Here is a 112,714-nt window from a genome sequence, read left to right on the forward strand (position 1 = left end):
TCGGCAACTACCTGTGTCAGCAGATCGGGCTGCTGCTGGCGAACCATGACGTGCCGGTCACGGTGGGGCCGTCGATGACGCCGATCCCGGTGCATTTTGCGGTGGCGGGCGATGCGTCGATCACCGTGCCACAGGATGGGGTTCTGTCCTTTCCGCTGCGCGATGCGTTCGACGTGCCGGACCTGTCGACGATGAACGACGACATCGTCAACGGCTACGGGTTCAAATACGAGGACGGCGCCGGGCCGTTGGCGCCGTTCACCGCGCAGCGGGTCGATTATTCGCTGGCGCGGCTGTCGCATTACACCGCAACCGGGGCCGAGCATTTCCAGAACCACGTTCTGTTCACCAACTACCAGTTCTATGTCGAAGAGTTCGAGCTGTTCGCCCGCAACGCGCTGGCCGATCCCGACAGCGGGTATGACAGCCTTGTCGGCCCCGGCAATATCGAGATCACCGAACCCGACGCGCCGCTGCCGGTTCCGGCGAAACTGCCGCAGATGCCCAGCTATCACCTGAAGCGGCGCGGCGGCGGCGGGATCACGCTGGTCAATATCGGCGTCGGTCCCTCGAACGCGAAGACGGCGACCGACCATATCGCGGTGCTGCGTCCCCATGCCTGGATGATGGTCGGCCATTGCGCGGGGCTGCGCAATTCGCAGTCGCTGGGCGATTTCGTGCTGGCCCATGCCTATCTGCGCGAAGATCATGTGCTGGATGACGATCTGCCGGTCTGGGTGCCGATCCCCGCGCTGGCCGAGATCCAGATCGCGCTGGAAGACGCGGTCGAGGAAGTGACCCAGCTGGAAGGTTATGAACTGAAGCGGATCATGCGCACCGGCACCGTGGCGACCATCGACAACCGCAACTGGGAGTTGCGCGACCAAAGCGGCCCGGTTCAGCGCCTGTCGCAGTCCCGCGCCATCGCGCTGGATATGGAAAGCGCGACAATCGCCGCCAACGGTTATCGGTTTCGGGTACCGTACGGCACGCTTCTGTGCGTGTCCGACAAGCCGCTGCATGGCGAGCTGAAGCTGCCCGGCATGGCGTCGGATTTCTATAAGACCCAGGTGTCGCGGCATTTGCTGATCGGGATCCGGGCGATGGAACGGCTGCGCGAGATGCCGTTGGAACGCATCCATTCGCGGAAATTGCGCAGTTTCGAGGAGACGGCCTTCCTTTGACGCTGCGAAAACCGCCCAAAATGCGGGAAATTCCGCCGGTTTCATCCACTAATCGTTGTGCCGCCCCCCCATATGCCGTTAAATTGCCCGGATCAGCCCCCAAAGAAAGGGGGTAGGAACGAGGAGACCATACATGGCAAAACCGATGACGAAGACGCAGTTGGTTGCCGCTCTGGCAGAGGAAATGGGCGCGGACAAGAAAACCGCCTCGACCGCGCTGGACGCAGTGATCGGCGTGATCACCAAAGAAGTGTCCGGCGGCGGTGCCGTGACCCTGCCCGGCGTGGGCAAGATCTATTGCCGCGAGCGCCCCGAGCGCATGGTGCGCAACCCTGCCACCGGCGAGCAGATCAAGAAAGAGGCCGACAAGGTGGTGAAGATGACCATCGCCAAGGCGCTGAAGGACAGCGTGAACGGCTGAACAGCCGGGCTTGTCCCGCTGATCGAATGCTTTAGGGTCGCCTTTCGGCGGCCCTAATCGTTTTTGCGAGGTGTGATGGATTTTCGTGCGCTTGGCATGGGGCTGGCCTTTGCCTTCATGTGGTCCTCGGCCTTTACGTCGGCGCGGATGATCGTGGCCGATGCGCCGCCGCTGACCGCGCTGGCGCTGCGGTTTCTGATCTCTGGTTTGCTGGGCGTGGCGATCGCCCGCGCCATGGGGCAAAGCTGGCGGCTGACCCGACCGCAGATCCGGGCGACGGTGATTTTCGGGGTGTGCCAGAACGCGCTGTATCTGGGGCTGAACTTCGTTGCCATGCAGACGGTCGAGGCGTCATTGGCGGCGGTCATCGCCTCGATCATGCCGCTGCTGGTGGCCGCGCTGGGCTGGATCATCTTCGGCGACAGGATGCGCCCGCTGGGTGTGGCGGGGCTGGTCACCGGGTTCGTGGGCGTGGCGATCATCATGGCCAGCCGGATCGGTGGCGGGGTCGATATGTACGGCCTGACGCTATGCCTGTTGGGGATGCTGGCGCTGACGCTGGCGACGTTGTCGGTGCGCGGCGCGTCCTCGGGCGGGAATGTTCTGATGATCGTCGGCTTGCAGATGCTGGTGGGCAGCGCCGTGCTGGCCGCGCCGGCGGTCGTGCTGGAAAGCTGGCAGGTGAGTTGGAGCTGGCGGCTGATCGGCGCCTTTGCCTATACCACGCTGGTGCCGGGGCTGGCCGCGACCTTTACCTGGTTCCTGCTGGTGCGGCGGATCGGCGCGGCGCGCGCGGCGACTTTTCATTTCCTCAACCCGTTTCTGGGCGTGGCGACCGCCGCCGTGCTGTTGGGCGAACGCATGGGCCCGATGGATATCGTCGGGGTGGTCGTCATCATGACCGGTATCCTGGCGGTGCAGCTGTCGAAACAGGCGCGCTAGGTTTTCGCGCGGCCAGCCTTGCCCGACCGCCCGCCGCGCGCTACGCCAAGGGCAGCAACACGAAAGGGGCTGACCATGGAACCACTTTCCGAGAATCGCTGTTTTGGCGGGGTGCAGGGGGTCTATCGCCACGGCTCTGACGCCTGTGGCTGCGACATGACCTTCGGCCTGTTCCTGCCCGAAGAGGCCGAACAGGGCGCGGTGCCGGTGCTGTGGTATCTGTCGGGCCTGACCTGTACCCACGAAAATGCGATGGCCAAGGCCGGGGCGCAGGGCTGGGCGGCGGAACACGGCATCGCGCTGGTGTTTCCCGACACTTCGCCGCGCGGCGTCGGTGTGGCCGATGACGACGCTTATGATCTGGGGCAGGGCGCGGGGTTCTATGTGAACGCGACTGAAACGCCCTGGGCGCCGCATTTCCGGATGTGGGATTACATCGCCGAAGAGCTGCCGCGCGTCTTGTTCAACACTTTCGCGCTGGATGAAGAGCGTCAGGCGATCACCGGCCATTCCATGGGCGGGCACGGCGCGCTGACCCTGGCGATGACCTATCCGGGGCGGTTCGCCAGCGTGTCGGCCTTTGCGCCCATCGCCAACCCCACCCAATCGGACTGGGGCCGCAAACAGTTTTCGGCCTATCTGGGCGCGGATCAGGCTGTCTGGGCCCGCCATGACGCCACGCTGCTGATGCGCGCGGACGGGTTCGGCGGGCCGATGCTGATCGACCAGGGCGGCAGCGACCAGTTTCTGGATCTGCTGAAGCCCGAAGCGCTGGCCGCCGCCATCGCCGAGACACGTCAGCCGGCCACGTTCCGGATGCACAAAGGCTATGACCACAGCTATTTCTTCGTGTCTTCGTTCATGGAGGATCACGTGGCCTTCCACGCCGAGGCGCTGTACGCGTGACCCGGGTGTTCGTGGATGCCGATGCCTGCCCCGTCAAGGCCGAGGTCGAGCGCGTCGCCGACCGCCACAAGGTGCCGGTGTTCATGGTCGCCAACGGGGGGCTGCGCCCGTCGGCCCATCCGCTGGTTGAAATGGTCTATGTCCCCGAAGGCCCCGATGTGGCCGATATGTGGATCGCCGACCGGGCCGGGCCGGGCGATGTGGTCATCACCGGCGACATCCCGCTGGCCGCCAAATGCGTCGCGGCCGGCGCGCAGGTGCTGCGCCACAACGGCGAGGGTTTCACCCCCGCCAATATCGGCAATCTGCTGGCCACCCGCGATCTGATGGCCGATCTGCGCGCCGCCGATCCGTTTCGCCAAGGCAGCGGGCGGGCCTTTTCCAGGGCCGACCGCTCTCGTTTTCTGGACGCGCTGGAACGCGCGCTGGCCGCCGCCCGAAAGGAAAGCCGCACATGACCCCAGAGGCCGTGATCTTCGACATCGGCAACGTGCTGATCGAATGGCAGCCGGAACGCTATTACGACCGCGTCGTGGGCGAAGTCCGCCGCCGCGCCATGTTCGCCGCCGTCGATCTGCACGGCATGAACGACCGGGTCGACCGGGGCGAGGATTTCACCGATGTGATCTATGAAACCGCCGAGGCATACCCCGAATTCCGCACCGAGATTCGCATGTGGCGCGACGACTGGATTGAACTGGCGCAGCCGGTGATCCCGCATTCGGTGCATCTGATGCGGACGCTTCAGGCCAAGGGCGTGCCGGTGTTCGCGCTGACCAATTTCGGGATCGCCAGTTTCGAATATGCGGTACCGTTCTATCCGTTCCTGCGCGATTTCGATCGGCACTACATCTCGGGCCACATGGGCGTGATCAAGCCCGACCCGGTGATTTATGAAATGGTCGAGGCCGATTGCGGCGTCGCGCCTGACCGGCTGATCTTTACCGATGATCGGGCCGATAATATCGCCGCCGCCGACGCGCGCGGCTGGCGGACGCATCTGTTCACCGGGCCGCAAGGCTGGGCCGACCGTCTGGTGGCCGAAGGATTGCTGAGCACCGAAGAGGCCGCCCATGGGGTTTGAAATCATCCCCTTCGCGGCGTGCGAGCCACTGCTGGACTGGGCCGCGCTGACCGATGCGCTGGCGGCGGGTCATTCCCTGCCCCAGGCGAAGGTCGATGATACCTTTCTTTACCGCGGCCCAGATACGCTGCTGTCGCGGTCGGCCTGGATCGACGGGATGGGGCTGGCGGTCAAAAGCGCCACGGTGTTTCCCGGCAATCCCACCCATGACAAGCCGATGGTCAATGGCGCGGTCAGCCTGTTTTCCGACACGGACGGGATGCTGGAGGCGATCGTCGATTTCCATCTGGTGACCAAGTGGAAAACTGCGGGCGACAGCCTGCTGGCGGCGAAACGGCTGGCCCGGCCCGACAGTGGCGTGATCCTGATCGTCGGCGCGGGCACGGTGGGTCATTCGCTGTATCAGGCCTATTCCAGCGCCTTTCCGGACGCGCGGTTCCTGATCTGGAACCGCAGCGCGGCGGGGGCCGCACGGATGGCGGCGGCCTTTCCGAATGTCACTGTGGCCCCCGATCTGGAAGCTGCCGTGCGGCAGGCCGATATCGTGACCTCGGCCACCATGTCGTCGGCGCCGCTGATCAGGGGCGACTGGCTGCGCCCCGGTCAGCATATCGACCTGATCGGCGCCTATCGCCCCGACATGCGCGAGGCCGACGATACCGCCCTGACCCGTGCGCGGATATTCGTCGACAGCCGCGCCACCACCCTGGACCATATCGGCGAGCTGAAGATCCCGCTGGCCGACGGGGTGATCGGGCGCGAGGCCATCGTGGCCGATTACTATGATCTGCCCTCGGGGACCTTTGCCCGCCAAAGCGAGGACGAGATCACGCTGTTCAAGAACGGCGGCGGGGCGCATCTGGATTTGATGACCAGCCGGTATATTCTGGCGGCATGGCAGGCGCGATGATCTGGCTGGCGGCGCTTCTTTTGCTGTTCGCGCTGGGCTGGGTTCTGCCCGAGCGCTGGCGCTGGCCGATGAATCGCGCCGCGCGGGCGGACGCGCCGGGCCGCTTTGCCGATCTGACCGACGGGCAGACCCATTACCGCTGGGACGGGCCGGTGAACGGGCGGGTCGCGGTTTGCGTGCACGGGCTGACCTCTGGGTCTTATGTCTGGGACGGCGTCGTGAAGATTCTGACGCTGATGGGGTTCCGGGTGCTGCGCTATGATCTTTATGGCCGGGGCTATTCCGACCGGCCCGGCGGTGCGCAGAACCGGGCGTTCTTTTTGCGTCAACTGGATGATCTGCTGGCGCATCAGAACCTGGCGGGGGTCGAGATGATGCTGGGCTATTCCATGGGCGCCAGTATCGCCGTGGCCTGGGCCGCCGCCGCGCCAGAGCGGGTGCAGCGGCTGGTGCTGCTGGCCCCGGCCGGGCTGGGCCAGATGCAGGGCCGCTTGATGCGGTTCATGACGCGGGTGCCGGTATTGGGCGACTGGGTGATGCGCGTGTTCGGCGGTGTGATCCTGCGGCGCGGGATCCGCCGGGCGCAGGCCCCGTCGGCGGTGGAAGGGATCGCGCAGATGCAGGCGGAGGAAACATATCACCGAGGCTATCTTGCGGCCGTTCTGTCCAGCCAGCGCCATATGCTGGCCGAGGATCTGGAACCCGAGCATCGCCGGATCGCCCGGTCAGGCCAGCCGCTGCTGGCGATCTGGGGCGATGCCGATGCGGTTATCCCGCTGTCGGCGCTGGGCCGGCTGTCACAGATCAACCGGCAGGCGCGGCAGGTGACGGTTGCCGGCGCGGGCCATGGGCTGCCCTATACCCACGTCAGGGAAATTCATGCTGCGCTGCAGGGCTTTTTGCGCGAGATGTGAGTGTCAGGCCGGTGCGACCGCCAGCCGCCGTTCCTTTACCGGCAGATGCACGATGGCCGAAAACGCCCCCACGCCGACGCCGATCCACCACACCAGCGTGTAATTGCCGTAAAGGTCATACAGCCGCCCGCCCAGCCACACGCCCATGAAGCTGCCGATCTGATGGCTCAGGAACACGATGCCGTACAGCGTGCCCATATAGCGCAGCCCATAGATATGCGCGACCAGCCCCGAGGTCAGCGGCACCGTGGCCAGCCACAAGGACCCCATCGCGGCGGAAAAGATCAGCACCGACGCGGGCGTGATCGGCAACAGAATGAAGGCGCCCGCCACCACCGTCCGGGCCAGATAGATTCCCGCCAGCAGGTATTTCTTGGAATGCCGCTTGCCCAGCCAGCCTGCGGTGACCGTGCCGACGATATTGGCCAGCCCGATCAGCGAGATCGAGACCGCCCCCAGCGCCGAGGTGGAGGAGACCCCGATCGCGGCCAGCGTGCCCGACGGATCGATCGCGCCGCACATTTCGGTGACAAAAGCGGGGAAATGCGCGGTGATGAAGCCAAGCTGATAGCCGCACGAAAAGAACCCCAGAAAGATCAGGGTAAAGGACGGGTCGCGAAACGCGCGCATCAGGATGTCACCCATGCTTTCTTGCAGCTCGACCCGGCTGACGGGCTGGGGCGAACGCATCATCGGCAGCACCAGCAGCACCGACAGGATTGCGGCGGCGAAAATCCCGAACACCTGCTGCCAGCCCATCATGCCCAGCAACCATTCGGCCGTGGGCGCGCCGAACACCTGGCCCGCCGATCCGGCGGCAGTGGCGATGCCCAGCGAGAGGGAGCGGTTCTCGTCGCTCGACGCGCGCCCGACCACCGCCAGAATTACGCCAAATCCGGTGCCCGCGATGCCGAACCCCACCAGAATTTCCAGTAGCTGATGCTGGCCCGGCGTGATCGCATAGGACGACAGGACCAGCCCGGCGGCATAGGTCAGCGCGCCCAGTATGATCGCCCTGCGGTCGCCGAACTTTTCGGCCAGCGCGCCGAAGATCGGCTGGCCGATGCCCCAGGCCAGGTTCTGGATGGCGATGGCAAAGGAAAACTCGGCCCGCAGCCAGCCGAATTCCTGTGCGATCGGGATCTGGAACACGCCAAAGCTGGCCCGGATCGCGAAGCTGACCATGATGACAAGGCAGCCGGCGATCAGAACGGGGGTGAAAAGCGGTGCGCGCGTCGTTTCCATTGGGGCCTCCCTGAGCTGCGCCAGCCTGTGTCAGCGTGCCGCACCCGTCAATCGAAATTCCGGCATGGCATGCATCATCTTTTCTTATGCGTCGCGGCGCTTTATGGGGGACGCCATGTACGAGACGCTGCGCGAAAAATACGACCGGCTGGTAAGCGCGGGAACGCTGCATGGCGATCCCGGCCAGATTGCGGTGCTGGACCCGCTGGAACAGATCCGCCGCGCGCTGGAAGCGGCCGCGCCGGAAAAGCGCGGCTTCCTGCTGCGCCGCAAAAAGCCCGTGCCGGTGCGCGGCCTCTATGTCTGGGGCGGGGTCGGGCGCGGCAAGTCGATGCTGATGGATCTGTTCTATGCCAGTGTGGCCATCCCCGAAAAACGCCGGGTGCATTTCCACGCCTTCCTGCAGGAGGTGCACGCCGATCTGTACAAGGTGCGTCAGACCGGGGCGCAGGACCCGTTGAAACATGTGGCCGAGGAGATCGCGACCGATCTGAAGCTGCTGTGTTTTGATGAGATGCAGATCAACGACATCACCGATGCGATGATCGTGGGGCGGCTGTTCGATCTGCTGTTCGCGCAGGGGGTGACGGTTGTGACCACCTCGAACCGGGTGCCGGATGATCTGTACAAGGACGGGTTGCAGCGCGAGTTGTTCGTGCCCTTCATTGTACTGATCAAGGAACGGCTGGGGGTGCATCATCTGGCGTCGCCCAACGATTATCGGCAGAATCGGCTGTCGGGGGCCGAGGTCTATTTCACCCCCGCCGATGCCGCCGCGCGCGAAGCGATGGAAGAGATCTGGCGCGATTTCACCGGCGGACCGGGGGCGGCGCTGGTGCTGACGGTGCAGGGCCGCCCGGTCGATCTGCCCCGGTTTCACAACGGGGTCGGTCGGGCCACGTTCTGGGATTTGTGCGCCAAGCCGCTGGGCCCCGCCGATTATCTGGCGATCGCGGATGCGGTGCGGGTACTGATCCTGGAGGATATCCCCTGCCTGGGTCGGTCGAATTTCAATGAGGCCAAGCGCTTCGTGACGCTGATCGACGCGCTGTACGAGGCGAAGGTGCGGCTGATCTGTTCGGCCGCGGCAGAGCCCGAATACCTGTATGTCGAAGGCAGCGGCGCGTTCGAGTTCGAGCGCACCGCCAGCCGGTTGCGCGAAATGCAGGATGTGGACTGGGGACAGGAGTAGGAAGAATTTTCACGAAAATTCTTCGGTCTGAAAAATCTTCGTGAAGATTTTTCTTATTCCTCAGCCGTTTTCGCGCAGCACGTCACCGGCCAGATACAGCGACCCGCAGATCAGGATCCGCACGGTCGGGTCTTGCGCGGTGATGTCCGCAACCGCATCGTGAACGGTGTTCGCCACCTGCGCTGGCAGGTTCACCGACAGCGCCGCGCGCATCGTGTCTTCGGCGGGCAGGGTTGCCTGTGCACCGGGAATCGACACCGCATGCAGGCTTTGGGCAACATCCGCCAGCGGGCGCAGATAGCCGGTCACATCCTTGGTGTTCAGCATTCCACAGATCAGATGCAGGGGGCGCACGGGCAGGCGCGACAGCGCCTCGACCAGTGCTTCGCCCGCCGCCGGGTTATGGCCACCGTCCAGCCACAGTTCGGCCCCGCCCGCGGCCTGCGCCAGCGGACCCTTGCGCAGCCGTTGCAGGCGGGCGGGCCAGTTGGCCTGGGTGACGGCCGCCTCGCAGGCCGGTTCGCCATATCCCAGCGCGCGCAGGGCGGTCAGCGCGGCGCCGGCATTTGTCACCTGATGCGCGCCGATCAGCCGGGGCAGGGGCAAATCCAGAAGCCCGGATTCGTCTTGATAGACCAGCCGGCCATGCTCTTCCCACACATGCCAGTGCTGACCATGCGCCAGAAGCGGCGCACCGATGCGGGCGGCGCGATCTTCGATCACCTCCATCGCGGCGTCCTGTTGCGGGCCGATGATGCAGGGCACGCCGCGTTTCAGGATCCCGGCCTTTTCGCCGGCGATCTCTTTCAGCGTTTCGCCCAGATATTGCTGATGGTCGATCGACACCGGCGTGATGATCGTCAGCGCCGGTTTGTCGACCACATTGGTGGCGTCCAGCCGCCCGCCAAGGCCGACCTCAAGCAGGGTGTAATCTGCGGGGGTGCGGGCGAAGGCCAACAGGGCGGCGACGGTGGTGATCTCGAAATAGGTGATACCCGCGCCGCCATTGGCGCGTTCGCAGTCGTCCAGATACGCGGCCAGTGCGTCCTCGGAAATCAGATCGCCGGCCAGGCGGATGCGTTCGTGAAACCGCACCAGATGCGGCGAGGTATAGGCATGCACGCGCTTGCCTGCGGCCTCTAGCCCGGCGCGGATCATCGCCTGGGTCGAGCCCTTGCCATTGGTCCCGGCGATATGGATCACCGGCGGCAGGGCGCGTTCGGGCTGGTCCAGCGCGGCCAGAAGCCGCCAGACCCGATCCAGCGTCAGGTCGATGATTTTCGGGTGAAGGGACATCATCCGTTCAAGGATGACATCGCTGGCAGGCTGACTCACGCCTTGGTCTCTCCCTCGGGCGTGGCGGGTTCTGCGGCGGGGGCCGTCAGCGCCGGGGCGGACGCGGGCGGGGGCAGGGTGCCGCGCACGGCGGGCGGCTGGCGCAGCAACATCCGCAGCAGAGTGATCAGCTCTTCGCGCAGCTCGGTGCGTTTGGTCACCCGGTCCAGCATCCCGTGATCCAGCAGATATTCGGCACGCTGAAACCCTTCGGGCAGCTTTTCGCGGATCGTCTGTTCGATCACGCGGGGGCCTGCAAAACAGATCAGGGCGGCCGGTTCGGCGATCTGCACATCGCCCAGCATCGCATAAGAGGCCGTGACCCCGCCGGTGGTCGGGTGGGTCAGCACGACGATATAGGGCAGGCCCGCCTCTTTCAGCATCTCGACCGCGACGGTGGTGCGCGGCATCTGCATCAGCGACAGGATTCCTTCCTGCATCCGGGCGCCCCCGGCGGCGGAAAACAGCACCAGCGGCCGACCCAGCGCCACGGCGCGTTCGGCGGCGGCGATGATGGCGTTCCCAACATACATGCCCATCGACCCGCCCATGAAGCGAAAATCCTGCGCGGCGGCCACGATCGGGGTCAGGCCGATCTCGCCCTCGGCAACCAGCATCGCCTCGGCCTCGCCGGTGCCTTTCTGGGCCGCCTTCATGCGGTCGGGGTATTTCTTCTGATCGCGGAAATGCAGCGGATCGGTGATCGGCGCCGGCACCTCGACCTCGGTATAGATACCGCCGTCGAACAGCGCGTCGAACCGCGCGCGGGGTGCGATCGGCATGTGATGGCCGCAATTGGTACAGACGTTCTGATTATCGCTCAGTTCGCGGTGGAACAGCATGGTTCCGCACTCGTCGCATTTCGTCCACAGATTTTCCGGCACTTCGCGACGCGAGAAGAGCGAGTTGATCTTGGGGCGGACGTAGTTCGAAATCCAGTTCATATGGCCGGGCCTATCGCTGCGATGTTGTGCCCGAAATAAGCCGGGGCGCTTTGAATTGCAATCTGACTATCGGCAAATGACGACGCGCAGAAGGCGCCAGACAACAAAAAGAAGGATCATGTCCAGCCCCAGCCCAAGCGGCACCGAGGTGGCATCCGCCACGCCGTAGGGGGTGATGAACAGCGACAGGCCGGTGATCGTGCCCTTGACCGAGACCACCAGCATCGCAAAGACGTTGTTCATGAAATGCAGCCCGATGGCCGCGCCCAGGCTGCCGGTCTGTTCGGTCAGATCGGCGGCGATCAGCGCGAAACCCAGCGTGACGGACAGAATCAGCCAGATATTGGCCCCGGCCTCGGGGTTCCAGTGCAGCGCGGTGAAGATCAGGGCGGGCAGCCCCATCCAGATCCAGCGGGCGGCGAACCGCGCGGCAAGCTGCTGTTGCAGATAGCCGCGAAACAGCAGTTCCTCGGCGCTGGTCTGCAGCAGGATCAGTGGCAGCGCCAGCGGCAGAAACCGCAGCCAGCGATCCAGTGCCAGATTGGGCAGGTTCGGGGACAACCACCAGCCAAGGGCCAGCGACAGCGCATAGATCGGCACCAGAACCGCCACGGTCAGGCCAAAACCGCGCAGGGTTTCGCCCGCCGGGCCGAACAGGCTGCCCGGTCCGCGCCCGTGGCAGGCGGCCGCGGCGACGACCGGGCCCAGAAACATCCCGGCAAAGCTGAACAGCACGAACAGCACCGGCCACGGCTCGGCCGGTTGGCGCAGTTTCGTCAGGAAACCGAAATACTCCAGCGGCCCGGTGATCGGATACAGCGCCACCAGCATGATGGCGAAGAACCCGGTATAGCAAAACACGATCAGCAACAGGCCCAGCCCCAGCCGCCACAGGTCGGGATACAGGCGGGCGGGGTGGATATAGGCCGCGAATTCAGGCGCGCGCATGGGGGATCCTTCTGCCGGTCGGCGGGGTTGCGGGCAGGCTAGCGCGGTGCGACACCGCCTGCAATCTCAGACCCGAAGGGCCACCCGCGCGGTCAGCCAACTGACGAAAAGCATCGCCAGATCGATTGCGAAATAGGGCTGAATCTGCGGCGAATCCATCCCGAACGGATAGGTGTAAAGCGACAGGCCCGACACCGGCCCCGGCAGGGAAACGAACAGAATCGCCCCGACATTGTTGATGAAGTGCAGCGCGACAGCCGCGCCCAGCGTGCCGGTGCGTGCGGTCAGATCGGACGCGGCCAGCGCGAACAGCCCGGCCCAGATCGCGGTATAGGCGGCATTCTGTCCGGCCTGATCGATGCTGTAATGACCCCAGGCAAAGATCAGCGCTGGCACCCCCATCCAGATCACGGGCGAGGCAAAGCGCGCGGCGAACTGTTGTTGCAGATAGCCGCGAAACAGCACTTCTTCGGCCCCGGTCTGGACCAGCAGCACGCTCAGCGACAGCGGCAAAACCAGCAGCCACTGGTTGAAGGCCAGGTTGCGGTGCAAATCGGCGTTGCCGCCGGGCAGCAACAGCCACATCGCGACATAAAGCACCGCCAGCGCCCGCGCGCAGCGCAGAAAATGGTGCAGCGCCAGGTGCGGCGGGCCGATCAGGGTCACCACGGGCCGCTTGTGAAGCTGGGTTACGACCAGAACCACCCCCACCAGAAGAAACCCGTAAGACCCCAGCATCAGCAGCGTGTCGGTGGTGGTCAGGGTGCTGAAAAAGATGCCGGTATAGGCGGATTCGGCCCGATCCTCGCCCACCAGAAGCACCGCCAGCGCGTATAGCGCGAAGATCAGACCGGTCTGTGCGGAACTGGCCAGCAGATATCCTGCGACGGTGCGCCAAATCTCGCACCGGGCGCGGGCGGGGGCGACAAGACGTTCGTAAGGGGCATAGCGCATCGGGGTCCGTCCTTCGGCCCGGAGCCTAGACCGGCCCAGGCGCGGCATCAATGAAGCTTGTGAAAGCCGGGCGTGGGGGATATTCCCCTTGGCCAAGCCAGACCCGAGGAGGACCTCATGCGCAATAGCCGTTTCGACAAATCCACCCTGCCCAGCCGCCATGTGACCGAAGGCCCGGAGCGCGCGCCGCACCGATCGTACCTTTATGCGATGGGGATCAGTGAACAGGAAATTCACCAGCCACTGGTCGGCGTCGCCACCTGCTGGAACGAGGCGGCCCCCTGCAATATTGCACTGAACCGACAGGCCCAGTCCGTGAAACAGGGCGTCAAGGTTGGCGGCGGCACCCCGCGCGAATTTACCACCATCACCGTGACCGACGGCATCGCGATGGGGCACGAAGGCATGCGCAGTTCGCTTGCGTCGCGCGAAGCCATTGCCGACACGGTCGAACTGACCATGCGCGGCCATTGCTATGACGCGATCGTGGGCCTTGCCGGCTGCGACAAGTCGCTGCCGGGGATGATGATGGCGATGATCCGCCTGAATGTGCCGTCGGTGTTCATCTATGGCGGGTCGATCCTGCCGGGCCGTCTGAATGGCCGCGATCTGACCGTGCAGGACGTGTTCGAGGCCGTGGGCCAGCATCAGGCCGGCAACATGTCCGACGCCGAGCTGGAAATCCTCGAACGTGCCGCCTGCCCTAGCGCGGGCGCCTGCGGCGGTCAGTTCACCGCCAACACCATGGCCTGCGTGTCCGAGGCCGTGGGCCTTGCGCTTATGAACTCCTCTGGCGCGCCCGCCCCTTATGAGAGCCGCGACCAGTATGGCGAGGCTTCCGGCCAGGCGGTGATGAATCTGGTGGAAAAGAACATCCGCGCCCGCGACATCGTCACCCGAAAATCGCTGGAAAACGCCGCGCGCGTGGTGGCCTGTACCGGCGGGTCGACAAATGCCGGGCTGCACCTGCCCGCGATGGCGCATGAGGCCGGGATCGATTTCGACCTGTTCGACGTGACCGACATCTTCCGCGACACGCCCTATTTCGTCGATCTGAAACCGGGCGGTCAGTATGTGGCCAAGGATCTCTACGAGGCCGGGGGCGTGCCGGTGGTGATGAAAGAACTGCGCAAGGCCGGGCTGATGCACGAGGATTGCATGACGGCCAGCGGCCGGACCATGGGCGAAGAGCTGGACCTGATCACGCATGAGGCCGATGGCCGCGTGATCTATCCGGTCGAAACCCCGATCAGCGCCACCGGCGGCGTTGTCGGCCTGAAGGGCAACCTTGCCCCCGAAGGCGCGATCGTGAAGGTCGCGGGCATGAGCGAGGAGCAGCAGGTGTTCACCGGCCCGGCCCGCGTGTTCGAATGTGAGGAAGAAGCCTTCGCCGCCGTGCAGGCGCGCAGCTACAAGGAAGGCGAGGTTATGGTGATCCGCAACGAAGGCCCCGCAGGCGGGCCGGGAATGCGCGAGATGCTGGCGACCACCGCCGCCCTTTCGGGCCAGGGCATGGGCAAGAAGGTGGCGCTGATCACCGATGGCCGGTTTTCGGGTGCGACGCGCGGCTTTTGCGTGGGCCATGTCGGCCCCGAGGCCGCGCATGGCGGCCCCATTGCGCTGCTCAAGGATGGCGACATGATTACCATCGACGCAATCCGCGGCGAGATTTCGGTCGCGGTCAGCGATGCGGATCTGGCCGCGCGCAAGGCCGATTGGAAAGGCCCGCGCAAGACCAACTATGCCTCGGGTGCGCTGTGGAAATATGCACAGCTTGTGGGTGATACCCGCCGTGGGGCGGTGACCCATCCGGGCGCGATTGCAGAGACGCATGTCTATATGGATCTCTAGGGCTTGTCCCGCACCGGCGGCGTTGCTGTCGCTGGTGCTGATCCTGTCGGGCTGCATGCAGGTGCCGGGCGGTACCGCACCGGAAAAGATTGCCGTGGCCCAAGGGGACGTGGTGGTGGCGGGCCCGCGCGGCTATTGTGTGGATACGCGCGCCACCGGCGGCGATTTCGTTCTGCTGGCAAGCTGTGCCTCGGTCACGGGCGATGCCGATGCGCCGCGCCCGCGGGTCCCGGCGCTGCTGACCGCGACCGTGACGCAGCAAACCACCGGCGAGGCCCCGATCAGCGCGCAGACCGGGCAGTTGAAGGCGTTCTTCGCCTCGCCCGCGGGGCGCGCGGCGCTGGCGCGGGATGGCCGGGCCGAAAGTGTCCGGGTGATCCGGACCTCGACCCGCGACGGTGTGTTCATCATCCACGCCCGCGACAGCAGCCCCGACAGCACGCCGGGCCTGAGCGAGGACGTGTGGCGCGCCATCTTCGACGTCAACGGCCAGATCGTGTCGGCCTCGGTTTCCGCGCTGGAGGGACACCCGATTTCGGACGACGCGGGGCTGGCCACGCTGTCCGGGTTCGCCGCGCGGATCCTGAGCGAAAGCCGGGGCCCGACACCGGAGAGTTGACCCGGATTGCGATATTTTGCATCAGGCAGCAACAATCCTTTTTCTACGGATGAAACGTTCACGACCTTCGCCTAGTATCGCCGGCGATGGTTCGAAGATATGGAAGTGAGGCACAATGGCGAAGCGGCTTGAGGCGCTGATGGATCGGGTGGTGCAGGCGCGGGCGCTGCGGCGCTGGTCGCGTGCGGCCGACCGCGCCGGTGCCCAGGATTTGCCGGGGCTCAAGTTGCAGCGCAGCCGTGCCCGGCTGCTGCGCCGCCAGATCGACCGGCTGATCCATGTGGCCGACAGCCGGCTCAGCCTGCCGCTGATCGGCTCCAACGCGATCCGCAAGCCGATGGGATCGGATTGGGCCTATCGCCCGCAGTTGTGGCGCGGGCCGCTGGACCGGCCGGGCGCCGCGGCGGTCGAGTCGAAGGCCGCGATCGGCGACGAGGTGACGGTGTTTCACGATTGCCGCGTCAGCGAACTGACGGTGCGCCAGGTGCGCAACACACGGGAAACCGATCTGGCGCCGTTCGGGCTGCGGATGGATGTGTTCCGGTTCGACGGCTCTTTTCTGTCGCTGGTGGTCGAGCTTCCGAGCGAGGCGGTGCAGGGGCTGACACGTCGCCATCTGGTGCGGCTGGATGTCATCGTCGAGGCTGAAAAACCGTTAGAGATTTTCGCGCGTCTGAACATCCGCCACGGGCCCAACACCGAACAGATCGTGCGCGAACTGCCGCTGAGCGAAGAGGATGTGTTCGTCGAATTCGATCTGGCCTACACCAAGCTCAATGAAAAGCGGATCGAACGGATGTGGCTGGATCTGATCTTCGAAGGCCCGGAAATGAACGAGATCATCCTGCGCGACGTCACGCTGAGCCGCCGCGCGCGGGCAGAGCTGTAACGGAGGATCCGATGACGCAAATGGTGCTGACAAAGACGCGCATCCGGGCAGGGGTCTGGGAGGGTGTGCTGGAACTGCAGCCGGCAGACATGCCCGCGCCCCGGCTGGAGGTGCGGCATCTGGAGCAACCGGTCGAGGGCATCGCGGTGGCCGCTGACGCGGCGGTGCCGGGGCGGTATCTGGTCACGGTCCCGATTCCGGCGCAGATGCTGGGCGACGGGGTTCAGACCTTTCTGATCCGCGATGCGGACAGCGGTATCACGCTGGACAGTTTCACCATCGTCACCGGCGAGCCGCTGGAGGACGACATTCGTGCCGAGGTGGATTTGCTGCGCGCCGAGTTGGACATGCTGAAAAAGGCGTTCCGCCGCCATTGTCTGGAAACGATGTAGCCCGCCCAGCACCCGCGCGCGGGTGGCGGCGGCGGAGTTCGAGTATTTTTGCCGAGAAGAAGCGCACATGGCAGGGGCGATGACGCCGCGTTGCGCGTGACAAGCGGCGCGGCAGTTTCCATCCTTTGGTGTCAAGGGAGGACGACATGACCGAATATCCGCATTTTCTGGCCCCGCTCGATCTGGGTTTCACCACGCTGAAGAACCGCGTTCTGATGGGGTCCATGCATACCGGGCTGGAAGAGCGCGGCGACTGGAACCGGGTCGCCGAATTTTATGCCACACGGGCGCGGGGCGGTGTCGGGCTGATGGTGACCGGCGGCATGGCGCCCAATCCCGAGGGTGGCGTTTTTCCCGGCGCGGCCGGGCTTTATACGGCGCAGGACATCGCCAACCACCGGATCGTGACCGACCGGGTACATGCGGCGGGCGGCAAGATCGCGATGCAGATCCTGCATGCGGGCCGGTATGCGTATGGGCCCGATTGCGTGGCGCCCAGCCCGGTGAAATCGCCGATCTCGCCATTCCCGCCCAGGGAACTGGATGAGGAGGGGATCGAAAAGCAGATCGCGGATATGGTCACCGCCGCCGCCCGCGCCCGCGAGGCAGGCTATGACGGGGTCGAGGTGATGGGATCCGAGGGCTATTTCCTGAACCAGTTTCTGGTGGCCCATACCAACAAGCGCACGGATCGCTGGGGCGGATCCTATGAAAACCGGATGCGTCTGCCGTTGACGGTGCTGCGCCGGGTGCGCGCCGCCGTGGGGGATGATTTCATTGTGATCTACCGGCTGTCGATGATCGATCTGGTGCCCGAGGGGTCGACGTTTGACGAGGTGGTGCAACTGGCGCAGGCGGTCGAGGCGGCGGGCGCCACGATCATCAACACCGGCATCGGCTGGCACGAGGCCCGGGTGCCCACCATCGCCACATCGGTGCCGCGCCGGGCCTTTGCCTGGGTGACGAAAAAGCTGATGGGGCAGGTGGGGATCCCGGTGATCGCCTCGAACCGGATCAACACGCCGGGCGTGGCGGAAAGCGTGCTGGCCGAGGGGTGCGCCGATATGGTGTCGATGGCGCGGCCGTTTCTGGCGGATCCGGATTTCGTGGCCAAGGCGGCAACCGGCCGCACGGCACAGATCGCGCCCTGCATCGCCTGCAATCAGGCCTGTCTGGATCACACCTTCGGCGGCAAGATCAGCACCTGTCTGGTCAATCCACGTGCCTGCTACGAGACAGAGTTGACGCTGGATCCGGTCGTGGCATCCAAGCGGATCGCGGTGGTGGGCGCGGGGCCTGCGGGCCTGTCGGCGGCGCTGACGGCGGCGGGGCGGGGCCACCGCGTGACGCTGTTCGATAAGGCCGGTACGCTGGGCGGGCAGTTGAACATGGCCAAGCAGGTGCCGGGCAAGGAGGAATTCCACGGCTTGGTGGATTGGTTCACGACGATGGTGGCGCAAAGCGGGATCGAGACGCGGCTGGGCCACGAGGCCGGCGTTGAAGACCTGAAAGGGTTTGACGAGGTGGTCATTGCCACCGGGGTGGCGCCGCGCGATCCGGGGATCGAGGGGCAGGATCTGCCGCATGTGCTGAGCTATATCGACGTGCTGCGCGACAAGGCGGCGGTCGGTGTGCGCGTGGCGGTTGTCGGGGCCGGCGGAATCGGGTTCGACGTGGCCGAATATCTGGTCGAGGACGGCACCAGCCCGACCGCCGATTTGCCACAGTGGATGGCGGAGTGGGGCGTGGCCGATCCGGCGGCGCATCGCGGCGGGCTGGCGCCACAGGGGCCGCAACCCGAGGTATCCGCGCGGCAGGTCACGCTGTTGCAGCGCAAGCCGGAAAAGCCCGGCAAGCGGCTGGGCAAGACCACCGGCTGGATTCACCGCGCCACATTGCACGCCAAGGGTGTGAAGATGTTGTCGGGGGTGAATTATGAGCGGATCACGCCCGAGGGGTTGCATGTCTCTTTTGGCGCGGCGCGCGAGAATCCGACCCTGATCGGGGCCGATACGATCGTGCTGTGCGCGGGGCAATTGCCCGAGCGCGGGCTGGCCGACGCGCTGGCCGCCGAAGGGATTGCCGCGCATGTGATCGGCGGTGCCGATGTGGCGGCCGAACTGGACGCCAAACGCGCGATCGATCAGGGCACACGGCTGGCCGCGGTGCTGTGACGGCGTGGAAACGGGCCGGCGGCCCGTTTCCCATTGCTCTACGATCCAAGGGAATACCGCAGTATTGTCGGCCCGTTTCCCCATTCTTGCCTGAATTCGCCCCGATAAGGGGGAAGCAAATTGAATGCTTGAAGGGTTCGAGATGGATCGATTGACCGAGATGGAAGCATTTGCCACGGTTGTGGACCAGGGCGGCTTTACCGATGCCGCCAAGAAGATGGGGATTTCCAAATCCGCCGTGTCCAAGCATGTGTCATCGCTTGAGGCCCGTCTTGGCGCGCGGCTTCTGAACCGGACCACCCGCCGGGTCAGCCCCACCGAAATCGGTCTGGCCTATTACGATCGGGCCCGCCGGGTGCTGAATGACGCGGGCGAGGCGGATGCGCTGGTTACCTCGATGCAATCGGCGCCCTCGGGGTTGCTGCGCATTTCGGTCGCCACGGATTTCGGCGTCAATCACCTGTCGCCGGTGCTGGGAACCTTCTTGCAGGAATATCCCGACATCACCGTGAACATGGTTCTGAATAACCGTTATGTGGAGCTGATCTCGGAAGGGTTCGACATGGCGATCCGGGTGGGCGAGTTGGAGGACAGCACCCTGCGCGCGCGCAAGCTGACCGATACCACCAAGCGGATGATCGGATCGCCGGACTATTTCCGAAAATACGGCCGCCCGCAAAAGATCGACGATCTGAACGAGCACAAGCTGCTGCATTATTCCAATCAGGCCAGCGGCAATGTCTGGAAGATCACCGCGCCGTCGGGCGAAAAGCGGCAGGTGCGCACGGCGGGCTGGCTGACGGTGAACGATGGTCAGTCGCTGTTGAACGCGGCGATTTCGGGGCTTGGCATTGCCTATCTGCCCAGCTTTCTGTTCCGCGACGCAATGAAGGCCGGGCTGGTCGAAGAGGCGATTCCCGATCTGCCCGCGGAAACCCTGGGCATCTACGCGGTCTATCCGCCGGGCCGGTTCACCCAGCCCAAAGTGCGCGCTTTCATCGATTTTCTGGTGGACAGCTTTGCGAACAAGAACCCCGACACCTGGTAGCGCCGATGGGCAAGGTTACAAGGCGATGCTAGCGGGTCGAGGTGAGGATCACCTCGACCCGTCTGTTTTGGATGCGGCCGTCATCGGTCAGGTTGCTGGCCATTGGCGACAGATAGCCGACGCCTTGGGCGTTGATCTGGCGCGCGGGCACATTCAGCGCCTTGATCAGATAGGTCATGACCGACTGTGCCCGCTGGCGTGACAGGGCGATATTGCCGTCCAGCCCGCCTTCGGCATCGGTATGGCCGACCAGAACGACCGAGCGGTCAGGATGGGCCAGCAAATAATCGGCCAGCGCGGTCAGCGAGGCGAAGCTGCCCGCGCCCAGACGCGCGGACCCGGTTTCAAATGTCAGATCGGCCAGCACCGCGTGGCCCGCATGTTCCAGCGTATCGCCCAGCGGTGTGGCCAGCGCCGCAGGCACGCCCATTTCAGGTTCGGGGGTCTTGGTCGAGGCCGAAAACAGCGCGGTATCCAGCCCCAGCGACGGGCCCACGCGGATCACCTGCACGAAACCGCGCAGCGACGAGCGGCTGACCATCAGGCTGATATATTCGGGCTGCTCGGGGCCCATCCGCTGGGCTGCGATAAAGCGGTAATCGCCCAGATCCACATGCATTTCGGGTTCGGGCAGAATGTCGATCGCATAGCGGAAATCGAATCCGCCGCAGGTTTGGGCTTCGCATTCATACAGGATGTCAAAGTCTTCGGCGTCCAGTTGCTGACGCAACGGGGCAAGCAATTGTAACGTGGTCAGGCCCTCGGCCGGAAGCTGCCAGGCCTGGCGTGTGATCTCTCCCTCGGCCCAGATGGTCTGAACCCGGTCGCCGTCCCACGGACCGATGGGCAGGCGATAGCTGGCCAGGGTTTCGACCTGCTCGGCGGTGCGATTGGCCTGGGCGGGAAATTCAAGCACCTGGGCGCCCGCACCCATCGAGGCGAGCGTGATACAGGCAACACCTATGATCCCACGCATTTTCATCTGCACACGCAACTATACGGCATCTGCCGGGTCCTGCTTCCCATCATAGCACCGGAGTTCGTTAATATTGCGGCAATTTTCACCGCGGTGTCTTGGGCTGTTCCAGGGGGGATGGGGCGCAGCCCGAAAAACCGGGTGCCGGTCGGTACCCGATTGGCAAGGCGGCGCGGCTGACCCAAGACCGGGTTCAGCGCACGGAGTGCGAGTCTGGCGTTGTTCACCTGCTCAGGCCTCTTTGGGCGCTTTTATTCTGTAATGATAGTATCCCACATCCTGCATCCCCAAGGAAGCATAGAGAGCACGGGCCGGGGCGTTGGCCTTGGTAACCAGCACGGCAAGCGTTTCAGCCCCATGGGATTGTGCCCAAAAGGCGGCCTCACGCATCATGTTGACGGCGGTTCCTTGCCGACGCTGGGTCTGTGTCACCTCCAGTGCGTGCAGCATGGCGGTTTTTTCGTGAATCGCCAGAAACGCCGTGCCGGCCACGCGGTCGTTGACGCGGCCCAGAACGGCGGTTTTCGGTCCTTGCACCCGGCCCATCACAGCCAGCCGGGCGGGGCCGATGCCGCCTTCGGCCCACAGCTCCTCCATGATCCGCAGGGGTTTCCAGATGGTGAAGGCGGTTACCGGCGGCGGGCGCGGGGTGGCAAGATCGGCCACCGGCGCGGCATAAATCACGACCGGATCCACGATGACGTACCCGGCGGCGTCCAGCAGGGCGTCCAGCGCCGCGTCGCCCGCGCGGATCATGAACAGCGGCACCTGACCCAGCGCGTCCATCGCGGCCTCGGCCTGGGGCAGATCGGCGGCGGTAACCGGGGCCTCGGCGGTGGCGGCAGAGACACGCTTGCCGCCGCCCTGGCCGTCGCGGATCATCCACGGGCCGGTGCGGGTGGCGCTTGCGGCGGGCCAGGTGGCCTCGGCCACGTCGTAAAGGGTTGCGCTCACGCCGAAACCTCGGGGAACAGCGATGCCAGCCGGGTCATGGCGGCGTCGACCCGGGCCGCGTCGGTGCCGCGGATCACGATGTTGGCGCCATAGCTGCCATTGCGCACGAACGGGTAGGAGCCGACCGAAAGATCGGGAAAATCCCCGGCGAGCGCGGCCAGCGGTCCGGCGATTTCGCCCTCGCCGCGATTGATACGCAAAGTCTGACTGAGCAGCGGATCGCCGCCGGTCAGCGTCGGCAGCACAGAGGCCACCATCGCCTGAAAGATATTCGGCACGCCCGCCATCACATGCACATTGTCCAGGGTAAAGCCCGGCGCGATGGAAATCGGGTTGTCGATCAGCGTGGCCCCGTCGGGGATGCGGGCCATGCGCAGGCGCGCGTCGTTGAATTCGGCCCCGGTGCGCGCGTAATGGGCCTCCAGCAGGGCGCGCGCGTCGTCGCGCACTGAAATGCCCACGCCGAAGGCGGCGGCGATGTTGTCGGCGGTGATGTCGTCATGGGTGGGGCCGATCCCGCCCGAGGTGAACACCGTGTCATAGGCCGCGCGCAGATCATTGACCGCATCCCTGATCGCCTGCGGTTCGTCCGAAACGATACGGACCTCTTTCAGCGCGATGCCGTGTTTGGTCAGCTCGCCCGCCAGGTAGTGCATGTTCGCATCGCGTGTGCGTCCGGTCAGGATCTCGTCGCCGATCACGAGCATGGCTGCGGTTGGGTTGGTCATGGTCCCCTCCTTGTCGTGGCTTATCTGCCGGTATAGGTCCGCCACATGCGCTTTCAAACCCCTCTTGTACCCGGTCGGCTGATCCGCCGCTATAAACGCTTTCTGGCCGATGTGACCCTGGCCGACGGGGCCGAGGTGACGGCCCATTGCGCCAATCCCGGTTCGATGCTGGGGCTGGCCGAGCCGGGGATGCGGGTGTGGCTGGAACCCAACGACGATCCGAAGAAAAAGCTGAAATACGGCTGGCGGCTGGTGGATCATGAAAACGGCCATTTCACGGGGGTCGATACATCGGTGCCCAACCGCGCGTTGCGTGCGGCGCTGACGGCGGGCGGCGTGGCCGAACTGGCCGCGTACGGCACGGTGCGGGCCGAGGTGAAATACGGGAAAAACAGCCGGATCGACTTTTTGCTACAGGGGGCGGACCTGCCCGATACCTATGTCGAGGTCAAAAGCGTGACCTTGCGGCGCGATGGCGACTGGGCCGAGTTTCCCGACAGCGTCACGGCGCGCGGGGCCAAGCATCTGGCCGAGTTGACATCGATGCGGGCGGCGGGGCACCGGGCGGTGATGCTGTATCTGGTGCAGCGCACCGATTGCGCGCGATTCCGTCTGGCGGGGGATATCGACCCGGCCTATGCGCGTGCCTTCGATACGGCCCGCGCCGCCGGGGTCGAGATGCTGTGCTATGGCACGGCGATCAGCCCCGAGGGCGTGGAAATCGGCCTGCCCCTGCCGGTCGATCCCGGTCGGCAGGGCTAGATTTCCCCGCTGCTCTGGCGTTTCGCGCCATTGGGCACTATCTAACAATCAAACAAGATGGAGAGCGCATTGGACGATGGCACGCGCGGCCGCCTGACCAAGGACGGCATCAGAATTTACGAAGCTTCGGATTTTGCCGGGATGCGTAAAGCCGGCGAAGTGGCCGCACGCATTCTGGACGAGATCGCCGAGCATATCGCCCCCGGCCAGACCACGGGCGCGTTGGACCGGATCATCACCGAACGGGTCGATGCGGCGGGGGCCACCTCGGCCACGATCGGCTACAAGGGCTATCAGCATGCATCGTGCATTTCGGTCAATCATGTCGTGTGCCACGGCATCCCCGGCGATAAAAAACTGAATGATGGCGATATCCTGAATATCGACGTCACCGTGATCGTCGATGGCTGGTACGGCGACACGTCGCGGATGTATGTGGCGGGGAAACTCAGCCGCAAGGCCGAGCGGCTGATTCAGGTGACCCACGACTCGCTGTTCAAGGGCATCGAGATGGTGAAGCCCGGCAACACCTTCGGCGATATCGGCCACGCAATTCAGGCCTATGTCGAAGCGCAGCGCATGAGCGTTGTGCGCGATTTCTGTGGCCACGGGCTGGGCCGGGTGTTTCATGCACCGCCCAACGTGCTGCATTACGGTCGCCCCGGCACCGGCGCGGTGTTGGAGGAAGGGATGTTCTTTACCATCGAACCGATGGTGAACCTGGGCCGGCCGGAAACCAAGGTTCTGGCCGATGACTGGACCGCCGTGACCCGCGACAAATCGCTGTCGGCACAGTTCGAGCATTCGGTCGGCGTGACCGCGGACGGGTGCGAGATTTTTACCCTATCGCCCGCCGACAGGTTCCACCCGACCTGGGCTTAAATCCCGGTCAGCTTTGCCGGGCCAGATCCAGCGCCGCGCTCAGCACCGCGCGATCGCCGATATGATTGGCCAAAATCAGGATCAGCCGGGCGTTCAACGCCTGGCTTTCGGCCTCGGTCAAACCGCGATGATTGGCCAGCAGCTCGGCATAGAATCCGTCGTGATCCGCCAGATGCGGCGTGTCGATCAGGTTCATTCCTGTCCCTCCCACAGCGCATCAAGCGCTGTTTTCACAGCTACCCCGTCCGGTTTGACCCAACGCGCGGCGATGACCTGATCGGGGCGGATCAGGTACAGCGCCTGTGCGGCGTCCCCCAGGTAGCGCGCGCTGAGGATCGGGTTTGCCTCGCCCGTGATCACGGGCAGGCCCAGATCGGGGGCGGCGCAATTGATCGCCAGCAGTTTTGCCGCGCCCCCCAGCGTATCCAACAGCCAGTCGTCGCCCTGCGGCGCGTCCTGCGCCACGGCGCCGGGGCGGGTTGCGGCAGGCAGCGTTGGGTCGTCCGGTGCAGTGCTGGGATAGGCGCCGGCACCTGCGATCCGGCCGGAATTCACCCACGAATGGGCAAAGTCGGTCTTGTGGGCCAGCGCCAAGACCTGATCGCGAAACAGCCGCTCGGCCCCGTCCGCCGGGGTCATGAAGCGTGTGGTGCGGGTGGAATCAAGGATGTTTGCGTCGGCGGCAAAGATCCGTTCGCGATTGTAGCTGTCCAGCAGGCTGACAGGGGCGTGCCGGTTCAGCACCCCCGCCAGTTTCCAGGCCAGATTGTCGGCATCCTGAACCCCGGAATTGCCACCCAGCGCGCCGAACGGGGAAAAGACATGCGCGCTGTCACCGGCAAAGATCACCCGCCCATGCACGAAGCTGCGCAGCCGGCGGCACTGGAAACTGTAAATGCTGACCCATTCCAGCCGGAAATCGGAATGGCCCAGCATGGCCTCGATCCGGGGGATGACGTTTTCCGGCTTTTTCTCTTCCACCGGGTCGGCATCCCAGCCCAGTTGCAGGTCGATGCGGTACATGTTGTCGGGCTGTTTGTGCAGCAACGCCGACTGACCGGGATGGAAGGGGGGCTCGAACCAGAACCGGCGCTCGGCGGGCAGGTCGGCCTCCATCTCGATATCGGCGATCAGGAAGTTTTCCTCGAACAGCTCGCCCTCGAAATCCAGGCGCATCATCGCGCGTACCGGTGATTTCGCCCCGTCGCAGGCGATGATGTAATCGGCGCTCAGGCCATATTCACCGTCCGGGGTTTCGACGGTGACGAAGCCGGCCTCGGCGGATTGCTCCAGTGCGGTGACGGTGTTGAGAAAACGCAGGTCGATCAGTTCGCTCTCCAGCGCGCGCTGGGCCAGGTATTGCTCGATGTAATATTGCTGCAGGTTCACGAAAGCGGGCCGTTTATGCCCGGCTTCGGGCAACAGATCGGTGCTGAATACCTCTGCATCGTGGTGATAGGTGCGCGCGATCTTCCACGCCACGCCCTTGTCCACGACCGTGTCGCCGATGCAAAGCCGGTCGAAAACCTCCAGGCTGCGCTTGGACCAGCTGATCGCGCGTGAGCCAACGGCCGCGACATTGTTGTTGTCCAGCACCACGCAGGGCACGCCCTGTTCGGCCAGCCCGATCGCCAGGGCCAGGCCGGTCGGTCCGGCACCGACGATGATCACCTTGTGCGGGGGTTCCTTCGCCGTCAGCCCCGGCGGGGGGGCATAGGGGAATGGTCTGTATTCGAATGGCATTGCGCCTCCTCCCCCCGGTCGTGATTCAGCATGGGCTTACCGTTCCAGATCGGGCGCCACAGGGCAAGCGCGATCAGCGCAGCCGCACCTGTGCCCGCACCGCCCGGCCGCGTGCGTCGATCACCGACAGGGTCACGAAACCGGGGCCGGGCGCGGGCAGCACCGCCTCGCGCGTGCGCAGGCCGGTGATCAGCGGCGCGCCATCGGCCAGCACGGTAAAGGGCGGGGTGCCGTCGCGCAGTTTGACGATCAGGCCCAGCCCGCCCAGCTCCAGCTCTGCCCCGTCGGGCGGGAAGGCCAGGTGCGGGCCGTCATCCGTGGCCCTGAACACCGCGCCACGCGGGCGGAACCGGCGTAAGGGCACAGGCAGTTCGGCGTTGGAGACGGTCAGCGTGGCGGGCGGGGCGGGGCGCAACGGCTCGGGCATGGGTTTAAGCCGGGCAAAGGCGGTGAACAGCACCGGCGCGGCCAGATCGCCGCCAAAGGCGCCGGGCACCGATGTGCCATCGGGCCGCCCCATCCACACCGCCACCACATGGCGCCCGTCGAACCCCACCGCCCAGGCATCCCGGTGCCCGTAAGAGGTGCCGGTCTTGAACGCGATCTTGTGTGCCGGCGCGGTGGCGGGGGGCGGCGTTCCCATCAGGATGTCGGCGACCTGCCACGCGGCCATGTCGGACAAAACGCGCGGCCCCGGCGCCGGCAGATCGGCGCCCGCGCGCCAGTGCAGCGGCACCGGACGGCCGCCATTGGCAATGGCGGCGTACAGGCGGGTCAGATCCTCCAATGTCACACCCAAGCCCCCCAGCGCGATCGCCAGCCCCGGCGCGCCTGTGGGCAGGGCGGGTTGCATCCCGGCGCGGCGCATATGTTCCATCAGCCGGGCAGGGCCAAGTGCCTGGGTCAGTGTGACGACCGGGATGTTCAGCGACAGGTGCAGCGCCGCGCGCACGGTGATCTCGCCCCGATACTGACCGTCGAAATTGCCGGGGGTATAGGTGCCAAAGGCGGTCGGGCGATCGTCGATCAGGGTTTCGGGATGGGCCAGCCCATCGTCGAAGGCCAGCCCGTAGACCAGCGGTTTCAGCGTCGATCCGGGCGAGCGCAGGGCGCGTGTCATATCGACATAGCCCTGCCGCGCCGCATCGGTGAAATCGGGCGAGCCGACCGAGGCCAGGATTTCGCCGCTTTGATGATCCGCGACCAGGATCGCGACGGACAGGGCATCGCCCTGACCTTGCACGGCCTCGGCGGCAAGGTTTTCCAGCCGGGCCTGAAGGGCCGCATCCAGCGTCAGGCGGTGGGTTGCGGCAAACGGTGCCTCGGCCAATGCCCGGTCGGCCATATGCGGGGCCAGCGCGGGAAAGGGGCGGCGCGCGGTCGGTACGGGTTCGCGCCGCGCGGCGGCGGCGCGGTCGGCATCAAGCGTGCCATTTTCGGCCAGCCGGGTCAGGACGCGGGCGCGCGCCTGTTGTGCCGCATCGGGAAACCGGTCCGGGCGGCGCGATTCCGGGGATTGCGGCAGCGCCACCAGCAGTGCCGCCTGCGCCGGGGTCAGGCGGCGCGGCGGTTTGCCGAACCAGGCCAGCGACGCCGCGCGCAGCCCCTCGATATTGCCGCCGAACGGCGCCCGGTTCAGATAGAGCGTCAGGATCTGAACCTTGTTCATGCTGCGCTCCAGCGCCAGTGCCACCCGCGCCTGCCGCAGCTTTCCGGTCCAGCGCCCGGTGCTGCCATCCTCCAGCAGCCGGGCAACCTGCATCGTCAGGGTGGACCCGCCCGAGATGATCCTGCCATGGCGCAGGGCCTGGCCTGCGGCGCGCAGCAGCGCCAGCGGGTCGATCCCGGCATGGCGGTAAAAGCGCTTGTCCTCGTAGGCGATCAGCATCGTCAGGTAATCGGGGTCGACGGCGTCGATGCTGGTGCCCAACCGCCAGCGCCCGTCGGCGACGGTATAGGCGCGCAGCAATGTGCCGTCGCGGGCCAACACCTCGGTCGAGGTGCTGGCCACCAGCGGCGGCAGCGCGGTTGCGTCTATCCAGCGGTCGAACGCATCGCGCGCCGCCCCCCCGGCCAGCAGAAGGGCCACCAGCGCGAAAAGCGCATAGCGCCTCATTCGGTGACCGTCACGCGGCCCGCATCCGTCCAGGCGCGGTAATCGGGGCGGTACATATCCTCGACGCTGGCGGCGGGATGGCGATAGGCGCCGGGCGCGGTGGCCCGCACGATATAGGCCAGTCGGAAGGGCTGATCCGAGCGCCAGTCGACCGCCGCCAGAAAGCGGTCCTGCCGGAACTCGGTGCTGCGCGTGTCGGTCGTCACCTTCAGCCAGTCCAGCGCGCGAATGTCGCCGCCGCGCAGCAGGGCAGGATTGTCGATCTCGAACCCGGCGGGCAGGGGGTCGCTGATCATCAGCCGCGCTTCTGACCGTTCAAACGGTGTGACCTCGATCACCGTTACCAGGCGGCCACCCGACTGAACGGCGTTCACGTCAACTGCATCGCCCTCTAGCGTGAAATAGTCGCGCCGGATGGCATAGCCGTTACCGCCATGCGGCACGGGATCGGACGGGATGCCGAAGGTGGTCAGGGTCAGCGTGGTCTCGGCCCCCGATCCGTTGTGAATGTCCAGCGGCGCGGCATTGGCCTGATCTTCCAGCACCCGAACCAGCGGGCCGGTGGCGGGGGCGCCGTTGATGGTGAAACCGGCCTCGCCCGCGCGGTCGATCAGCGCATTGGCGGCCAGCAGGGTCCACACGGCCTCTTGCGTCGAGGGGGGCCGGTTGCCCTGCGCGACGAAGGACGAGAGCGTGGCGCGGTCGACCACATCGCTGCCCGCCTCGGCCGCCAGGGTCAGCACGGCGGCGGCATCGCGGCGGTGGGTGCCGTAATCGGTGCGCCAAAGGGGCTCTTCGGGCCGGGCCATGGCCGTGTCCATCAGGCGGCTGGCGCGCAGGAACATCGCATCCGCCCGCGCCTGATCGCCGTAGGACGCCAGCGCCGCGCCCAACTGTGCCGCAGCCAGCGGGGTGTCGAAGGCGTCACCCTTTACATCGGCATAATAGCGCAGATCGCCGATCGCCGCCCCCCCTTCGCGTGCCAGCACCATCAGGGCATAGGCGATCGCCCCGCCGCCCCGGTCGAAATCGGGGGCGTAGTTCACCTGATTGCGCAGATTGTCCATCGCCGCGCGGAACGCCGGTTGTGGTACGTCAAAGCCCTGTGTGCGGGCGCGCGACAGGAAATCGCTGACATAGGCGTCAAGCCACAGATCGCCGCTGTCGGCACGCCAAAGCCCGAACGCCCCGTTCGCGGACTGATTGGTCAGCACCGCGGCAATCGCCTGCTCAATACGCAGCGCGGTGGTTTCGCGGCTGCCCAACCCCATCGCCTGTGCCACCTGATCGAGATAGAGCAGCGGCAGCGCCTTCGACGTGATCTGTTCGGTGCAGCCATAGGGGTAGCGATCCAGCGCCTGCAACAGCCCGCCGGTATCGAAGCGGGCAATCGGGCCGATGGCCAGCGTTGCGGTTCCGGTGCCCGGCAGCAACCCGGCAAAGACATTGTCGTCCAGCGTGAAACTGTCGCCCGCCGCTAGGGTAAAGCGGCTGGTGCGGGTCGTTTCGGGGTCGTTCACCTGTACCGGCAGGCTCAGGTCCTTGATCAGTTGTTTGCCGTCGGGGGTAATGAGTGCCACGCGCAGGCCGTGGATACCGGGATCGCCCGCCGTGACCGGAATGGACAGGGTCGCTTTGCCCTTTTCGGTCAGGGTCACGCCGGGCGGAATGCTGGCCGCATCCAGTGACAGGCCATCCGCCGTCACGTCCAGCCCCATGCGGCCCGCGGGGCCGGTGGCGTGGACGATTTCCAGCAGCAGGCGGGCGCGGTCGCCCGGCGCCAGAAAGCGTGGCAGCGATGCGGTGACCACAACCGGATCGCGCACCAGCACCTCGGTTTCCGCCTGTCCGACGCCGGTATCGGACCACGCCACCGCCATCAGCCGCACGGTGCCGTTGAACGCGGGCAGGTCGACTGTGGTACGGGCATAGCCATCGGCGTCCACCGGGACCGGACCTGCGAAATAGGCCACCAGTTCCTCGGTCGGCGGCGGGGCCTGCATCCGCATTTGCGCAGCCGCGTCGCCGCCGGACCGCACCGCGCCCATCGCGCCGTCCATACCGTCGATCAGCCGGCCATAAAGGTCGCGCATCCCGACGCCCAGTTTGCGCTGGCCGAAATAATGGCCCGCCGGATCGGGGCTGTCGAACCCGGTCAGGTTCAGAATTCCCACATCCACGGCGGCGATCGTGGCATAGGCGGTTTCGCCGGGTTGAACGCCGTTCACTTTCAGCGCGACCTGCAGCGGCGCGCGCGGCGCGGCCTCGGGGGTCACTTCGAACGCGACGGTCAGGCGATGCGCGCCGGGATCGACCTGCGCATAGGACAGGCCCAGCGCGCGCGCCGGGTTGTGGCCGGCGGCCGGATCCATCGGCCGGATCAGCGTGGCGCTGACATAGGCGCCCGCGCCCCAGTCGTCGGTCACCGGCAGGGGGACGATGTTTTCGCCTTCGTGCAGATCGACGGCCTTCATGTCGATCAGCCGGTTGGACATTACCGTGATCAGCGCCTTGCCCGCCATGCGCGGCACGATTCGCAGGGTCGCGGTATCGCCCGGCGCATAGGCGGGCGCATCAAGCGACAGTTCCAGCGTATCGGGGGTCTGCGAGGCGTCGGCGGGCGCGTACCAGCCAGCATGGAATTCGGTCGATGCGGCGGCATGGCCACCGTCGAGTTGTTCCACGGTCAGCTCATACCGGCCCCAGCCGACCGGCGTGGCAAGCGACAGGCGCCCGCCCTGCATCAGGGTCTCGTCGCTGGCGATGCGAGTGCGGGTGGTTACGGGTTCCCAGTTCCAGTTGCCATAAAGCTGATACCACTGATAGCGGGTCTCGACCCGGTTCAGGGTCCAGCGCACGCGCATGTCGCGCGGGGTCTCGTCCGTGCCGATGGCGATCAGGTCAAAGGTGGCCTCGGCGCCTTCGGGCACGACGCCGTCGAACAGCGGGCGGATGCCGATCATCGGGGTGGCGGGGGCCAGACGGCGGGTCAGCCGCCGTTCCACCGGACGACCCGACCCTTCGGACAGGCGGATGGCGATATGCGCCTCCAGCGGTTTGGAGGGCGGGGCCACCTGGGGGAAGGTCAGGGCCAGTTCGGCGGTGCCTGCGTCATTGGTGCGGGTCCCGGCCGCCAAGTAGTTTACCCGCGCCGGAAAGCGTTCGTCGTGGCGGCCGAAGCGGTAGCCGGGAAAGGCGTCCAGCGTGTCGGCGGCGCGCAGCAGTACCTCGCCCTCGGCCGGCAGATCCCCGGCAGGGGCGCCGAACAGATAGCGCGCGTCGATGCGCAGCGGCGGCGTGTCGGTCAGGCGGATCGGCCGGTCGGGCAGCGACAGGGCAAAGTCGATCCGTTCGGGCAGGAAATCCTCGACCAGAAAGGTTTGCGTGGCCAGCGGCGGCGCGCCGGGATCGGCATGAAGCGCCAGTTTCCAGGTGCCGCGCGGCACACCGCCGCCCAGCGGCAGGGTGAACACATGGCCGCCCGCCACCCCGCCGTCCGAGGTCAGGCGGATGTATTCCACCCCGTCCGGGCGGATCAGGATCGCGGTCAGGGGCAGGGCCGTCAGTGCCCCGGCCCGGCCGTCGCGGGTCAGGGCGGTGACATGCACGGTTTCCCCCGCGCGATAGGCGCCCCGGTCGGTGGTCGCGAACAGATCGATCGGGCCTGCGGGTTCGCGCCCTTCGACCCCGCGATCGGACAGATCAAAGGCGGGATCGGTCAGCGACAGGAAGGCGATATCCTGATCGCCATCCGCGACGGTCACCATCGCGGGGGCCGCGCCGCCCGCGCCACGGGTCAGGCCCGGCGCGAACCGGGCATAGCCGCGCGCATCGGTCACCGCCTGCCCCAGCACCCGGTTGGCGCGCGACAGCAGCGTGACCTGCATGCCGTCGCGCGGTTCGGCACTGGCCAGACTGCGGACAAAGACATGCAGCCCGTCGGTGCCGCTGATCGTGGCCAGACCCAGATCGCTGATGACGAACCACTGCGTGGCGGCAGGGGTGTCATAGGGGTCGGCGCCGGGAACGGCGGCCTGAAGCGCGTAGATCCCCGCAGGCAGCCCGGCGATCACATCGTCCAGCGGCAGGCGGGTGGTGACATCGCGGTTCAGCTCCATCTGCACGGCGCCGGTGCCGGTCCAGATCTGCTCGGCGATATCGTCTTGGAAACTGTCCTGCTCCCACGCTGACAGGGGGCGGCCGAAATAGCCATCCTGCATGGCGCGCAGCAGGTTTCGGTCGCTGACCCGGTGCAGGGTCAGATCGATCTGCGTCAGGTTGACGGTGACAATCGGCAGCGCCGCATCGCCGGTTTTCGGCAGCACATAGGCGCGGCCGGGAAAGCGCAGCGCCGGGGTGCGGTCGCGCACATATTGGGTCAGCGTCACGTCGCGGATCAGCGACTCGCCGCTTTGCGATGGCAACCCTTCGCGAAAGGTCACGCGGTAGCGCGCGCCGTGCTGCACGCCTTCGATGCAGATCTGGCGGGCGTCATGGCTGACGGTCAGGCCGGGTTCGGGCAGTTGCACATAAGGCGTGTAATCCACGCCCGTCGGTACCAGATCCTCGGAAAACACCGCACAAAGGCGCGGCGCGGCGGCGTCGCTTTCGACCGTATGTTCGGTGATGCGAAAGCCGTATTTGGCGATCGCCGCGTCCAGCGCGACCGCTGTATCGTCGCGCGGGGCCAGCGATTGGGCCAGCCGCAGTGCCGGGATCATGTCGCGCCCCCGGTTCGCGGCGTCCAGCGCGCGGGCCAGACCCAGCAGCGCATTGGCGCGGGCCTGCGGGGCATCGCCGCGCAGATAGGCGTTGATCGCGGCGGGCAGGGCGCGGTCGCGGTAATCGCGCCGCTCGCTGTTATTATCGGTGCGGATCGACAGGGCCAGATCGGCGTAATCCAGCCATTGGCCGGCGGCATCGGTCAGCGTCAGCGCCGCGCCGGTAAAGCGCAGCGCATTGACCATGTTGCCCTGCGCCCGCGCCGCGCGGGCCGCGGTCAGCAGCGCCTCGGCGGTCCAGTCGTTCACATAATGGCGCCGGCCCAGCCCTTCGGCGAAACTGCGGGCTTCGGCGATGTCGCGGTCGGGCAGAAAGGAGAGCTCCTGACGTCGCTGGCCGGACATGGCAAGGGCATCGGGGTCGGCGGGGACGACAACCGCCGACAGCGCCCCCGTGTAAGGCGCGCGCCCCTGCACGGCGGATTTCGGAAAGCAACTGTTGGACCGGGTGTTGAAGGTGAAGGCCACGCAGCGCGCGTCGCTCAGGCAGGCGCGCTCGCACGCCTCGAACGTGGTGTCGAACAGGGACCGGATATCGGCGCCGGGGAAATCCACATCGCGTGAAATGGCGATGTGGCGTGGTGGAACCGGGGGCTGGTCCTGGGCGGCGGCGGGGGTGGAACAGACGGCACAGGCCAACAGGGCCGCGATGACAAAGCGGAACATGAAATTTCCTCCCGGACACACTATGCCGGGATGCTGGCACAGGCCCGGCGGCATTGGCAACGATTCCCCGGGGGTCGTTAACCCTGTCTTCACCCCGTTTCGAAAGGATGCGCATCAGCACCCCAGTGGATAGAGGCGCGCATGACATTAGAGACGAAACTGGCCGAGGAACGCCGTGGCCGTCTGGCGGCCGAGCGTCTGCTGGAGCAGAAAAGCCGCGAGTTGTTCGATGCCAACCGACAGCTTTCCGCCCATGCGCGCAACCTGTCGGAAGAGATTGTCGAGACCAAGCAGCAGGCCGAACACCTGCGCGGCCAGAACAGCCTGATCGCCGAAGAGCTGGAGGTGGTCAGCCATGCGGTGGCGATTGCCGAGCGGCGGCTGTGGGATTCGCTTGAAACGATCCGCGACGGGTTTGCCGTCTATGATGCCGATGACCGGATGGTGGCCGCGAACAGGGCCTATCTGTCGATCTTCGACGGGTTGGAGGAAGTGTCGCTTGGCGTGCGCTACGGCGATGTGGCGCGGTTGCTGGCCGAGGAAGGGATCGTCGATACCGAAGGTGTGGCCCCGGCGGACTGGACCCGCGCGATCCTGAACCGCTGGCGGATGGACCCGATCCCGGACCGGGTGATCCGGCTGTGGAACGGCCAGTATGTCAAGCTGATCGAGCGGCGGACGCCGGATGGCGACATGGTGTGCCTGAACCTGAACATCACCGAAATGATGCGCATGTGGGCCGCGGTCGAGGCCGTGCCGGACGGCTTCGTTCTGTATGATCACGAGGACCGGCTGGTGATGTGCAACGACCGCTATCGCGAATTCTATACCGACAGCGCGCCGGCGATGCAGCCCGGCACCACGTTCGAGCAGATCCTGCGTTATGGGCTGGATCGCGGCCAATACAGGGACGCGCTGGGCCGTGAAGAGGATTGGCTGGCCGACCGGATGGTGCGCCACCAGCAGGCCGATGGCATTATCGAACAGCAATTGGCCGACGGGCGCTGGCTGCGGATTCTGGAAAAGCGCACGCCCGATGGCGGGCTGGTGGGGCTGCGGGTCGATATCACCGAGCAAAAGCGCCAGCAGCAGGCGCTGGAAGAGGCGCGCGTCGCCGCCGAGGCCGCGAACCGGGCGAAATCCGCCTTTCTGGCGAATATGAGCCACGAATTGCGCACGCCCATGAACGGTGTCGTCGGCATGGCCGATCTGCTGTGCGACACCGCGCTCAGCGAGGAGCAAAGGCTTTACGCCGAAACGATCCGCAATTCGGGCGAGGCGCTGCTGACGCTTCTGAACGATGTTCTGGATTATTCGAAGATCGAGGCCGAAAAGCTGAAGCTGCACCCCGAACCGTTCGATCTGGAACGGGCGATCCATGAGATCGTGATGCTGTTGCAGGCCACCGCGCAGGACAAGGCGCTGGATTTGCTGATCGACTATGACATGTTTCTGCCCACTAGGTTCGATGGCGACCGCGGCCGGATCCGCCAGATCCTGACCAACCTGATCAGCAACGCGGTGAAGTTCACCGAGCAGGGCCATGTGCTGGTCCGGGTCGTGGGAATGGCGGCCGACACGCCCCAGCAGCAGCAGATCCACATCACGGTCGAGGATACCGGAATCGGCATCGCGCCGGACATGCAGTCCCATATCTTCGGCGAGTTCAATCAGGTCGAGGATCAGCAGAACCGCAAGTTCGAAGGCACCGGCCTGGGGCTGGCGATCACCAAGCAACTGGTCGGGCTGATGGGCGGCGAGATGTGGCTGGAGTCGGAAAAGGGGCAGGGTGCCTGTTTCGGCATTCGCCTGACCCTGCCACTGGCCGAAGACAGCGCGGTGGCGCCGATCACCCTGGCAGACGGGTTGCGCCGAGTTTTGGTGGTGGACGATCAGGAAATCAACCGCACCATTCTGGAACGACAGCTCAGCCAGCTTGGGCTGGACGTGGTGCAGCACCGCACGGCCGAGGATGCGCTGGCCGCGCTCGACGGCGATGGGCCGGTCGATCTGATCGTCACCGATCACAAGATGCCGGGGATGGACGGGTTCACCTTTGCCCGGGCGCTGCGCGCGGCGGGGGTGGTGGTGCCAATCCTGTTGCTGACCTCGAACCCGACCGCGTTGCGCGAAGGGGCGGCACAGGATGCGGTCGATCTGGTGCTCAACAAGCCGATTCTGCGCCGCGCGCTTTATGAGGCGATCAACCGTCTGGCGCCTGTCGCCCCCGCCGCAGCGCCGCGCCCAATGCGGATTCTGGCGGCCGAGGACAACCGGACCAACCGGCTGGTCTTTTCGCGCATGGTCAAGGATCTGGCGATCGACCTGCGCTTTGCCGAAGACGGCGATCAGGCGCTGACGGCATTCCGGCATGAACGCCCCGATCTGATCTTCATGGATATTTCCATGCCCGGCAGGGACGGCAAGGAAGCCACCCGCGCGATCCGCGCGATCGAGGCGCAGACCGGCACCGCGCCGGTCCCGATTGTCGCGCTGACCGCCCATGCGCTGGATGGCGACGCCGAGGATATCCTGTCGGCCGGTCTGGATCACTATCTGACCAAGCCGTTGCGCAAGGATGCGATCCGGCAGATGATCCTGCGCTATCTGCCCCCCGCCTGCCTGCCGGTTGCGTCGCCCGATCCGATCCCGGCCGCGGCGCTTGCGATGGGCGGCGTCGCGCTGCAAACTGGGGGGCATGAGCATCGATAAAGGCTTCCGCCCGCGTGCCTTGGGCGAAATCGCGATCCGCTGCGCTGATATGGGCGCGATGGTGGCGTTTTATGAACAGGTGATCGGGCTGGAACGGTTGCGCGGCGGCCCGGATGATCCAATCGTGTTTTTTCGCATCGCCGAGGGGGTCGGCGGGCATACCTGTGTCCTGGCCCTGTTTCGCGCTGATCCCGATGCGCAGCGGCCCGAGGTCGGGGCGCGGTCGTCGCTGCATCATATCGCCCTGTCGCTGCCATATGCCGAACAGGCGGCGGTGATCGACTGGTATGAAAAGCTGGGTCAGCCTTATCGGATCGAACGATTCGGCTGGATCGGCTGGCGCGGCATTTTCACCCAGGACCCCGAGGGCAACACGGTGGAACTGGTCGCCTATGACGATAGCCTGCTGGATCAGCCTTCCGGATAGTCGCGCAGAAACACCCAGCGGTCGCCTTCCGACATATCGGCATTGAACCGATAGCCGCCAGTGTCGAAATCGCGGATCGCTTCGGCGCCGGTCAACCGGTGCTCGATGATGAAGCGGGCCATCGCGCCGCGCGCCTTCTTGGCGAAGAAGCTGACGATTTTGGCCTGCCCGTTGCGCTCTTCCATGAAGACCGGCGTGATCACCCGCAGCTTCAGCGCCTCGGGCGCCACCGCGCCAAAATATTCGACCGAGGCGCAGTTGATCAGCGTATCGGTGCCGGCGGATTTGGCCGCCGCGTTCAATGCCGCCGACAATCGGTCACCCCAGTAATCATACAGCGTCGCGCCCCGGTCTGTTTGCAGCCGGCTGCCCATTTCCAGACGGTAGGGTTGAATCGCATCCAGCGGCCGCAGCAGCCCGTAAAGCCCCGAGAGGATGCGCAAATGATCCTGGGCCCAGCGCAGATCGTCGGGGTCCAGCGTGCCGGCCTCAAGCCCCGCATAGGTATCGCCAGCAAAGATCAGCGCCGCCTGTTTGGCGTTTTCGGGGGTTGAGGTGGGGGCGAAATCGGAAAATCGAACGGTGTTCAGTTTGGCCAGCTTCTCGCTGATCCCCATCAACCTCTGCAAATCGGGAACGGTCAGGTCGCGGGCGAAGTGCACCAGGTGATTGGCGTCGTCCTGAAACGCGGGTTGGGTCATCGGCAGGCCCGCGACCGGGGCCATGTCCAGACGTTTCGCGGGCGAGACGACGATCAGCATATGCGACCCTTTCCTTGTTGCATCGGGCAGGTTAGCAGAGCGCGCGGCCGCGTCCACCGCTCATGCCTCATCAAGCACCTGCAAGAATGCCGCGCCAAAGCGTTCGGCACGACGTTCGCCCAGCAACCGGGCCATCGTGCCCATGTCGCGCGGACGGGTTTCGGCCACTTTGGCCAGCTGCGACGCCGAACAGCTAAGCGGTTTTTCGATGCCGGTATCGCCGCGCGCCAGTTCGGCCTGTACCTGCATCAGCAGATCATAAAGCCCGCCCGCATCGCGCCCGGCCAGCTTGCGTCGCGACGGGTGAACCTGCGCCGCACTTTCGCCGGTGATGACTGCCAGAAAGGCCGCGCCGTAGCGTTCCAGCTTTTTCGCGCCGACCCCGCCGATGCGGGCCATCTGATCCAGCGTCGCCGGACGGGTTTCAGCCATTTCGATCAAGGTGCGGTCGTTGAACACCATATAGGCGGGCAGGCTGGCCTCTTCGGCGAAGGCGCGGCGGCGGGCCTTGAGCGCCGACAAAAGCGGCGCGTCCTCGTCCGAGACAAGGGTTTTCGCGACGGGGCGGCTGTGACCCTTCTGGATCGTGTCACGGCGCAGGGTGATGCTGGCCTCGCCGCGCAGGATCGGGCGGGCGATATCGGTCATGCGCAGCGCGCCGTGGCGTTCGGGGTCGGGGCGGACAAGGTCGTGACCCATCATCTGCCGGAACACCGCCTGCCACTGACGCCGGTCGAATTCGCGCCCGACGCCGAAGGTGGGCAGCGCGTCGTGACTGCGGGCCTTTACCTTGTCGGTGCTGGTGCCGGTCAGGATGTCGATCAGATGCCCCGCGCCGAAATATTCACCGGTGCGCAGGATCGCCGACAGCGCCTTGCGCACTGCTTCGGTGCCGTCGAACAATTCGGGCGCGCTGTCGCACAGATCGCAATTGCCGCACGGATCGGTCTGTTCGCCGAAATAACCCAACAGGGACTGGCGGCGGCAGTGCAATGCCTCGGCCAGGCCCAGCAGGGCATTCAGGCGGGCGTGGTCGGCTGAACGGCGTTCAGGCGGTGCCGGGCTTTCGTCGATCTGACTGCGGCGCAGGCGAATATCGTCGGGGCCGAACAGGGTCAGGGTTTCGGCCGGCGCCCCGTCGCGGCCGGCGCGGCCGATTTCCTGGTAATAGCCTTCGATGGATTTCGGCAGATCCGCGTGGGCGACCCAGCGGATATCGGGCTTGTCGATACCCATCCCGAAGGCGACCGTGGCGACCACGATCAACCCGTCCTCCTGCTGAAAGCGGGTTTCGACCCCGCGCCGGTCGTCGGCATCCATCCCGCCGTGATAGTGACAGGCGGCGTGCCCCGCCTGGCGCAGGGCAGCGGCCAGGCTTTCGGTCTTGGCGCGCGTGCCGCAATAGACGATGCCAGATTGCCCTTTGCGGGCGGCGGCAAAGTCCAGAATCTGACGGCGCGGGGAATTCTTGACCTCGAAGGCCAGGTGGATATTGGGCCGGTCGAACCCGTGCAGAAAGGTTTCGGGCGGCTGCCCGTCGAACAGCCGGGTCACGATCTCGGCCCGGGTTTCGGCGTCGGCGGTGGCGGTAAAGGCGGCCAGCGGCACATCCAGGGTGCGGCGCAACTCGCCGATGCGCAGGTAATCGGGGCGGAAATCATGGCCCCACTGGCTGACGCAATGGGCTTCGTCCACCGCGATCAGGCTGACGCCGACCCGGCGCAGCATGTTCACCGCCCCGCCCGAGGCCAGCCGTTCGGGCGCCATGTACAAAAGCTTCAGCTCGCCCGCGTCGAGGGCGCGGAACACCGCGTCGGTTTCTTCATCCGTATTGCCCGAGGTCAGCGCGCCCGCGGCCACGCCTGCCTCGCGCAGCGCGCGGACCTGATCGCGCATCAGGGCGATCAGCGGCGAGATCACCACCGTCACCCCGTCTCGGCACAGGGCGGGCAGTTGAAAGCACAGCGATTTGCCACCGCCGGTAGGCATGATCGCCAGCGTGTTGCGGCCTGCGGTGACGGCCTGCACGATTTCGGCCTGACCGGGGCGGAAGTCTGAGAATCCGAAGACGGAGGCTAAAAGCTCATCGGCGCGGGGCATGGGACCTGTGGTTTTTGGCAAACTGCTCTGTTTTGCCAGACCATCCCATGTCGGGCCTGGGGCTACAAGACCTCAGGCGAAGGCGTAGATGTTGTTGCTGATGACGATACGCAGCGCGTAGATCGCAACCAGCACGATCAGCGGTGCCAGATCAAGACCGCCGGTATTGGGCAGGATGCGCCGGATCGGGCCATAAAGCGGTTCCAGCAGCCGGTTCAGCCCGTCCCAAAGCTGGGCCACCAGCGGCTGACGCAGGTTGAGCACCTGAAAGCTGATCAGCCAGCTCATGATAATCTGGACGATGATGACGAACCAGACGATGTCGAGGATCAAAAGCAGGATCTGAAGAAGCGAAAACATGATGCAGGTCTCTTTCGGCCGGATGTTGCCCATGTGAAGTAAGGGCAAGGGCCTGCGGTGACAACCATTTAACGCAGCGTTTGCGCTTGACCTGATCCGCGCCCGCGTCAGGGTGTGCGGTAAAGGAGCCGCGATGTACCCGTTTATACGCCTTGTCAAAGAGATGGTCGTTCATCGCAACGATCCCAGGCTGCCGCTGACCGGCACCCATGTGTCGCACCATATCTGCTGGCCGTGGGATCTGGATTTCTGGCTGGAGCTGAACAACGGCCGGACGCTGACGCTGTACGATCTGGGGCGGATACCGATGGCAAGCCGGATGGGCCTGATCGCCGTATTGCGCCAGAAGCGCTGGGCGCTGACCATCGCCGGCAGCTCGATCCGCTATCGCCGCCGGGTGCGGATGTTCGACCGGATCGAGATGCGCTCGCGCTGTGTGGGCTGGGATCACCGGTTCATCTATCTGGTGCAGTCGATGTGGAAGAACGGCGAATGCACCAGTCAGGCGCTGTACCGGTCCGCCGTGACCGACAAGAACGGTATCGTCACCCCCGACCGGGTGCTGGCGGCGATGGGGCTGACCGATCCGTCGCCCGAATTGCCGGGCTGGGCCGCGGCCTGGATCGCGGCCGAAGATACGCGCCCCTGGCCGCCCGAGCCCTGAAGCGCCGCGCGCCCCCTTGCGCGGCCCCGGTTTTGCCGGTCTTATTCCGGCAGGCGGGCAAGGGGAAAACGCAATGGGGCAGGTGTCTGCGAAACGGCGCATCTGGGGGTGGTATTTCTTCGACTGGGCCAGTCAGCCCTATGCCACGCTTCTGCTGACCTTCATCTTTGCGCCCTATGTGGCGGATCTGCTGAAAGATGGGGCGCAGGCGCAGGCGGCGTGGGGTTATGGCATCGCGGCGGCGGGTCTTTTGATTGCGGTCCTTGCGCCGGTATTGGGTGCGATTGCCGATCGCGCGGGCGGGCGAACGCGGTTCATCTGGTTCTTTTCGTTGTGCTATGTCTGTGGCGCCTGGGGGCTGTGGTATGCCGCACCCGGCAATTTCAACCTAACCCTGACGCTGTTGTCCTTCGGCGTCGGGTTGATCGGGATGGAATTCGCCACGATCTTTACAAATGCGATGCTGCCCGACCTCGGGACGCAAAAAGAGGTCGGCAAGATTTCGGGCGATGGCTGGGCGCTTGGCTATGTCGGCGGGGTGGTGTCGCTGATCGCGATGCTGGCGCTGTTCCAGGCCGATGCGCAAACCGGCAAGACGATGCTGGGCCTGCCGCCGGTTCTGGGGCTTGATCCGGCGCTGCGCGAGGATACGCGCGCGGTAGGGCCGTTTACCGCGATCTGGTATGTGGTCTTCATGATCCCGTTCTTCCTGTGGGTGCGCGATCCGAAACAGCCGGACGCCTTGACCATCCGGCAGGCGGTCGGCTCGGCCCTGCCCGAGCTGCGCCAGACCCTGCGCCACCTACCCGACAACCGCAGCCTGTTCGCCTATCTGGGCTCGTCCATGTTCTATCGCGACGCGCTGAGCGGCATCTATGCCTTCGGCGGCATCTATGCGTTCGGGGTTCTGGGCTGGACGCCGGTCGATATGGGCAAGTTCGGCATCCTTGCCGCCATCACCGGCGCGCTTTTCGCGTGGCTGGGCGGGTACGCGGATCGCAGGTTCGGCCCCAAGCCGGTGATCGTGGTCTGCGTGGTGGTGCTGACCCTTGTCGCGATCTGCGTCACGCTGGTTTCGCGTCAGGCGGTTCTTGGGGTGGCGGTCGCGCCGGGATCCAGCGCGCCCGATCTTGCCTTCTTCGGGCTGGGCGCAGTGATCGGGGCGGCCGGCGGCGCACTGGGGGCGTCCAGCCGGTCGATGATGGTGCGGCAGGCCAATCCGCGCCGGATGACCGAAGCCTTCGGCCTGTTCGCGCTGGCGGGAAAGGCGACATCGTTCCTGGCGCCGTTTTCGATCGCGGTGGTCACCGACCTGACCGGGTCACAGCAACTTGGCATTACTCCGCTCATCTTCCTTTTTCTTATGGGGCTTTTCCTGCTACTCTGGGTGAAACCCGACGGCGAACGAGCAGAAACATGGGCCGCATCTTCCTTTGCCTCCTCTTCCTGAGCCTTGCGATGCCCGCGCCCGGCGTGGCGCAGCAAAAGGCCAATCAGTTGTTCGGCGCCAAGAGAACCGGCTCGGCGCATGTTCCCGCCGCGATCGGCACCTATGCCAAGGGATGCGGTGCCGGGCTGGTGCAATTGCCCGAAACCGGCCCGACATGGCAGGCGATGCGGCTAAGCCGCAACCGCAACTGGGGCCATCCCGACATGATCGCGTTCATTCAACGGCTGAGCGCCGAGGCCACGCGCCAGGGTTGGGCCGGGCTGTATATCGGCGATATCAGCCAGCCGCGCGGCGGGCCGATGACCAGCGGCCATGCCTCGCATCAGATCGGGCTGGACGCGGATATCTGGATGCTGCCGCCCCGGCGGCTGAACCTTGGCCGGGCCGAGCGTGAAAAGATCAGCTCGCTGAATGTGCGCAGTGCCGATCAGCGCAGTGTGAATGGCAATTTCGCCCGCGCCCATTACAACATCCTGAAGGCCGCGGCGCTTGATCCGGCGGTGGACCGCGTCTTTGTCACCGCGCCGGTGAAGGTCGAGATGTGCAAGACCGCGCGGCGCAGCGACAAGGTCTGGCTGCAAAAAATCCGCCCGCTTTACGGCCATAACACGCATTTCCACGTGCGCCTGAAATGCCCCGCCGGATCGACCCTGTGCCAGACTCAGAAACCCACCGTGGCCGAGCTGTCAAAGGGTGGCGACGGCTGTGACGAAACGCTGGAATGGTGGGTTACCGATTACCTGAACCCGCCGAAGAAGACGGCGAAGAAACCGGCCGGGAAAACCCCGAAAAAGCGCGGCGCGCGCGACTATACGATGGAGGATCTGCCGGGCCAATGCGCACAAGTCTTGGCCTCTCGCTGATCGCGCTTCTGATCGTGCTGTCCGGTAACCTGCCCGCCACCACGGCCACCGGGCCGGCAGAGTTTGCAGGGCAGGTGGCGTGGTCGGTGGACAATCCCGGCTTCGGTGGGCTTTCGGGGCTGGAACTGGACGATGACGGTGGTGGCTTCGTCGCGGTTTCGGATCGCGGGACATTCGTGTCCGGGCGCATCGCGCGGCAGGCGGGGCGTATCAGCGGGGTCACGGATGTAACCCTGGCCCCGATCCGCGATACCGACGGCAACCCCGTGAAGCGGATCAATGTGGATGCCGAAGGGCTGGCCCGGCGCCCCGACGGGCGGCTTTATGTGTCGTTCGAAGGCTATCACCGGGTCTGGACCTATCGCGACACCGGATCCGAGGCCGCCTGGCTGCCGCGCCCGGTGGAATTCCGGGCAATGCAGAACAATTCGTCGCTGGAGGCATTGGCGATCGGCCCGGATGGCGCGCTTTATACGCTGCCTGAACGCTCTGGCAGCCTTGACCGGCCGTTTCCGGTCTATCGCTACCGCAATGGCCGCTGGACCCGGCCCTTTACCCTGCCCCGGCGCGGCGATTTTCTGCCGGTGGGTGCCGATTTCGGGCCGGGCGGCAAGTTTTATCTGCTGGAGCGGGATTTTCGCGGCATCTTCGGGTTTCGCAGCCGGGTGCGCCGGTTCACCCTGACCGGGGCCGGACCGCGCGAGGAAGAGGTGCTGCTGACCACCCCGGCCGGGCTGCACGACAATCTGGAAGGGCTCAGCGTGTGGCGCGACGGTGCGGGCGACATCCGGCTGACGATGATCTCTGACGATAATTTCAGGGTCTTCCAGCGCACCGAATTCGTGGAATACCGCCTGCGTCAGGGGCTTGCGTTCGGCAGCAAGGGGCGGTAGCAGGGCGCGTTCGCCCGAAAGGCGGGCCAAGTCTCCGCAACCTTGTAAAAACGGATCACACATATGACCCGCAAACTTCTTCCCGGCGTTCTCGCCATGGCCGCCATTGTCGTGGCCTCCAACATTCTGGTGCAATACCTGTTCGGCCAGTGGCTGACCTGGGGCGCCTTCACCTATCCTTTCGCCTTTCTGGTGACCGACGTGATGAACCGCGTCTACGGCGTGGGGCCGGCGCGTAAGGTCGTGCTGTCGGGTTTCGTGGTCGGCGTTGCCTGCTCATTCATCGGGACGCAGATCATGGGCGAGTTCGGCCCGCTGGTCACGCTGCGCATCGCGCTTGGCTCGGGTCTGGCCTTTCTGGTCGCGCAATTGCTGGATGTGGCGATCTTCAACCGCCTGCGCGACGGGGCATGGTGGCGCGCGCCGCTGGCGTCCACGCTGGTGGGGTCGTCCGTCGATACGGCGATCTTCTTCAGCGTCGCGTTTTCCGCCACGCTGGGCTTTCTGGAACCGGCCAATGACGTGTCCTGGGCGGGCGAGATGTTGCCGCTGCTTGGGGTCGGGCCGGTCGTGCCGCTGTGGGTTTCGCTGGCCACGGCGGACTGGTTTGTCAAACTTTCGCTCGCTTTGGTGGCACTCCTGCCGTTTCGCCTAATTGTTGGGCGCTTGATGGCACGGGTTGCGTGATTTGCTTTGACTTACACTAAATCTGTGGCACCCTACCTCTAACGGCAGCAGCAGAAAGGAGGTGGTCCAGTGTCTAGAGTGATATTGGAGAGAGGTGTCCGAACAGTTGGGGAGGCCGTGACCTGAAGGCAATCCAGAGGGTCGAACATCCCTGATTGGGCTTTGCTCTAACTGGCCCATCTCCCAAGATACTCGAAGGGCTGCCGTCTTCCGGCAGCCCTTTTGGTTTGGCGGCGACCCCTGTAGGTTTGCCGCGACCCCGCTCGCAACAAAGGCCCGCCCGATGATCCGCATCAGCGATCAGATCAGCATCGAAGACTGGGAACTGACCGAGACGTTCACCCGCGCCTCGGGCCCTGGCGGGCAGAATGTGAACAAGGTCTCAACGGCCGTCGAACTGCGGTTCGAGGCCGAGCGATCCCCCAACCTGCCCGGCCCGGTCAAGACGCGGCTGCGGCGGCTGGCCGGACGGCGCTGGACCAAAGAGGGCGCGCTGGTGATCTTCTGCGACGAGACCCGCCATCAGGCCAGAAACAGAGAGATCGCGCGGGAGAGGCTGGCGGACCTGATCTGCGCCGCCTTGGTCGCGCCGAAACGCCGGGTGGCCACAAAGCCGACGCTGGGCGCTAAGAAACGGCGACTGAAGGCGAAGAAGGTACGTGGCGAGGTGAAGGCAATGCGGGGGAAGGTGAGCGGGGAGGAGTGAGCGCAGATGCCGGAAACAAAGTGAGTTTTTCGGCAGATACCTCAGTCATCCATGAAATATGCGATATGTCCCTTCTTTCCGGTATGGAAAGGATTCAGGGCACCGCCCAAGGGCTGTATCCATCACACGGATCGTGGCCCAGTCTTGTTCACATGACTATCAGAAATCCTGCGTCAGCATGGCTTCTACAATCCGCGCCGGCGACACTCGCACTGGGTTGGAAAAGCCCTGTCGCCTTCGGCCGAAAGGTGACCTGAACGAGCACTTGGAGCGGCACGAAAACGGGGCAGATCCACACCCCGCTATGGGGACGGTTTTTCGGGCCGGTTCACAGGCCGCGCCCCTGTCGATTCAGTCGAACTCTTCGGTCTGATAGGCGTCATAGCGGCCTTTGAAATGCTCGAAGACGTTGAGCGTGCGCCGTGCGATGCCGGTCCAGCCGAACACACGGCGGGCAAAGCGCGCCCCTTCGACCGTCAGGGTTTCGCGCAGCCATGGGTATTGCAGGGGCATGTTCAGCATGGCCGCGAATTCCGTCGGGCGTGTGGGGTCGGCGACCAGGGCATGGCGACCGAATTCGATCTGCTCAAACAGCCCGCCATGGATGGTCAGCACGGCCGAGGTGCCGCACGCCATCGCCTCGACTGCGGTCATCCCGAAGGGTTCATAGCGCGACGGAAGGGCAAACACGCCGGGCGCGCGGTAGTGGTCAGCCAGATCCTCGTCGGCGACATAGCCGCGCCAGCTGATCGCATCGGCCACGCCGGCCTTGGCGGCGACGGCCTTCCACTGTTGCAGCAGCATCAGATCGCTTTCCGAATTGGCGCCGGCTGCCAGAACCAGCCGGGCATCGGGTTGCAGCACTTTCAGCGCGGGCAAGGCCCGGATGATCAGATCGTAGCCTTTGTTCTCGGCCGCGCGGCCCACGACGAAAACGTCGGTCGATCTGATGTCCAGGCGGGCCCGCGCCGCCGCCACCCTTTCCGGCGGGGCGGGGGTAAAGCGCTGCTCGTCGATGCCCGGCGGGATCATCGTGATATGGTCGCGCGGCAGCTTGTATTCTTCGCTGATCAGATCGACCTGCTGTTCACTGGTGGCGATGATGTGGTCGCAGTTGCGATAGAGCACGAATTCCTTCTGGATCCGCTCTTCGAACCGGTAGCCTGCGGTTTCCGCGGCGTCGGCGCCGGCCATGTCGTGCCGCTTCCACCAGCCCAGCGAATGGGGCGTGTGGATATGCGGGATCTGCAGTTCTTCGGCGATTTTCTGACCACAGATGCCCGCATCCCAGTAATGGCTGTTCACCACGTCATAATGCAGGTCGCGTTTGCGGATCGCGGCCAGCCCGTTGGTAACGAAATCGCCGTACCAGTCGTGCATGTCCTCTTTGCGGATAAAATCGTTGCCGCCAAAGGGGATGCGCCAGATCCGCAGATTGTCGTTGACGATATCCTCGGCCGGCTGATCCTCGAACTGCCGGGTCATGACATCGACCTGATAGCCCAGCCGCGCGAACCGCTTGGCCAGTTCCAGAACGAAAACCACCTGCCCGCCGGTATCGGGCTTTCCAAGTTCCGGGGACCCCGCCACATAACCGTGAAGCGAGATCATCAGGAGCGAACCAGTATGCTGTTGAGCCATTGTCGATAATGCCTTTGTTCTATTATTTTACCGCACCGGGTCTCGCGGTGCGGCCGGGTTTTGAATGCTGCCCGGCGGCGGCGTCAGGCGGGCAGAACGCCCCACCGGACAAGGCCTTCCAGAACGCCGGCGGCATGGTCCTTGCGCGCGTGGTAACTCTTTTCAACCGGCATCGCGTCGATAAGTTCCCGGCGGGCATTGCCCACAGCGATGGCCCGCGCGGCCGCGTGGAACAGCGCAAGGTCATTGGCCGAGTCGCCGGCCGCAACCACGCGCGCAGGGGCGATACCCAGTTCGCGGGCCAGAAAGCGGGTGGCGGCGTCCTTGCCGGCCTGCGGCGGCAGGATGTCCAGATCGTCGCGGCCCGAGGCGATGATCCGGCAGGGCAGGCCGGATTGGGCCAGCGCCTCCGCGACCTTTGTCTGATCCGCGCCGCGCGGCACCGCGAAGCTGGCCTTGGCACGGGTCTGGAACTCTTGGGCATGGGGCCGAAAGCCCAGGCCGGTGACCAGCGCGAAAATCGCGTCGCGCGGCCAGCTTTCGAATTGCCGCGACCAGGCTGCGGCCCAGTTCCCGCCGACGCGGATTTCGGTGCCCATGGCGGTGATGATCGCATCGGGAACGAAACCTTGCGGAAAGGTCTGGGCAAGCGTTGCGTCCACACTGTCCGACGGCCGGCTGGAATTCAGCGCCACGATGACGCGCCCGCGATGCTGCGCCAGCACCGTGCACAACCGCGACAGCGCCGGGGCGTCCCCGGTCAGGGTGTCGTCCACATCACTGACCAGCAGCCAGCGCTCGGTGGTGTCGGGTTGCGCGGCAATCATGCCTCATGCCCCGTGTCCGGGTCGCCTGCGGACAGATCGGTCGGCCGGGTCGCCGTATAGACCGACTCGGACGCATGTTCGACCACGGGCCTGCTGAGGGTCTCGATCGAGATGTTGCGCAGGCACAGGTTGGCCGATTCCGCGTAAAACCCGATGCCGCCTTCGTGATAGCCGTCATCCACCAGGCTGAGGATGACATAGCCGTTTATCGAAACTTCCAGATACATGCCATGCGCGACGACCTCGATCTGCCAGGGCACGGGGTCGCCTGCGCCGGGGAAATGGCCGTCCTGCAATTCCTGATAGCGGAACGCATGTTCGAATTCAGGATGGGGGTTGGTGCCCCAGGCGCGGATCCGGGCGATCCCGTTCATCAGATCCAGCGCAAGGTAATATCCGTCGCCGTCGTCATTGACCCGCAGCACAAGCCCGCATTTGCCGGATCCGTCCAGATCGACCTCGCTGCGCAGGCGGAAATTATCGTGAACGCCCGGAAGAAGAAAGGCTTCGTACCCGCTGCGGCAGGACAGGAAAATGCCGTCTTCCCTGTCTTCGACCCGCGCATAGGGATTGCGGTAAAGCGACCGGCATTGCGCCGCCGCGGTGACCTTGGTGGCGCTGGTCACCAGATCGCCGAAGCCGCGATAGGATTTCAGGCGCAGCCGCCCGTCCCGACCGGCGACCAGTTCTTTCGGGGGCGGCAGCAGCTTTTTGACGAATTCGCGCCCTTGGACCTGTTCGCTTTTGGCGAAAAAGCTGAACAGCAGAACCTGCGCGCCGTTGCGGCAGATTCTGGCGGCGTAGTTGCCATGCGGCAAAAGCACGTTATCGACGAAATTCTCATAAGGTCCCTGCGCCTGATCGGCATACCAGTAATGGATCTTGGTATCCTCGCGGATCGAGCCCAGCAGGAAATACCGCTCGCCGAACCGGAACAGGTTCGGCACCTCGATATCGTCATACAGGCCGGGGCGGTGCAGCGGCGCCTCGAACTCGAATCGGTCTGGTGCCACCTCCCGCGCCAACCCGACGCATCCACGCCGGATGACCGGGCCATCCTTGACACGCGCCGAACTGAGCATCAGCCGCTGACCGGTCTCGGGTTCGTGAAAGAAGAACGGATCGCGGAAGCTGACCCATTCGCGGCCTTCATCAATGCGCGATTCATAGTGAATTCCGGTCACTTCAAGCGGATACTGCCCGTCGTCGCAGCGCGTCCAGGTATAAAGGTCATCGGATCGCGCAAGGCCGACGCGCTGCACTCTGCCATATTCCGCCCGCGAAAGACCGGTGTAGAACATCCGCCACGCGCCGGGGCGGTCCGGGTCCGGGGTGACATGCATCGTCCACAGCATGTCGTCGTCCCAGTCGCCGGGCTCGCCGACGAACAGCGCATTTTTCACGCGGCGCCAGGTCATGGCATCCTCGCTTACCGCGTGGGCGATGAAGTCATGGTTGGGCAAAACCAGATGGTACAGGTGATAAAGCCCATCGTGGAAAACGACATCGACATCGCCGATATCCGAGCGAAGAAAGCCGTGGGATGCATACATGCTTCGGGTTTTCCTCTTCTTGCTGGACCAGCCGACCGATCTGCCAATGCAAGGAATTCCAGATCGGTCGAGACCGGTCCCCCCTACAACTTCCACAGACCACCCGGCGCGTGCAACCGCAAAACGCCTGACACGGCTTGGGGAGCAAAGCTATGGTCACGCGCCCGGCTGTCCGGCGCGTGACCGCATCCCGCCCTTCGCCGCGTTCCGTTATCGAAACAGATCCTTCAGAACGCCCCACCGTTCCAGAATACCCCTGAGCGGCGCAAAAGCCATGGGCTGCAACCGCCCGGCCCGCCACAACGCCTGGCCGTCAATATGCACGGTCGGATCGATGATGTTCCAGCATATCTCGCCCGGTGCGAAGGCGCCGCAGGTATGGAAATGCAGCACGCGGGGACTGCTGAATATCGTATTCGACCAATAGTCGGAATTGGCGCCGGAGTCTGGAAAATAGGCACAGCCCGGGTGCAGCCCTGCATGCCATGAATGTACCACGAAAGGGTCGATCCCGAAACGCCCCGCCACACGGCGATAATGGTCATTGATCGCCGATGTGACCTCTGCCGCGCCTTCGAAGCTCAGGATTCGGCCCTGTGCGATCCGGGCCATCACCGGCTGGCTGACCGGCAGGACCGGCGGATCATAGGCGCGGTTGCCAGTGGGGGTAAGCGCGCCGGCCACGGCCACCTGGCCATGAAACCCCGCCGCCGGGACCGGCGCCGGAACCCCCAGCGGAAAACGTTTGACGGTCACATCCTGTGGCGCCGCGCCGGGGCCTCCGGCCACCGCACCCGTCACGCGGGTGCCCAGCGGGCAGGTGATCGTGATCTGCTGTGCCGCGAAGACCACCGCATCGACGGCCTGTTTCAGGGCCATCATCGCCCGGTAATCCGTGCGCCCATAATCCGACGCAAGCGCCGGCGCGGTGCGGGCATAGACCATGACCCGCTTTGCGCCCCGCGTCAGATCACCGAAACGGTCGTGATCGCCGATCCGCGCGAAATAGACGATGTTGGCGGCCGATGCGATTGCATCGCGCAGCGGGGCGGCCTGTTCGGCGTCGGGTGGCGCCGCGTCGCACAGGCTGACCGACAGGCCCAGCCGCGCCGCCTCTTGCGCCACGGCATTGACGGCATCGTCGTCATACCAGCCGTGGCTGGCATCCTCGCGGCAGATGACCACCGTGTCGCCGGGTTGAAACCCGGCACAGTTCAACAGCAGGTTTCGGGCGCTTTCCGCCAGGCTGTCGGGGGCGATATGCGGGTCCATACGCATGTTCAGGACGTTCGATAGGCAAAGGCCTTGCCGAACCGCCAGATCAGATAATCGCCGCAGGTAATCGGCGGCTCGTTGGGCGCATGATCGGGGCCAAACACCTTGCGCGCGTCGATCACCGTCTCGGGATTGGGATCGAAGGCCAGCACCAGCGACATCCGTTCCCGCCCCGAGGCATTGACCACCCGGTGCGGCGTGGACTTATAGGCACCATCCGTCCAGCGGCCCAGCAAATCGGCGACATTGACCAAAAGCGTGCCGGGGATCGGCGGTGCCTCGATCCATTCGCCGTTTATATCTTCCACCTGAAGCCCGCCCACATCATCCTGGCACAGTACCGTCAGCACCCCGAAATCCGTGTGCGGGCCGACACCGAACTGATCGGTCCCCAGGCCCGCATCCTGCGGCGGGTAATAGACAAAGGAACAGCGGCTGAGCGGCTTGTCGGCGGATTTCAGAAAGAATTCCGGTTCCAGATCCAGGCCCAGCGCGAAGCCGCGCATCAGGTGATGCGCCACCGCATGGGCGTGGTCGAAATAGGACATCGCCTTTTCTTCCAGATCGGGCTGGAAGGCGGGCCACTGGTTGGGGCCGCGCAGGGCGTGATCCTCAGGCGTGGTGCCAGCCGCGTCCTGATACCCCCAGATGAAACTTTCCTTGAGATCCGCCTTGGCGCCGTCCTGCATTTTCGCGCCGCCCTGTCCCAGCCAGCCGCGATGCTTGGGCGAGATGCGCACGCTTTCCTTCAGCGCCGGGTCGGCATGGAAAAACGCATAGGCCGCGGCGCGGGCGCCATCGATCACCTCACCGGGAATACCGTGGCCTTTGACATAGATGAACCCAAGCCCCTTGCTGGCAGCATGGAGCGCCTTGGCCACGGCGACCGGATCGGTGCCGTCCCGCAGGGGGGTGATATCGACAACCGGGATGACATCGGCATCAACCTTGCGCGCAGTCGCGAAGCCCATGGGGAATCTCCTGGGAAATTATCCTATCAGGAGATTTATTTCCTAAAGGGAAAATTCTCAAGAAAATTCGCACAGCAAGGCTTATTTCGCCGCATCTTCGGCATAATAGCCCACAACATCCCCCTCGGTGGTCACACCAAGCCCGTTCAGAAGGCGGTTGACGTAGTTGAAATAGCCGATGATCTGATTGGCCTCCAGAATCTCACCGTCATCCAGCCCCGCCGCTTTCAGCATGACGACATCCGCCTCGACCATCTCGCCGGGGCGCAGCGTCAGCTTTTCGGCATAGCGCATCAGCGCCAGTTCGGCCCCGTCCAGCGCCTCCTCGGGGCGGCGGGCCTGCATCGCCTGTTCGATCGCGTCGGCCTTTGCCGCGTCCCCAATCAGATGGCGCGCGTTCTTCCAGTGATTGGCCAGAGAATAGGGGCAATCGTTCAGGATCGAGACATAGGAACTGATCGTCTCCTGCAGCCATGTCGGCAATGTATTCGCATCGTCATGCAACGCCGCCCGATACAGGATCACATGGCCGCGCATCGTGTTGGGACGCAGGGAATGCACACGCATCACGTTATCGACCGTGCCATGCGGGGTGCGGGCAAGCGACAGGACCTCCAGCAGCCCGTCATCCGCGTCCGCATCGGAAATCATCTTGATCCAGGCTGACATGCCCTGTTCCTTTCTCAGATAAATACCTGCACCCGGCCATCGCGCACGCGCGCCTCGATCATGCGCAGGGGCACGCGCGCGGGCGCGGCTTTCGGCTGTCCCGTCCGGGCGTCGAACAGGCCCTGATGCAGGGGGCATTCGATAGTCCGGCCATCGAAATACCCGTCGCACAGATTGGCCGCGCCATGGGTGCAGCGGGCAAGGCTGACGAATATGCCATCCACCGTGTCGAACACGGCCAACTCGCGCCGGCCCAGGGTCACCGGCGTGGCGTCGCCCTGTTCCAGGTCCGCCACAGCGATCAAATCCTGCCAGGTTTTTTCCCGGCCCGCTGCGGTCATGCCTTCTGCCCGTCCATATCACTGCGCGGCTTGCGTCCGGTCAGTTGCCCGAGGATATCCAGATGCGCGCCCAGATAGCCGCGCTCTTCGACATGGACATAGCCCTTGAGCTTTTCATGCAGCTTCGGCAGCGCATAGAATGGCACCGAGGCGGCATAGTGATGCTCGGCGTGATAATTCATGTTCCAGCTCAGAAAAGCCAACGGTTTGCTGATGATATTGGTGCGGGTATTTTCGCGCATGTCCTGCACATTGGGACGGCCCACATGCTCGGTCAGGCGGATCCAGCGCATCGCCGGCTCGCCCAACAAGACGGGCAGCCACCAGTACCACAGCGGCGCCCACCAGCCGGTGACGATGCAGAGGATCAGGATCGCGGCATAAAGCCCGGCCATGATCCGCGCCTCCCGGAACACCGTTTTATAAACCTCTTCCGGCAGAAAGCTCTTTTCATGTTCGGTGACGTGGCCCGCGATATGGCGGGCGAATTCTTTTCCCTTGGTCGTCCAATAGGGGATGGACGAGATATACCAAAGGTACGCCCAGACCGAGATCGGCAGTTCGATCAATTCGGGGTCCTTGCCCTTGAGCTGCGTGTGCGTGTGGTGGTCGCAATGCTCATAGCGGAAAAACTGATGCGGCAACGCGATGATGAAGCCGCAGATATTGCCCGCGACATCGTTCAGCCAGCGGGTCTTGAACGGCGTGTAATGCACGCATTCATGCTGAAGCGAAAAATGATGCACCATCAGGATGCCGTGCACGAACATCGCCGGCCAGACCCACAATGTGCCCATTGCCAGCCAGACAAGCGACCCGGTGCATAGCAATGCGACGCCCCAGATGGCCAGGTGTATCAGCGCCGGCCGGTCCGAGCGCTGCATCAGCGCCTTGAGCTCCCGACGGCTGAGTGCGCCCTCGTTCAGGGCCTGGGTGATCGGGGTCAGAACATCATTCGCCACAGAAGGATTCTCCGCATTTGGGCCTGCAGAAATCTACCATTGGGAAATATTTTTCCTCAAGGGAAAATATGCCGCCGTTATTTTGCCTTGGCGATCACAGTCAGAAAAGACGCCTGCGGCGTGTCGATCCGCACAGGGCCATGCGGCACCCCGGCCTCGAAGGTCAGCGTATCGCCGCGCTCCAGGTCATAGGTTTCCTCGCCGATCCTGTAGGTCAGCTTGCCGTCGACGAAATGCATCAATTCCACCCCGGGATGCTGGAAAATCGGGGTGCCGGCGACTGGCCCTTCCAGTGTGATCAGAAAGGTTTCAAACTCCAGATGGTCCGTTTCGACCCGGCCCAGCTGTTTATAGCTGTGACCATAGGTCGATCCCGCCCGGCGCACGGTGATCCCCTCGCCCGCCCGCACCAGCGAAACCTCGCCGATCTCGACCGTTTCGGCGAAGAAATTGATGATCGGCACGCCGATGGCCTGTGCCAGCGCGTTCAACGTGCTGAGCGAGGCCGAAACCTGCCCCCGCTCGATCTTCGAAATCATCGGCACCGACACCCCCGACCTGCCGGACAGTTCGGCCAGGGTCATCCCTGCCTGGGCGCGCTCGTTCTTGACGGCAAGGCCGACCAACAGGTCAAGCCCGCGCTTTTCGATATTGTCACTGTCGGCGCGCTGCATACACGATCTCCCCGATTGGTATCGTGCGTGGCTGACTGGGCGATTGCAACGCCAATTACAAGACCACCTGTAACGCCGGTCACAGGGACAAGCGCATCGCATAGCCCGGCGCATATACGTTGCGCACGGCGGTTACCACTGCGGCGCCGTCCCTGGTGACCCGATCCTGCACAAAGACCGGCGCCCCCTGCGCGCATCCCAGAAACTCTGCCTCCTGCGCGCTGGCAAGGGCCGCGGACAACCTGATCTCGCCCGTGGTGAAGGGCACGTTGCGCACCAGCCACTCATTGGCGCTGAGCGCGGTGAAATCGGTCTGCAGGGCGACCGGGACGGCCCGTGTGTTGATCCAGCGATCCTCGAACACGAAAGGCTGGGTATCGGCGAAATGCAGACACCGCAGATGCAGCGCCGGTTCCCCTTCGGGCAGGTTCAGCACCGCTGCCACCACGGCGGGCGGCGCGGTCAGGTCATGCTCCAGCAGATGATAGCCATAGTCGGCCCCGCGCCGTTCCACCTGTTGACGCACCACCGGGATATCAAGCCGCGCATGGCTTTCGGGGATTTCGCGCACCCGTGTCCCCGCCTTGCGCCGACGCTCCAGCACACCCTGATCCGCCAGCGCCCGCAACGCGCGGTTCACGGTGCTGCGCGAACATCCGAATTCCGTCGCAAGATCGGCCTCGTTCGGGATCATCGCCCCCGGCGCCCAGCGGCCCTGGGCAATGCGCCGGGTCACCTCTTCGACAATCAGTTTCCATGAACGTACAGTTCCGCCGGTCATAAGGCCCCCATCACCCGCTGCAGTCTGTCGCGATACGCAAGCGTCAGGCGGGGGCGGTCGACATGCCGCCCGTCCCGCACCACATGGCGCCCCGCGCTCCAGACATCCCGGATGGCGTCGCCCCGGGCAAAGACGAACGCATCCAGAATGGCATCGCCCCGCCGCGCCAGAAGATCGACCGCCCCACCGTCCAGTGCCAGAAGATCGGCGCGCGCGCCCGCTGCGATCATGCCGCTTTGGCGCCCGGCCGCCAGCGCCCCGCCGCGCAGCGCCGCATCATACAGCCACCGCCCGGTCGAACGCCCCGGCCCCGCCAGAACCGCCCGCCCCTTGTCGCGCAGCCTTTGTCCGTATTCCAGCGCCCGTAATTCCCCGGCCAGCGAAATGCGGATGTTGGAATCCGTCCCCACCCCCAGGGTGCCGCCCGCGTCGGCAAAGCGCACCGCGTCGAACACGCCGTCGCCCAGGCTGGCCTCGGTGATCGGGCACAGCCCCGCGACCGCGCCGCTTGCAGCAAGGGCGCGGGTTTCCGCCGCTGTCATCTGGGTGCAGTGGATCAGGCACCAGTTCGCATCCGGCCCGAAACGATCCAGCACCAGCGACACCGGGCGCGTGCCATGGGCGGTCTCCACCTCCTTCACTTCGGCGGCTTGTTCGGCCAGATGCATGTGAAACGGCCTGTCGGGCCGCATCCGCCGCAGTTCCACGATTGCCTCTGGCGGCACCGCGCGCAGCGAATGCGGGGCCAGACCCACATGACTGTCCCCCGGCAGGGCGGCAACGGCGGCCTCGGCCCGTTCCACCACACGGGCAAAGCTGTCGCGGGTATTGCCAAACCGCCTTTGCCCGCCCTCCAGCGCGCGACCATCGCATCCGCCCTGCTGATAGAGCACCGGCAACAGCGTCAGCCCGATGCCACTACGCGCCGCCGCCGCCGCGATCCGCGCCGACAACTCGCCACTATCGTCATACGCCGCCCCGCCCGCGCGGTGGTGCAGGTAATGAAACTCGCACACCGCGGCAAAGCCCGCCTCTAGCATTTCCATCTGCGCGAAGGCGGTAATCGCCTCGACATCCTCGGGCAGCAGGACATCCAGAAAGCGATACATCAGCTGGCGCCATGTCCAGAAACTGTCACGTCCCTGCGGGCCGCGGGCCTCGGCAAGGCCGGCCATCGCCCGCTGAAAGGCATGGCTGTGCAGGTTCACAGCCGCCGGAAGCATTATGGCAAGCGACTCGGCCTCGTCCCCCCGGCGCGGCGTATCGCTGCGCACGGCCCCGATATGCCCCGTCGGATCAAGTTCGATCCGCACATTTTCGCGCCAGCCCTCGGGCAAAAGCGCCGTTTTTGACCACAGAGCCTGCATCAGCGGATTTCCAGATTGATTAGTTAATATGTCCAGACATAATCGCATTATGAACAATCCGATCAAGCCGCGAAAGCACCCATGACGTCGAAATGCCTTATCAATCTGACGATGGCCAGCATGGCACCGGGCGGTCCGCCCTATGGCCTGATACCGCGCGCGGCCATTGCGATGGACCGGGGGATCGTCCGCTATTGCGGCCCGGCGGCCGATCTGCCCCCTGACCTGTCGAACCTGCCGGTCGAGGATTGCGGCGGGCGGCTGGTCACACCGGGGCTGATCGATTGCCATACCCATGTGGTGTTCGGCGGCACCCGCGCGCGCGAATTCGAGATGCGCCAGCAAGGGGCAAGCTATGAACAGATCGCGCAGGCGGGGGGCGGGATCATGTCGACCGTCACCGCCACCCGCGCCGTTTCGGAAGACGCGCTGCTGGCCGACGCCCTGACCCGCGTCGATGCGATGATTGCCGAAGGGGTCTGCACGATCGAGGTTAAATCCGGCTATGGGCTGACGCTGGTGGACGAGTTGAAACTGCTGCGCGTCGCCACACGGATCGCCCTGGAGCGGCCCATACATGTGCATCGCAGCTTTCTGGGCGCCCATGCGGTACCGCCAGACTATGCCGGCCGGGCCGATGCCTATCTCGATGAAATCTGCCTGCCCGCGCTGGAGTCCGCCCGGTCCGAGGGGCTTGTGGATTCGGTCGACGGGTTTTGCGAGGGCATCGCCTTTTCCCCCGATCAGATTGCGCGGATGTTCGACCGGGCGCAGGCGCTTGGCCTGCCGGTGCGGCTGCATGCCGAACAACTGTCGAACCTTGGCGGCGCGGCGCTGGCGGCACGCTATGGCGCGCTGTCGGTCGATCATCTGGAATATCTCGACACGGACGGCGTGGCTGCGATGGCCGCTGCGGGCACCATAGCCGTGCTGCTGCCCGGCGCGTTCTATACATTGCACGAGGTTCAGGCCCCGCCGGTCCCCCTGCTGCGCGCCGCGGATGTGCCAATGGCCGTGGCCACCGACTGCAACCCCGGCACCAGCCCGCTGGCCTCGCCGCTGCTGGCGATGAACATGGCCGCCACGCTGTTCGGCCTGACGCCGGAAGAGGCCCTGGCCGGCACCACCCGCAACGCCGCCGCTGCGCTGGGGCGTGCCGATATCGGGCGGATCGCCCCCGGACTGCGCGCCGATCTGGCAATCTGGGACGTCACCCACCCGGCCGAACTGACGTATCGCATCGGATTCAACCCGCTGCACCGGCGGATATTCGGAGGGGAAAGATGACCGCACACGCGCTTGTGCCCGGTCAGGTCACGCTGACCGATCTGGAACGGGTTTACCGCAACGGGGTCGCGGTCACGCTGGATACCGCCGCCCATCCGGCGATCCACGCCGCCGCCGCCGCAATTGCCAGCGCCGCGGCGGGGGAAGAGGCGATCTATGGCGTCAATACCGGGTTCGGCAAACTCGCCCATGTGCGCATCGCCCCCGATCAGACCGCACAATTGCAGCGCAACCTGATCCTGTCGCATTGCGCGGGCGTGGGACCCCCGATGCCCGCCGCTGTGCTGCGCCTGATGATGGCGCTGAAACTGCTGTCGCTGGGCAGGGGCGCTTCGGGAGTGCGGATGGAGGTCGTCGCGTTGATCGAAGCAATGCTGGCACGCGGTGTGCTGCCGCGCGTGCCTGCGCAGGGCTCGGTCGGGGCGTCGGGTGACCTGGCTCCGCTGGCCCATATGGTCGCCGTGATGATCGGCGAAGGCGAGGCCGAGTTCGCGGGCAGGACCCTGTCTGGCGGCGCGGCGCTGGCCAAGGCGGGCCTTGCCCCGGTCACACTGGGCGCCAAGGAAGGGCTGGCCCTGATCAACGGCACCCAGTTCTCCACCGCCTATGCTCTTGCCGGGCTGTTCGACGCCTGGCGCATGGCCGAAGCCGCGCTTGTCACCTCGGCCCTGACCACCGATGCGATCATGGGCTCCACCGCGCCGCTGCTGCCTGAAATCCACGCCCTGCGCGGTCACCGCGGCCAGATCGAGGCGGCGGCGGCGATCCGCGCGCTGATGGAAGGGTCCGAGATCCGCGAAAGCCACCGCGACGGTGATGCGCGGGTGCAGGATCCCTATTGCATCCGCTGCCAGCCGCAGGTGACCGGCGCCTGTCTTGATCTGCTGCGCCAGGCGGCCGCCACGCTGGAGATCGAGGCCAACGCCGCCACCGACAACCCGCTGGTTCTGGTCGCGGCCGGGCGCATCGTGTCGGGCGGAAATTTCCATGCGGAACCCGTGGCCTTTGCCGCCGATCAGATCGCCCTGGCCCTGGCCGAGATCGGCGCCATCGCCCAACGCCGCGTCGCCCTGATGGTGGATCCGGCGCTGTCCTTCGATCTGCCGCCCTTTCTGACCGCCGAGCCGGGGCTGAATTCGGGCTTCATGATCGCCGAGGTCACCACCGCCGCGCTGATGAGTGAAAACAAGCACCTGGCCAATCCCTGCTCTACCGATTCAACCCCCACCAGCGCCAATCAGGAAGACCATGTATCGATGGCCGCGCATGGGGCCCGGCGGTTAATGCGGATGGTAAGGAACCTGTCGCATATTCTGGGGGTCGAATTGCTGTGCGCCGCGCAGGGGGTGGAATATCGCGCGCCGCTGAAAACCAGCCTGCTGCTGCAATCCGTGATCGCCGAACTGCGCCGGCGCATTCCGCCGCTGAGGGGCGACCGCTATCTGGCGCCGGATCTCGAAACTGCGGCGGCCCTGCTGCGCGACCGCAGTCTGCTGACGGATGCCGGCCTGCCGCCCTGCATCACGCCGGGGGATACGCCATGATCCCGGTCGAGGTGACCGAAGGCGACAGCGCCGTCGTGCTGGGTATGCCCCACACCGGCACCCATGTGCCGGATACAATCCTTGACACCTTCAACCAGACCGGCCGCGCGCTGGCCGATACCGACTGGAACATCGACCGGCTGTACGAGGGCCTGCTGCCCGGCGCCACAAGGGTGCGCGCGACCTTCCACCGCTATGTGATCGACGCCAACCGCGCCCCTTCGGGCGACAGCCTGTATCCGGGGCAGAACACAACCGGCCTGTGCCCGCTGACCGATTTCGACGGACGCCCGATCCATGCCGACGGGCGCGCCCCCGACGCGGATGAAATCGCCCGCCGTCGCGATGCGCTCCACGCCCCTTATCATGCCGCCCTTCAGGCCCAGCTTGACCGGGTTCGCGATCGCCACGGCACCGCCATCCTGTTCGATTGCCATTCGATCCGGTCACGCATCCCGTTCCTGTTCGATGACACCCTGCCGGACCTGAATATCGGCACCAACAATGGCACGACCTGTGCTGCGGCGATTGAACAAGCCACGGCAGCGACATGCCGGGCGGCGTCCGGTTTCAGCTCTGTCACCAATGGGCGCTTCCGGGGCGGCTGGACCACCCGCCAGTATGGCCGGCCCGGCCTTGGGCAGCACGCAATTCAGCTTGAGATCGCACAAGCCACCTATATGGACGAGGCCCCGCCCTGGACCTTTCGCAAGGACAAGGCCGCGCGCCTGCGGCCGGTGCTGGCCACGCTTCTTGCCCAACTCGACATGATTGCCCGCACAGGTCTGAAGGAGCGCCCATGACCCGCCTTTCCAATACCCGTCAGGTCCGCGCGCCGCACGGCACCGAAATCAGCGCAAAAAGCTGGCTGACCGAGGCGCCGTTGCGGATGCTGATGAATAACCTCGACCCCGACGTTGCCGAAAACCCGGCCGAACTGGTCGTTTATGGCGGCATCGGCCGCGCGGCCCGCACATGGCAGGATTTCGACCGGATCGTCGCCACCCTGCGCGATCTCGAAGCGGACGAAACCCTGCTGGTGCAATCGGGCAAGCCGGTGGGCATTTTCCGCACCCATGCGGATGCCCCGCGCGTGCTGATCGCCAATTCCAACCTGGTGCCGCACTGGGCCACCTGGGACCATTTCAACGATCTCGATCGCAAGGGGTTGATGATGTATGGCCAGATGACAGCGGGGTCGTGGATTTACATCGGCACACAGGGCATCGTGCAGGGCACTTATGAAACCTTTGCCGAGGCCGGGCGGCAGCATTACGGCGGCAATCTGACCGGCAAATGGATCTTGACCGCGGGCCTTGGCGGGATGGGCGGCGCGCAACCGCTGGCCGCCGTGATGGCGGGCGCCTGCTGTCTGGCCGTAGAATGCAACCCCGACAGCATCGATTTCCGCCTGCGCACCCGCTATCTGGACGAAAAGGCCGAAACGCTGGACCAGGCGCTGGCGATGATCGAACGCTGGACCACCGCGGGTGTGGCGAAATCGGTGGGCCTGCTGGGCAACGCGGCTGACATCTTTCCCGAACTGGTCAGGCGCGGCATCCGCCCTGATATGGTGACCGATCAGACCTCGGCCCATGACCCGGTGAACGGCTATCTGCCGCAGGGCTGGACCATGGCCGAGTGGCGCGCCGGGCGCGAGAGTGACCCAAAGGCAGTGGAAAAAGCCGCGCGCGCCAGCATGAAAACCCATGTCGCCGCGATGGTCGATTTCTGGAACGCGGGGGTGCCGACGCTGGATTACGGCAACAACATCCGTCAGGTGGCGCTGGAGGAAGGGTTGGAAAACGCCTTTGCCTTCCCCGGCTTCGTGCCCGCCTATATTCGCCCGTTGTTTTGCCGGGGCGTGGGCCCGTTCCGCTGGGCGGCCCTGTCGGGCGACCCGGAAGACATCTACCGCACCGACGCCAAGGTCAAGGAACTGACCCCCGGCAATACGCATCTGCACACCTGGCTGGACATGGCGCGCGCGCGGATCGCGTTTCAGGGCCTGCCCGCGCGTATCTGCTGGGTCGGGCTGGGCGACCGGCACCGGCTGGGCCTTGCCTTCAACGAGATGGTGGCCAGCGGAGAGTTGAAAGCCCCGGTGGTGATCGGTCGCGATCATCTGGACAGCGGATCGGTCGCCTCGCCCAACCGCGAGACAGAGGCGATGAAGGATGGCTCGGACGCGGTCAGCGACTGGCCATTGCTGAACGCGCTGCTGAACACCGCCTCGGGGGCCACATGGGTGTCGCTGCATCATGGCGGCGGGGTCGGCATGGGGTTCTCGCAACATGCCGGCATGGTCATCTGCGCCGACGGAACCCCGGACGCCGCCCGGCGGCTGGCGCGGGTGCTGTGGAACGATCCGGCCACCGGCGTGATGCGCCACGCCGATGCGGGCTATGACGACGCGCTGCGTTGCGCGCGCGAACACGGCCTGCGCCTGCCCGGCATCCAGCCTGAAAACGCATAGCAAGGATCCCCTCATGTGCAACAATCGATCCTCGTGCTTCACATCGCGGCACACCCGAGCGCCCGCCCTTGTGGTCTGCGCGGGAATTGACTCAGGATGCACAAAAATACATCAATTCCGGCAAGTGCCCGCGCCTCTTCGTCCTTTCGGCCTGAAACTGGTGCAATCCTGGACGGGGTATTCCAACGATGCACCACATATGAATGCCAAAATGTGAGAGACGCCCGCCCGTGACCCAGCCCGACACAGACCGCCAGTTTGCCGCGCATCGCCGCCGCGCCCGGATCGGCCTGATGCGGCGCAACAGCGCCGACTGGCTGATCTTTCTGGCCGGGTCCGCACTGATCGTCTGGGGCGTTTTCGCGGGCGCCGATGCGATGCGCTATAACTGGCAATGGTATCGGGTTCCGCAGTTCTTTTACCGGGTGATTGATGGCGAGCTGATCTGGGGGCCGCTGGTGCGCGGGCTGTTCGTGACACTGGAAATCACCTTGTGGGGCAGTCTTCTGGCGTTTGCGATCGGGCTGCTGACCGCATTGCTGCGTCTGTCACGCTCCTACGCCGGGCACGCCATCGCGACGGCGTATCTGGAACTGATCCGCAACACCCCGCTTCTGGTGCAGATGTATCTGTTCTATTTCGTGCTTTCGCCCATTCTGGGGATCGAGCGGTTCTGGACCGGCGTGCTTTGCCTGGCGTTTTTCGAAGCCTCCTTTATTTCCGAGATCATCCGCGGCGGCATCCTGTCGGTGCCCAAGGGCCAATGGGAAGGCGCGGCCGCCCTGGGCATGCGCCTGCGCCATGTCTATGCACGGGTGGTTCTGCCCCAAGCTGTGCCGCTGATGCTGCCGCCGTTGACCTCATCGATGGTCAACCTGATCAAAAGCTCGGCCATCGTTTCGACCATCGCGATTTTCGACCTCACCAACGAGGGGCGCAATGTAATTGCCGACACCTTCATGACATTCGAGATCTGGCTGACCGTCGCGGGGATCTATCTGGTGCTGACAATCAGCCTGTCCTCTGTCTCAAGCTGGCTTGAGCGCCGCTCGAAACGCGCCGGTCAACGATAAATTACCCCCAACCAATCAACAGGAGAGACCCATATGAAATTCCTTCGTTCCCTGGCCCTGGCCGCCGTTGCGGCGCTCAGCCTTACGGCACCCAAGGCCGCGCATGCACAGGACACACAACAGGCGCTATCGTCGGAAAGCGTGATCGAGACGATCAAGAAACGGGGCGTGCTGAAGGTCGGCATGTCCACCTTCGTGCCCTGGGCGATGCGCGACATCGACGGCAACCTGATCGGGTTCGAGATCGACGTGGCCACCCAGCTGGCCAAGGACATGGGCGTCGAGGTCGAATTCGTGCCCACGGCCTGGGATGGCATCATCCCCGCCCTGATCGCCGGCAAGTTCGATGTCATCATCGGCGGTATGTCGATCACGCCCGCGCGCAACCTGACCGTCAACTTCTCGGCGCCCTATGCCCATTCTTCGCTCGGGGCGATGGCGCATATCGCAACCTCCAAGGACGTCCCCTGGCCCGATGGCTATAACGCCTCCGACGTGACCTTTTCGTGCCGGCGGGGGGCATCGCCTTGCGAATATGTCAAGAAACGCTTCCCCAAGGCCACGCTGCGCCTGTTCGATGATCAAAGCCAGATGGTGCAGGAAGTGCTGAACGGCAACGCCAATATCATGCTGTCGTCGCAGCCGCTGCCGGCATTCACCATCTATGAAAACCCCGAGGTGGTCTTTGCCCCCACCGACGAGCTGATGGATGCCTCGAATGAGGCCTTCGCCCTGCGCAAGGGCGACCCTGACGCGCTGAACTTTTTCAACAACTGGATCCTGAACAACACCGATGGCTTCCTGGCCGAGCGGCACGCCTATTGGTTCGGCGGTCGTCCCTGGGCCGATCAGGTCGCCCAGTAACACCGAACCGGGGGCGGCGGCGCTGTTGCCACCGCCCCCGCGTTTTCAGAAAGGACCACGCCCAATGTATCCAGACCCGAGCCGCAAACGCCGCATCGGACTGATTGATGTGGTGATCATTGCCATCGCTCTCGGGTTCATCGTTTTCGTGTGGTACCGCATCTCGGACGTTCTGGTTTATAAGTGGCGGTGGGATTTCCTGCCCCGCGCCCTGTTCCGGCAAAACGCCGAAAGTGGCTGGTGGGAGCCGAACCTGCTGCTGCAAGGGTTCCTGACGACGATCCGGCTGTCGATCTGGGCGATGCTGATCGCCAGCATCCTGGGTGTGTTTCTGGGCATCATGGCGACGCGGATCAGGTTGTTGCCGCGATTGACGACCATGGCCTATGTCGCGCTGATCCGAAATGTGCCGCCGCTGGTTTTCATTTTCATCTTCTATTTTTTCATCTCGTCCCAGATTATCCCGCTGATCGGGCTCGATACCTGGGCGCGCAACATGGGCCCTTCCGCGCATGGCATTGTCAGCACCCTGTTCGGGCCGCCCAAGCTGCTGGAAAATCTGTTGGCCGGGGTTCTGAGCCTGGCCATGTTCGAGGCCGCCTATATCGCTGTCATCGTGCGCGCCGGGATCGAATCCGTCCCCGCCGCCCAGATCGAGGCGGCACAAAGCCTTGGCCTGCGCCCCTTGCAGGTGTTCCGCCTGGTGGTCTTTCCGCAGGCGCTGCGCGCGGTCACGCCGCCCCTGGCCAACCAGTTCATCATGCTGGTCAAGGACAGCTCGATCGTATCGCTGATCTCGGTGCAGGAGCTGACCTTCGTCGGCACCGAGGTGGCGGTTTCGACCCAGCGCCGCTTTGAAACCTATATTGTGGTGGCGGTCTTCTATTTTGTCCTGTGCTATTCGCTTGCCCGGCTTTTCGCCCGGATCGAGGCGCGCGGGCGCAAGGCCGCCCGGGTCTAGGAATTGCCGGCTCTGATCCGGGCGACGGTGTTCATGCCGTTCAGCCTGCGCGCGACCCGCCGCGCCCAGGTTCCGCCCTTCGCGGCAGGCCGCCAGCGGGGGTCCGTTGGCACAGAAGGAACATCAGCCACCCGACTGTCCAGCAGGAACAACCGACGGCGGGCCCTTGCCGACGGCTGCGCCATTTTCACGGCGGCAGGGAACCCACGCGCGCCATCCCCCGTTGCCCCTGTGACCCTGAGCGCCGGTTCGTCGCTCGTTCACAGTCAGGAGGATGCCATGTCGCCGAAAAAGACCAGCCCCGAGATTACCATGACCCAAGGCGCCGGAGGAGAGCCGCAGCAGCGTGGCGGCGAGGCGCTGACCACCAATCACGGTGTGCCGATCCCCGACAATCAGAACAGCCTGAAATCCGGCAAGCGCGGCCCGACGCTGCTTGAGGATTTCGTGCTGCGTGAAAAGATTTTCCATTTCGACCACGAACGTATCCCCGAGCGTATCGTCCATGCCCGCGGCACCGGCGCGCACGGGTATTTCGAATGCACCGATCCGATTCCCGAACTGACCATGGCCCAGCCGTTCCGGGAAAAGGGCACCAAGGTGCCGGTCTTTGCCCGGTTCTCGACCGTGGCCGGCTCGAAAGGGTCAAAGGATACGCCGCGCGACGTGCGCGGGTTCGCGGTGAAATTCTATACCGAGGAGGGCAACTGGGATCTCGTCGGCAACAATATCCCGGTGTTTTTCATTCAGGATGCGATGAAATTCCCCGACCTGATCCATTCGGTGAAACCCGAGGCCGACCGTGGCTTTCCGCAGGCCGCGTCCGCCCATGACACGTTCTGGGATTTCATCTCGCTGACACCTGAATCGATGAACATGGTGATGTGGGTCATGTCAGACCGGGCGATCCCGCGTTCCTTCCGGATGATGGACGGGTTCGGTGTTCATACCTTCCGCTTCATCAATGCCGATGGCGCGGCGAAATTCGTCAAGTTCCACTGGCGCAGCACCCTGCGCGCGCAATCGACGACATGGGACGAGGCCGTCAAGATTTCCGGCGCCGATCCCGATTATCAGCGCCGCGACATGTTCGAGGCGATCCAGTCGGGCGACTTCCCCGAATGGGAGCTGGGCGTTCAGGTCTTTGACGAAGACTGGGCGGCGCAACAGCCCTATGACGTGCTCGACGCGACCAAGCTGATCCCAGAGGAAGACATCCCGCTGCGCATCGTCGGGCGCATGGTGCTCGACCGTTACCCGGACAATTTCTTTGCCGAGACCGAGCAGGTCGCGTTCCTGCCGACGAACGTCATTCCGGGGATCGATTTTTCCGAAGATCCGCTGCTGCAGGGGCGGCTGTTCTCTTATCTCGACACTCAGAAATCGCGGCTGGGGACGACGAATTTCCACCAGATCCCGGTCAACGCGCCGAAATGCCCGATGCATAATTTCCAGCGCGACGGGATGATGCAGACGCATGTTCACAAGGGGCGCGCGAATTACGAGCCGAACAGCCTTTACAAGGCGGAAGAGGAAACCGGCCCCCGCCCGGCGGAGCACACGTTCACCACCCATCCGGAGGCCGAGGCCGGGCCGAAGCTGCGGGTGCGCTCTGAAAGCTTTGCCGACCATTACAGCCAGGCGCGCCAGTTCTACCTGAGCCAGACCAAACCGGAGCAGGATCACATCGTCGCGGCCATCACCTTCGAGCTGTCGAAGGTCGATCTGGAGCATGTGCGCGAACAGGTGCTGGCGCAGCTGCGCAACATCGACGAAGACATGGCCGCGCGCATCGCCAAGGGGCTGAACATCGACCTGCCGGAAGCCGCCGAACCCGCCAAGGAGCCGGTGGACATGCCGGTTTCGGACGCGCTCTCGATCCACAAGACCGCGGCGACGGCGCCCAAGGGCCGTATGATCGGTGTGCTGGTCACCGATGGCACAGAGGACGCGCAGGTGGACGAGATCATGGCGGCGGCGGAAAAGGCCGGCGTGACGGTCAAGATCATTGCCGAAGCGCGCGGCGGCGTGACGCTTAAATCGGGCAAGACGCTTGCGGCGGATGGGCAACTGGCCGGCTCACCCTCGGTGCTGTTCGATGCGGTGGCCGTGCTGGCCGCACCCGACGCCGCCGATCACCTTGCGACCCTCGCACCCGCGAAGGATTTCGTGGCCGATGCCTTCGCGCATCTCAAGGCGATGGTGGTGACCGAGGCCGCGACCAAGCTGCTCAGGGCCGTCGACATCAAGCCGGACGAGTTCATCTTTGATGCCGGCACCGCGCTGACGGCGGTCGTCGAACACGCCCATGAACGGCTCTGGGCGCGCGAGGCCATGGTGAACCCCGCGCCGTAAAAAGCCGACGGTAAACACAAAGGGCGCGCCCGCGAGGACGCGCCCTTTTCATGTGGAAAGGTTCACTTTCACGGGGCTTTTTGACCGCCTTCAACGATCAGGGTGCGGACCGTCTCCATCTTCTCGATGATCGCGGGGGACAGGACAAAGGGGTAGAACGTGTCATGCCCCATCGCCTGATTGACCGCATTAAGGGCGATCGACAGATCGATCCAGGCGCGGGCGAGCTGTTCCATCGGCACCGCTGCCATGGCGCGCAACCCGCCCTCCGGCAACCCGGCACCGGCGATCAGGCCAAAGGCCTGTGCGGTTTCCAGCCCGTCCAGCACATGCAGCACATGCGCCCAGGTTTCAGCGAAATCTTCCCACGGATGCGAACTGGCATAGGCGGAAATATAACGCTCGGCCCAATCGTCGGGCGGGCCTTCGGCGTAGTGGGCGGCGAGGGAGGCGCCGTAATCCTGACGGTCATCGCCGAACACCGCGCGCAGCGTGTCGCGCCGGCGCGGGTCGTGGTCCGTCAGCACATCCCAGTAATGATGCGCGACCTCGTGGCGGAAGTGACCGGGCAGCGTGCGATAGGGTTCGTGCATCTCTTCGCGGATGCGCGCGCGTTCGGCATCGTCGGCCTCGACGATGTTGAGCGTGATGGTGCCGTTTTCATGGCCGGTCAGAACGCGCGGCGCGTTGGGGCCGGGCGGGTCTGCCTTGAACTCGAACACCGGGGCAGGGGCGCCGGCCGCATCGGCAAGCGGCAGGCCAAGCCGGTCGAGCATCAGGATCACGGCGCGTTTGGCCTGCTCCAGCCGCGCCCATTTTTCGGCGTTGCCACCGACCGACAGGTTCGGCAGGATCGCGGTATGCGCGCAAGACAGGCAGCGCCCGTCCGGGCCCGCCGCCACCCAGTTGCACCCGATGATGGCGCGGTTGGCGCAAGCGCGCGCGGTGTCGCCATTGAGCAGGACGAAGCCCACACTAGGATCGAACCCAAGTTCGGCGCCGCAGGACAGGCAGGCGGTGTTGTCGAAATAGATTCCCTGCTGGCAGGACGGGCAGTGATAGCGGCGCATGATGGCCCCTTGTAAATGGAGCAGGGAACGGAATGCCCCCGCTGATCTAGAAAACCGGCCCTGCGGAACAGGGCCGGTTTCGTAATGTTTCGGGCGTCGGGCCCTCAGAACGTCAGGACCGCGTGGGTCCCGATGTCGGGCAACTCGTCTTCCTTCATATTCGCCTTCGCGATCTCGAAGCCGAATTTCAGCGTGCTGTTGCTGCTGCTCCAGATCGCGGCGTCGGCAAGTTCAAGACACAGCATGGTGAGGTTCGGATCCTCCTTGCCGCCATGGAACCACGCGGCGGCGACCGGCGACCAGATCTCGTCCAGCTTGGCCTTGTCGCAGGTTTCCGTCAGCGTCCCGCGCAGGCAGGCCTGAAAGTCCTGGCCTGTGCTCATCAGACAGAAATGCGCGTGGCTGCCGGGTGCAAGGCTGCGCACCAGATCGGTATCCTTCGAGGTGATGAACCAGATCCGGTTGCGGTCCCAATCGGGAAAATGGGTCATCGGCTGCATATGCCGTGCCGACCCTTCTACGCCCAGCATCCCGGCGCGCAGGTCCTTCATTTCCTTGATCAGGGCGGCGCGCGGGTCTTTTTCAACGGCTTTATAGGCGTTCATGGTCAAATCCTTTCTGCAAGTAGATGTGCTTGCACAGTCAACGATCCAGCCCGGCAGGCGTTCCGCGAAAACACAAATACTGTCGGCTGCGGTCGGGCAGGAAAGACATGCGGCCGGATTGCCAGCTTTCGGAGGCTGTCTGGATGTCCGGCGCGAAAATACGGCGTTCTGCACTTGCACCCGCCGCAAAGGCATCCATATACCATCCATACAGATGGAGATTTGGCCATGAGTAATGTAAGACAGCTACGCGACAAGACGCCGGACAGCGAAAAGATCACGATCAACCTCGGCTATGTCGATCTGGGGCGGATCGATCTTCTGGTGCAGGAGGGGTTCTACTCCAACCGCAGCGATTTCATCCGGACGGCGATCCGCAATCAGCTCGACACCCACGGCGAAGCCGTCACCAGGTCGATCGAGCGGCACACCCTGGAACTGGGCCTGCGTGACTATGGCAGGGCCGATCTTGAGGCCGTGCGCGACGCGGGCGAGATATTGCACATCAAGGTCGTCGGGCTTGCCCGCATCGGTGCCGATGTCACGCCGGACCTGGCCCTTCAAACCATTGGCTCGATCACCGTTCTGGGGGCCCTGCAGGCCAGCCCGGACATCAAAAAGGTGCTTGCCGACCGCATCAGGTAAGCCGCGAAACCCACGATAAGGACGAACATAATGATCAATTTCAACGTCGGCGCCCTGCGCCCGGCGACGGATGACGCACGTACTGCACGCATCGCGGCCGCCAACGATCTTGTGCAACGCACGCTTGCCCGGCACGGGTTGATGCCCGGCCCGGACGGCGGGCAGGCAAGGGGCCTGCAACAGGTCATGCCCAGGATGGAAAACCTGTTGGGCGGTTTGCAATCGCCGTTCGGCAATCCCCCCGCGCAAGACGTTCCGATCCCCGATGGGGCAGAGTTTCGGCATGCGCAGTTTTCCTGCGCCGCCGGAAGCCGCGCCTACCGCACCTACATCCCCTCCACCGCGGGTGAAGGTGTGACCGGCATTGTCGTCATGCTGCACGGATGCACGCAGAACCCCGAGGATTTCGCCGCCGGAACCGGCATGAACACGCTGGCCGAGGCGCAGCGGTTCGTCGTGATTTATCCGCATCAAGCGCGCGGTGACAACGCGCAGTCGTGCTGGAACTGGTTCAGCCGCGGGGATCAACGCCGCGACAGGGGCGAGCCTGCGATATTGGCCGGCATGGCGCGTGAGGCGATGGCCGAACATGGCGTGTCGAAGGATCGGACCTTCGTCGCCGGCCTGTCTGCCGGGGCCGCGATGGCGGTGATCCTTGGCGAAACCTATCCGGATGTCTTTTCGGCCGTGGGCGCCCATTCGGGCCTGCCGTTTGGCGCGGCACGGGATGTGCCATCCGCCTTTGCCGCCATGGCGGGCAATGTGGACCGACCGACCAGCGCCGCATCAAACACGCCGGCCGTCCGCACCATCGTGTTTCACGGTACGGCGGATGCCACGGTGCACCCCTCGAACGGCGAACGCATCGCGCGCGACACAATGGATCGCGGGGCGCGGCAATCCATCGAGATCGAGGAGGAAGGCCGCATATCAGGCCGCCGCTTCAGCCGTAAAATCAGCGCGCCGGCGGGCGGGGCGGCAGAGCTGGAGCATTGGGTGGTGGACGGATTGGGGCATGCGTGGTCGGGTGGTCGGCCGGACGGCTCCTATACCGACGAAAAAGGCCCCGAGGCCAGCGCCGAGATGATCCGCTTCTTTTTTGATACACACGAGAGAGGTTGTTGAGGCGGCACATATCACACGGACAGGCAGCGCCGCCGATCAGTTGTCCCCAGGGCGAAAGGCGCGTTCCTGCCGGAAGGTCCCCACCTTCCGGCGATTTTTCCGTCAGCCGGGGAATTGGTTCAGAGGATCGGGCGCATCTGTTCCGTTTCAACATCCATGAGCGCGTGTTCCGCAAGCTGGCCAATATCCTTGATCGTCAGCACGCCGTTTGACCATTCCGCCAGTCGGGCCTTTCTGAGCCGCGCAATCGTTTTGTTGGTATGCACCAGTGAAAGGCCCAGGGCATCTGCCAGATCGTGCTGCCGAAACGGAAGCGGGACGGATTCGGGTGTTCCCAACCCGACGGCGCGCAACCGCTGGAACATCCGAAGAAAGGCCCAGGCCACCCTCTGGCTCGCGTCGCGCTGGCCCAAGGTCGCGATCGTCTCGCCAAGAAAGTGCTCCTCGACCGCGGCAATCCAGGTCAGATCGTAGGCACGCGCCGGTTGCGACTTGAACAGGTTCCACAGCTCGGCGCGGTTGAAGACGCACAGGACCATTGCCGTCGTTGCATCGGCCGAGTGGCGCATCTCGCCCATGATCCCGGCCTGAAGACCCATGAAGTCGCCGGGAAAGAGGAAATTGATCACCTGGCGCCGCCCATTTTCCAGAGTCGTGTAGCGCGTTCCCATCCCGCTGAAAACGGTGAACAACTGGGGGCTGTTCGAACCTTCCATCAGAATGGTCGTGCCTGGCTCGACCACCAATTCGCCCGTCTTGAAGCGTTGCATGAAGGTCAGCTCCTCTTGTGTAAATGGGGTGAAGAGCGGTTTCTTGCGCAAAGGGCATTGGGCACAGGCAATGGGCACGCGATGGGTGTCCTTCTTTCGACAGTATGTCACAGATTAATGCGCGCCGTCCCGGGAAGTTCCAACTGTTCTCATCCGACGAGAGGATTCGCCATGACGTGCGACACCGGCAGTGCCCTTGTGGCCCCTGTTTATGTTATTGCCTGCAGACAAATTATTGTGGCCATCGACCTGGCGCAGACGGTGCAGGAAATCTGTCCTACGGCCCGCATCATCACATTAAACGATCTTGCCGAACTCGCCGATGCGTTGGTTGCGGCCGGTCGCGTGGACTTCGCGGTGGCCGAGGTGGACCCGGCGACTTTTGCGGGATCGGCCGTCGAAGCGCGCCTTGTCGAAACGGGGGCGCATATCGTCTTGATGGGTGATGCGGCAGAGGAGGCCGGCCCGGGCGCGCGATGGCCCGTGTTGCACCGCCCCTTTGACGCGACAATGGTGCAAGACGTGCTGCGGCGCCCGAGCCTGTGCCAACACGGAAAATAGCCGAATAGCGGTCCGTGCAGGCAGGAACTTTCCAAGGCTGACACCAGGCAGGCTTGTCACGATTTGGTTCCGGTCACGACGCTCATTTAGGTGGTACGCTCCTAAAACTGTTTTCGTGATCAGCGACGTGTCAGCCCCTCCTAAACCACAACCTCCCGCGCCACCTGTGCGCCTACGCCGAACACCCGCTTGTAGCGTTCGATCTCGTCCGCCGGTCCCATCGCCTTCACCGGATTGTCCGACAGCTTCACCGTGGGCCGCCCGTTGGCCGAGACCGCCTTGCAGACCAGTGAAAACGGCGCCAGCCCGTCATCGGGCACCAGCCCGCGGAAATCGTTGGTCAACAGGGTGCCCCAGCCAAAGCTGACCTTCACCCGGCCCGAAAACTGGGCGTGCAGCGCCACGATCTTGTCCACGTCCAGACCGTCGGAAAAGATCACCAGCTTTTCGCGCGGATCCTCGCCGCGCTCGGTCCACCAGCGGATTGCGGTTTCGGCGCCTTCGGCCGGATCGCCGCTGTCGATGCGGATGCCGGTCCAGGTGGTCAGCCAGTCGGGTGCGTTTTGCAGGAACCCATTGGTGCCGTAGGTGTCGGGCAGGATGATGCGCAGGTTTCCGACATGTTCGCGGTGCCAGTCGGCCAGCACCTGATAGGGCGCCTGGGCCAGTTCGGCGTCGCTGTCGGCCAGCGCGGCATAGACCATGGGCAGCTCATGCGCGTTGGTGCCGATCGCCTCGACCTCGCGGTGCATGGCGATCAGGCAATTCGATGTGCCGATGAACTTGTCGCCCAGCCCCTCGATCATGGCTTGCACACACCAGTCCTGCCACAGAAACGAATGCCGGCGGCGGGTGCCGAAATCGGCGAGCTTCAGCTTGTCGATGCCGCGCAGCTGCTCGACCTTTTCCCACAGTTTCGTCATCGCGCGGGCATACAGCACCTGCAGTTCGAACTTGCCCATGCGTTCCAGCACGGTGCGACCGCGCAGTTCCATCAGCACGGCCAGCGCGGGAATTTCCCACAGCATGACCTCGGGCCAGGATCCTTCGAACGTCAGTTCATACTGGCCGTCGCGTTTTTCCAGCTGATAGGGCGGCAATTGCAGGTTCTCGAACCACTCCATGAAATCGGGGTGGAACATCTGGCGCTTGCCGTAAAAGGTGTTGCCGCGCAGCCAGGTGCTTTCGCCGCGCGACAGGCGCAGCGTGCGGATATGGTCCAGCTGTTCGCGCAGCTCGCCCTCGTCGATCAGTTCGGCCAGACGGATGGATTTGGTGCGGTTGATCAGCGAGAACGTGACATTCGTGTCGGGCTTGTTGTGAAACACCGACTGGCACATCAGCAGCTTGTAGAAATCCGTGTCGATCAGCGAGCGCACGATCGGGTCGATTTTCCACTTATGGTTATAGACCCGCGTGGCGATATCAACCATCGCGGGCCTCGGGCAGGATTTCAGTCATATTTCAGCGTTCCAGAACCACATTCGCGTCGAGCATCGCATTTCGCGCGTCTTCCAGCGATCCGTCAAGGTCTATCCCGCGACAGGCATGTTCCAGCACGGTCACCTTGTAGCCCAACTGCGCCGCGTCCAGCGCGGTGTATTGCACGCAGAAATCGGTGGCCAGACCCACCAGCGTGATGCTGTTGATGCCCTTTTCGCGCAGGTAATCGTCCAGCCCGGTTTCGGTTTCGTGGTCGTTTTCGAAGAAGGCGGAATAGCTGTCGACCTCGGGGCGGAACCCCTTGCGCAGCACATGATCGGCCTTGTCGGTCTGCAGGTCGTGGTGAAAGGCGGCACCGTCGCTGTCCTGCACGCAATGGTCGGGCCACAGGATCTGACCGCCATAGGGCATGTCGATCACCTCATAGGGTTTGTGGCCGGCGTGGTTCGAGGCGAAGGAGGAATGGTTTGCAGGATGCCAGTCCTGGGTAAAGACGCGAAGCTGGAACTCGTCGAGCAGGGCGTTGATCTCGGGGACGACCTCATCCCCGCCCGTCACGGCCAAAGCGCCGCCGGGGCAGAAATCGTTTTGCACGTCGATCACGATCAGGGCTTCGTTTGCGGGTCGCATGTCGGCACCTCCGGTTCTTAAGGGTTAGCTAAGTTGGTGAATTGCTCCCGTCAATGCCCGCCTCTTGTGGCGGGGTCCTGTCATTGCTTATGAAAGGCGCCATGATTCCTGTCGTTGCGCTATATCATTTCACCCGATTTTCCGACCCGTCGGCGCTGCGCGGGCCGCTTCTGGCGCTGTGTCAGGCGCAGGGCGTCCATGGCTCGTTGCTGCTGGCGGCCGAGGGGATCAACGGCACCATTGCCGGGCCCCGCGCCGGGCTGGACGCGGTGCTGGCGCATATCCGGGCGCTGCCGGGCTGCGACGATCTGGAATGGAAGGAAAGCCAGGCGGCCGAGATGCCCTTTGGCAAGATGAAGGTACGCCTGAAGCGCGAGATCGTGACCATGGGCCAGCCCGACGTGGACCCGCGCGCGCGGGTCGGGCATTACGTGGCGCCGCAGGACTGGAACGATCTGATCGCGTCGCCCGATGTGGCGGTGATCGACACGCGCAACGATTACGAGGTGTCGATCGGCACGTTCGAAGGCGCGATTGACCCCGGCACCCGGTCCTTCGGCGAGTTTCCGGAATGGTGGGCGCAAAACAAGCACCGCTTTCACAACAAGCGGATCGCGATGTTCTGCACCGGCGGTATCCGCTGCGAGAAATCCACAAATTTCCTGCTGGGGCAGGGGGTCGAGGATGTGTTCCACCTGAAGGGTGGTATCCTGAAATATCTCGAAGAGACGCCGCAGGACGAAAGCCTGTGGCACGGCGAATGCTTTGTTTTTGACGAACGGGTGTCGGTCGGTCACGGGCTGGCTGAGGGGCCGCACTCGCTGTGCCGCGCCTGTCGCCGGCCGCTGACCCCCGAAGACCTGAAGCGCCCCGAATATGAAGAAGGCGTAAGCTGCCACCACTGCGTGGGCGATCACACCGAGGAACGGCGCGCGCGGTTCAGGGAACGGCAGCGTCAGATCGCATTGGCGCGGGCGCGGGGGGCGCGCCATATCGGCGCGGAATACTGACGCCGGCGCGCGGGATCAGGACGGTGCGCCGAAATACTTGCGATAGATCCGGTCATAGGTGCCGTCCTCGCGCAGTTTCAGCAGGCTGCGGTTGATCGGTTCCAGGAACGGGCTGCCCGAGGGCAGGGCAAAGCCATAGCTTTCACGGCGGAACGGCGCGCCCACCATCTGTGCGTTCTCACGGCCTTCATGCGTGGCGTAGAAGGCCAGCACCGGCGCATCGAACACCACGGCGTCCAGCTGCCCGCCCTCGAACGCATCCAGCAGCCCCTGGAGGTCGGCATAGCCGGTGAAATCCAGTTCGCGCCCGCGCAGAAAGGCGGCAGAGGTGGACTGTTCGATCGTGCCGACATTCTTGCCGTAAAGATCGTTCACCGTGTTCACCGAGCCCTGAATCGCATCCACCGTCAGCATCGCGGTGATCTTCGCCACGAAGATCGACACAAGGAACAGTGAGCCCAGCACCAGGATCACCCCGAAGATCCGCCCGAAGAAGGTGCGCGGCACCCGTTCCTCGAACCCGCCATTGACCACAAGGTTCAGCGCCCACCAGAACGAGGGAAACATCGCCTCGCGCGCGGGGCGGTCGAAATAGGGCTGTGCGCCGCGTTCCAGCCGCCACATCAGCATTCCGCCACCGAACAGCAGCAAAAACGCCACGCCGATGGCAATCAGCAGGTCGCGCGACAACAGGGCCTGCCAGACCATCCCGACCGAATCGCCGCGCGGCACCATGACCTGAAGGCCGCTTTGAAAGATCGCGTGGCTGAAATCCAGCACCTGTTCGCGCTCGGCGGTGATCGAGATGTTGGCGACGGCGACATCCATGCGGCCGTCCTGCACCTGACCCAGCATTTCGGCGAAGGTATCGACGCGGGTGAAGGCGGAACCGAGGCCCAGATCCTCGGCCACGGCGCGCCACAGTTCGATGCTGAACCCGGTCTGCTCGGGGCCCTGGCGGGTCGAGAACGGCGACCGTTCGACCGTGACCACGTTCACCTCCTGCGCGGTGACGGCGAACGGCGCAAGCAGCGCCGCGAAGAAGGCGAGAAAGGCCAGGGATCTGATCATGACGGGTGTCCGGTTTTTTGGTCTGAGTAGGCCATTGATCTTATCGGCTTAGCAATGCGGCCCGAAGTGTTACCGCCTCATAGTTGCGAAGTGCGGGATAGGCCAGTTGCTTGTGCATAGGCAGGTGGCCGGGTGGCGCATTTCGCAGCACCGTTGTGGCCAGCATGTCGGGCGCATCACGCAGGCTGCCGACGAACAGGCTTTCCATGGCGGCGCCCGCGACCCGGAGCATGGCGGGATCGTCCAGCAGCACCTGATGATAGCGGATCGTCGGGCCGGCGGGTTCGGACGCGGCGAAATTGGTATGCAGCAGCGCGTGTGCCTCGACCAGAACGGCCTCTTCGCTGAACAGGTATTCCACCTCGGGGCCATCGACGACCAGCCGCTGTTCGGGGGCCACGACCACGTCCTGCACCAGGCCCAGATAGGGCGCATACAGGCGGATCGGGCGGAACCGGCCGCGCGCCGGCACCTCGCGCGTGCAGGTCCAGCGGATCTGGCGTGCCGCACCGGTATCGGTCAGCACGGCATCGCCGGGGCGCAGGCTTTCCACCCGGCGATAGCCGTCCGGGGTCAGCACCGGCGTACCGGCGGCGAAACTGGGGGTGATGCCGACGGGTTCAAGCCGGTCGGACAGGCCGAAGCAACGCAGCGCCGGGCCGAAGATCACCTCGCGTCCCGGATGACGCAGCCGCGCGATGTCGGAGTTCAGCCAGGGCAGCGGATCGGCGAATTCCTTTTGCAGCAGGGTGCCGTCGGTCACGAACTCGGCCGACAGCAGCCCCCGGCGCGCGGCGGCGTTCCAGGAAATGGTCAGGCGGATCGTGCCTTCGGTATGGCGCCGGTCGGGGCGCAGGGTCACCTGCCGGCTTTGCCGACCCAGTTTGCGGGCAAAGACGATCGTGCCGTCCTTGCACAACTGCACAGAGATATGGCTGGTGATATCGGCCCGGCGATGCAGCACGAACAGGGGGTGATCCCTTGCCGTTCCGCGCCCGATCTCGGCCTCCAGATACAGGCTGCCGGTTTCCAGAATGTCGTCTTCGGCCGCGTCGCGGTCATAGGAGACGCGCAGCGGCGGGCCGCTGGCCGCATCCGGCCGCTGTCCGAAACCGGTATCGGTAAGCGCGATCCAGGCCATCAGCCCCCTTTCCGGCGGGGCGCAGGGCCGGCCATCAGGCGGCGGCCCGCTGCAGCAGCACCTGTGCCTCATAGCGGCGCAGGGTGCGGCGGGCGGCGGGGCTGTAGCCCTTGCCGGTGTCGGGGTCCAGCTCGGGAAAGATTGCGCAGATTTCCGCGACGATGTCGTGTTCGAAGACCTTGGTGGTCTGCGGGCCCGGCAGGAAGCTTTCGGTGGTCAGCCCGGCGGACCAGATGATCTGATGCCGGTCGAACAGCAGGTGCACATAGTCGACGCTGCCGCCTTCCTGCACCCGCACCGAGCGGTCGTTGACCAGATCCTTGGCCGCGACCAGAACCTCGCCCGCGCCGAACAGCAGTTCGGCCAGGCCGTCGCGCAGCAGCACCCGGTGCTGGGGCGAGACAAGCAGCGTGTCATGGTTGCCGAAGGTGTTGGCCAGAATCCGGATCGGGGCCATACGGCCCTTTGCGGCCACGGCGCGCCGCCCGGTCCAGCGCAGCGGCTGCGGCCCGTCATCCAGCGTCATCACCATATCGCCGGGTTCCAGATCCTCGACCGGGATTTTGCCGCGATCGGTCAGGATCAGGGTGCCGGCGACAAAGCAGGGTACGGTGTTGACGGTGACAAAGCCCACGTCCGAGGTGCCGGTGTCATTCTCGACCGTGTAGGTAAAGCTGACCTCTTCCTCGTCCAGGTCGGTGGTGACATCGAACGTGCCGTCGGCGTTCAGCGTGATCACCTGGCCGGTGGTCAGCGTGACGCTGTCGCCGGCACTGACCGGCACGCCGTTGATATGGGTGATCGTCAGGGTGCCGGGGCCGGAATTGGTGTCATTCTCCAGCACGTCCAGCACCTTGGTGCCGCCGGGGGCGATATCCATCTCGTCGAGATTGGCGATGACGGCGGTCTGGACGCTGTCGCCCGCGATCAGCAGGTTCGAGTCATAGCTGGAATCGCCCACATCCGCGATGCCGATGCGGATCGAGTTCACCTCGCCCGCGTTGACCGGCATGGTCAGGGTCATGGTGACGGTGAAGCCGTCCATTTCGGTGTTATAGGCGTCGCCCGTGTTGTCGATATACAGGTTTTCGTTGTTGGTGGAATTCACGCTGCCGACATCGGTGCCGCTGTCGCTGACTGCCAGTTCGACCGGTTCGCCGTTGACCCAGACCACCACCGCGTCGTTGTAGATCGAGTTCACGTATTCGGGGTATTCTTCGGACGAGAACACGAATTGCATGGTCATCGTGTCGCCGGTGGGGACGAAATCCACATCCAGAAAGGATGCGTCATAGGTGTTGGCGCCGACCACCGCGTTGAAATCGGCGTCATTGTCCACGCCGTAGGTATTGGTGCTGGTGTTGGTGCTTTGGTTCGGGTCGTTCGAGGTGGGCGGCTGCCAGCCCCACCAGCCGCCACCGCCGCCGCCGCCGGGGGCATTGGTGAAATCCTGTGCCTGTCCGGTCGACAGGATCACGCCGCTGTCGCCGGGCGTCACCCCGGGCGAGGTGGTGTCGCCGCCGCTGTAGATACCCGAGGAATAGCCCGATCCGGTATAGGACGCGCCAACAACGGTCACGCCGTCGCCGAAGATTTCCTCGGCCATCTGCGTCGCAGATGCGCTCGTGTTGATTGACAGTTCCGATGCCGTCGCCATGCCTGCCCCTGCCCTTGGGAGGCCGCGCAAACACGAATACCCGCACCTGTCGGTGTGGGATCAGATCGGTATATCTGCTCGTCGGGCCATTTTTGGCCCCGTGTTTGCCCTGCCTCGGGTCAATTATTATGCCCGCAAACCTGCCCTAGAACCGCCGTTTTGTTAACACCTTGATTTCACAAGGCCCCCCGGAATGCCGGAAAATGTTTCCCTGCTGCAACATTGCACCCCGATCCGCGCCGGTTTATCGCTGTTTCAGCCAATCGAAGGACCCTGACCGTGACCGATGCCATCGCCCTGACCGCCGATCTGATCCGCTGCCCTTCGGTGACGCCGCATGAGGGCGGCGCGCTGCAATTGCTGGAAGCGCGGCTGGCTGCGGCGGGGTTCACCTGTCACCGGGTGGATCGCGGCCGGGTGTCCAACCTGTTCGCCCGCTGGGGCGACAAGGGGCACGCGCGCAGCTTTGGGTTCAACGGCCATACCGATGTGGTGCCCGTGGGCGATACGGCGGCCTGGACCGTCGATCCGTTCGGCGGCGACCAGAAGGACGGGTTCCTGTGGGGTCGCGGTGCCACCGACATGAAATCGGGCGTGGCCGCCTTTGCCGCCGCCGCCATCGATTTCGTCACCGAAACCCCGCCCGACGGCGCCGTGATCCTGGCCATCACCGGGGATGAGGAAGGCGACGCCGTCGACGGTACCACCGCCCTGCTGGACTGGATGCAGGATCAGGATGAACGCATGTCGGTCTGTCTGGTGGGCGAACCCACCTGCCCCAACGTGATGGGCGAGATGATGAAGATCGGGCGGCGCGGCTCGATGACCGCCTATTTCACCATCAAGGGGGTGCAGGGCCATTCCGCCTATCCGCACCGCGCCCTGAACCCGCTGCCGGCGATGGCGCGGCTGATGGACCGGCTGGCCAGCCACACGTTGGACGACGGGACCGCGCATTTCGATGCCTCCACCCTTGCCGTGACCACCATCGACACCGGCAACCCGGCCAATAACGTGATCCCCGCCGACTGTCGCGCCACGGTGAACATCCGCTTCAACGATGCCCACAGTTCCGCCAGCCTGACCGATTGGCTGCGGTCAGAGGCCGACCGCGTGGCCGAGGAAACCGGCGCAACGGTGGAGATGCGGGTGCAGGTCTCGGGTGAAAGTTTTCTGACGGCGCCGGGGCCGCTGTCGGATCTGGTGGCGCGGGCGGTCGCGGCGGAAACCGGGGTGACCCCGGTTCTGTCCACCTCGGGCGGCACGTCGGATGCGCGTTTCGTCAAGGATCACTGCCCGGTGGTCGAGTTCGGCCTTGTCGGCAAGACCATGCATCAGGTTGACGAGCGGGTCGAGGCGGCGCAGATCGCGCAGCTTCAGCGCATCTATGGCCGCATCCTGACCGATTATTTCGCATGACGGCGGTTTGGGTGCGTGCTACCTCAATCGCATGACACAGATCCCGTCCAAAGCCGAAATCCTTGCCTGGGTTGCCCAGAACCCCACCCTGACCGCCAAACGCGACATTGCCAAGGCGTTCGGGATCAAGGGGGCCGACCGGATCGACCTCAAGCGCATCCTGAAGGAGCTTGAGGAAGAGGGGCATCTGGAAAAGCGCCGCAAGACCTATCGCGACCCCGACAAGCTGCCGCCGGTTTCGGTGCTGCAGATCATCGAACCGTCGGCCGATGGCGATCTGTTCGCCCGCCCGCTGGAATGGCAGGGCGAGGGCCCCGAGCCGCGGGTCCTGTTCGTGCCGCGCGAAAGCGACCCGGCGCTGGGCGCGGGCGACCGCATTCTTGGCCGCCTGACCGAGGTCAAGGCCGAGGATCATCAATACGAGGCCCGGCTGATCCGCCGGATCGGCACCAACCCGCACCGCATTCTGGGCATCTTCCGCAAAGGTGCCGAAGGCGGGCGAATCGTGCCCATCGACAAGGGTGCCGACAAGGAATGGCAGGTGGTGGCCGGCGCCACCCACGGCGCCAGGGACGGCGAGTTGGTCGAGGCCGAGCAGACCGGCCCCCGTGTGCGCATGGGCCTGCCCAAGGCGCGGATCATCGAACGGCTGGGCGACCCGACCGCGCCGCGCGCGGTGTCGCTGATCGCGATCCATCAGCACGGTATCCCCGACGATTTCCCTGATGCGGTGATTGCCGAGGCCGACCGCGCCAAACCGGCAGGGCTGGGCAAGCGCGAGGACCTGCGCGATCTGCCGCTGATCACCATCGACCCCGCCGATGCGCGCGACCATGACGACGCGGTCTATGCCCATGCCGACGACGATCCGCACAACGAGGGCGGGCATATCGTCTGGGTCGCGATTGCCGATGTCGCCTGTTACGTGACGCCCGGGTCCGCGCTGGACCGCGAGGCGCGCAAGCGCGGCAATTCCACCTATTTCCCCGACCGCGTTGTGCCGATGTTGCCTGACCGGCTGTCGGGCGATCTGTGCAGCCTGCACGAAGGCGTGCCGCGCGCCTGCATCGCGGTGCGGATGAAGCTGGACATGGCCGGCAACAAGATCGGCCACCGCTTTACGCGCGGGCTGATGCGTTCGGCCGCGTCGCTGAATTACGAAGAGGTCCAGGCCGCCCGCGACGGCGCGCCCAATGAAAAGACCGAACCGTTCCTGAACGACGTTTTGAACCCGCTTTATGCTGCGTATATGGCCGCCTCCAAGGCGCGTCACGCGCGCCAGCCGCTGGATCTGGACCTGCCCGAGCGCAAGATCGTTCTGGGCGAGGATGGCAAGGTGCAGTCGGTCACGTTTCGCGACCGCTATGACGCGCACCGGCTGATCGAGGAATTCATGATCCTGGCCAATGTCGCCGCAGCCGAGGAACTGACCAGGATGCGCCGCCCGCTGTTGTTCCGGGTGCACGAGGAACCCTCGCCCGAAAAGCTGGACGCGCTGCGCGATGTGGCGGCGGCCTCTGGCTTTACGCTGGCCAAGGGGCAGGTGCTGAAGACGCAGCACCTGAACGCGCTGCTGGACGCGGCGATGGGCACCGAGTTTTCAGAGCTGATCAACCTGTCCACGCTGCGATCGATGACACAGGCCTATTACAACCCTGAAAACTTTGGTCATTTCGGGCTGGCATTGCGCAGCTATGCGCATTTCACCTCGCCGATCCGGCGGTACTCGGACCTGATCGTGCACCGCGCGCTGATTGCGGCGCATGGCTGGGGCGACGATGGCCTGTCGCCCGAGGATATCGAGCGGCTGGAAGAAACGGCGCAGCATATCTCTGATACTGAACGCCGTTCCATGGCGGCCGAGCGCGACACGACCGACCGTTATCTTGCCGCCTATCTGTCGGAACGGGTGGGCAATGAATTCACCGGGCGGATTTCCGGCATCGCCAGGTTCGGGGTTTTCGTCAAACTGGACGAAACCGGCGCCGACGGGCTGGTGCCGATCCGCGAGCTGGGCAACGAATACTTTCATCATGATCGCGAGGCGCAGACCTTGATGGGGGCCGATAGCGGATTGGTGATCGGGATCGGCCAGCGCGTCACCGTGCGCCTGGCCGAAGCGGTGCCGGTGACCGGCGGGTTGTTGCTGGAACTGCTGTCGATCGACGGAAAGACCCTGCCGCGCGGCCCCGCCCGTGGCCCCGGAAAACCGGTGCGGCGTCTGCCCGCCCGGTCAAAAGCCAGAACCGACAAGACCAAGCGGAAGGTTGCACGCAAGCGGCGCTGATCCGCGCAATCGTCGATTGCTCGCTTTCGGATTGTTCCGGTTCGCGCTACAGTCGGGGCAAGAAACAGCAGGCAAAGCAGGTTCATTTCATGGTGTATTGGGCAAGGGTAATCTGTTTGCTCGGCGCGTTGGCGCCGGGTGTGCTTTGGGCTGCGGGACCGGCGCCCGAGCGATCCCTGCGCCCCATGGCGCGGCCCGCATTGGCACAGGACAGCAACGTGGTTCAGGTCGCCGCGTCGAACCTGGGATTTCAGCGCTGGATCGACGGGTTTCGCGGCCGGGCCCTGGCAAACGGGATTTCGGCGCGGGTCTTTGACAGTGCTTTCCGGGATGTGGACTACAACACCGACGTGATCCAGAAGGATCGCAATCAGTCCGAATACACCAAGCAGATCTGGGACTATCTGGACAGCGCGGCCTCGCCCGTGCGGGTCACGAACGGCCAGGCGGCGCTGCGGCGTCACGCGCGCACCCTGAACGCGGTCGAGGCGAAATACGGTGTCGAGAAAGAGGTGGTGACCGCCGTCTGGGGGCTGGAAAGCGCCTATGGCGAGCATCGCGGCACGATCCCGACGATCGAGGCGCTGGCGACCCTGGCCTATGACGGGCGGCGCGGCGCGTTTTTCGAGGCACAGCTGATTGACGCGCTGAAGATCCTTCAGGCCGGCGATGTGCCCGCCAGGCGGATGACCGGATCCTGGGCCGGGGCGATGGGCCATACCCAGTTCATCCCGTCCAGTTTTCTGGCCTATGCGGTGGATTTCACCGGCGACGGCCGACGCGATATCTGGAGCGACGATCCCGCCGATGCGCTGGGCTCGACCGCCGCCTATCTGGCGCGGCACGGCTGGGTCACCGGGCAGCCCTGGGGCGTCGAGGTGCGGCTGCCGCGTGGATTTGACTATGGGTTGTCCAGCCGCAAGATCCAGAAGTCCCCCGCCGACTGGGCGGCGCTGGGCGTGCGCGGGATCGACGGCAGGCCGGTGCCGAACTATGGCGCGGCCTCGATCCTTTTACCGGCGGGATCGCAGGGCGCGGCCTTCATGATCTTCAAGAATTTCAGCGTCCTGGAACGCTATAACGTCGCCGACGCCTATGTGATCGGGGTTGGCCATCTGTCGGACCGTCTGAAAGGCGGGCCGCCGATTCAGGCCAGCTGGCCGCGCGGATACAAGCCCCTGACTTTTGACGAAAAGAAAGAGATGCAGCGCCGCCTGACCCGGGCCGGGTTTCTGGACGACAAGATCGACGGAATCATCGGCCCCAACACGATCAACGCGATCCGCGCCTATCAGCAAAGCCGGGGCGTCGCGCCCGATGGCTACCCGTCTGACGAGTTCTTGAAACTGCTGAAATCGCGCTGATTGCTCAGGGCGCGATTCTTGGTGCCAGTTCCGCCACGACGCTGCTGTAAACCTCGCGCTTGAAGGGCACGATACTGGCGACCAGTTGATCGGGGGCCAGCCATACCCATTCGGAAAACTCCGGGTGCTCGGTTTCGATGTTGATCTGGCTGTCGTCGCCCAGAAACCGCATCAGGAACCAAAGCTGCTTCTGGCCACGGTATTTGCCCTTCCAAACCTTGCCCAGCAGTTCGGGCGGCAGGTCATAGGTGACCCAGTCGCCGGTGCGTCCCAGCACCTCGACCAGATCTGCGGTCACGCCGGTTTCTTCCCACAACTCGCGCAGGGCGGCGGTTTGCGGGTCTTCGCCCTTGTCGATGCCGCCCTGGGGCATCTGCCAGGCGGCGACCTCGGAATCCTTGCGCTGGCCGACAAAGACCCTGCCCTCGGCATTGATCAGCATCACCCCGACGCAGGGGCGATAGGGCAGTTTTGCAATCTCTTCGGGTGTCATCGGCGATCGGGGCCGGCGCAGGGCCGGCCCGCTCCTTTTATTTGGCGGGGTCGAGGGCCGAGAGACCCTTGAGGATATCAACGGCATAGGCCAGCTGATAATCCTCTTCGCGCAGCTTGGCGGCATCTGCGGCCTTCTGCTGCTCTTCCTCGGCCTGCTTGCGCTCGTCGTCGGTCATCGAGTCGTTCGACAGGATGCCGCGCAGATCGGCCTCGGAACGGGTCCGGGGCGTTTCGGCCTCTGTCTCGGCCTCTTCGACGGGGGCGCGCGGGGGCTGCGGCACGACGATGTCGGGCGACACGCCCAGCGCCTGGATCGAGCGGCCCGACGGCGTGTAATAGCGCGCGGTGGTCAGGCGCATCGCGCCGTTGCCGGACAGCGGCATAACCGTCTGGACCGACCCCTTGCCGAAGCTTTTGGTGCCCACGACGATGGCGCGGCGGTGATCCTTCAGCGCGCCGGCGACGATTTCCGACGCCGAGGCCGAGCCGCCATTGATCAGCACGACCATCGGCTTGCCGCCGGTCAGATCGCCGTCAACGGCGTTGTACCGCTCGCTGTCCTCGGGGTTGCGGCCCCGGGTCGAAACGATTTCGCCCGCATCCAGAAAGGCGTCCGATACCTTGATCGCCTGGGTCAGCAGCCCGCCGGGGTTGTTACGCAGGTCAAGCACGACACCGTTCACCTTGTCCGGGCCGCCCAGTTCCTCGATGGATTTCTCCAGCTCGGTCTTGAGGTTGGGATAGGTCTGGTCGTTGAAGGTGGTCACGCGCAGCACCACCGTATCGCCCACGGTGCGCGACCGCACGGCGGTCAGCTTGATCGTGTCGCGGGTGATGGTCACGTCGAAGGGTTCATCGGCGCCCTGACGCACCACGGTGATCTTGATGTCCGAACCCACGGGCCCGCGCATCAGTTCGACCGCCTGATCCAGGGTCAGGCCCAGCACGCTTTCGCCGTCCACATGGGTGATGAAGTCGCCCGATTCGATCCCGGCCTCGTCGGCGGGGGTGCCGTCGATCGGCGAGACGACCTTGACGAAGCCTTCTTCCTGCGTGACCTCGATGCCCAGGCCCCCGAACTCGCCGCGGGTCTGCACCTGCATGTCGTCGAAATCCTTCGGCGGCAGATAGCTGGAATGCGGATCAAGCGAGGTCAGCATGCCGTTGATCGCGGCCTCGATCAGATCGCGCGAGTCGACCTCTTCGACATATTGCGCGCGGATGCGCTCGAAGATGTCCCCGAACAGATCGAGCTGCTGATAGACCGATCCTTGCTGATCGGCCTGCTGTGCGATCAGCGGTCCGGCCACCTGGGTCGTCAGCACCGCGCCTGCAAGGGTGCCACCCAAAGCGGCCATCACGAATTTCTTCATGCGTTCTATTCCTTCGTCACACTGAACCACAAAGCGGGGTCCACCGGGGCATTGCCCTGTCTCATTTCCATATAAAGCGTTTCTGAACGGTCTGTGCCACCGCCTTCTGCCATATCGCTCAGAAATGCGCTTACTTTCGGGTCGGCGCCGCCCATCAGCCCCACCGGGGTCCCTGCGGGCAGCACCTGACCGACCTCACCATAAACCTGCGCGAGCCCCGCAAGCACCAGCAGAGTGTCGCCCGCGGGCTCAAGGATCATCACATTTCCGTAGTCCAGCAGCGGCCCCAGATAGCGGATGGTCGCAGGCGCGGGCGTGGTGACCAGCGCCAGCGGCGGCGTCGCGATCAGCAGGCCAGGGCGGCGGATGCCGGCGGCATCGGATTCGTCGAAGCGGCGCAGCACCGTGCCCTGCACCGGCAGCGGCAGGGTGCCGCGCGCGGCGGCGAAGCTGGCGATGGGCGGCAGGGCCTCGTCCGCGTTCAGGCTGATCAGTCCGCTGGCGAACCCTTCCAGCGTGTCGGTGCCCTGCAGCAGTTGGCGCAGCCTGTCGGGGTCGGCGGCAAAGCGGCGCGGCAGATCGGTGCGGTCGGAAATGGCCATCGACAGGGCGGTGCGGGCCTGTTGCACGCCGCTCAGCCCGTCGGCCAGCGTCTGGGCCGCGCTTTCTTGCAGGGCGCGCAGCAGTGCGACCTCTTGCAGTGTGGCGCGCAGGGCGTCGGTGCGGGCCTGCAGGGCCGGGGTGATATCGCTTAGCAGCATTCCGGCGCGGGCGGTGCCGACAGGCCCCGACGGGTGCAGCAGCAACAGGGTTTCGGGCGCGCGCTGCATCGTCACCAGGACCCCCAGCAGGCGCGCGACCTCTTCGCGGCGGGCGTCCAGTTCCAGCCGGATCGCCTGTTCGCGGATCGCGGCGCGGCGCAGCCCCTCGCGCAGGGCGACCAGCCCCTCCTCATAGGCCTGGATGGTCTGGGTCAGGGCGGCGACCCGGTCCGACGCGTCCTGCGCGTCCTGTAGCGCCATCGCGGCCTGATCAAGCTGCTGCGCCGCGCGGCGCGCGGTGCTGATCGGATCGGTTTGCGCCCAGGCCGCCGGCCCGGCAAGGGCCAGCAGCAGGGACAGCAGCAAACCGGACCGCAGGATCATGAAACGATCAGGCTTTCGCCGGTCATCTCTGCCGGTTTCTCCAGCCCCATCAGTTGCAGCAACGTGGGCGCCAGATCCGACAGCCGCCCGTTGCGCAACAGGGCGCCAGCCGGCCCGCCGATCAGCGCCACCGGCACCAGATTGGTGGTGTGCGAGGTATGCGGCCCGCCGGTGACGGGGTCGACCATCACCTCGCAATTGCCATGGTCGGCGGTGACGATCATCGCGCCGCCGGCCGCCTCGAGCGCGGGCAGCACACGGGCCAGGCCCTGATCCACGGCCTCGCAGGCCTTCATGGCTGCGGGCAGATCGCCGGTATGGCCGACCATGTCGGGGTTGGCATAGTTCGCCACGATCAGGTCATAACCCGCCTCGATCGCGCCGACGAAATGATCGGTCACCTCGGCCGCCGACATTTCGGGCTGCAGGTCATAGGTCGCCACCTTGGGCGACGGCGCCATATAGCGATCCTCGCCCACCTCGGGGGTTTCCTTGCCACCGTTCAGGAAGAAGGTGACATGGGGGTATTTTTCCGTCTCGGCCAGGCGGAACTGGCGCAGCCCGTGCTTGGCAACCCAGGCGCCCAGCGTGTTGACCAGTTCGCGCTTGGGATAGCAGGTGGTCATATAGGCGTTGTGGCCTTCGGAATATTCGACCATGCCCAGCAGCGCCGACAGGCCGGGGCGCGGGCCGGTGTCGAAATCTTCGAACGCGGGTTCGGCGATGGCGCGCAGAATTTCGCGCGCGCGGTCGGCGCGGAAGTTCAGGCAGAAAAAGCCGTCGCCGCTCATGACGCCCTGATAGTCGCCGATCACGGTGGCGGGGATGAATTCGTCGGTCTTGTCGGCGGCGTAGGCTTGCACGACAGCGGTTCGGGCATCGGGGGCGGTGTCGCCGGTGCCGTTGATCATCGCGGCATAGGCGGTTTCGACACGTTCCCAGCGATTGTCGCGGTCCATCGCATAATAGCGGCCGATCACCGTGGCCACAAAGGCCCCCGCCGGCAGTTTGGCGACCAGCTCGGCGATAAAGGAATCGGCGGATTTCGGGGCCACATCGCGACCATCGGTGATGGCGTGAACGGCCACCGGCACACCGGCATCGGTGATCGCCTTGGCGGCGGCCAGCACATGGTTGATATGGCCATGCACGCCACCGTCCGAAACCACACCCATCAGATGCGCGGTGCCGCCGGCGTCTTTCACCCTGGTGATGAAGTCCAGCAGTGCGGCGTTTTCAAAGAACGAGCCATCCTCGATCGCCAGGTCGATCTGGCCCAGATCCATCGCGACGATGCGGCCTGCGCCGATATTGGTATGGCCCACCTCGGAATTGCCCATCTGGCCGGTCGGCAGGCCCACATCGGGGCCGTGGGTGATCAGCGTGGCATTCGGGCAGGTGGCCATGATGCGGTCGAAGGTGGGGGTGTCGGCCAGGGCGGGGGCGTTCGCCGCGCGCTCTTCGCGCTTGCCCCAGCCATCGAGAATGCACAGTACGACAGGTTTCGGAGTGGTCATGAAATGCGCCCCTTGCTCGGTTACGTCCGTTCTACGACCGGGGAAAAGGAAGGACAACCGCCCAGGTGGGTCTGCGGCGTTCCGTACGTGCATCTTGTGCGGGAGAGGATTAAGTTTGCCGCAAGATACGATTCCGCAGGCGGTATTCATGACGCCGAAACTTCTGACGACCCTGAAAACCTATAGCTGGCCCCTGTTCACCGCCGATCTGTTCGCCGGGGTGACCGTGGCCATGGTCGCGCTGCCGCTGAGCCTGGCCATCGCCATCGCGTCGGGCGCGGATCCGGCGCAGGGGCTGATCACCGCCATCGTGGGCGGTTTTCTGATTTCGGCGCTGGGTGGCAGCCGGGTGCAGATCGGCGGGCCGACGGGCGCGTTCATCGTCGTGGTTTATGGCGTGATCGCCGCGCATGGCTATGACGGGCTGGTGCTGGCCACCTTCATGGCGGGGCTGATCCTGTTGCTGGCGGGGGTTTTGCGCATCGGCAACCTGATCGCCTATGTGCCCGAGGCGGTGGTGAACGGCTTCACCATCGGGATCGGCATCATCATCGGCACCAGTCAACTGAAGGATTTTCTGGGGCTGAGCATGGAACATGTGCCGGCCGATTTTCTGGAAAAACTGCCCGCGCTATGGGCGGCGCGGGGCACGGTCAATCCACAGGCGCTGGGCATCGGCGTGCTGACCGCCGTGCTGATCGTGGCGCTGCGCCGGATGTTTCCGCGCTGGCCGGGGCTGATCGTGGCGGTGGCCATCGCATCGGCCATTGCGGCGTTGCCGGGCCTGTCCGTCGATACGATCGCGTCACGCTTCGGCGCGCTGCCCAGCCACCTGCCGCGCCCGCATCTGCCCGCGATGTCGATGGCGCGGATTGCCGAATTGCTGCCTTCGGCCTTTGTCATTGCTTTTCTGGCCGGGGTTGAATCGCTGTTGTCGGCGATGGTGGCGGACCGGATGATTGGCGGGCACCACCGCCCCGGCGCCGAGGTGATCGCGCAGGGCGCGGCCAATGTGGCGTCCTCGCTGTTTGGCGGGCTGCCCGCAACGGGGGCGATTGCCCGCACCGCCACCAATGTCCGCGCAGGCGGGCGCACCCCGGTGGCGGGCATCGTGCATGCGCTGACCATTTTGCTGGTGATGATGCTGGCGGCGCCGGTGGCGGGTTATCTGGCCATGCCGGCGATGGCCGCGCTGCTGATGCTGACCGCCTGGAACATGACCGAGCCGCACAAGTGGCGCAGCTATCTGGCACAGCCGATGGACGACAAGCTGTTGCTGGGGGTCACGCTGGTGCTGACCGTTCTGGTCGATCTGACGGTGGCAATCGGGGTCGGGGTGGCGTTGGGCCTGGCGCTGAGGCTGCGCAACCGCAAATCCGCGCCCGAGGATTGGACGACGCCCAAGCGCTGAGTTTCAGGCCCGGTGATAGGGCGATCCCGCCAAGATCGACGCCGCGCGATAGATCTGTTCCGCCAGCATGACCCGCGCCAGCATATGCGGCCAGACCATCCTGCCTAGCGACAGGCTGGCATCGGCGCGGGCGCGCAGAGCGGGGTCGATCCCGTCGGCCCCGCCGATGACGAAGGCCACATCGCTGCGCCCGTCGTCGCGCCAGCGGGCCAGAAGATCGGCAAATTCGGGCGAGGACATCAGCTTGCCGCGTTCATCAAGGGTGCAGATCAGCGCGCCGTCGGGGATCGCACGGTCCAGCAACGCGGCCTCGGCGGCCATGCCGCCGCCCTTCTTGTCCTCGACCTCGTGCAGGGTGGCCGGGCCAAGGCTCAGCGCGCGCCCGGTGCGATCGAACCGGGTGATATAGTCGTCGATCAGCGCGCGCTCGGGTCCCGCCCGCAGGCGGCCGACCGCACAGATATGGACGCGCATTCAGACCCTGGCCGCGATGGCCCCGGCTGGCATCCACATCTTTTCAAGCTGATAGAACTCGCGCACTTCCGGGCGGAAGACATGGACGATGATATCGCCGGTGTCGATCAGCACCCAGTCGCCCTGCTCCTTGCCTTCGACCTTGGAGGACCGGCCAAGCTCTTGCTTCAGCTTGTCGGTCAGCTTTTGGGCGATCGAGGTCACCTGACGGGTCGAACGGCCCGAACAGATCACCATGTAATCAGCCATCGTGGACTTGCCACTCAGGTCGATTGTCACGATATCTTCGGCCTTGTCGTCGTTCAGGGAGGCGAGGATACGCTCAAGCAGTTCTTCGCTTGTAACGTCAATTGGGAACTGCGTCATGGGCAGGCCCGCTGCGTGCGTGGAATGCACCGCATCTGCATGATGGGACAGGTCATTGTCCTCCTTACCAACACGCCGTCGAAGCCCCGGCGCTGGGCATGAGTTAAACGTAGCATCGCACCGGCCAAATCTCAACTCTGTGCGGCAATCTGTGCGCGGGCGGTTGCCGGATCAGGGGGCGCCGGGCGTCGTGGCCAGGGTGCTGCCCTGCAGCACGGTGACCTCGCGCTGCGGGAACGGGATCGAAATGCCATGTGTCTTGAACGCGTCCCACAGCGCCAGATAGACGTCGCCGCGCACATTGGTCAGCCCGCCGGTGGGGTCGGTGATCCAGAACCGCAGGATGTAATCCACCGAACTGTCGCCGAAGCCCACGATATGGCAGACCGGCGCGCGCGAATTCAGCACCCGGCCCACGCTTTTGGCGGCCTCGATCGCGACTTTGCGCACCAGATGCGGGTCATCCGCATAGGCGGTGCCAAAGAAGATATCCAGCCGCACGAAATCGTTGGTGTGGGACCAGTTCACCACCTGATTGGTGATCAGATCCTCGTTCGGGATCAGGTATTCCTTGCCGTCGCGGGTGACGACCGACACATAGCGCGCGCCCAGGCTGTTGATCCAGCCGAACGTGTCGCCCAGGCTGATTACGTCGCCGGGCTTGATCGACTTGTCCAACAGGATGATGACGCCCGACACAAGGTTCGACACCACCTTTTGCAGGCCGAACCCCAGTCCGACGCCGATCGCGCCCGACAGTACCGCCAGCCCGGTCAGGTCGAACCCCACGGCCTTGAGCCCGATAAAGAAGGCCGAGCCATACAGGACGATCTGCAGCATCTTGACCGCCAGCACCCGCATCGAGGGCGAGATATCCTCGTTGCCTTCGATCCGGGATGTGGTCGTCTGGGCGATCAGCCGCGCCAGGGTGAACAGGATCGCGGTGACGACCAGCGCCTTCAGGATCGCCAGCGCGGACAGCCGGAAATCACCGAACGACACCGCGAAACCGTCCAGAAAGGCGGTGGCCTCTTCGGTCAGGCCCAGAAAATAGAGGGTGACGTAGATCCACATGCCCCATGTCACCATCCGGCGCAGAAAGCGGTTGCGCACCAGCCGCGCCGCCAGCCCGACCAGCAGCCAGGCAGTGGCCAGCGTGGCGGCGATCCCGATGAAATAGCTGCGCGATGGCCAGGTGACCTCGCGCATCACCCAGACCAACAGCCATGACAGGGCGACGAATGTGATCAGCCGGATCCGCTTGTGCAGCACCACAAAGATCCGCAGCCGCCATTTCGGCACGCCTTCCAGCGCGCGCATCCGGTTGCGCAGATAGGGGCCAAGGGCGAAGGCCAGCAGTTGCGACAGGCCGGTCAGCCCGACGATGATGAGGATCTGATACAGCCGCCAGCCGGGGGTCATCAGGCTCAGCCCGAAATTCCGGGCCTGCGCCAGCAGTGTTTCCAGCTGCCCGATGATCAAGGCTATGTCGGCTTCCATCGCGTCTCCTTGTTGCACCACATTGGCACGGGGGCCGGGGAATGGGCAAGCGCGCGCTCTTGATAGACGCGGGGGGAAAGAGTATCTGAGCCCTCATGAAACAGGTTTTCGACATGGATGACCGCGCGCGCCTGCCCTGGCGGTTCTTTGGCGCGACGCTGACGGTGCTGGCCGGCCTATGAGCCCGGCCCCCCATCCCTGTTTGCACAATCTACCGAAAATCACTGCGGGAGAGGACCAATGACCGCCCCGAAAACGCTCTATGATAAAATCTGGGATGCCCATCTGGTTGACGAGGCCGAGGATGGCACCTGTCTGCTGTATATCGACCGGCATCTGGTGCACGAAGTAACCAGCCCTCAGGCCTTCGAGGGGCTGCGCATGACCGGCCGGACCGTCCACGCACCCGACAAGACCATCGCCGTGCCCGATCACAACGTGCCCACCACGCTGGATCGCGAAAACGGCATCACCAACCCCGAAAGCCGGATTCAGGTCGAGGCGCTGGACACGAACGCGCGTGATTTCGGGATCAATTACTATCCGGTCAACGACATCCGTCAGGGCATCGTGCATATCGTCGGCCCTGAACAGGGCTGGACCCTGCCGGGCATGACCGTGGTCTGCGGCGACAGCCACACGGCGACCCATGGCGCGTTCGGCGCGCTGGCGCACGGCATCGGCACGTCCGAGGTGGAACATGTGCTGGCCACCCAGACGCTGATCCAGAAGAAATCGAAGAACATGAAGGTCGAGATCACCGGCAAGCTGCGCCCGGGTGTTACCGCCAAGGACATTACCATGGCGGTGATCGGCGAAACCGGCACCGCCGGCGGCACCGGCTATGTCATCGAATATTGCGGCGAGGCGATCCGCGATCTGTCGATGGAAGGCCGGATGACCGTCTGCAACATGGCGATCGAGGGCGGCGCGCGCGCCGGTCTGATCGCGCCGGATCAGACCACGTTCGATTATGTCAAAGGCCGCCCGCACGCCCCCAAGGGCGCCCAGTGGCAGGCCGCGCTGAATTGGTGGAAAACACTGTTCACCGACGAAGGCGCGCATTTCGACAAGGTGCTGACGCTGAAGGGCGAAGAGATCGCGCCGGTCGTCACCTGGGGCACCTCGCCCGAGGACGTGCTGCCGATCACCGGTGTCGTGCCCGCGCCCGAGGATTTCACCGGCGGCAAGGTCGAGGCGGCGAAACGGTCGCTGGACTATATGGGCCTGACCCCCGGCACCCGGCTGCAGGATGTGAAGATCGACACGGTTTTCATCGGCTCGTGCACCAATGGCCGGATCGAGGATCTGCGCGCCGCCGCCGCAATTCTGAAGGGCAAGAAGATCAAGGACGGGATGCGGGCGCTGATCGTGCCGGGGTCCGGCCTTGTGCGCGCTCAGGCCGAGGAAGAGGGGCTGGCGCAAATCTTCATCGATGCCGGATTCGAATGGCGGCTGGCGGGCTGTTCCATGTGCCTGGCGATGAACCCCGATCAGTTGCAGCCGGGCGAGCGGTGCGCCTCGACCTCGAACCGCAATTTCGAGGGGCGGCAGGGCCGTGGTGGCCGGACCCATCTGGTAAGCCCGGCCATGGCGGCCGCGGCGGCGGTGACCGGGCATCTGACCGATGTGCGGGAGATGATGTAAGCTGGGGGCGAATCCTCATCCCTAATTCGGAGTTGCTTTCATGAAAATCTGGTCGGCTTGGCTGATTATCGGCGTTCTGCTTGTTCTGGGCGGCATTGTCGCGCTTGCAAACCCGTTGGCGGCGACGCTGGCGGTGGATGTGATGGTCGGGGTGCTGTTCGTGATCGGCGGTATCGTGCAACTGATGCTGGCCTTCCGGGCCGATGCCGGCGACGGGCGGTTTTGGACCGGGCTGATGGGGGCGCTTGGCATCCTGGTCGGCGTGGCGCTGTTGGCCGATCCGATGACGGGGGCGGTGTCGCTGACCTTGATGCTTGGCATTCTGCTGCTGGTACTCGGCTTGTCGCGCCTGATCCTGGCCTGGGGCCTGAAAGAGACTTCTTTCTTCTGGCTGCTGGTGGCGTCGGGTGTGATTTCGGTGCTGATCGGCGGGCTGATCCTGTCGGATTTCCAGGCGGCTGCAACGCAGCTTCTGGGTATTCTGCTTGGGATCGAGCTGATCGCCGATGGCGCCGGGCTGATCGCCCTCGGCCTGATTTTCAAAAAGCTGTAACGACCCTATCTGCCGCGGGGCGCATGGACGCCGCTGCGGAAACGGAGACGACATATGGACAAATTCGAAAAAATCACCGGGGTTGCGGCGCCTTTGCCGCTGATCAATGTCGATACCGACATGATCATCCCCAAGCAGTTTCTGAAGACGATCAAACGCTCGGGGCTGGGCGTGAACCTGTTCGATGAAATGCGTTACGACGACGACCGCAACGAGATCGCCGATTTCGTGCTGAACAAGCCGGCCTACCGCAACGCTGAAATTCTGGTGGCTGGCGATAATTTCGGCTGCGGTTCGTCGCGCGAACACGCCCCCTGGGCGATCAAGGATTTCGGCATCCGCTGTGTCATCGCGCCCAGCTTCGCCGATATCTTTTTCAACAACTGTTTCAAGAACGGCATCCTGCCGATCGTCTTGCCGCAAGAGCAGGTGGATCTGCTGATGAAAGACGCCGAAAAGGGCCAGAATGCCCGGATAACGGTGGATCTGGAGGCGCAGGCGATCACCACGTCGGAAGGCCAGGTGATTTCGTTCGAGGTGGACGCGTTCCGCAAGCATTGTCTGCTGAACGGTTTGGACGATATCGGCCTGACGCTTGAAAAGGTCGCGGCGATCGACAGCTTCGAAACCCGGCTGCATACCAGCCGTCCCTGGGTCTGAATAACCGAAAATCCACAATATATTGAGCCGCCCACAAGGGCGGCTTTTTTTTGCTGCAATATTGATGCAAACAGGCGACAGTTCTTCCCCCAAATTGCCTCAAAAAATAGTTAATTTTAACAGTGTATTGCTGAGTGACGCGAAAGAAGGCAAAAATTGGGCAAAGTTGAGGCAGCCCGCCACAAAGCGCGGGAACCAGATGGAACAAGGGCGCGGCATCGGATCGCGTTCGGCCGGATTGGGGAATAAGAACAGTGATCGCCCAGATACTCGGCGCAATTGCACGCGCATTTCTTGTGGTCGTGCTGATCGCGACACCGTCCCTTTTGCTGCCGGCGGTGTCGTCGGACGCGGCGCAGATCGTTGCGCTGGTGGCCATTTGCGCCGGGGCGCTGACCCTGTTCGAATATACCTCGACCTATCCCGGTCTGGTTGAGTTTCGCGACGCGCCGCCCTTCAACCGCATCCGTTTCGGCGCGATGTTCGCGACCGTCTTTCTGTTGACCATCATCTATCGCGGCGAGGCACAGCCAAGCGCGATGACCCAGTTCATGCAGGCGGTCAGCGTTCTGACCGGTCAGGTTCTGGATTTCCCCTATAGCCCGGTTCGGCTGTTCGTGCTGATCCTGCCCGATAGCGTCGATCCGGCGCAGGTGGTGCGGGTCCGGTCGGCCGCGGGGTTGGCCTATCTGGTATCGCTTCTGTCGATCGGCGCGTTTATGCTGGTGATCCGTTTCAATCACTGGCCGCTGCGTCAGGGAAACTTCAATTTCTGGGTGAACCTGCCCACATTCGACCCGACGACCGGCGCGGATGTGGTGGCGCGTCTGACGCGCGTGGCCTGGATCAATACCGCGCTGGGCTTTCTGATCCCGTTTCTGTTTCCGGCGGTGATGACGGTGGCGGCGCTGTTTTCCGAGCCGATGACGCTGGAAAACCCGCAAACCCTGATCTGGACGGTGTCAGCATGGGCGTTACTTCCTTCGAGCCTGATAATGCGCGGGATCGCGCTTCAACGGATCGTGAATCTGATCGAGATACAGCGCCGCCGCGCCGCCCCGGACGAGGATTCGGGCATGCAATTGGCCTGATCGCCTGCCTGCTGGCGGCACCGGCGGCTGCGGACACCCTGCGTATCGCCACCTATAACACCGAGCTGTCACGCAAAGGCCCCGGCCTGCTGCTGCGCGATATCGCGAAAGGCGATGATCCGCAGGTCACGGCGATTGTATCGGTGATCGCGGGCGCGCGGCCCGACATTCTGTTGCTTCAGGGCATCGATTACGATCACGGCGGTGCGGCGCTTGCGGCGCTGGCCGGGGCGCTTGCCGGGGCCGGCATCGATTACCCCTATCGCTTTGCTGCGGTCCCGAATGCGGGGCAGCGCACCGGGTTCGATCATGACGGCGACGGCACCACCGACGGGCCGCGTGATGCGCAGGGCTATGGCCGGTTCACCGGGCAGGGCGGACTGGCCCTGTTGTCGCGCTATCCGATCGATGCCGGGGCGGTGCGCGATTTCTCTGGGTTGCTGTGGGCCGATCTGCCGGGCGCGACCCTGCCGCAGGTCGCGGGTGCGCTGTTTCCCGATGCGGCGGTTTACGGGGTGCAGCGCCTGTCCTCGGTGGCGCATTGGGATGTGCCGGTACGGGTGGCGGGCACGCGGCTGCACCTGCTGGCCTTTCACGCCACGCCGCCGGTGTTCGACGGGCCCGAAGATCGCAACGGATTGCGCAACCGTGACGAATTGCGGCTGTGGCAGCTTTACCTTGACGGCGCGCTTTCGGTGCCGCCGCCGGATGGTCCGGTTGTTGTGCTGGGCGACGCCAATCTGGACCCGCTGGATGGCGAGGGGCGGCATGCGGCGATGGCGGCGCTGCTGGCGGATTCACGGCTTCGCGATCCGATGCCGCACAGTGCGGGCGGGCGCGCGGCGGGGCAGGCGGGCGTCAACGCTGCCCACGCGGGCGACCCGGGGCTAGATACCGCAGATTGGGACGATGCCGGGCCGGGCAATCTACGCACCGATTACGTGCTGCCCGCCGCCGGGCTGACCATCGTTGGCGCGGGCGTGGTCTGGCCAGAGGCCGGTGCGCCGGGGGCCGACGCCGTCACCGCCGCATCACGCCACCGCCTGGTCTGGGTCGATCTGCGGCTCGGGGGCTGAGGCGGCGGCGGCCCATCCGTCTTGACCCTTCTGGGGCAACGGGCTAGGCCGTGGCGACCCCAGTGGAGCGAGGAAATCAAGACGATGAGCAACCCTTCCCTTCTCATCCTGCCCGGCGACGGCATTGGCCCCGAAGTCATGGCCGAGGTGCGCAAGATCATTACCTGGTTCGGCGATAAGCGCGGCCTGGCTTTTGATGTGAGCGAGGATCTGGTGGGCGGTGCCGCCTATGACGCCCATGGCACCCCCCTGACGGATGAGACGATGGCGAAGGCGCAGGCCGCGGATGCGGTGCTGCTGGGGGCTGTCGGTGGTCCGAAATACGACGATCTGGATTTCAGCGTGAAGCCCGAGCGCGGCTTGCTGCGTCTGCGCAAGGAGATGGATCTTTTCGCCAACCTGCGCCCGGCACAGTGTTTCGACGCGCTGGCCGATTTCAGCAGCCTGAAACGCGATGTGGTGGCGGGCCTGGATATCATGATCGTGCGCGAGCTGACCTCGGGCATCTATTTCGGCGAGCCGCGCGGCATCTTCACCGAAGGCAACGAGCGCGTGGGCATCAACACCCAGCGCTATACCGAATCCGAAATCGCCCGTGTGGCGCGGTCCGCCTTCGAGCTGGCCAAGCGGCGCGGCAACAAGGTCTGCTCGATGGAGAAGGCCAATGTGATGGAATCGGGGATCCTGTGGCGCGAGGTCGTGCAAAAGGTGCATGACGAGGAATACCCCGAGGTGGCGTTGTCGCATATGTATGCCGATGCCGGCGCGATGCAGCTGTGCCGCTGGCCCAAGCAGTTCGACGTGATCGTGACAGACAACCTGTTCGGCGATTTGCTGTCGGATGCCGCCGCGATGCTGACCGGCAGCCTGGGCATGTTGCCTTCGGCCAGTCTGGGCGCACCGATGGCCAACGGCCACCCGAAGGCGCTGTATGAACCCGTGCACGGCTCGGCCCCCGATATCGCGGGGCAGGGCAAGGCCAACCCGATCGCCTGTATCCTGAGCTTCGCCATGGCGCTGCGCTACAGCTTTGATCAGGGGGCCGATGCCGACCGGCTGGAAGCGGCGGTCGAAAAAGTGCTGGCCGATGGTGTGCGCACCGCCGATCTGCTGGGCGAAGAGGGCGTGACGCCGGTCTCGACCGCGCAGATGGGCGATGCGGTGATCGCGGCGCTGGACGCCAGCCTGTAAGCCTGCCGACAAGCCGTGTGAAAACCCGGACGCCGCCGCGCGATCCGGGTTTTTTCATCTGGCGCCGATGCCCCCTTGGGTTCAGCCCAAAACCGGCTTAGGCTTGCGGTGGATGTTTGCGATAACATCAAAGACGGCACGGACCCGAAATGCTTGGACATAATGTGAAAGGCGCGCTGCTGGCGCTGGCGGGCTTCGCCGTTTTTTCCACCCATGATGTGGTGGTAAAGGTGCTGGGGGCGCATTATTCGCCGATCCAGATCGTGTTTTTCATGGTGCTTCTGGGCTTTCCGCTGATCTCGCTGATGCTGATCCGCGACGCGTCGGGCGAAAGCCTGCGGCCCCGGCGCCCGTGGTGGTCGCTGCTGCGCACCGTGGCGGTGATCGTCACCGGGTTTTCCGCCTTCTACGCATTCTCGGTGCTGCCGCTGGCGCAGACCTATGCGATTCTCTTTGCCACGCCGCTGCTGATCACCTTGTTGTCGATTCCGATCCTGGGCGAAACCGTGCGTTTGCGCCGCTGGCTGGCGGTGATCGTCGGGCTGATCGGGGTGCTGGTCGTGTTGCGGCCGGGTCAGTCGGCGCTGGGTGCCGGCCATCTGGCGGCGCTGGCGGCGGCGGTGGGGTCGGCCTTTGCCTCGATCATCGTGCGCAAGATCGGGCAGGAGGAACGCAGCGTCGTCCTGCTGCTTTACCCCATGATCGGCAATTTCGTGGTGATGGGGGCTGCGCTGCCCTTCGTCTATCGCCCGATGCCGATCGAGCATCTGGGCGGGCTGGCCCTGATCGCGGGGTTCGCGCTTCTGGCGATGCTGTGCATGATTCAGGCCTACAAGGCGGGCGAGGCGGTGGTGGTCGCACCGATGCAATACAGCCAGATCCTGTGGGCCACGTTCTATGGCTATGTGTTCTTCGGCGAAACGCTGGATGCGCCCACCGTGATCGGGGCCGCGATCATCATCGCCAGCGGGCTGTATATCCTGTTTCGCGAAGGCCGCGGCAGTGTGTCGGAAAACCGCCCGGTGCTGCGCACCCGCACCCGGCCTGAGACCGGCACATATCCGCGGATCAGCACCATGCTGCACGGCGAAGAGCGGCGCGATTGACCCCTTGCAAAAGGCCGGGCGGCACTGTAATCCGCCTCCATTCGGTCGGGCTGTAGCGCAGCCTGGTAGCGCACCTGCTTCGGGAGCAGGGGGTCGGAGGTTCGAATCCTCTCAGCCCGACCAAATATCCTTATGTCGATTGTCGAGGCAAACGCCCTGATTTACCACAAAGCTTCCTTTGTGGCCGCGTTTCTTGCCTATCCGGGAAAAGCAAACACTCGTTCAACGCGCAGCGAATGTCTTGTGTGGATGGCTCCTGCATAGCAAGACATTTTTGATCCGATTTGTGCATTTGTCAGAAGCAGTCTTGTGTCCGGCCTGTTTGCGCGGTTTCGACCGCTGGCCCTGCTTTCAGCGTACCGGACGGTTTTTCTGCTGTTAGATCGGCATCTCCAGCGTGGCTTTCTCCGTTGCCACAACGATGGACGTGCGAAATTTCCGCACGTTCTTGTCGGCGAAGAAAAACCGATGGGTGAAGGCCTCGTAGTCTGCAATGTCCTTGGCCATGACAATCATCATGAAATCAGCGTCTCCGGCGATGCAGTAGAAATGCGTCACCTGACGGTCCTCGCGCGCCTTTCGTTTGAAGGTGTCAATCTGGTCAAGCCGGTCTCTTTCCAGTTCAACGGCCACAATTGCCGTGACCCCCAGCCCGACGCTCTTGGGGTCGAGGACTGCGACTTCCTTTTTGATCACCCCTGTATCGCGCAATGCTTTGAGGCGGCGCTGAACGGAGGCCGTGGATATCCCCGCAAGGTCCGACAGATCCTGAATCGAGGTCTTGGCATTTTGCTGTAGAGCATTGAGAAGCTTTCGGTCTGCTGTGTTCATGATGTAGATTGCTCCATTCATGGAATTAATTGATATATATACATCGAATATATACTGTATTTCGGATTTTTCAGATCAATCGCGGGGCCTAATATCTGCCCCATGAAACAAGGTGCAATCGCAATTCTTCCGCTTGCCGTTGGCGCTGCCCTTTATGGCTTTGCCTTTGGATTGTTGGCCGCTCAGGTGGGTTTTCCGTGGTGGGGTGTCGGTTTGATGAGCGCGGCAGTCCACGCCGGTTCATCGCAAATCGTCGCGGTCGAACAGTTTGCAAACTCCTCCGCCCTGCTGGGTGCTGCGCTGGCCGGGGCCGCTCTCAACCTCCGCTACATTGGAATTGTTGCGTCGCTGTCGGAAATTCTAGAGGGGCTGTCGTTTCGCGCGAAACTGTTTGCGATCCATATCACAGGGGATGAGAACTGGGCATTGACCATGTCGGAGCGGGCCAAGTCGGACGCTGTTGGCTCATCGTTTCTGATTGGGTCGGGTCTGGTGATGATCGGCGCCTGGACGGCCTCAACCGCCTCGGGTGCTTTGGTTGGGGCCGCACTACCTGACCTCGAACGGTTCGGACTGGGCTTTGCCTTTGCGGCCGCGTTCATCGCCATGGCGCGCGGGCTGTGGCGGGGTCGGCCAAACGTCGTTCCGTGGCTCTGCGCCTTTGGAGGTGCAGCATTGGTTGTTTATGCCGGATTGCCCAAGGCCTATGCCATCGCTGCAGGCGCTTTGTGCGGCCTCGGGGCGTCCTATGTGGCGCGTCAAACAACAGGAGCAAAGCAATGACGAGTTCCCACTGGACCCTCATAATCGTCCTTGCTGTTGCCGCCTTCGCAATCAGGGTGACCGGACTGTTTGCGGGTGACAGGATTAGGGGGTCCCGTCACGCATGGGTTCTGGATGATTTACCCGGTTTGATCGTCGTCAGCTTGGTTGCGGCATCGCTTGCCGGGCAACCTTTTCAGACTTGGGCAGCGGCTGCGATTGCTTTGGCGATTGCCATCCTGACGAACCACGTCATCGCCACGATGCTTGTCGGAGTGGCCGCATATGCGGCTCTTGCCGACTTTTGAGTCGAACGCAAAGCTGACATTCGACTGGCGATCATCAAAGACAGTAAGGTTCCGCACACCTTCCTGCCATATTCCCGCCCGGCCTAGCTGCCCGATCGGGGGTTGTCGGCGGGCCCGGGTGGCGGAAAATCCGCGCAGTTGGGGGATTTCGCGGACTGTGCCTTTGAATCCTCCGCCCACGGCCAGTAGGGTGGCCGGTGCCGAACGCATCGTCAGGGGCTATTCCATGATCGCCTATCTTGCCGGATGGACGCGACAGAAAGACAGCATATTCGCCTCGGTCGCGCGGGCGGCGGGCGGAGCTGTGCGGCTGCCGCTGATCGGCCTGTCGCCCCGGTCCTTTTCCGAAAGCGACGAACGCGCGCGCGCGGCGCTGGCCGTGGCCAAGAAGCAGCCCCAAAGCGCGCTGGGCCGGGCGCTGAAATACCGGCTGATCCGGGCGCAATACAACTGGTCGCGCGGCTATTTCACCCGCCACCCCGACCGCGTGGCGATGTGCTGGAACGGGATCACCGGATCGCGCCGGGCCTTCATGGACGGGGCGCGCGATGCCGGCGCGGCGCGGCTTTATGCCGAACTGGCGCCGTTTCCGGGGCGGGTGACGCTGGATCCGGCCGGGGTGAACGCGCTGAACGGCGTGCCGCGCGATCCGGCCTTCTTTGCCGACTGGGCGGGGGACGATCCGGCCCGGCGCGGCGATGGCTGGCGCGCGCTGGGCGCAAATCTGACCGCGCGCGTGTCGCGCCGCACGGATGTGGGGCAGGGCGACGCGGGGGCGCTGGACGGCGCGGGTCGGTTCCTGTTCTGCCCGCTTCAGGTGCCCAATGACAGCCAGATCCGGCTGTTCGCCGGTTGGGTCGAAAGCGTCGAGGGGATGCTGGCCGCCCTGGCCGATACCGCCGACGCCCTGCCCGAGGGCTGGCATATCCGGGTCAAGGAGCACCCTTCGGCCCGCAGCTCGTTGGCGCAGCCGCTGGCCGATGCCGTGGCGCGGGCCAGGGGGCGGATCGTGGTGGACAATCAGACCGACACATTCGCGCAGGTCGCGGCGTCGGGCGGGGTGATCACCATCAATTCCTCGGTCGGGCTGCAGGCGTTCTTTTACGACAAGCCGGTGATCGTGCTGGGGTGGGCGTTCTTTGCGCTGCCGGGGCTGGTGACACCCGCCCCCGATGCCGCATCCCTGCGGGCGGCGCTGTCGGCCCCCGAATCGCTGACATATGACCCGGCCCTGCGCGCGGCGTTCATGAATTACCTGGATCAGGTCTATTATCCGAAGGGCGAAACCGCAGCCGATGGCACGGTGACGGTTGATGCGGATGCGATCGTGCTTAAGTTGGGGCAAGCGCGGGCACTTGCCGGGGGTCAGACCCCTTTCCCCTGATTTCCCTTTGCGTTAAAGCAACGCGCCAAGTCCCAAGACGTTAGGAGAGCCATTATGGGCTACAAGATCGCCGTCGTCGGCGCCACGGGCAACGTGGGCCGCGAAATGCTGAACATCCTGGCCGAGCGCCAGTTCCCGGTCGATGAGATCGCCGTGCTTGCGTCGCGCCGGTCGCTGGGCACCGAAGTCAGCTTTGGTGATAAGACGCTCACGACCCAGGATCTGGAACAGTTCGACTTTACCGGCTGGGACATCGCGCTGTTCGCTGCCGGGTCGGACGTGGCAAAGGATTACGCGCCCAAGGCGGCCAAGACCGGCTGCGTGGTGATCGATAACTCGTCGCTGTACCGCTATGATCCGCAGGTGCCGCTGATCGTGCCCGAGGTGAACGCCGACGCGATCATGGGCTATTCCAAGAAGAACATCATTGCGAACCCCAACTGCTCGACCGCGCAGATGGTGGTGGCGCTGAAGCCGCTGCATGACCGTGCCACGATCAAGCGGGTGGTGGTCAGCACCTATCAGTCGGCCTCGGGCGCCGGCAAAGAGGGTATTGACGAGCTGTGGGATCAGACCAAGGGCATGTATGTGCCGGGTCAGGAGGTCGCGCCGAAGAAATTCACCAAGCAGATCGCCTTCAACGTGATTCCGCATATCGACGTGTTCCTTGACGACGGGTCCACCAAGGAAGAGTGGAAGATGGTCGCCGAGACCAAGAAGATCATCGACAAGAACATCAAGGTCACCGCGACCTGCGTGCGGGTGCCGGTCTTTGTCGGCCATTCGGAATCGATCAACATCGAGTTCGAGGAATTCCTGGACGAGCATGAGGCCCGCGACATCCTGCGCGAGTCGCCCGGCATCATGGTCGTCGATAAGCGCGAGGATGGCGGCTATGTCACCCCGGTCGAATGCGTGGGCGATTTCGCCACGTTCATCAGCCGCATTCGTCAGGACAGCACCATCGAGAACGGCCTTAACCTGTGGTGCGTGTCGGACAACCTGCGCAAGGGTGCCGCGCTGAACGCGGTCCAGATCGCAGAGGTTCTGGTCAACCGGGTGCTGTCAAAACGCTGAACCCGGTGACGGGCATGTGCCGAAAGTTCCGTGAAGGCGGCCCTGCGGGGCCGCCTTTTGCTTGGGGTCAGACCGGAAGGAAACCGTCCTTGTCGGTATCGTAGAAAAACAGCCCGCCCTCGCCGATATCGTGCCACACGCCGTGCAGGCTCAGCTCTTCGGCCTCGACCGCTTCGCGCACGAAGGGAAAGGTCATCAGGTTGCTGAGCGACATCAGGATCGCCTGATGCTCCAGCGCGCGCATCTGTTCGGCAGGGTCGGCGATATGCGCCACGGCCTCGTATCCGGGGCGCAGGATATCCATCCAGCGGCCGATGAAGCTGGTTTTTTCCTCCAGCTCAGGGGCCGCGCCCGAACACATGTCGTGGCACCCCCGAACGCCGCCGCAACTGGAATGGCCCAGCACCACCAGATTGGCCACTTTCAGCACCCGCACCGCATATTCCACCGCGGCGGATGTGCCGTGGTGATCGCCGTCGGGTTCATAGGGTGGGACCAGATTGGCAATGTTGCGGTGGATGAAAAACTCGCCCTGATCGGCCCCGAAGATCGAGGTGACATGTACGCGGCTGTCGCAGCAGGAAATCACCATGGCGCGCGGACGCTGGCCCTCGTCGGCCAGACGCCGGTACCAGACCTTGTTTTCCGCATAGGCCGTGGCTTTCCAGCCCTGATAGCGCTGCACCAGATAGGAGGGCAGGGGTTTTGCTGTCTTCATAATCGCTCCCGTCGCTTCTGACCTGTCTATCTACGGCGAATTTACAGGAAATTCGAGCGAATTCTATCGCGAACGGCAACCCTTTCTTGAGGGCAGTCGCGCACCCTGCCCGGACTGCGGGGGCGCAGATCGGGTGCGGAGGGTGACCAGGTGACAGGTGTGACTGTGCTTTGGCCGGACGAAGCGTTGCGGATGGATCCGGAACGGCTGGCGGAAATCTATGTGGAACTGGGCGAGGTGCGGGCACAGGCCGCCGTCGGTCGCGCGATGGAGGATCTGGCGATGACGCTGGACCGGTTGGGGGGGCAGCACCGAGGCGGGCGCCGTGCGGCGGTGGCGCAACTGGCGGTCCGCATCCGCGACATTGCCGAACCACTGGGCCTGAGCAGCCTGTCGCTTGTGGCGGGCGATGTCGCGCGGCTGGCCGAAACGCGCGACGCCGTCGCCCTGGCCGCCACCACCGCGCGGCTGGAACGGGTGGCGAATCGGTCGCTGAAAATGGTGTGGGATCTGCAGGATATTTCCGGCTGATCCCCGCTTGCAGGCCCCGGCAATCCCTTTAGTCTGGGCCGGACCCTGTATCTGCCGGAAAGGCCCGCCATGCCGCTTACATTCGCGTCCCAGACCGACCCTTCGCTGCCTGTTCATGTGGTAGAGGAGACGGCGCTGGAAGATTGGCGCAAGTCCCTGCCCGAGGCGCAGGCCGCCTGGCTGGCGGCCACCGGCTTTCGCGCCGGGCTGGGCGAGCTGCGGCTGCTGCCGGGCGAAGACGGCGCGCTGGCGGGGGCGGTGGCAGGGTACGGCAGTGCCACCAAACGCGCGCGGGGGCGGTTTCATCTGGCGGGGATCGTGGCATCGCTGCCCAAGGGGGCCTATCATCTGGACACCACGCTGATCGGCGACGCGCTGGACGAAGAGGCGCTGGGCTGGCTGCTGGCGGGCTACAGTTTCGACCGCTATCGCGCGCAAACACCGGTCGAGGCCACGCTGAAAGCCCCCGCCGGGGTCGATGCGCCACGGCTGGAGGCGATCGCGGCGGGCGAGGCGCTGACCCGCGATCTGATCAACACCCCCGCCGCCGATATGGGGCCCGAAGCGCTGGAGGATGCGCTGTTCCGGCTGGCAGGCGAACATGGCGCGACGGCCAGTGCGGTACGCGGCGACGATCTGCTGGCGCAGGGTTTTCCGATGATCCATGCGGTCGGGCGGGCCGCCGACCAGGCGCCGCGGCTGTTGGACATGCGCTGGGGCGATGCCGGACCGCGGCTGACGCTGGTGGGCAAGGGCGTGTGTTTCGACACTGGCGGGTTGAACCTGAAACCGGCCGCGTCCATGGGACTGATGAAAAAGGACATGGGCGGCGCGGCCACGGTGCTGGGGCTGGCGCATATGATCATGACGCTGGGGCTGCCGCTGCGGCTGCGGGTGCTGATCCCGGCGGTGGAGAACAGCGTCTCGGGGGCCGCGTTCCGGCCGCAGGACATCCTGACCTCGCGCAAGGGGCTGACGGTCGAGATCAACAATACCGACGCCGAAGGCCGGCTGGTGCTGGCCGACGCCCTGGCCCTGGCGGATGAGGAAGACACCGACTGCATCCTGTCGATGGCCACGCTGACCGGCGCGGCGCGGGTGGCCGTGGGCCCGGATATCGCGCCCTTCTATACCGGGTCCGACGATCTGGCGGGGGCGATTGCGGCGGCGGCGGCGCAGGTGGCCGATCCGGTCTGGCGAATGCCGTTTCACGACCCCTATGAGGCGATGATCGAACCCGGCATTGCGGATCTGGACAATGCGCCCAAGGGGGGCTTCGCGGGCTCGATCACCGCCGCGCTGTTTTTGCGCCGCTTCGTGACCGCGGCGCCCGCCTATCTGCATTTCGACATTTACGGCTGGCAGCCCACCGCCGCCCCGGCCCGGCCCAAGGGCGGCGCGGGGCAGGGGGCGCGCGCGATCCTTGCCGCGCTGCCGGGGATGTTGTCGCTATGACCGACAGCCGCCTGACCCCCGCCAATACCCGTGTCGCCGCAGCCGAACTGGAAGGCCAGATTGACGCGCCGCGCTTTGCCGAGGGCACGCTGCGCCAGATCGGCGTATCGGTGGCCGATCTGTGGGGCAGCCCGGAATGCCGGATGCGCCAGCGCCAGTTGCTTTACGGCGAACATCTGCGGGTGCTGGACGATTTTGCCGGGATGGCCTTCGTGCAGTCGAAAAAGGACGGCTATGTGGGTTATGTCGCGTCCAGTGCGCTGATCGTGCCCGCAGACATGACCCACCGCGTTTGCGTGCCGGCCACGCATCTTTACCAGTATCCCGATATCAAGCGGCCCGAGGTGACCTGGATGTCCTTCGGCGCACGGCTGCGGGTGGTGTCGGCGCAGGGCAATTTCTTTGAGACCGATCAGGGGCTGTTCGTGCCCAAGCCGCATCTGCGCCCGCTGACCGTGCCGCTGCGCGATCCGGTGACGGTGGCGCAGATGCATTTCGGCGTGCCCTATCTGTGGGGCGGCAACAGCGTGCAGGGGATCGACTGTTCCGGTCTGGTGCAGGCGGCGCTGCTGTCCTGTGGCATCGACTGTCCCGGCGACACCGACATGCAGCAGGCGGCACTGGGCACCGAGTTGCCGCCGGGCACGGCCCCCGAACGCGGCGATCTGGTCTTCTGGAAGGGGCATGTGGCGCTGGCGGTGGATGGCGAGACGCTGATTCACGCCAACGGGCATCACATGGCGGTGGCCTATGAGCCGATTCAGGACACGATCACCCGGATCGAGACGCAGGGCGAGGGGCCGGTCACGGGCCACAAGCGGCTTTAATCCACCGGGCGGATCAGCTTCTTTTCCAGCACGCGCAGCACGGCTTTCAGATCCGGGCCGCGTTTCAGGATCTGCCCGTCGGCGCCGATCACCGCATAAAGCTGTTGCTTGCTGCGCAGCCGGGGGCGTTTTTCGATCCGGTAGAGCGGATGTTCCGCCGTGCGCCGGAAGACCGAAAACACGGCCACCTCGCGCAGGCAGGAAATGCCGTAGTCGCGCCATTCGCCCGCCGCCACCATCCGCCCATACAGTGTCAGGATCGCGCCCAGTTCGGTCCGGTCGAAACTCACCTGTTCCGGTATGCGGGGAGAGGGGAAAGGCGTTGGGGTCTGGATCGTCATGATGAAAATCTGGACCCGAATGCGCGGCAAATCAAGCATTGCCCTGCTTTTGCCCGGAAAAGACCCCTGGTTTTCCCTGATGCGGTCCTTCGGCGGCCCGGTTTGAGGGCGATAAAAGGGACGTAGCATGAGAGCTATCCCGGTGCCGCGGATTTATTGCCCCCACCCAGACCGCGGCATCGGGGCCATGCTGTTCCGACTGGCCCCAGCCTTTTCAAGGCCGGGGCCTTCCTTTTTCCACCGGTTGCATCGGCCGGGGCTTTCCAGCACTCTTGCCGCCAAACTCGAAACACAAGAGAGGGAGGTCATCATGAAAACCCGTGCTGCCGTTGCCGTTCAGGCCGGAAAACCGCTGGAAGTGATGGAGGTCAATCTCGACGGTCCGCGTGCCGGCGAGGTGATGGTCGAAATCATGGCCACCGGCATCTGCCACACCGATGAATTCACCCTGTCAGGCGCCGATCCCGAAGGGCTGTTCCCCGCGATTCTGGGCCATGAAGGCGCCGGTGTGGTGGTCGAGGTCGGCCCCGGCGTGACCAGCGTCAAGAAGGGCGATCACGTGATCCCGCTTTACACGCCCGAATGCCGTGAATGCGAATATTGCCTGAACCCCAAGACCAACCTGTGCCAGTCGATCCGCACCACGCAGGGGCGGGGGCTGATGCCCGATGGCACGTCGCGGTTCACGACGCTCGATGGTGACCCGATCCTGCATTACATGGGCACCTCGACCTTCTCGAACTATACCGTCCTGCCCGAGATCGCCGTCGCGAAGGTGCGCGAGGACGCGCCGTTCGACAAGATCTGCTATATCGGTTGCGGTGTGACCACTGGCGTGGGCGCGGTGATCAACACGGCCAAGGCCGAACCGGGTTGCCGCGCGATCGTGTTCGGGCTGGGCGGGATCGGGCTGAACGTGATTCAGGGGCTGCGCCTGATCGGGGCCGATCAGATCGTCGGCGTCGATCTGAACCCCGCCAAGAAGGCGATGGGCGAGCATTTCGGCATGACCCATTTCGTCAACCCGGCCGAGGTCGAGGATGATCTGGTGGCCTATCTGGTCAACCTGACCAAAGGCGGCGCCGATTACACGTTCGACGCCACCGGCAATGTCAACGTGATGCGCACCGCGCTGGAGGCCTGCCACAAGGGCTGGGGCGAATCGATCATCATCGGCGTGGCCTCGGCCGGGGCCGAGATTTCGACCCGTCCGTTCCAGCTTGTCACCGGGCGGTCCTGGCGCGGTACGGCCTTTGGCGGCGCGCGCGGGCGCACCGATGTGCCGAAGATCGTGGACTGGTACATGGACGGCAAGATCGAGATCGACCCGATGATCACCCACACGCTGACGCTGGATGAGATCAACAAGGGTTTCGATCTGATGCATGCGGGGGAAAGCATCCGAAGCGTGGTGCTTTACTAACGTTGCCGCCACCCCCATGTGATGGGGGACTCATGACTGGGTTCGCCGCATCCGGCGGACCCCAACAAGAAAGAACTAAACATGCCGAATGGCAAATCCTCTCTCCTCGCCGTTCTGATCGACGCCGACAACATCCCCGCCCGCTATGCCGAGGCGATCCTGAAGGAGGTGACCTCTTTCGGGGAACCGGCGCTGCGCAGGGTTTACGGCGACTGGTCGTCCGGTCAGTTGAAGGCCTGGGCCGAAAAGGTGCTGGCGCTGGGTCTGGTCGCGCATCAGGAAACCGCCAATACCAAGGGCAAGAATGCTTCTGACATCGGGCTGGTCATTGATGCGATGGATATCCTGCATTCGGGCCGGTTTGACGGGTTCGTTCTGGTCTCGTCCGACAGCGATTTCACCCGCCTGGCCAGCCGCATCCGCGAACAGGGGCTGGACGTGATCGGGATCGGCGAAGGCAAGGCGCCGGTATCGCTGCGCAACGTCTGCAACCGCTTCGTTCTGATCGAGAACCTTGTCGATGAACCCGCGCCGCCGCAAAAGGGCCAGCCGGTCGAAGTGTCGGGCAAACGCCCGCCGCAAGAAGCGATCGAGCTGATCCTGCGCGCGATGGACAAGATCAATCAGGAAGACGACTGGTATACGCTGGGACAGCTCGGTCAGTATATCGTGGCCGACAATCCCGATTTCGACACCCGGACCTATGGCAAGAAAAAGCTCAGCGATCTGGTGCAGGTGCTCAAGCGGTTCGAGACGAAGCGCGTGGGCAACCAGCTTCATATCCGCCGGGTGGATTAACCGCGGACCCCGTAGCGCGCCATGAACATCCCGACCGCGCCTTGGATGACGCGGTCGACCTCCGCATCCGAGAATTTCTTTTTGATCCCGAACATCATCTTCGGGAATAGATCGACCTTGCACAACTCGGCCAGCTGATCGGCGGCCAGTTCGACGTCCTCGATGGCCAACTCGTTGCGGGCGGCGGCGCGGCTCAGGTAATCCGTCAACTGCTTGCGCACGTTGCGCGGACCCGAGCCATAGAAAATCTCGCCCAGTTCGGGGAAGCGGTCACTTTCGCCGACGCACAGGCGATACACGCTTTGACCAAAGCCAGAGAGCAGAAACCGGACCATATGCCTGGCCGCCGCTTCGAGTACCCGATCGACCGGGGCGCCATCGTCCAGAATCTCCGGCGCGCCGATGATCTGGCGATGGCATTCGCATTTGGCCACTTCCATGAACAGCAGGCGCTTGTCGGGAAAATAGCTGTACAGCGTCGCCTTGGAGACACCCGCCTCGCGGGCGATATCATCCACGCCGGCACCTTCGAACCCGTCGCGCATGAACACAGCTCTGGCGCCGTCCAGCACCTGTTCGTATTTCCGGCCTTTTCTGATCTGGTCCGCAACGTGCGTCATCATGCTCCCCTTGATTGAAAAAGCTATATGTCAACTGGTTGAGTTCGGGCAAGCTGAACGAACGCGTTGCGGCGATACGGTGCAAGCGGCGTCCTGCCGCGTGGCGCGTCCGCGCGCCCGGCGATATGGGTGGCGGGATTGCCGCAGTTTCCCCGCAGTCGGCAAGACAGGCACGTTTTCCGCTTGAAGCCGGGGGCGGCTTTAATAACTTAGAAACGTTCTAAAGAGGTTCAAGCATGATTCCCGGATTCAGCCAAAGACGCCGCTTTTCGGATCTCAGCGAGCAGGAAATCATCGCCCTGGGCATCTCGTCCGAGGAGGACGATGCGCGTATCTACCGCACCTATGCCGAACAGCTGCGCGCGGCCTTTCCCGACACCGCCAAGGTGTTCGAGGGCATGGCCGCCGAGGAGGACGAGCATCGCCACCGTCTGGTCGAATTGCATGAGCAACGCTTCGGCACGGTGATCCCGCTGATCCGGCGCGAGCATGTGTCGGGCTTCTATGCCCGCCGCCCGATCTGGCTGGTCAGCAATCTGGGGATCGAGCGGATCCGCGACGAGGCCGAGATGATGGAGCGCGACGCGCAGCGCTTTTATGAAACCGCGGCGGCCCGGACCACCGATGCAACGACGCGCAAGCTGTTGGGCGATCTGGCCGCCGCCGAGGCAAGCCATGGCGAACTGGCCGACGCCCTGGTCGAGGCCCATCTGGACGAAGGCGCGCGCGAATCCGAAAGCCGCACCGCGCATCGCCAATTCGTGCTGACCTGGGTGCAGCCGGGCCTTGCGGGGCTGATGGACGGATCGGTGTCCACGCTTGCGCCGATCTTCGCCACCGCCTTTGCCACCCAGGACACCTGGACCACCTTTCTGGTCGGGCTGGCCGCGTCGGTCGGCGCGGGCATCTCGATGGGCTTTACCGAGGCGGCGTCGGATGACGGTTCGATTTCGGGGCGCGGCTCGCCGCTCAAACGCGGGATCGCGTCGGGGGTGATGACGGCACTGGGCGGATTGGGCCACGCGCTGCCCTATCTGATCCCGCATTTCTGGACGGCCACGATCATCGCCATGGTCGTGGTGTTCGTCGAGCTGTGGGCGATCGCCTGGATTCAGAAGAAGTACATGGACACGCCGTTCCTGCGCGCGGCGTTCCAGGTGGTCATGGGCGGCGCGCTGGTGTTTGCCGCCGGGGTGCTGATCGGCAGCGGCTAGCCGATCCTGCCGCGGTTCTGGCCAATCAGGCCGCGATGCAGCAGGACATGATCCAGCAGGATACAGGCCATCATCGCCTCGCCCACCGGCACCGCCCGGATGCCCACACAGGGATCGTGCCGGCCTTTGGTGACGATCTCGGCGGTCGCGCCGGATTTGGTGATCGTCTTGCGCGGGGCCAGAATGGACGACGTCGGCTTGACCGCAAAGCGCACCACCACATCCTGCCCGGTGGAAATTCCGCCCAGGATGCCGCCGGCGTGGTTTGATCCGTATTCCGGCCCGTCAGGTCCCATGCTGATTTCATCGGCATTCTCGACCCCGGTCAGGGCCGCGGCGGCCATGCCCTCGCCGATCTCGACGCCCTTGACGGCGTTGATGCTCATCATCGCAGCGGCCAGATCGGTGTCGAGCTTGCCATAGATCGGCGCCCCCAGTCCGGCGGGCACGCCGCGCGCCACGACCTCGATCACCGCGCCGACGGAATTGCCGGATTTGCGCAGATCGTCCAGATACTCGGCCCAGTCTTCGGCCGCTTTGGCATCGGGCGTCCAGAACGGGTTCTGATCGATCTGGGCGGCGTCGAAATTGGCGCGGTCAATGCCGTGCGGCCCCATCTGCACCATATAGCCCGTGATCGCGATACCGGGCACCAGCGCCTGCAATGCGGCGCGCGCCACGCCGCCCGCCGCCACCCGCGCCGCCGTTTCACGGGCCGAGCTGCGCCCGCCGCCGCGCGGATCGCGGATGCCGTATTTCTGCCAATAGGTGATGTCGGCATGGCCGGGGCGGAATTTTTCGGCGATATCGCCGTAATCCTTCGAGCGCTGATCGGTATTCTCGATCATCAACTGGATCGGGGTGCCGGTGCTTTGCCCCTCATACACGCCCGACAGGATCTGCACCTGATCGGGTTCGCGCCGCTGGGTGGTGTATTTGTTCTGGCCCGGTTTGCGCTTGTCCAGCCAATGCTGCAGCATCATTGCATCCAGCGCCACGCCCGGCGGGCAGCCGTCCACCGTGGCGCCCAGGGCGGGGCCGTGGCTTTCGCCCCAGGTGGTGACGCGGAAAAGATGGCCGAATGTGTTGATGCTCATGCGCGCAGGCTCCTTTGCCGGTGGAATAGCCGCCAGCGCGAATTGCCGCAAGGGTGGGGGCCGGGCATGAAAAAGGCCGCCGGGGGTGCCGGCGGCCGGAATCGTCGCATCGGGCCGGTCT

At 64.6% G+C, this 112,714-nt stretch carries 106 protein-coding genes, 1 tRNA gene and 1 pseudogene (2 of these 108 running past the window's edge); 60 read left to right on the plus strand and 48 right to left on the minus strand.

Annotated elements, in window-relative coordinates; translation table 11 throughout:
- From ACSR1C_RS01430 to ACSR1C_RS01465, 8 genes are all read left to right on the plus strand, one after another.
- A protein-coding gene (locus ACSR1C_RS01430) for an AMP nucleosidase (protein ID WP_460257536.1) crosses the window boundary here: on the plus strand, positions 1-1,184 show its 3' portion. It extends 301 nt beyond the left edge of the window; 1,184 of the gene's 1,485 nt are visible here — the last part of the coding sequence; its start codon lies beyond the left edge, outside the window; the stop codon is at positions 1,182-1,184.
- 133 nt (positions 1,185-1,317) lie between these two features.
- Positions 1,318-1,605, plus strand: a complete 288-nt coding sequence (locus ACSR1C_RS01435) for an HU family DNA-binding protein (RefSeq protein WP_460257537.1) — start codon at positions 1,318-1,320, stop codon at positions 1,603-1,605.
- Positions 1,606-1,680: 75 nt separating this feature from the next.
- On the plus strand, positions 1,681-2,547 hold the full coding sequence (locus tag ACSR1C_RS01440) for a DMT family transporter (protein WP_460257538.1): 867 nt from the start codon (positions 1,681-1,683) through the stop codon (positions 2,545-2,547).
- Positions 2,548-2,622: 75 nt separating this feature from the next.
- Positions 2,623-3,453 carry an S-formylglutathione hydrolase gene (fghA, locus tag ACSR1C_RS01445; RefSeq protein ID WP_460257539.1) on the plus strand — a complete coding sequence of 277 codons (831 nt, stop codon included), beginning with the start codon at positions 2,623-2,625 and terminating at the stop codon, positions 3,451-3,453.
- Positions 3,450-3,911, plus strand: coding sequence for a YaiI/YqxD family protein (locus ACSR1C_RS01450; RefSeq protein WP_460257540.1), 462 nt, complete (start codon positions 3,450-3,452; stop codon positions 3,909-3,911). Before fghA ends, ACSR1C_RS01450 begins: the two co-directional genes overlap by 4 nt.
- The gene (locus ACSR1C_RS01455) at positions 3,908-4,537 is read left to right on the plus strand and encodes an HAD family hydrolase (protein WP_460257541.1); all 630 of its coding nucleotides are present in this window, start codon (positions 3,908-3,910) and stop codon (positions 4,535-4,537) included. The genes ACSR1C_RS01450 and ACSR1C_RS01455 overlap by 4 nt, the downstream gene beginning before the upstream one ends.
- The gene (locus tag ACSR1C_RS01460) at positions 4,527-5,447 is read left to right on the plus strand and encodes an ornithine cyclodeaminase family protein (RefSeq protein ID WP_460257542.1); all 921 of its coding nucleotides are present in this window, start codon (positions 4,527-4,529) and stop codon (positions 5,445-5,447) included. Before ACSR1C_RS01455 ends, ACSR1C_RS01460 begins: the two co-directional genes overlap by 11 nt.
- A complete protein-coding gene (locus ACSR1C_RS01465; protein ID WP_462563421.1) occupies positions 5,444-6,361 on the plus strand; it encodes an alpha/beta fold hydrolase in 918 nt (305 codons plus the stop codon). Before ACSR1C_RS01460 ends, ACSR1C_RS01465 begins: the two co-directional genes overlap by 4 nt.
- A gap of 3 nt (positions 6,362-6,364) precedes the next feature.
- On the opposite strand, the gene ACSR1C_RS01470 is transcribed toward ACSR1C_RS01465, so the two are convergent.
- Entirely contained in the window at positions 6,365-7,606 is a 1,242-nt protein-coding gene (locus ACSR1C_RS01470) for an MFS transporter (protein WP_460257544.1), read from the minus strand.
- Between the two features lie 115 nt (positions 7,607-7,721).
- On the opposite strand from ACSR1C_RS01470, the gene zapE reads away from it, so the two are divergent.
- On the plus strand, positions 7,722-8,798 hold the full coding sequence (gene zapE, locus ACSR1C_RS01475; RefSeq protein ID WP_460257545.1) for a cell division protein ZapE: 1,077 nt from the start codon (positions 7,722-7,724) through the stop codon (positions 8,796-8,798).
- A gap of 60 nt (positions 8,799-8,858) precedes the next feature.
- Here the strand turns inward: zapE and ACSR1C_RS01480 are convergent, their stop codons facing one another.
- The 4 genes from ACSR1C_RS01480 to ACSR1C_RS01495 form a co-directional block, all read right to left on the minus strand.
- Entirely contained in the window at positions 8,859-10,133 is a 1,275-nt protein-coding gene (locus ACSR1C_RS01480; protein WP_460257546.1) for a bifunctional folylpolyglutamate synthase/dihydrofolate synthase, read from the minus strand.
- A complete protein-coding gene (accD, locus tag ACSR1C_RS01485) occupies positions 10,130-11,077 on the minus strand; it encodes an acetyl-CoA carboxylase, carboxyltransferase subunit beta (RefSeq protein WP_460257547.1) in 948 nt (315 codons plus the stop codon). The genes ACSR1C_RS01480 and accD overlap by 4 nt, the downstream gene beginning before the upstream one ends.
- A 66-nt stretch (positions 11,078-11,143) precedes the next feature.
- Entirely contained in the window at positions 11,144-12,025 is an 882-nt protein-coding gene (locus tag ACSR1C_RS01490; RefSeq protein ID WP_460257548.1) for a lysostaphin resistance A-like protein, read from the minus strand.
- A gap of 66 nt (positions 12,026-12,091) precedes the next feature.
- Positions 12,092-12,979, minus strand: coding sequence for a lysostaphin resistance A-like protein (locus ACSR1C_RS01495; RefSeq protein WP_460257549.1), 888 nt, complete (start codon positions 12,977-12,979; stop codon positions 12,092-12,094).
- Positions 12,980-13,096: 117 nt separating this feature from the next.
- Between ACSR1C_RS01495 and ilvD the strand changes: the two genes are divergently transcribed.
- The 6 genes from ilvD to ACSR1C_RS01525 all read left to right on the plus strand — a co-directional run bounded on the left by ilvD (position 13,097) and on the right by ACSR1C_RS01525 (position 19,952).
- Complete coding sequence (ilvD, locus tag ACSR1C_RS01500; protein WP_460257550.1) at positions 13,097-14,830, plus strand: dihydroxy-acid dehydratase; 1,734 nt, start codon at positions 13,097-13,099, stop codon at positions 14,828-14,830.
- Positions 14,811-15,449, plus strand: coding sequence for a hypothetical protein (locus ACSR1C_RS01505; RefSeq protein WP_460257551.1), 639 nt, complete (start codon positions 14,811-14,813; stop codon positions 15,447-15,449). The genes ilvD and ACSR1C_RS01505 overlap by 20 nt, the downstream gene beginning before the upstream one ends.
- Positions 15,450-15,564: 115 nt before the next feature.
- Positions 15,565-16,338, plus strand: coding sequence for a DUF6478 family protein (locus tag ACSR1C_RS01510; protein ID WP_460257552.1), 774 nt, complete (start codon positions 15,565-15,567; stop codon positions 16,336-16,338).
- Between the two features lie 11 nt (positions 16,339-16,349).
- Complete coding sequence (locus ACSR1C_RS01515; protein WP_460257553.1) at positions 16,350-16,730, plus strand: hypothetical protein; 381 nt, start codon at positions 16,350-16,352, stop codon at positions 16,728-16,730.
- Between the two features lie 146 nt (positions 16,731-16,876).
- The gene (locus ACSR1C_RS01520) at positions 16,877-18,904 is read left to right on the plus strand and encodes an oxidoreductase (protein ID WP_460257554.1); all 2,028 of its coding nucleotides are present in this window, start codon (positions 16,877-16,879) and stop codon (positions 18,902-18,904) included.
- Positions 18,905-19,046: 142 nt separating this feature from the next.
- The gene (locus tag ACSR1C_RS01525) at positions 19,047-19,952 is read left to right on the plus strand and encodes a LysR family transcriptional regulator (RefSeq protein ID WP_460257927.1); all 906 of its coding nucleotides are present in this window, start codon (positions 19,047-19,049) and stop codon (positions 19,950-19,952) included.
- Between the two features lie 28 nt (positions 19,953-19,980).
- Here ACSR1C_RS01525 and ACSR1C_RS01530 read toward each other — a convergent pair whose 3' ends face one another.
- The 3 genes from ACSR1C_RS01530 to ACSR1C_RS01540 all read right to left on the minus strand — a co-directional run bounded on the left by ACSR1C_RS01530 (position 19,981) and on the right by ACSR1C_RS01540 (position 22,610).
- Complete coding sequence (locus ACSR1C_RS01530; RefSeq protein ID WP_460257555.1) at positions 19,981-20,928, minus strand: OmpA family protein; 948 nt, start codon at positions 20,926-20,928, stop codon at positions 19,981-19,983.
- A gap of 231 nt (positions 20,929-21,159) precedes the next feature.
- Positions 21,160-21,882, minus strand: a complete 723-nt coding sequence (locus ACSR1C_RS01535; RefSeq protein WP_460257556.1) for a GNAT family N-acetyltransferase — start codon at positions 21,880-21,882, stop codon at positions 21,160-21,162.
- Entirely contained in the window at positions 21,879-22,610 is a 732-nt protein-coding gene (locus ACSR1C_RS01540; protein ID WP_460257557.1) for a competence/damage-inducible protein A, read from the minus strand. The genes ACSR1C_RS01535 and ACSR1C_RS01540 overlap by 4 nt, the downstream gene beginning before the upstream one ends.
- Before the next feature lie 45 nt (positions 22,611-22,655).
- On the opposite strand from ACSR1C_RS01540, the gene sfsA reads away from it, so the two are divergent.
- Together sfsA and map are read left to right on the plus strand one after the other, a co-directional pair.
- On the plus strand, positions 22,656-23,372 hold the full coding sequence (gene sfsA / locus ACSR1C_RS01545) for a DNA/RNA nuclease SfsA (protein ID WP_460257558.1): 717 nt from the start codon (positions 22,656-22,658) through the stop codon (positions 23,370-23,372).
- Between the two features lie 69 nt (positions 23,373-23,441).
- The gene (gene map / locus ACSR1C_RS01550; RefSeq protein WP_460257559.1) at positions 23,442-24,254 is read left to right on the plus strand and encodes a type I methionyl aminopeptidase; all 813 of its coding nucleotides are present in this window, start codon (positions 23,442-23,444) and stop codon (positions 24,252-24,254) included.
- A 7-nt stretch (positions 24,255-24,261) separates the two neighbouring features.
- Here the strand turns inward: map and ACSR1C_RS01555 are convergent, their stop codons facing one another.
- From ACSR1C_RS01555 to ACSR1C_RS01570, 4 genes are all read right to left on the minus strand, one after another.
- Positions 24,262-24,450 carry a DUF2783 domain-containing protein gene (locus tag ACSR1C_RS01555; RefSeq protein WP_460257560.1) on the minus strand — a complete coding sequence of 63 codons (189 nt, stop codon included), beginning with the start codon at positions 24,448-24,450 and terminating at the stop codon, positions 24,262-24,264.
- Positions 24,447-25,997, minus strand: coding sequence for an FAD-dependent monooxygenase (locus ACSR1C_RS01560; RefSeq protein WP_460257561.1), 1,551 nt, complete (start codon positions 25,995-25,997; stop codon positions 24,447-24,449). Before ACSR1C_RS01560 ends, ACSR1C_RS01555 begins: the two co-directional genes overlap by 4 nt.
- A gap of 73 nt (positions 25,998-26,070) precedes the next feature.
- Positions 26,071-28,113 (minus strand): penicillin-binding protein 1C, encoded by a 2,043-nt coding sequence (pbpC, locus tag ACSR1C_RS01565; protein WP_460257562.1) that lies wholly within the window; start codon positions 28,111-28,113, stop codon positions 26,071-26,073.
- Positions 28,110-33,560 carry an alpha-2-macroglobulin family protein gene (locus ACSR1C_RS01570; RefSeq protein ID WP_460257563.1) on the minus strand — a complete coding sequence of 1,817 codons (5,451 nt, stop codon included), beginning with the start codon at positions 33,558-33,560 and terminating at the stop codon, positions 28,110-28,112. The genes pbpC and ACSR1C_RS01570 overlap by 4 nt, the downstream gene beginning before the upstream one ends.
- 141 nt (positions 33,561-33,701) lie before the next feature.
- Here ACSR1C_RS01570 and ACSR1C_RS01575 point away from each other — a divergent pair, with 141 nt between their 5' ends.
- Positions 33,702-36,272, plus strand: coding sequence for a hybrid sensor histidine kinase/response regulator (locus tag ACSR1C_RS01575; protein WP_460257564.1), 2,571 nt, complete (start codon positions 33,702-33,704; stop codon positions 36,270-36,272).
- Entirely contained in the window at positions 36,259-36,699 is a 441-nt protein-coding gene (locus tag ACSR1C_RS01580) for a VOC family protein (RefSeq protein WP_460257565.1), read from the plus strand. The genes ACSR1C_RS01575 and ACSR1C_RS01580 overlap by 14 nt, the downstream gene beginning before the upstream one ends.
- Here ACSR1C_RS01580 and yaaA read toward each other — a convergent pair.
- The 3 genes from yaaA to ACSR1C_RS01595 all read right to left on the minus strand — a co-directional run bounded on the left by yaaA (position 36,684) and on the right by ACSR1C_RS01595 (position 39,920).
- Positions 36,684-37,460 carry a peroxide stress protein YaaA gene (gene yaaA, locus ACSR1C_RS01585; protein WP_460257566.1) on the minus strand — a complete coding sequence of 259 codons (777 nt, stop codon included), beginning with the start codon at positions 37,458-37,460 and terminating at the stop codon, positions 36,684-36,686. The two genes, ACSR1C_RS01580 and yaaA, sit on opposite strands and share 16 nt — an antisense overlap.
- A gap of 60 nt (positions 37,461-37,520) precedes the next feature.
- Positions 37,521-39,560 (minus strand): DNA helicase RecQ, encoded by a 2,040-nt coding sequence (recQ, locus tag ACSR1C_RS01590; RefSeq protein WP_460257567.1) that lies wholly within the window; start codon positions 39,558-39,560, stop codon positions 37,521-37,523.
- Between the two features lie 72 nt (positions 39,561-39,632).
- Positions 39,633-39,920 carry a YggT family protein gene (locus ACSR1C_RS01595; RefSeq protein WP_460257568.1) on the minus strand — a complete coding sequence of 96 codons (288 nt, stop codon included), beginning with the start codon at positions 39,918-39,920 and terminating at the stop codon, positions 39,633-39,635.
- A gap of 133 nt (positions 39,921-40,053) precedes the next feature.
- Here ACSR1C_RS01595 and ACSR1C_RS01600 point away from each other — a divergent pair, with 133 nt between their 5' ends.
- The 7 genes and pseudogenes from ACSR1C_RS01600 to ACSR1C_RS01630 all read left to right on the plus strand — a co-directional run.
- Positions 40,054-40,584 (plus strand): acyl-CoA thioesterase, encoded by a 531-nt coding sequence (locus ACSR1C_RS01600; RefSeq protein WP_460257569.1) that lies wholly within the window; start codon positions 40,054-40,056, stop codon positions 40,582-40,584.
- Between the two features lie 43 nt (positions 40,585-40,627).
- Positions 40,628-42,034 carry an MFS transporter gene (locus ACSR1C_RS01605; RefSeq protein WP_460257928.1) on the plus strand — a complete coding sequence of 469 codons (1,407 nt, stop codon included), beginning with the start codon at positions 40,628-40,630 and terminating at the stop codon, positions 42,032-42,034.
- On the plus strand, positions 42,001-42,897 hold the full coding sequence (gene mepA, locus ACSR1C_RS01610) for a penicillin-insensitive murein endopeptidase (RefSeq protein ID WP_460257570.1): 897 nt from the start codon (positions 42,001-42,003) through the stop codon (positions 42,895-42,897). Before ACSR1C_RS01605 ends, mepA begins: the two co-directional genes overlap by 34 nt.
- Positions 42,870-43,790: an esterase-like activity of phytase family protein gene (locus tag ACSR1C_RS01615; RefSeq protein ID WP_460257571.1), complete on the plus strand. Its 921-nt coding sequence runs from the start codon at positions 42,870-42,872 to the stop codon at positions 43,788-43,790. The genes mepA and ACSR1C_RS01615 overlap by 28 nt, the downstream gene beginning before the upstream one ends.
- Before the next feature lie 63 nt (positions 43,791-43,853).
- The gene (locus tag ACSR1C_RS01620) at positions 43,854-44,477 is read left to right on the plus strand and encodes a queuosine precursor transporter (RefSeq protein ID WP_460257572.1); all 624 of its coding nucleotides are present in this window, start codon (positions 43,854-43,856) and stop codon (positions 44,475-44,477) included.
- A 283-nt stretch (positions 44,478-44,760) separates the two neighbouring features.
- On the plus strand, positions 44,761-45,183 hold the full coding sequence (arfB, locus tag ACSR1C_RS01625) for an alternative ribosome rescue aminoacyl-tRNA hydrolase ArfB (protein ID WP_460257573.1): 423 nt from the start codon (positions 44,761-44,763) through the stop codon (positions 45,181-45,183).
- A gap of 93 nt (positions 45,184-45,276) precedes the next feature.
- Positions 45,277-45,440, plus strand: a pseudogene (locus tag ACSR1C_RS01630) (IS3 family transposase); the annotation flags it as partial.
- A 94-nt stretch (positions 45,441-45,534) separates the two neighbouring features.
- Here ACSR1C_RS01630 and ACSR1C_RS01635 read toward each other — a convergent pair.
- The 11 genes from ACSR1C_RS01635 to ACSR1C_RS01685 form a co-directional block, all read right to left on the minus strand.
- Complete coding sequence (locus tag ACSR1C_RS01635; RefSeq protein ID WP_462596916.1) at positions 45,535-46,794, minus strand: glycosyltransferase; 1,260 nt, start codon at positions 46,792-46,794, stop codon at positions 45,535-45,537.
- A 113-nt stretch (positions 46,795-46,907) separates the two neighbouring features.
- Positions 46,908-47,651 (minus strand): HAD-IIB family hydrolase, encoded by a 744-nt coding sequence (locus tag ACSR1C_RS01640; RefSeq protein ID WP_460257575.1) that lies wholly within the window; start codon positions 47,649-47,651, stop codon positions 46,908-46,910.
- Positions 47,648-49,204 (minus strand): hypothetical protein, encoded by a 1,557-nt coding sequence (locus tag ACSR1C_RS01645; protein WP_460257576.1) that lies wholly within the window; start codon positions 49,202-49,204, stop codon positions 47,648-47,650. Before ACSR1C_RS01645 ends, ACSR1C_RS01640 begins: the two co-directional genes overlap by 4 nt.
- 210 nt (positions 49,205-49,414) lie before the next feature.
- Positions 49,415-50,482 carry a hypothetical protein gene (locus tag ACSR1C_RS01650; RefSeq protein ID WP_460257577.1) on the minus strand — a complete coding sequence of 356 codons (1,068 nt, stop codon included), beginning with the start codon at positions 50,480-50,482 and terminating at the stop codon, positions 49,415-49,417.
- 2 nt (positions 50,483-50,484) lie between these two features.
- On the minus strand, positions 50,485-51,450 hold the full coding sequence (locus ACSR1C_RS01655) for an isopenicillin N synthase family dioxygenase (protein WP_460257578.1): 966 nt from the start codon (positions 51,448-51,450) through the stop codon (positions 50,485-50,487).
- 81 nt (positions 51,451-51,531) lie between these two features.
- Complete coding sequence (locus tag ACSR1C_RS01660; protein ID WP_460257579.1) at positions 51,532-52,119, minus strand: peroxidase-related enzyme; 588 nt, start codon at positions 52,117-52,119, stop codon at positions 51,532-51,534.
- 14 nt (positions 52,120-52,133) lie between these two features.
- Positions 52,134-52,460 (minus strand): non-heme iron oxygenase ferredoxin subunit, encoded by a 327-nt coding sequence (locus ACSR1C_RS01665; protein WP_460257580.1) that lies wholly within the window; start codon positions 52,458-52,460, stop codon positions 52,134-52,136.
- The gene (locus ACSR1C_RS01670) at positions 52,457-53,422 is read right to left on the minus strand and encodes a fatty acid desaturase family protein (protein WP_460257581.1); all 966 of its coding nucleotides are present in this window, start codon (positions 53,420-53,422) and stop codon (positions 52,457-52,459) included. Before ACSR1C_RS01670 ends, ACSR1C_RS01665 begins: the two co-directional genes overlap by 4 nt.
- Before the next feature lie 77 nt (positions 53,423-53,499).
- Positions 53,500-54,096, minus strand: coding sequence for a helix-turn-helix domain-containing protein (locus ACSR1C_RS01675; protein ID WP_460257582.1), 597 nt, complete (start codon positions 54,094-54,096; stop codon positions 53,500-53,502).
- A gap of 79 nt (positions 54,097-54,175) precedes the next feature.
- Positions 54,176-54,877, minus strand: coding sequence for a UTRA domain-containing protein (locus tag ACSR1C_RS01680; RefSeq protein WP_460257583.1), 702 nt, complete (start codon positions 54,875-54,877; stop codon positions 54,176-54,178).
- Positions 54,874-56,244, minus strand: coding sequence for a formimidoylglutamate deiminase (locus ACSR1C_RS01685; RefSeq protein WP_460257584.1), 1,371 nt, complete (start codon positions 56,242-56,244; stop codon positions 54,874-54,876). The genes ACSR1C_RS01680 and ACSR1C_RS01685 overlap by 4 nt, the downstream gene beginning before the upstream one ends.
- 81 nt (positions 56,245-56,325) lie before the next feature.
- On the opposite strand from ACSR1C_RS01685, the gene hutI reads away from it, so the two are divergent.
- The 8 genes from hutI to ACSR1C_RS01725 all read left to right on the plus strand — a co-directional run bounded on the left by hutI (position 56,326) and on the right by ACSR1C_RS01725 (position 66,804).
- The gene (gene hutI, locus ACSR1C_RS01690; protein WP_460257585.1) at positions 56,326-57,531 is read left to right on the plus strand and encodes an imidazolonepropionase; all 1,206 of its coding nucleotides are present in this window, start codon (positions 56,326-56,328) and stop codon (positions 57,529-57,531) included.
- Complete coding sequence (hutH, locus tag ACSR1C_RS01695; RefSeq protein WP_460257586.1) at positions 57,528-59,075, plus strand: histidine ammonia-lyase; 1,548 nt, start codon at positions 57,528-57,530, stop codon at positions 59,073-59,075. The genes hutI and hutH overlap by 4 nt, the downstream gene beginning before the upstream one ends.
- The gene (gene hutG / locus ACSR1C_RS01700) at positions 59,072-59,878 is read left to right on the plus strand and encodes an N-formylglutamate deformylase (protein ID WP_460257587.1); all 807 of its coding nucleotides are present in this window, start codon (positions 59,072-59,074) and stop codon (positions 59,876-59,878) included. The genes hutH and hutG overlap by 4 nt, the downstream gene beginning before the upstream one ends.
- The gene (hutU, locus tag ACSR1C_RS01705) at positions 59,875-61,551 is read left to right on the plus strand and encodes a urocanate hydratase (protein ID WP_460257588.1); all 1,677 of its coding nucleotides are present in this window, start codon (positions 59,875-59,877) and stop codon (positions 61,549-61,551) included. Before hutG ends, hutU begins: the two co-directional genes overlap by 4 nt.
- A 230-nt stretch (positions 61,552-61,781) precedes the next feature.
- Positions 61,782-62,624, plus strand: a complete 843-nt coding sequence (locus ACSR1C_RS01710; protein WP_460257589.1) for an amino acid ABC transporter permease — start codon at positions 61,782-61,784, stop codon at positions 62,622-62,624.
- Between the two features lie 33 nt (positions 62,625-62,657).
- Positions 62,658-63,488, plus strand: a complete 831-nt coding sequence (locus ACSR1C_RS01715; protein WP_460257590.1) for a transporter substrate-binding domain-containing protein — start codon at positions 62,658-62,660, stop codon at positions 63,486-63,488.
- A 64-nt stretch (positions 63,489-63,552) separates the two neighbouring features.
- Complete coding sequence (locus tag ACSR1C_RS01720; RefSeq protein WP_460257591.1) at positions 63,553-64,449, plus strand: amino acid ABC transporter permease; 897 nt, start codon at positions 63,553-63,555, stop codon at positions 64,447-64,449.
- Positions 64,450-64,728: 279 nt separating this feature from the next.
- Positions 64,729-66,804, plus strand: coding sequence for a catalase (locus ACSR1C_RS01725; RefSeq protein WP_460257592.1), 2,076 nt, complete (start codon positions 64,729-64,731; stop codon positions 66,802-66,804).
- Between the two features lie 68 nt (positions 66,805-66,872).
- Here the strand turns inward: ACSR1C_RS01725 and ACSR1C_RS01730 are convergent, their stop codons facing one another.
- The 3 genes from ACSR1C_RS01730 to ACSR1C_RS01740 form a co-directional block, all read right to left on the minus strand.
- Positions 66,873-67,874, minus strand: a complete 1,002-nt coding sequence (locus ACSR1C_RS01730; protein ID WP_460257593.1) for a zinc-binding metallopeptidase family protein — start codon at positions 67,872-67,874, stop codon at positions 66,873-66,875.
- Between the two features lie 104 nt (positions 67,875-67,978).
- Entirely contained in the window at positions 67,979-68,479 is a 501-nt protein-coding gene (locus ACSR1C_RS01735) for a pyridoxamine 5'-phosphate oxidase family protein (protein WP_460257594.1), read from the minus strand.
- A 37-nt stretch (positions 68,480-68,516) separates the two neighbouring features.
- Positions 68,517-68,678 carry a hypothetical protein gene (locus tag ACSR1C_RS01740; RefSeq protein WP_460257595.1) on the minus strand — a complete coding sequence of 54 codons (162 nt, stop codon included), beginning with the start codon at positions 68,676-68,678 and terminating at the stop codon, positions 68,517-68,519.
- 29 nt (positions 68,679-68,707) lie between these two features.
- On the opposite strand from ACSR1C_RS01740, the gene ACSR1C_RS01745 reads away from it, so the two are divergent.
- Both ACSR1C_RS01745 and ACSR1C_RS01750 read left to right on the plus strand, forming a co-directional pair.
- A complete protein-coding gene (locus ACSR1C_RS01745; RefSeq protein ID WP_460257596.1) occupies positions 68,708-69,124 on the plus strand; it encodes a CopG family transcriptional regulator in 417 nt (138 codons plus the stop codon).
- Positions 69,125-69,154: 30 nt separating this feature from the next.
- Positions 69,155-70,249 carry an extracellular catalytic domain type 1 short-chain-length polyhydroxyalkanoate depolymerase gene (locus tag ACSR1C_RS01750; protein WP_460257597.1) on the plus strand — a complete coding sequence of 365 codons (1,095 nt, stop codon included), beginning with the start codon at positions 69,155-69,157 and terminating at the stop codon, positions 70,247-70,249.
- Positions 70,250-70,368: 119 nt separating this feature from the next.
- Here the strand turns inward: ACSR1C_RS01750 and ACSR1C_RS01755 are convergent, their stop codons facing one another.
- On the minus strand, positions 70,369-71,097 hold the full coding sequence (locus tag ACSR1C_RS01755; RefSeq protein ID WP_460257598.1) for a Crp/Fnr family transcriptional regulator: 729 nt from the start codon (positions 71,095-71,097) through the stop codon (positions 70,369-70,371).
- 93 nt (positions 71,098-71,190) lie between these two features.
- On the opposite strand from ACSR1C_RS01755, the gene ACSR1C_RS01760 reads away from it, so the two are divergent.
- Positions 71,191-71,580 carry a hypothetical protein gene (locus ACSR1C_RS01760; protein WP_460257599.1) on the plus strand — a complete coding sequence of 130 codons (390 nt, stop codon included), beginning with the start codon at positions 71,191-71,193 and terminating at the stop codon, positions 71,578-71,580.
- A gap of 140 nt (positions 71,581-71,720) precedes the next feature.
- Here the strand turns inward: ACSR1C_RS01760 and pncB are convergent, their stop codons facing one another.
- Both pncB and pncA read right to left on the minus strand, forming a co-directional pair.
- On the minus strand, positions 71,721-73,013 hold the full coding sequence (gene pncB / locus ACSR1C_RS01765; RefSeq protein WP_460257600.1) for a nicotinate phosphoribosyltransferase: 1,293 nt from the start codon (positions 73,011-73,013) through the stop codon (positions 71,721-71,723).
- Between the two features lie 31 nt (positions 73,014-73,044).
- Positions 73,045-73,653 carry a bifunctional nicotinamidase/pyrazinamidase gene (gene pncA, locus ACSR1C_RS01770; RefSeq protein ID WP_460257601.1) on the minus strand — a complete coding sequence of 203 codons (609 nt, stop codon included), beginning with the start codon at positions 73,651-73,653 and terminating at the stop codon, positions 73,045-73,047.
- A gap of 101 nt (positions 73,654-73,754) precedes the next feature.
- Here pncA and trhO point away from each other — a divergent pair, with 101 nt between their 5' ends.
- Positions 73,755-74,663, plus strand: a complete 909-nt coding sequence (gene trhO / locus ACSR1C_RS01775) for an oxygen-dependent tRNA uridine(34) hydroxylase TrhO (RefSeq protein ID WP_460257602.1) — start codon at positions 73,755-73,757, stop codon at positions 74,661-74,663.
- A 15-nt stretch (positions 74,664-74,678) separates the two neighbouring features.
- Here trhO and ACSR1C_RS01780 read toward each other — a convergent pair whose 3' ends face one another.
- From ACSR1C_RS01780 to ACSR1C_RS01790, 3 genes are read right to left on the minus strand one after another with little or no spacing between them, the layout of a single operon-like run.
- On the minus strand, positions 74,679-75,734 hold the full coding sequence (locus tag ACSR1C_RS01780) for a transporter substrate-binding domain-containing protein (protein ID WP_460257603.1): 1,056 nt from the start codon (positions 75,732-75,734) through the stop codon (positions 74,679-74,681).
- A 40-nt stretch (positions 75,735-75,774) separates the two neighbouring features.
- On the minus strand, positions 75,775-76,875 hold the full coding sequence (locus ACSR1C_RS01785) for a Hint domain-containing protein (RefSeq protein ID WP_460257604.1): 1,101 nt from the start codon (positions 76,873-76,875) through the stop codon (positions 75,775-75,777).
- Between the two features lie 34 nt (positions 76,876-76,909).
- Positions 76,910-78,532, minus strand: coding sequence for a Hint domain-containing protein (locus ACSR1C_RS01790; RefSeq protein ID WP_460257605.1), 1,623 nt, complete (start codon positions 78,530-78,532; stop codon positions 76,910-76,912).
- A gap of 273 nt (positions 78,533-78,805) precedes the next feature.
- Here ACSR1C_RS01790 and dapE point away from each other — a divergent pair, with 273 nt between their 5' ends.
- From dapE to ACSR1C_RS01805, 3 genes are all read left to right on the plus strand, one after another.
- Positions 78,806-79,951, plus strand: a complete 1,146-nt coding sequence (dapE, locus tag ACSR1C_RS01795; protein WP_460257929.1) for a succinyl-diaminopimelate desuccinylase — start codon at positions 78,806-78,808, stop codon at positions 79,949-79,951.
- A gap of 31 nt (positions 79,952-79,982) precedes the next feature.
- Positions 79,983-82,238, plus strand: coding sequence for a ribonuclease R (rnr, locus tag ACSR1C_RS01800; RefSeq protein WP_460257606.1), 2,256 nt, complete (start codon positions 79,983-79,985; stop codon positions 82,236-82,238).
- Between the two features lie 89 nt (positions 82,239-82,327).
- Complete coding sequence (locus ACSR1C_RS01805; RefSeq protein ID WP_460257607.1) at positions 82,328-83,602, plus strand: lytic murein transglycosylase; 1,275 nt, start codon at positions 82,328-82,330, stop codon at positions 83,600-83,602.
- 4 nt (positions 83,603-83,606) lie between these two features.
- Here the strand turns inward: ACSR1C_RS01805 and ACSR1C_RS01810 are convergent, their stop codons facing one another.
- Genes ACSR1C_RS01810 through gpmI form a run of 4 tightly spaced genes read right to left on the minus strand, consistent with a single transcriptional unit; the run spans position 83,607 to position 88,132 of the window.
- Positions 83,607-84,095 carry an RNA pyrophosphohydrolase gene (locus ACSR1C_RS01810; protein WP_460257608.1) on the minus strand — a complete coding sequence of 163 codons (489 nt, stop codon included), beginning with the start codon at positions 84,093-84,095 and terminating at the stop codon, positions 83,607-83,609.
- 37 nt (positions 84,096-84,132) lie between these two features.
- Positions 84,133-85,470 carry a S41 family peptidase gene (locus ACSR1C_RS01815; RefSeq protein ID WP_460257609.1) on the minus strand — a complete coding sequence of 446 codons (1,338 nt, stop codon included), beginning with the start codon at positions 85,468-85,470 and terminating at the stop codon, positions 84,133-84,135.
- Between the two features lie 5 nt (positions 85,471-85,475).
- Complete coding sequence (locus tag ACSR1C_RS01820; RefSeq protein WP_460257610.1) at positions 85,476-86,615, minus strand: murein hydrolase activator EnvC family protein; 1,140 nt, start codon at positions 86,613-86,615, stop codon at positions 85,476-85,478.
- Positions 86,612-88,132: a 2,3-bisphosphoglycerate-independent phosphoglycerate mutase gene (gene gpmI / locus ACSR1C_RS01825; RefSeq protein ID WP_460257611.1), complete on the minus strand. Its 1,521-nt coding sequence runs from the start codon at positions 88,130-88,132 to the stop codon at positions 86,612-86,614. The genes ACSR1C_RS01820 and gpmI overlap by 4 nt, the downstream gene beginning before the upstream one ends.
- 148 nt (positions 88,133-88,280) lie before the next feature.
- On the opposite strand from gpmI, the gene ACSR1C_RS01830 reads away from it, so the two are divergent.
- Entirely contained in the window at positions 88,281-89,543 is a 1,263-nt protein-coding gene (locus ACSR1C_RS01830) for a SulP family inorganic anion transporter (RefSeq protein ID WP_460257612.1), read from the plus strand.
- A gap of 3 nt (positions 89,544-89,546) precedes the next feature.
- Here ACSR1C_RS01830 and rlmH read toward each other — a convergent pair whose 3' ends face one another.
- The 3 genes from rlmH to ACSR1C_RS01845 form a co-directional block, all read right to left on the minus strand.
- Complete coding sequence (rlmH, locus tag ACSR1C_RS01835) at positions 89,547-90,017, minus strand: 23S rRNA (pseudouridine(1915)-N(3))-methyltransferase RlmH (RefSeq protein ID WP_460257613.1); 471 nt, start codon at positions 90,015-90,017, stop codon at positions 89,547-89,549.
- Complete coding sequence (gene rsfS, locus ACSR1C_RS01840; RefSeq protein WP_460257614.1) at positions 90,018-90,383, minus strand: ribosome silencing factor; 366 nt, start codon at positions 90,381-90,383, stop codon at positions 90,018-90,020.
- A 171-nt stretch (positions 90,384-90,554) separates the two neighbouring features.
- Positions 90,555-91,883 carry a mechanosensitive ion channel family protein gene (locus tag ACSR1C_RS01845; protein WP_460257615.1) on the minus strand — a complete coding sequence of 443 codons (1,329 nt, stop codon included), beginning with the start codon at positions 91,881-91,883 and terminating at the stop codon, positions 90,555-90,557.
- A 240-nt stretch (positions 91,884-92,123) separates the two neighbouring features.
- Between ACSR1C_RS01845 and leuC the strand changes: the two genes are divergently transcribed.
- The 8 genes from leuC to ACSR1C_RS01885 all read left to right on the plus strand — a co-directional run bounded on the left by leuC (position 92,124) and on the right by ACSR1C_RS01885 (position 99,330).
- Positions 92,124-93,530: a 3-isopropylmalate dehydratase large subunit gene (gene leuC, locus ACSR1C_RS01850; RefSeq protein ID WP_460257616.1), complete on the plus strand. Its 1,407-nt coding sequence runs from the start codon at positions 92,124-92,126 to the stop codon at positions 93,528-93,530.
- Between the two features lie 40 nt (positions 93,531-93,570).
- Positions 93,571-94,083: an HdeD family acid-resistance protein gene (locus ACSR1C_RS01855; protein ID WP_460257617.1), complete on the plus strand. Its 513-nt coding sequence runs from the start codon at positions 93,571-93,573 to the stop codon at positions 94,081-94,083.
- Between the two features lie 54 nt (positions 94,084-94,137).
- Positions 94,138-94,743, plus strand: coding sequence for a 3-isopropylmalate dehydratase small subunit (gene leuD, locus ACSR1C_RS01860; RefSeq protein ID WP_460257618.1), 606 nt, complete (start codon positions 94,138-94,140; stop codon positions 94,741-94,743).
- 254 nt (positions 94,744-94,997) lie between these two features.
- Positions 94,998-95,834: a hypothetical protein gene (locus ACSR1C_RS01865; protein ID WP_460257619.1), complete on the plus strand. Its 837-nt coding sequence runs from the start codon at positions 94,998-95,000 to the stop codon at positions 95,832-95,834.
- A gap of 44 nt (positions 95,835-95,878) precedes the next feature.
- On the plus strand, positions 95,879-96,910 hold the full coding sequence (locus ACSR1C_RS01870) for an endonuclease/exonuclease/phosphatase family protein (protein WP_460257930.1): 1,032 nt from the start codon (positions 95,879-95,881) through the stop codon (positions 96,908-96,910).
- Positions 96,911-96,994: 84 nt separating this feature from the next.
- Complete coding sequence (leuB, locus tag ACSR1C_RS01875) at positions 96,995-98,101, plus strand: 3-isopropylmalate dehydrogenase (RefSeq protein WP_460257620.1); 1,107 nt, start codon at positions 96,995-96,997, stop codon at positions 98,099-98,101.
- A gap of 149 nt (positions 98,102-98,250) precedes the next feature.
- Positions 98,251-99,207 carry a DMT family transporter gene (locus tag ACSR1C_RS01880; RefSeq protein ID WP_460257621.1) on the plus strand — a complete coding sequence of 319 codons (957 nt, stop codon included), beginning with the start codon at positions 98,251-98,253 and terminating at the stop codon, positions 99,205-99,207.
- A gap of 46 nt (positions 99,208-99,253) precedes the next feature.
- Positions 99,254-99,330, plus strand: a tRNA-Pro gene (locus ACSR1C_RS01885).
- A gap of 255 nt (positions 99,331-99,585) precedes the next feature.
- Here ACSR1C_RS01885 and ACSR1C_RS01890 read toward each other — a convergent pair.
- Positions 99,586-100,098: an Lrp/AsnC family transcriptional regulator gene (locus ACSR1C_RS01890; protein ID WP_460257931.1), complete on the minus strand. Its 513-nt coding sequence runs from the start codon at positions 100,096-100,098 to the stop codon at positions 99,586-99,588.
- 42 nt (positions 100,099-100,140) lie between these two features.
- Between ACSR1C_RS01890 and ACSR1C_RS01895 the strand changes: the two genes are divergently transcribed.
- From ACSR1C_RS01895 to ACSR1C_RS01910, 4 genes are all read left to right on the plus strand, one after another.
- Complete coding sequence (locus ACSR1C_RS01895; RefSeq protein ID WP_460257622.1) at positions 100,141-100,821, plus strand: AzlC family ABC transporter permease; 681 nt, start codon at positions 100,141-100,143, stop codon at positions 100,819-100,821.
- Positions 100,818-101,108, plus strand: a complete 291-nt coding sequence (locus ACSR1C_RS01900; protein WP_460257623.1) for an AzlD domain-containing protein — start codon at positions 100,818-100,820, stop codon at positions 101,106-101,108. Before ACSR1C_RS01895 ends, ACSR1C_RS01900 begins: the two co-directional genes overlap by 4 nt.
- 226 nt (positions 101,109-101,334) lie before the next feature.
- Positions 101,335-102,492 carry a capsular polysaccharide export protein, LipB/KpsS family gene (locus ACSR1C_RS01905; RefSeq protein ID WP_460257624.1) on the plus strand — a complete coding sequence of 386 codons (1,158 nt, stop codon included), beginning with the start codon at positions 101,335-101,337 and terminating at the stop codon, positions 102,490-102,492.
- 54 nt (positions 102,493-102,546) lie between these two features.
- The gene (locus tag ACSR1C_RS01910; RefSeq protein ID WP_460257625.1) at positions 102,547-103,569 is read left to right on the plus strand and encodes an aspartate-semialdehyde dehydrogenase; all 1,023 of its coding nucleotides are present in this window, start codon (positions 102,547-102,549) and stop codon (positions 103,567-103,569) included.
- Positions 103,570-103,636: 67 nt separating this feature from the next.
- Here ACSR1C_RS01910 and ACSR1C_RS01915 read toward each other — a convergent pair whose 3' ends face one another.
- On the minus strand, positions 103,637-104,287 hold the full coding sequence (locus tag ACSR1C_RS01915; protein WP_460257626.1) for a carbonic anhydrase: 651 nt from the start codon (positions 104,285-104,287) through the stop codon (positions 103,637-103,639).
- Positions 104,288-104,446: 159 nt separating this feature from the next.
- On the opposite strand from ACSR1C_RS01915, the gene ACSR1C_RS01920 reads away from it, so the two are divergent.
- The 3 genes from ACSR1C_RS01920 (at position 104,447) to ACSR1C_RS01930 (ending at position 107,100) form a co-directional block, all read left to right on the plus strand.
- Positions 104,447-104,818 carry a hypothetical protein gene (locus tag ACSR1C_RS01920; protein ID WP_460257627.1) on the plus strand — a complete coding sequence of 124 codons (372 nt, stop codon included), beginning with the start codon at positions 104,447-104,449 and terminating at the stop codon, positions 104,816-104,818.
- A gap of 69 nt (positions 104,819-104,887) precedes the next feature.
- On the plus strand, positions 104,888-106,273 hold the full coding sequence (locus ACSR1C_RS01925; protein ID WP_460257628.1) for a leucyl aminopeptidase family protein: 1,386 nt from the start codon (positions 104,888-104,890) through the stop codon (positions 106,271-106,273).
- Positions 106,270-107,100, plus strand: a complete 831-nt coding sequence (locus ACSR1C_RS01930) for a C40 family peptidase (RefSeq protein WP_460257629.1) — start codon at positions 106,270-106,272, stop codon at positions 107,098-107,100. Before ACSR1C_RS01925 ends, ACSR1C_RS01930 begins: the two co-directional genes overlap by 4 nt.
- Here ACSR1C_RS01930 and ACSR1C_RS01935 read toward each other — a convergent pair.
- A complete protein-coding gene (locus tag ACSR1C_RS01935) occupies positions 107,097-107,441 on the minus strand; it encodes a DUF2794 domain-containing protein (protein ID WP_460257630.1) in 345 nt (114 codons plus the stop codon). The two genes, ACSR1C_RS01930 and ACSR1C_RS01935, sit on opposite strands and share 4 nt — an antisense overlap.
- Positions 107,442-107,751: 310 nt before the next feature.
- On the opposite strand from ACSR1C_RS01935, the gene ACSR1C_RS01940 reads away from it, so the two are divergent.
- Together ACSR1C_RS01940 and ACSR1C_RS01945 are read left to right on the plus strand one after the other, a co-directional pair.
- Complete coding sequence (locus ACSR1C_RS01940; protein WP_460257631.1) at positions 107,752-108,864, plus strand: S-(hydroxymethyl)glutathione dehydrogenase/class III alcohol dehydrogenase; 1,113 nt, start codon at positions 107,752-107,754, stop codon at positions 108,862-108,864.
- A gap of 81 nt (positions 108,865-108,945) precedes the next feature.
- Complete coding sequence (locus tag ACSR1C_RS01945; protein ID WP_460257632.1) at positions 108,946-109,662, plus strand: NYN domain-containing protein; 717 nt, start codon at positions 108,946-108,948, stop codon at positions 109,660-109,662.
- Here ACSR1C_RS01945 and ACSR1C_RS01950 read toward each other — a convergent pair.
- A complete protein-coding gene (locus tag ACSR1C_RS01950; RefSeq protein WP_460257633.1) occupies positions 109,659-110,282 on the minus strand; it encodes a TetR/AcrR family transcriptional regulator in 624 nt (207 codons plus the stop codon). The two genes, ACSR1C_RS01945 and ACSR1C_RS01950, sit on opposite strands and share 4 nt — an antisense overlap.
- Positions 110,283-110,518: 236 nt before the next feature.
- Between ACSR1C_RS01950 and mbfA the strand changes: the two genes are divergently transcribed.
- Positions 110,519-111,496, plus strand: coding sequence for an iron exporter MbfA (gene mbfA / locus ACSR1C_RS01955; protein ID WP_460257634.1), 978 nt, complete (start codon positions 110,519-110,521; stop codon positions 111,494-111,496).
- Here the strand turns inward: mbfA and aroC are convergent.
- Both aroC and ACSR1C_RS01965 read right to left on the minus strand, forming a co-directional pair.
- Complete coding sequence (aroC, locus tag ACSR1C_RS01960; RefSeq protein WP_460257635.1) at positions 111,493-112,593, minus strand: chorismate synthase; 1,101 nt, start codon at positions 112,591-112,593, stop codon at positions 111,493-111,495. The two genes, mbfA and aroC, sit on opposite strands and share 4 nt — an antisense overlap.
- 120 nt (positions 112,594-112,713) lie before the next feature.
- On the minus strand, position 112,714 holds a 1-nt sliver of the coding sequence (locus ACSR1C_RS01965) for a c-type cytochrome (protein ID WP_460257636.1). 488 nt of this gene lie beyond the right edge of the window; only 1 of the gene's 489 nt is visible here; the start codon falls outside the window, past its right edge; only part of the stop codon is in view: it crosses the right edge, with 1 base visible at position 112,714.

Source organism: Actibacterium sp. D185-2 (assembly GCF_054954595.1).

Excerpts from the sequence above, each read along its gene's own strand:
- ACSR1C_RS01720 (WP_460257591.1), top strand. The coding sequence starts at position 63,553 with ATGTATCCAGACCCGAGCCGCAAACGCCGCATCGGACTGATTGATGTG.
- ACSR1C_RS01505 (WP_460257551.1), top strand. The coding sequence starts at position 14,811 with ATGTCTATATGGATCTCTAGGGCTTGTCCCGCACCGGCGGCGTTGCTG.
- arfB (WP_460257573.1), top strand. The coding sequence starts at position 44,761 with ATGATCCGCATCAGCGATCAGATCAGCATCGAAGACTGGGAACTGACC.
- rlmH (WP_460257613.1), bottom strand. The coding sequence starts at position 90,017 with ATGCGCGTCCATATCTGTGCGGTCGGCCGCCTGCGGGCGGGACCCGAG.
- sfsA (WP_460257558.1), top strand. The coding sequence starts at position 22,656 with ATGCGCTTTCAAACCCCTCTTGTACCCGGTCGGCTGATCCGCCGCTAT.
- ACSR1C_RS01655 (WP_460257578.1), bottom strand. The coding sequence starts at position 51,450 with ATGGGCTTCGCGACTGCGCGCAAGGTTGATGCCGATGTCATCCCGGTT.
- ACSR1C_RS01525 (WP_460257927.1), top strand. The coding sequence starts at position 19,047 with ATGGATCGATTGACCGAGATGGAAGCATTTGCCACGGTTGTGGACCAG.
- ACSR1C_RS01940 (WP_460257631.1), top strand. The coding sequence starts at position 107,752 with ATGAAAACCCGTGCTGCCGTTGCCGTTCAGGCCGGAAAACCGCTGGAA.
- ACSR1C_RS01600 (WP_460257569.1), top strand. The coding sequence starts at position 40,054 with ATGTACCCGTTTATACGCCTTGTCAAAGAGATGGTCGTTCATCGCAAC.
- pbpC (WP_460257562.1), bottom strand. The coding sequence starts at position 28,113 with ATGAGGCGCTATGCGCTTTTCGCGCTGGTGGCCCTTCTGCTGGCCGGG.
- ACSR1C_RS01790 (WP_460257605.1), bottom strand. The coding sequence starts at position 78,532 with ATGGCGACGGCATCGGAACTGTCAATCAACACGAGCGCATCTGCGACG.
- rnr (WP_460257606.1), top strand. The coding sequence starts at position 79,983 with ATGACACAGATCCCGTCCAAAGCCGAAATCCTTGCCTGGGTTGCCCAG.
- ACSR1C_RS01820 (WP_460257610.1), bottom strand. The coding sequence starts at position 86,615 with ATGATCCTGCGGTCCGGTTTGCTGCTGTCCCTGCTGCTGGCCCTTGCC.
- ACSR1C_RS01510 (WP_460257552.1), top strand. The coding sequence starts at position 15,565 with ATGGCGAAGCGGCTTGAGGCGCTGATGGATCGGGTGGTGCAGGCGCGG.
- ACSR1C_RS01575 (WP_460257564.1), top strand. The coding sequence starts at position 33,702 with ATGACATTAGAGACGAAACTGGCCGAGGAACGCCGTGGCCGTCTGGCG.
- hutU (WP_460257588.1), top strand. The coding sequence starts at position 59,875 with ATGACCCGCCTTTCCAATACCCGTCAGGTCCGCGCGCCGCACGGCACC.
- ACSR1C_RS01830 (WP_460257612.1), top strand. The coding sequence starts at position 88,281 with ATGACGCCGAAACTTCTGACGACCCTGAAAACCTATAGCTGGCCCCTG.
- ACSR1C_RS01945 (WP_460257632.1), top strand. The coding sequence starts at position 108,946 with ATGCCGAATGGCAAATCCTCTCTCCTCGCCGTTCTGATCGACGCCGAC.
- ACSR1C_RS01915 (WP_460257626.1), bottom strand. The coding sequence starts at position 104,287 with ATGAAGACAGCAAAACCCCTGCCCTCCTATCTGGTGCAGCGCTATCAG.
- ACSR1C_RS01665 (WP_460257580.1), bottom strand. The coding sequence starts at position 52,460 with ATGACCGCAGCGGGCCGGGAAAAAACCTGGCAGGATTTGATCGCTGTG.
- ACSR1C_RS01725 (WP_460257592.1), top strand. The coding sequence starts at position 64,729 with ATGTCGCCGAAAAAGACCAGCCCCGAGATTACCATGACCCAAGGCGCC.
- ACSR1C_RS01750 (WP_460257597.1), top strand. The coding sequence starts at position 69,155 with ATGATCAATTTCAACGTCGGCGCCCTGCGCCCGGCGACGGATGACGCA.
- ilvD (WP_460257550.1), top strand. The coding sequence starts at position 13,097 with ATGCGCAATAGCCGTTTCGACAAATCCACCCTGCCCAGCCGCCATGTG.
- ACSR1C_RS01715 (WP_460257590.1), top strand. The coding sequence starts at position 62,658 with ATGAAATTCCTTCGTTCCCTGGCCCTGGCCGCCGTTGCGGCGCTCAGC.
- ACSR1C_RS01660 (WP_460257579.1), bottom strand. The coding sequence starts at position 52,119 with ATGTCAGCCTGGATCAAGATGATTTCCGATGCGGACGCGGATGACGGG.
- ACSR1C_RS01930 (WP_460257629.1), top strand. The coding sequence starts at position 106,270 with ATGACCGACAGCCGCCTGACCCCCGCCAATACCCGTGTCGCCGCAGCC.
- ACSR1C_RS01555 (WP_460257560.1), bottom strand. The coding sequence starts at position 24,450 with ATGAACCTGATCGACACGCCGCATCTGGCGGATCACGACGGATTCTAT.
- ACSR1C_RS01880 (WP_460257621.1), top strand. The coding sequence starts at position 98,251 with ATGCTTGGACATAATGTGAAAGGCGCGCTGCTGGCGCTGGCGGGCTTC.
- ACSR1C_RS01570 (WP_460257563.1), bottom strand. The coding sequence starts at position 33,560 with ATGTTCCGCTTTGTCATCGCGGCCCTGTTGGCCTGTGCCGTCTGTTCC.
- ACSR1C_RS01895 (WP_460257622.1), top strand. The coding sequence starts at position 100,141 with ATGAAACAAGGTGCAATCGCAATTCTTCCGCTTGCCGTTGGCGCTGCC.
- ACSR1C_RS01490 (WP_460257548.1), bottom strand. The coding sequence starts at position 12,025 with ATGCGCGCGCCTGAATTCGCGGCCTATATCCACCCCGCCCGCCTGTAT.
- ACSR1C_RS01760 (WP_460257599.1), top strand. The coding sequence starts at position 71,191 with ATGACGTGCGACACCGGCAGTGCCCTTGTGGCCCCTGTTTATGTTATT.
- ACSR1C_RS01905 (WP_460257624.1), top strand. The coding sequence starts at position 101,335 with ATGATCGCCTATCTTGCCGGATGGACGCGACAGAAAGACAGCATATTC.
- recQ (WP_460257567.1), bottom strand. The coding sequence starts at position 39,560 with ATGCCCCGCGCCGATGAGCTTTTAGCCTCCGTCTTCGGATTCTCAGAC.
- ACSR1C_RS01855 (WP_460257617.1), top strand. The coding sequence starts at position 93,571 with ATGAAAATCTGGTCGGCTTGGCTGATTATCGGCGTTCTGCTTGTTCTG.
- ACSR1C_RS01470 (WP_460257544.1), bottom strand. The coding sequence starts at position 7,606 with ATGGAAACGACGCGCGCACCGCTTTTCACCCCCGTTCTGATCGCCGGC.
- ACSR1C_RS01675 (WP_460257582.1), bottom strand. The coding sequence starts at position 54,096 with ATGCAGCGCGCCGACAGTGACAATATCGAAAAGCGCGGGCTTGACCTG.
- ACSR1C_RS01440 (WP_460257538.1), top strand. The coding sequence starts at position 1,681 with ATGGATTTTCGTGCGCTTGGCATGGGGCTGGCCTTTGCCTTCATGTGG.
- hutH (WP_460257586.1), top strand. The coding sequence starts at position 57,528 with ATGACCGCACACGCGCTTGTGCCCGGTCAGGTCACGCTGACCGATCTG.
- zapE (WP_460257545.1), top strand. The coding sequence starts at position 7,722 with ATGTACGAGACGCTGCGCGAAAAATACGACCGGCTGGTAAGCGCGGGA.
- trhO (WP_460257602.1), top strand. The coding sequence starts at position 73,755 with ATGATTCCTGTCGTTGCGCTATATCATTTCACCCGATTTTCCGACCCG.
- ACSR1C_RS01805 (WP_460257607.1), top strand. The coding sequence starts at position 82,328 with ATGGTGTATTGGGCAAGGGTAATCTGTTTGCTCGGCGCGTTGGCGCCG.
- ACSR1C_RS01620 (WP_460257572.1), top strand. The coding sequence starts at position 43,854 with ATGACCCGCAAACTTCTTCCCGGCGTTCTCGCCATGGCCGCCATTGTC.
- ACSR1C_RS01745 (WP_460257596.1), top strand. The coding sequence starts at position 68,708 with ATGAGTAATGTAAGACAGCTACGCGACAAGACGCCGGACAGCGAAAAG.
- ACSR1C_RS01560 (WP_460257561.1), bottom strand. The coding sequence starts at position 25,997 with ATGCCATTCGAATACAGACCATTCCCCTATGCCCCCCCGCCGGGGCTG.
- mbfA (WP_460257634.1), top strand. The coding sequence starts at position 110,519 with ATGATTCCCGGATTCAGCCAAAGACGCCGCTTTTCGGATCTCAGCGAG.
- ACSR1C_RS01950 (WP_460257633.1), bottom strand. The coding sequence starts at position 110,282 with ATGACGCACGTTGCGGACCAGATCAGAAAAGGCCGGAAATACGAACAG.
- leuC (WP_460257616.1), top strand. The coding sequence starts at position 92,124 with ATGACCGCCCCGAAAACGCTCTATGATAAAATCTGGGATGCCCATCTG.
- ACSR1C_RS01810 (WP_460257608.1), bottom strand. The coding sequence starts at position 84,095 with ATGACACCCGAAGAGATTGCAAAACTGCCCTATCGCCCCTGCGTCGGG.
- hutG (WP_460257587.1), top strand. The coding sequence starts at position 59,072 with ATGATCCCGGTCGAGGTGACCGAAGGCGACAGCGCCGTCGTGCTGGGT.
- ACSR1C_RS01615 (WP_460257571.1), top strand. The coding sequence starts at position 42,870 with ATGCGCACAAGTCTTGGCCTCTCGCTGATCGCGCTTCTGATCGTGCTG.
- ACSR1C_RS01900 (WP_460257623.1), top strand. The coding sequence starts at position 100,818 with ATGACGAGTTCCCACTGGACCCTCATAATCGTCCTTGCTGTTGCCGCC.
- ACSR1C_RS01520 (WP_460257554.1), top strand. The coding sequence starts at position 16,877 with ATGACCGAATATCCGCATTTTCTGGCCCCGCTCGATCTGGGTTTCACC.
- ACSR1C_RS01455 (WP_460257541.1), top strand. The coding sequence starts at position 3,908 with ATGACCCCAGAGGCCGTGATCTTCGACATCGGCAACGTGCTGATCGAA.
- fghA (WP_460257539.1), top strand. The coding sequence starts at position 2,623 with ATGGAACCACTTTCCGAGAATCGCTGTTTTGGCGGGGTGCAGGGGGTC.
- ACSR1C_RS01495 (WP_460257549.1), bottom strand. The coding sequence starts at position 12,979 with ATGCGCTATGCCCCTTACGAACGTCTTGTCGCCCCCGCCCGCGCCCGG.
- aroC (WP_460257635.1), bottom strand. The coding sequence starts at position 112,593 with ATGAGCATCAACACATTCGGCCATCTTTTCCGCGTCACCACCTGGGGC.
- mepA (WP_460257570.1), top strand. The coding sequence starts at position 42,001 with ATGGGCCGCATCTTCCTTTGCCTCCTCTTCCTGAGCCTTGCGATGCCC.
- ACSR1C_RS01735 (WP_460257594.1), bottom strand. The coding sequence starts at position 68,479 with ATGAACGCCTATAAAGCCGTTGAAAAAGACCCGCGCGCCGCCCTGATC.
- rsfS (WP_460257614.1), bottom strand. The coding sequence starts at position 90,383 with ATGACGCAGTTCCCAATTGACGTTACAAGCGAAGAACTGCTTGAGCGT.
- ACSR1C_RS01680 (WP_460257583.1), bottom strand. The coding sequence starts at position 54,877 with ATGACCGGCGGAACTGTACGTTCATGGAAACTGATTGTCGAAGAGGTG.
- ACSR1C_RS01730 (WP_460257593.1), bottom strand. The coding sequence starts at position 67,874 with ATGCGCCGCTATCACTGCCCGTCCTGCCAGCAGGGAATCTATTTCGAC.
- ACSR1C_RS01815 (WP_460257609.1), bottom strand. The coding sequence starts at position 85,470 with ATGAAGAAATTCGTGATGGCCGCTTTGGGTGGCACCCTTGCAGGCGCG.
- pncB (WP_460257600.1), bottom strand. The coding sequence starts at position 73,013 with ATGGTTGATATCGCCACGCGGGTCTATAACCATAAGTGGAAAATCGAC.
- ACSR1C_RS01780 (WP_460257603.1), bottom strand. The coding sequence starts at position 75,734 with ATGATCAGATCCCTGGCCTTTCTCGCCTTCTTCGCGGCGCTGCTTGCG.
- ACSR1C_RS01515 (WP_460257553.1), top strand. The coding sequence starts at position 16,350 with ATGACGCAAATGGTGCTGACAAAGACGCGCATCCGGGCAGGGGTCTGG.
- ACSR1C_RS01740 (WP_460257595.1), bottom strand. The coding sequence starts at position 68,678 with ATGGATGCCTTTGCGGCGGGTGCAAGTGCAGAACGCCGTATTTTCGCG.
- yaaA (WP_460257566.1), bottom strand. The coding sequence starts at position 37,460 with ATGCTGATCGTCGTCTCGCCCGCGAAACGTCTGGACATGGCCCCGGTC.
- ACSR1C_RS01460 (WP_460257542.1), top strand. The coding sequence starts at position 4,527 with ATGGGGTTTGAAATCATCCCCTTCGCGGCGTGCGAGCCACTGCTGGAC.
- ACSR1C_RS01845 (WP_460257615.1), bottom strand. The coding sequence starts at position 91,883 with ATGGAAGCCGACATAGCCTTGATCATCGGGCAGCTGGAAACACTGCTG.
- ACSR1C_RS01685 (WP_460257584.1), bottom strand. The coding sequence starts at position 56,244 with ATGCAGGCTCTGTGGTCAAAAACGGCGCTTTTGCCCGAGGGCTGGCGC.
- pncA (WP_460257601.1), bottom strand. The coding sequence starts at position 73,653 with ATGCGACCCGCAAACGAAGCCCTGATCGTGATCGACGTGCAAAACGAT.
- ACSR1C_RS01935 (WP_460257630.1), bottom strand. The coding sequence starts at position 107,441 with ATGACGATCCAGACCCCAACGCCTTTCCCCTCTCCCCGCATACCGGAA.
- ACSR1C_RS01580 (WP_460257565.1), top strand. The coding sequence starts at position 36,259 with ATGAGCATCGATAAAGGCTTCCGCCCGCGTGCCTTGGGCGAAATCGCG.
- ACSR1C_RS01650 (WP_460257577.1), bottom strand. The coding sequence starts at position 50,482 with ATGCGTATGGACCCGCATATCGCCCCCGACAGCCTGGCGGAAAGCGCC.
- ACSR1C_RS01635 (WP_462596916.1), bottom strand. The coding sequence starts at position 46,794 with ATGATCTCGCTTCACGGTTATGTGGCGGGGTCCCCGGAACTTGGAAAG.
- ACSR1C_RS01540 (WP_460257557.1), bottom strand. The coding sequence starts at position 22,610 with ATGACCAACCCAACCGCAGCCATGCTCGTGATCGGCGACGAGATCCTG.
- ACSR1C_RS01645 (WP_460257576.1), bottom strand. The coding sequence starts at position 49,204 with ATGTATGCATCCCACGGCTTTCTTCGCTCGGATATCGGCGATGTCGAT.
- ACSR1C_RS01530 (WP_460257555.1), bottom strand. The coding sequence starts at position 20,928 with ATGCGTGGGATCATAGGTGTTGCCTGTATCACGCTCGCCTCGATGGGT.
- ACSR1C_RS01910 (WP_460257625.1), top strand. The coding sequence starts at position 102,547 with ATGGGCTACAAGATCGCCGTCGTCGGCGCCACGGGCAACGTGGGCCGC.
- ACSR1C_RS01595 (WP_460257568.1), bottom strand. The coding sequence starts at position 39,920 with ATGTTTTCGCTTCTTCAGATCCTGCTTTTGATCCTCGACATCGTCTGG.
- ACSR1C_RS01435 (WP_460257537.1), top strand. The coding sequence starts at position 1,318 with ATGGCAAAACCGATGACGAAGACGCAGTTGGTTGCCGCTCTGGCAGAG.
- leuD (WP_460257618.1), top strand. The coding sequence starts at position 94,138 with ATGGACAAATTCGAAAAAATCACCGGGGTTGCGGCGCCTTTGCCGCTG.
- accD (WP_460257547.1), bottom strand. The coding sequence starts at position 11,077 with ATGAACTGGATTTCGAACTACGTCCGCCCCAAGATCAACTCGCTCTTC.
- ACSR1C_RS01465 (WP_462563421.1), top strand. The coding sequence starts at position 5,444 with ATGATCTGGCTGGCGGCGCTTCTTTTGCTGTTCGCGCTGGGCTGGGTT.
- leuB (WP_460257620.1), top strand. The coding sequence starts at position 96,995 with ATGAGCAACCCTTCCCTTCTCATCCTGCCCGGCGACGGCATTGGCCCC.
- hutI (WP_460257585.1), top strand. The coding sequence starts at position 56,326 with ATGACGTCGAAATGCCTTATCAATCTGACGATGGCCAGCATGGCACCG.
- ACSR1C_RS01785 (WP_460257604.1), bottom strand. The coding sequence starts at position 76,875 with ATGGCCTGGATCGCGCTTACCGATACCGGTTTCGGACAGCGGCCGGAT.
- ACSR1C_RS01640 (WP_460257575.1), bottom strand. The coding sequence starts at position 47,651 with ATGATTGCCGCGCAACCCGACACCACCGAGCGCTGGCTGCTGGTCAGT.
- ACSR1C_RS01925 (WP_460257628.1), top strand. The coding sequence starts at position 104,888 with ATGCCGCTTACATTCGCGTCCCAGACCGACCCTTCGCTGCCTGTTCAT.
- gpmI (WP_460257611.1), bottom strand. The coding sequence starts at position 88,132 with ATGACCACTCCGAAACCTGTCGTACTGTGCATTCTCGATGGCTGGGGC.